Source organism: Curtobacterium sp. NPDC086286 (assembly GCF_044746255.1).
GTDB lineage: Bacteria > Actinomycetota > Actinomycetes > Actinomycetales > Microbacteriaceae > Curtobacterium.
Genome location: NZ_JBIVBW010000003.1, coordinates 114202 through 224176, shown reverse-complemented (window position 1 = coordinate 224176; position 109975 = coordinate 114202). Strand labels below are relative to the sequence as shown.

General features: G+C 72.6%; 119 protein-coding genes and 2 pseudogenes (2 of these 121 running past the window's edge). 73 read left to right on the top strand and 48 right to left on the bottom strand.

Going from position 1 to position 109975, the window contains the following annotated elements:
- The 4 genes in view from ACIPKM_RS06910 to ACIPKM_RS06895 are tightly spaced (at most 2 nt apart) and all read right to left on the bottom strand, a layout consistent with a single transcriptional unit that may run on beyond the window.
- On the bottom strand, nt 1–548 hold the 5' portion of the coding sequence (locus tag ACIPKM_RS06910) for an ABC transporter permease (protein WP_402736437.1). It extends 214 nt beyond the left edge of the window; 548 of the gene's 762 nt are visible here — the first part of the coding sequence; the start codon lies at nt 546–548; its stop codon lies off the left edge, out of view.
- Nucleotides 548–1342 carry an ATP-binding cassette domain-containing protein gene (locus ACIPKM_RS06905; protein WP_336696716.1) on the bottom strand — a complete coding sequence of 265 codons (795 nt, stop codon included), beginning with the start codon at nt 1340–1342 and terminating at the stop codon, nt 548–550. The genes ACIPKM_RS06910 and ACIPKM_RS06905 overlap by 1 nt, the downstream gene beginning before the upstream one ends.
- Complete coding sequence (locus tag ACIPKM_RS06900; RefSeq protein WP_071294194.1) at nt 1339–1707, bottom strand: DUF1048 domain-containing protein; 369 nt, start codon at nt 1705–1707, stop codon at nt 1339–1341. The genes ACIPKM_RS06905 and ACIPKM_RS06900 overlap by 4 nt, the downstream gene beginning before the upstream one ends.
- A gap of 2 nt (nt 1708–1709) precedes the next feature.
- Entirely contained in the window at nt 1710–2057 is a 348-nt protein-coding gene (locus ACIPKM_RS06895; protein ID WP_070417530.1) for a PadR family transcriptional regulator, read from the bottom strand.
- A 128-nt stretch (nt 2058–2185) separates the two neighbouring features.
- Here ACIPKM_RS06895 and ACIPKM_RS06890 point away from each other — a divergent pair, with 128 nt between their 5' ends.
- The 3 genes from ACIPKM_RS06890 to ACIPKM_RS06880 all read left to right on the top strand — a co-directional run bounded on the left by ACIPKM_RS06890 (nt 2186) and on the right by ACIPKM_RS06880 (nt 4917).
- Complete coding sequence (locus ACIPKM_RS06890; RefSeq protein WP_402736436.1) at nt 2186–2674, top strand: DUF4126 family protein; 489 nt, start codon at nt 2186–2188, stop codon at nt 2672–2674.
- Nucleotides 2671–3843, top strand: a complete 1173-nt coding sequence (locus ACIPKM_RS06885) for an FAD-dependent monooxygenase (protein WP_402736435.1) — start codon at nt 2671–2673, stop codon at nt 3841–3843. Before ACIPKM_RS06890 ends, ACIPKM_RS06885 begins: the two co-directional genes overlap by 4 nt.
- Before the next feature lie 102 nt (nt 3844–3945).
- The gene (locus ACIPKM_RS06880) at nt 3946–4917 is read left to right on the top strand and encodes an NAD-dependent epimerase/dehydratase family protein (protein WP_402736434.1); all 972 of its coding nucleotides are present in this window, start codon (nt 3946–3948) and stop codon (nt 4915–4917) included.
- 2 nt (nt 4918–4919) lie between these two features.
- On the opposite strand, the gene ACIPKM_RS06875 is transcribed toward ACIPKM_RS06880, so the two are convergent.
- Genes ACIPKM_RS06875 through ACIPKM_RS06865 form a run of 3 tightly spaced genes read right to left on the bottom strand, consistent with a single transcriptional unit; the run spans nt 4920 to nt 7182 of the window.
- Nucleotides 4920–6092 carry an MFS transporter gene (locus ACIPKM_RS06875; RefSeq protein ID WP_402736433.1) on the bottom strand — a complete coding sequence of 391 codons (1173 nt, stop codon included), beginning with the start codon at nt 6090–6092 and terminating at the stop codon, nt 4920–4922.
- A 14-nt stretch (nt 6093–6106) separates the two neighbouring features.
- The gene (locus ACIPKM_RS06870; protein ID WP_071294192.1) at nt 6107–6313 is read right to left on the bottom strand and encodes a hypothetical protein; all 207 of its coding nucleotides are present in this window, start codon (nt 6311–6313) and stop codon (nt 6107–6109) included.
- A complete protein-coding gene (locus ACIPKM_RS06865) occupies nt 6310–7182 on the bottom strand; it encodes a helix-turn-helix domain-containing protein (protein ID WP_070417536.1) in 873 nt (290 codons plus the stop codon). The genes ACIPKM_RS06870 and ACIPKM_RS06865 overlap by 4 nt, the downstream gene beginning before the upstream one ends.
- An 87-nt stretch (nt 7183–7269) precedes the next feature.
- On the opposite strand from ACIPKM_RS06865, the gene ACIPKM_RS06860 reads away from it, so the two are divergent.
- Entirely contained in the window at nt 7270–8154 is an 885-nt protein-coding gene (locus ACIPKM_RS06860; protein WP_402736432.1) for an aldo/keto reductase, read from the top strand.
- A 78-nt stretch (nt 8155–8232) separates the two neighbouring features.
- Here ACIPKM_RS06860 and ACIPKM_RS06855 read toward each other — a convergent pair whose 3' ends face one another.
- Together ACIPKM_RS06855 and ACIPKM_RS06850 are read right to left on the bottom strand one after the other, a co-directional pair.
- Nucleotides 8233–9111, bottom strand: a complete 879-nt coding sequence (locus ACIPKM_RS06855; protein ID WP_070417537.1) for a helix-turn-helix transcriptional regulator — start codon at nt 9109–9111, stop codon at nt 8233–8235.
- 95 nt (nt 9112–9206) lie between these two features.
- Nucleotides 9207–10358: a PQQ-dependent sugar dehydrogenase gene (locus ACIPKM_RS06850; RefSeq protein ID WP_402736431.1), complete on the bottom strand. Its 1152-nt coding sequence runs from the start codon at nt 10356–10358 to the stop codon at nt 9207–9209.
- Nucleotides 10359–10488: 130 nt separating this feature from the next.
- Between ACIPKM_RS06850 and ACIPKM_RS06845 the strand changes: the two genes are divergently transcribed.
- Entirely contained in the window at nt 10489–11724 is a 1236-nt protein-coding gene (locus ACIPKM_RS06845) for a multidrug effflux MFS transporter (RefSeq protein WP_402736430.1), read from the top strand.
- Nucleotides 11721–12386: an SDR family oxidoreductase gene (locus tag ACIPKM_RS06840; RefSeq protein WP_070417539.1), complete on the top strand. Its 666-nt coding sequence runs from the start codon at nt 11721–11723 to the stop codon at nt 12384–12386. Before ACIPKM_RS06845 ends, ACIPKM_RS06840 begins: the two co-directional genes overlap by 4 nt.
- 126 nt (nt 12387–12512) lie before the next feature.
- On the opposite strand, the gene ACIPKM_RS06835 is transcribed toward ACIPKM_RS06840, so the two are convergent.
- The 5 genes from ACIPKM_RS06835 to ACIPKM_RS06815 all read right to left on the bottom strand — a co-directional run bounded on the left by ACIPKM_RS06835 (nt 12513) and on the right by ACIPKM_RS06815 (nt 18646).
- Entirely contained in the window at nt 12513–13310 is a 798-nt protein-coding gene (locus tag ACIPKM_RS06835; protein WP_402736429.1) for an SGNH/GDSL hydrolase family protein, read from the bottom strand.
- A 131-nt stretch (nt 13311–13441) separates the two neighbouring features.
- Nucleotides 13442–16279, bottom strand: a complete 2838-nt coding sequence (locus ACIPKM_RS06830) for a hypothetical protein (protein WP_402736428.1) — start codon at nt 16277–16279, stop codon at nt 13442–13444.
- Entirely contained in the window at nt 16276–17007 is a 732-nt protein-coding gene (locus ACIPKM_RS06825) for an ABC transporter ATP-binding protein (RefSeq protein WP_071294186.1), read from the bottom strand. The genes ACIPKM_RS06830 and ACIPKM_RS06825 overlap by 4 nt, the downstream gene beginning before the upstream one ends.
- The gene (locus ACIPKM_RS06820) at nt 17004–17582 is read right to left on the bottom strand and encodes a PadR family transcriptional regulator (RefSeq protein WP_070417543.1); all 579 of its coding nucleotides are present in this window, start codon (nt 17580–17582) and stop codon (nt 17004–17006) included. The genes ACIPKM_RS06825 and ACIPKM_RS06820 overlap by 4 nt, the downstream gene beginning before the upstream one ends.
- 182 nt (nt 17583–17764) lie before the next feature.
- Nucleotides 17765–18646 carry an aldo/keto reductase gene (locus ACIPKM_RS06815; protein WP_070417544.1) on the bottom strand — a complete coding sequence of 294 codons (882 nt, stop codon included), beginning with the start codon at nt 18644–18646 and terminating at the stop codon, nt 17765–17767.
- Between the two features lie 86 nt (nt 18647–18732).
- On the opposite strand from ACIPKM_RS06815, the gene ACIPKM_RS06810 reads away from it, so the two are divergent.
- Nucleotides 18733–19653, top strand: coding sequence for an endonuclease/exonuclease/phosphatase family protein (locus ACIPKM_RS06810; RefSeq protein ID WP_402736427.1), 921 nt, complete (start codon nt 18733–18735; stop codon nt 19651–19653).
- Nucleotides 19654–19761: 108 nt separating this feature from the next.
- Here ACIPKM_RS06810 and ACIPKM_RS06805 read toward each other — a convergent pair whose 3' ends face one another.
- From ACIPKM_RS06805 to ACIPKM_RS06790, 4 genes are read right to left on the bottom strand one after another with little or no spacing between them, the layout of a single operon-like run.
- Nucleotides 19762–20343, bottom strand: a complete 582-nt coding sequence (locus tag ACIPKM_RS06805) for a YdeI family protein (protein ID WP_402736426.1) — start codon at nt 20341–20343, stop codon at nt 19762–19764.
- Nucleotides 20344–20387: 44 nt separating this feature from the next.
- Entirely contained in the window at nt 20388–21926 is a 1539-nt protein-coding gene (locus ACIPKM_RS06800) for an FAD-binding oxidoreductase (RefSeq protein WP_402736425.1), read from the bottom strand.
- Nucleotides 21923–22159: a hypothetical protein gene (locus tag ACIPKM_RS06795; protein WP_071302341.1), complete on the bottom strand. Its 237-nt coding sequence runs from the start codon at nt 22157–22159 to the stop codon at nt 21923–21925. The genes ACIPKM_RS06800 and ACIPKM_RS06795 overlap by 4 nt, the downstream gene beginning before the upstream one ends.
- Before the next feature lie 14 nt (nt 22160–22173).
- On the bottom strand, nt 22174–22743 hold the full coding sequence (locus ACIPKM_RS06790; RefSeq protein WP_402736424.1) for an acyl-CoA thioesterase: 570 nt from the start codon (nt 22741–22743) through the stop codon (nt 22174–22176).
- Between the two features lie 130 nt (nt 22744–22873).
- Here ACIPKM_RS06790 and ACIPKM_RS06785 point away from each other — a divergent pair, with 130 nt between their 5' ends.
- Nucleotides 22874–23860 carry an aldo/keto reductase gene (locus ACIPKM_RS06785; RefSeq protein WP_402736423.1) on the top strand — a complete coding sequence of 329 codons (987 nt, stop codon included), beginning with the start codon at nt 22874–22876 and terminating at the stop codon, nt 23858–23860.
- Nucleotides 23861–24081: 221 nt separating this feature from the next.
- Here ACIPKM_RS06785 and uraH read toward each other — a convergent pair whose 3' ends face one another.
- From uraH to ACIPKM_RS06765, 4 genes and pseudogenes are all read right to left on the bottom strand, one after another.
- Entirely contained in the window at nt 24082–24420 is a 339-nt protein-coding gene (gene uraH / locus ACIPKM_RS06780; protein ID WP_402736533.1) for a hydroxyisourate hydrolase, read from the bottom strand.
- A pseudogene (uraD, locus tag ACIPKM_RS06775) lies at nt 24421–24879 on the bottom strand (2-oxo-4-hydroxy-4-carboxy-5-ureidoimidazoline decarboxylase); the annotation flags it as partial.
- 206 nt (nt 24880–25085) lie between these two features.
- Entirely contained in the window at nt 25086–25568 is a 483-nt protein-coding gene (locus tag ACIPKM_RS06770; RefSeq protein ID WP_071294179.1) for an FBP domain-containing protein, read from the bottom strand.
- A gap of 180 nt (nt 25569–25748) precedes the next feature.
- A complete protein-coding gene (locus ACIPKM_RS06765; protein WP_402736422.1) occupies nt 25749–26480 on the bottom strand; it encodes a class I SAM-dependent methyltransferase in 732 nt (243 codons plus the stop codon).
- Between the two features lie 38 nt (nt 26481–26518).
- On the opposite strand from ACIPKM_RS06765, the gene ACIPKM_RS06760 reads away from it, so the two are divergent.
- The gene (locus ACIPKM_RS06760) at nt 26519–26755 is read left to right on the top strand and encodes a hypothetical protein (protein WP_402736421.1); all 237 of its coding nucleotides are present in this window, start codon (nt 26519–26521) and stop codon (nt 26753–26755) included.
- Between the two features lie 18 nt (nt 26756–26773).
- On the opposite strand, the gene ACIPKM_RS06755 is transcribed toward ACIPKM_RS06760, so the two are convergent.
- From ACIPKM_RS06755 to ACIPKM_RS06745, 3 genes are all read right to left on the bottom strand, one after another.
- On the bottom strand, nt 26774–27679 hold the full coding sequence (locus tag ACIPKM_RS06755; RefSeq protein WP_402736420.1) for a helix-turn-helix transcriptional regulator: 906 nt from the start codon (nt 27677–27679) through the stop codon (nt 26774–26776).
- A 164-nt stretch (nt 27680–27843) separates the two neighbouring features.
- Nucleotides 27844–29103, bottom strand: coding sequence for a hemolysin family protein (locus ACIPKM_RS06750; protein ID WP_261645911.1), 1260 nt, complete (start codon nt 29101–29103; stop codon nt 27844–27846).
- A gap of 83 nt (nt 29104–29186) precedes the next feature.
- Nucleotides 29187–30176: a M23 family metallopeptidase gene (locus tag ACIPKM_RS06745; RefSeq protein WP_402736419.1), complete on the bottom strand. Its 990-nt coding sequence runs from the start codon at nt 30174–30176 to the stop codon at nt 29187–29189.
- Between the two features lie 162 nt (nt 30177–30338).
- Here ACIPKM_RS06745 and ACIPKM_RS06740 point away from each other — a divergent pair, with 162 nt between their 5' ends.
- Entirely contained in the window at nt 30339–30833 is a 495-nt protein-coding gene (locus ACIPKM_RS06740; RefSeq protein WP_071302400.1) for a hypothetical protein, read from the top strand.
- A 3-nt stretch (nt 30834–30836) separates the two neighbouring features.
- Here the strand turns inward: ACIPKM_RS06740 and ACIPKM_RS06735 are convergent, their stop codons facing one another.
- Nucleotides 30837–32528 carry a sodium:proton antiporter gene (locus tag ACIPKM_RS06735; RefSeq protein WP_071302401.1) on the bottom strand — a complete coding sequence of 564 codons (1692 nt, stop codon included), beginning with the start codon at nt 32526–32528 and terminating at the stop codon, nt 30837–30839.
- A 28-nt stretch (nt 32529–32556) separates the two neighbouring features.
- Entirely contained in the window at nt 32557–32922 is a 366-nt protein-coding gene (locus ACIPKM_RS06730; RefSeq protein ID WP_402736418.1) for a hypothetical protein, read from the bottom strand.
- A 191-nt stretch (nt 32923–33113) separates the two neighbouring features.
- On the opposite strand from ACIPKM_RS06730, the gene ACIPKM_RS06725 reads away from it, so the two are divergent.
- The gene (locus ACIPKM_RS06725; RefSeq protein ID WP_402736417.1) at nt 33114–35324 is read left to right on the top strand and encodes an NADP-dependent isocitrate dehydrogenase; all 2211 of its coding nucleotides are present in this window, start codon (nt 33114–33116) and stop codon (nt 35322–35324) included.
- A gap of 148 nt (nt 35325–35472) precedes the next feature.
- On the opposite strand, the gene ACIPKM_RS06720 is transcribed toward ACIPKM_RS06725, so the two are convergent.
- Complete coding sequence (locus ACIPKM_RS06720) at nt 35473–35928, bottom strand: DUF3817 domain-containing protein (protein ID WP_402736416.1); 456 nt, start codon at nt 35926–35928, stop codon at nt 35473–35475.
- 89 nt (nt 35929–36017) lie between these two features.
- Between ACIPKM_RS06720 and ACIPKM_RS06715 the strand changes: the two genes are divergently transcribed.
- Complete coding sequence (locus ACIPKM_RS06715) at nt 36018–36794, top strand: ThuA domain-containing protein (protein WP_254791796.1); 777 nt, start codon at nt 36018–36020, stop codon at nt 36792–36794.
- On the top strand, nt 36791–37921 hold the full coding sequence (locus tag ACIPKM_RS06710; protein ID WP_402736415.1) for a GAF domain-containing protein: 1131 nt from the start codon (nt 36791–36793) through the stop codon (nt 37919–37921). Before ACIPKM_RS06715 ends, ACIPKM_RS06710 begins: the two co-directional genes overlap by 4 nt.
- A gap of 49 nt (nt 37922–37970) precedes the next feature.
- Here the strand turns inward: ACIPKM_RS06710 and ACIPKM_RS06705 are convergent, their stop codons facing one another.
- Nucleotides 37971–38396: a hypothetical protein gene (locus ACIPKM_RS06705; protein ID WP_071302406.1), complete on the bottom strand. Its 426-nt coding sequence runs from the start codon at nt 38394–38396 to the stop codon at nt 37971–37973.
- Nucleotides 38397–38486: 90 nt separating this feature from the next.
- Between ACIPKM_RS06705 and ACIPKM_RS06700 the strand changes: the two genes are divergently transcribed.
- The 9 genes from ACIPKM_RS06700 (at nt 38487) to ACIPKM_RS06660 (ending at nt 45463) form a co-directional block, all read left to right on the top strand.
- Nucleotides 38487–39149 (top strand): ScbR family autoregulator-binding transcription factor, encoded by a 663-nt coding sequence (locus ACIPKM_RS06700; RefSeq protein ID WP_261646854.1) that lies wholly within the window; start codon nt 38487–38489, stop codon nt 39147–39149.
- Nucleotides 39150–39278: 129 nt separating this feature from the next.
- Nucleotides 39279–40157, top strand: coding sequence for an aminoglycoside phosphotransferase family protein (locus ACIPKM_RS06695; RefSeq protein ID WP_402736414.1), 879 nt, complete (start codon nt 39279–39281; stop codon nt 40155–40157).
- Nucleotides 40158–40217: 60 nt separating this feature from the next.
- The gene (locus ACIPKM_RS06690) at nt 40218–40829 is read left to right on the top strand and encodes a hypothetical protein (protein WP_402736413.1); all 612 of its coding nucleotides are present in this window, start codon (nt 40218–40220) and stop codon (nt 40827–40829) included.
- Nucleotides 40826–41350: a DinB family protein gene (locus tag ACIPKM_RS06685; RefSeq protein WP_402736412.1), complete on the top strand. Its 525-nt coding sequence runs from the start codon at nt 40826–40828 to the stop codon at nt 41348–41350. The genes ACIPKM_RS06690 and ACIPKM_RS06685 overlap by 4 nt, the downstream gene beginning before the upstream one ends.
- A 33-nt stretch (nt 41351–41383) precedes the next feature.
- Nucleotides 41384–41521, top strand: a complete 138-nt coding sequence (locus tag ACIPKM_RS06680; RefSeq protein WP_402736411.1) for a hypothetical protein — start codon at nt 41384–41386, stop codon at nt 41519–41521.
- A gap of 208 nt (nt 41522–41729) precedes the next feature.
- Nucleotides 41730–42377 carry an ABC transporter permease gene (locus ACIPKM_RS06675; RefSeq protein WP_070417568.1) on the top strand — a complete coding sequence of 216 codons (648 nt, stop codon included), beginning with the start codon at nt 41730–41732 and terminating at the stop codon, nt 42375–42377.
- Nucleotides 42364–43632: an ABC transporter ATP-binding protein gene (locus ACIPKM_RS06670; RefSeq protein ID WP_070417569.1), complete on the top strand. Its 1269-nt coding sequence runs from the start codon at nt 42364–42366 to the stop codon at nt 43630–43632. Before ACIPKM_RS06675 ends, ACIPKM_RS06670 begins: the two co-directional genes overlap by 14 nt.
- Nucleotides 43629–44390, top strand: a complete 762-nt coding sequence (locus tag ACIPKM_RS06665) for an ABC transporter permease (protein ID WP_092385450.1) — start codon at nt 43629–43631, stop codon at nt 44388–44390. The genes ACIPKM_RS06670 and ACIPKM_RS06665 overlap by 4 nt, the downstream gene beginning before the upstream one ends.
- Nucleotides 44387–45463, top strand: coding sequence for a glycine betaine ABC transporter substrate-binding protein (locus ACIPKM_RS06660; RefSeq protein WP_402736410.1), 1077 nt, complete (start codon nt 44387–44389; stop codon nt 45461–45463). The genes ACIPKM_RS06665 and ACIPKM_RS06660 overlap by 4 nt, the downstream gene beginning before the upstream one ends.
- A gap of 153 nt (nt 45464–45616) precedes the next feature.
- Here ACIPKM_RS06660 and ACIPKM_RS06655 read toward each other — a convergent pair whose 3' ends face one another.
- Complete coding sequence (locus ACIPKM_RS06655; protein ID WP_071294165.1) at nt 45617–46246, bottom strand: TetR/AcrR family transcriptional regulator; 630 nt, start codon at nt 46244–46246, stop codon at nt 45617–45619.
- Between the two features lie 80 nt (nt 46247–46326).
- Between ACIPKM_RS06655 and ACIPKM_RS06650 the strand changes: the two genes are divergently transcribed.
- From ACIPKM_RS06650 to ACIPKM_RS06640, 3 genes are read left to right on the top strand one after another with little or no spacing between them, the layout of a single operon-like run.
- Nucleotides 46327–47055 (top strand): ABC transporter ATP-binding protein, encoded by a 729-nt coding sequence (locus tag ACIPKM_RS06650; RefSeq protein WP_070417572.1) that lies wholly within the window; start codon nt 46327–46329, stop codon nt 47053–47055.
- Nucleotides 47052–48329 (top strand): ABC transporter permease, encoded by a 1278-nt coding sequence (locus ACIPKM_RS06645; protein WP_261646861.1) that lies wholly within the window; start codon nt 47052–47054, stop codon nt 48327–48329. The genes ACIPKM_RS06650 and ACIPKM_RS06645 overlap by 4 nt, the downstream gene beginning before the upstream one ends.
- A gap of 26 nt (nt 48330–48355) precedes the next feature.
- Complete coding sequence (locus ACIPKM_RS06640) at nt 48356–48883, top strand: GNAT family N-acetyltransferase (RefSeq protein ID WP_261646862.1); 528 nt, start codon at nt 48356–48358, stop codon at nt 48881–48883.
- 32 nt (nt 48884–48915) lie between these two features.
- On the opposite strand, the gene ACIPKM_RS06635 is transcribed toward ACIPKM_RS06640, so the two are convergent.
- Nucleotides 48916–49191: a hypothetical protein gene (locus ACIPKM_RS06635; protein ID WP_261646863.1), complete on the bottom strand. Its 276-nt coding sequence runs from the start codon at nt 49189–49191 to the stop codon at nt 48916–48918.
- A 103-nt stretch (nt 49192–49294) separates the two neighbouring features.
- On the opposite strand from ACIPKM_RS06635, the gene ACIPKM_RS06630 reads away from it, so the two are divergent.
- From ACIPKM_RS06630 to ACIPKM_RS06585, 10 genes are all read left to right on the top strand, one after another.
- Complete coding sequence (locus ACIPKM_RS06630) at nt 49295–49966, top strand: hypothetical protein (RefSeq protein ID WP_071294162.1); 672 nt, start codon at nt 49295–49297, stop codon at nt 49964–49966.
- A gap of 365 nt (nt 49967–50331) precedes the next feature.
- Nucleotides 50332–51777 (top strand): NAD(P)/FAD-dependent oxidoreductase, encoded by a 1446-nt coding sequence (locus ACIPKM_RS06625; protein WP_261646864.1) that lies wholly within the window; start codon nt 50332–50334, stop codon nt 51775–51777.
- 2 nt (nt 51778–51779) lie between these two features.
- Nucleotides 51780–52223 carry an SRPBCC family protein gene (locus tag ACIPKM_RS06620; RefSeq protein WP_071294160.1) on the top strand — a complete coding sequence of 148 codons (444 nt, stop codon included), beginning with the start codon at nt 51780–51782 and terminating at the stop codon, nt 52221–52223.
- A 122-nt stretch (nt 52224–52345) separates the two neighbouring features.
- Entirely contained in the window at nt 52346–52855 is a 510-nt protein-coding gene (locus ACIPKM_RS06615) for a hypothetical protein (RefSeq protein ID WP_156794814.1), read from the top strand.
- Between the two features lie 248 nt (nt 52856–53103).
- Nucleotides 53104–53835, top strand: a complete 732-nt coding sequence (locus ACIPKM_RS06610; protein WP_261646865.1) for a class I SAM-dependent methyltransferase — start codon at nt 53104–53106, stop codon at nt 53833–53835.
- Nucleotides 53832–55640 carry an alpha/beta fold hydrolase gene (locus ACIPKM_RS06605; protein ID WP_261646866.1) on the top strand — a complete coding sequence of 603 codons (1809 nt, stop codon included), beginning with the start codon at nt 53832–53834 and terminating at the stop codon, nt 55638–55640. Before ACIPKM_RS06610 ends, ACIPKM_RS06605 begins: the two co-directional genes overlap by 4 nt.
- Nucleotides 55637–56239, top strand: a complete 603-nt coding sequence (locus ACIPKM_RS06600; RefSeq protein ID WP_071302419.1) for a hypothetical protein — start codon at nt 55637–55639, stop codon at nt 56237–56239. Before ACIPKM_RS06605 ends, ACIPKM_RS06600 begins: the two co-directional genes overlap by 4 nt.
- Nucleotides 56236–56403 (top strand): hypothetical protein, encoded by a 168-nt coding sequence (locus tag ACIPKM_RS06595; RefSeq protein WP_022905510.1) that lies wholly within the window; start codon nt 56236–56238, stop codon nt 56401–56403. The genes ACIPKM_RS06600 and ACIPKM_RS06595 overlap by 4 nt, the downstream gene beginning before the upstream one ends.
- 71 nt (nt 56404–56474) lie before the next feature.
- Complete coding sequence (locus tag ACIPKM_RS06590; RefSeq protein WP_156794815.1) at nt 56475–56633, top strand: hypothetical protein; 159 nt, start codon at nt 56475–56477, stop codon at nt 56631–56633.
- A 30-nt stretch (nt 56634–56663) separates the two neighbouring features.
- Nucleotides 56664–56828 (top strand): hypothetical protein, encoded by a 165-nt coding sequence (locus ACIPKM_RS06585; RefSeq protein ID WP_156794816.1) that lies wholly within the window; start codon nt 56664–56666, stop codon nt 56826–56828.
- 178 nt (nt 56829–57006) lie between these two features.
- Here the strand turns inward: ACIPKM_RS06585 and ACIPKM_RS06580 are convergent, their stop codons facing one another.
- Entirely contained in the window at nt 57007–57369 is a 363-nt protein-coding gene (locus ACIPKM_RS06580) for a hypothetical protein (RefSeq protein ID WP_261646868.1), read from the bottom strand.
- Between the two features lie 231 nt (nt 57370–57600).
- Between ACIPKM_RS06580 and trpS the strand changes: the two genes are divergently transcribed.
- The gene (trpS, locus tag ACIPKM_RS06575) at nt 57601–58641 is read left to right on the top strand and encodes a tryptophan--tRNA ligase (protein ID WP_261646869.1); all 1041 of its coding nucleotides are present in this window, start codon (nt 57601–57603) and stop codon (nt 58639–58641) included.
- Here trpS and ACIPKM_RS06570 read toward each other — a convergent pair.
- Nucleotides 58622–59443: a shikimate 5-dehydrogenase gene (locus ACIPKM_RS06570; RefSeq protein ID WP_402736409.1), complete on the bottom strand. Its 822-nt coding sequence runs from the start codon at nt 59441–59443 to the stop codon at nt 58622–58624. The genes trpS and ACIPKM_RS06570 overlap by 20 nt on opposite strands.
- A 135-nt stretch (nt 59444–59578) precedes the next feature.
- On the opposite strand from ACIPKM_RS06570, the gene ACIPKM_RS06565 reads away from it, so the two are divergent.
- Nucleotides 59579–59770: a PspC domain-containing protein gene (locus ACIPKM_RS06565; protein ID WP_261646871.1), complete on the top strand. Its 192-nt coding sequence runs from the start codon at nt 59579–59581 to the stop codon at nt 59768–59770.
- 34 nt (nt 59771–59804) lie between these two features.
- Nucleotides 59805–61178 (top strand): L-serine ammonia-lyase, encoded by a 1374-nt coding sequence (locus tag ACIPKM_RS06560; protein ID WP_402736408.1) that lies wholly within the window; start codon nt 59805–59807, stop codon nt 61176–61178.
- Between the two features lie 18 nt (nt 61179–61196).
- Here ACIPKM_RS06560 and ACIPKM_RS06555 read toward each other — a convergent pair whose 3' ends face one another.
- From ACIPKM_RS06555 to ACIPKM_RS06535, 5 genes are read right to left on the bottom strand one after another with little or no spacing between them, the layout of a single operon-like run.
- Nucleotides 61197–62033, bottom strand: a complete 837-nt coding sequence (locus tag ACIPKM_RS06555; protein ID WP_070417587.1) for a class II fructose-bisphosphate aldolase — start codon at nt 62031–62033, stop codon at nt 61197–61199.
- Entirely contained in the window at nt 62030–63034 is a 1005-nt protein-coding gene (locus tag ACIPKM_RS06550) for a 1-phosphofructokinase family hexose kinase (protein ID WP_402736407.1), read from the bottom strand. Before ACIPKM_RS06550 ends, ACIPKM_RS06555 begins: the two co-directional genes overlap by 4 nt.
- Nucleotides 63031–64179, bottom strand: a complete 1149-nt coding sequence (gene nagA, locus ACIPKM_RS06545; RefSeq protein WP_402736406.1) for an N-acetylglucosamine-6-phosphate deacetylase — start codon at nt 64177–64179, stop codon at nt 63031–63033. Before nagA ends, ACIPKM_RS06550 begins: the two co-directional genes overlap by 4 nt.
- Entirely contained in the window at nt 64176–65081 is a 906-nt protein-coding gene (locus ACIPKM_RS06540; RefSeq protein ID WP_402736405.1) for an ROK family protein, read from the bottom strand. The genes nagA and ACIPKM_RS06540 overlap by 4 nt, the downstream gene beginning before the upstream one ends.
- Nucleotides 65081–65959, bottom strand: coding sequence for an SIS domain-containing protein (locus ACIPKM_RS06535; RefSeq protein WP_070417591.1), 879 nt, complete (start codon nt 65957–65959; stop codon nt 65081–65083). Before ACIPKM_RS06535 ends, ACIPKM_RS06540 begins: the two co-directional genes overlap by 1 nt.
- Before the next feature lie 132 nt (nt 65960–66091).
- On the opposite strand from ACIPKM_RS06535, the gene ACIPKM_RS06530 reads away from it, so the two are divergent.
- The 14 genes and pseudogenes from ACIPKM_RS06530 (at nt 66092) to ACIPKM_RS06465 (ending at nt 80854) form a co-directional block, all read left to right on the top strand.
- On the top strand, nt 66092–66880 hold the full coding sequence (locus ACIPKM_RS06530) for a DeoR/GlpR family DNA-binding transcription regulator (RefSeq protein WP_070419335.1): 789 nt from the start codon (nt 66092–66094) through the stop codon (nt 66878–66880).
- A 160-nt stretch (nt 66881–67040) separates the two neighbouring features.
- Complete coding sequence (locus ACIPKM_RS06525) at nt 67041–68255, top strand: Gfo/Idh/MocA family protein (protein WP_402736404.1); 1215 nt, start codon at nt 67041–67043, stop codon at nt 68253–68255.
- Between the two features lie 22 nt (nt 68256–68277).
- Nucleotides 68278–69603: a sugar ABC transporter substrate-binding protein gene (locus tag ACIPKM_RS06520; RefSeq protein ID WP_092385414.1), complete on the top strand. Its 1326-nt coding sequence runs from the start codon at nt 68278–68280 to the stop codon at nt 69601–69603.
- A gap of 10 nt (nt 69604–69613) precedes the next feature.
- Nucleotides 69614–70603 (top strand): carbohydrate ABC transporter permease, encoded by a 990-nt coding sequence (locus tag ACIPKM_RS06515; RefSeq protein ID WP_261646880.1) that lies wholly within the window; start codon nt 69614–69616, stop codon nt 70601–70603.
- Nucleotides 70600–71460, top strand: coding sequence for a carbohydrate ABC transporter permease (locus ACIPKM_RS06510; protein WP_402736403.1), 861 nt, complete (start codon nt 70600–70602; stop codon nt 71458–71460). The genes ACIPKM_RS06515 and ACIPKM_RS06510 overlap by 4 nt, the downstream gene beginning before the upstream one ends.
- Entirely contained in the window at nt 71457–72368 is a 912-nt protein-coding gene (locus ACIPKM_RS06505) for a hypothetical protein (RefSeq protein ID WP_402736402.1), read from the top strand. Before ACIPKM_RS06510 ends, ACIPKM_RS06505 begins: the two co-directional genes overlap by 4 nt.
- On the top strand, nt 72365–72607 hold the full coding sequence (locus ACIPKM_RS06500) for a hypothetical protein (RefSeq protein ID WP_070417597.1): 243 nt from the start codon (nt 72365–72367) through the stop codon (nt 72605–72607). The genes ACIPKM_RS06505 and ACIPKM_RS06500 overlap by 4 nt, the downstream gene beginning before the upstream one ends.
- 91 nt (nt 72608–72698) lie before the next feature.
- Nucleotides 72699–72848: pseudogene (locus ACIPKM_RS06495) on the top strand (YegP family protein); the annotation flags it as partial.
- A 55-nt stretch (nt 72849–72903) separates the two neighbouring features.
- Complete coding sequence (locus ACIPKM_RS06490) at nt 72904–74589, top strand: bifunctional 3'-5' exonuclease/DNA polymerase (protein ID WP_402736401.1); 1686 nt, start codon at nt 72904–72906, stop codon at nt 74587–74589.
- Nucleotides 74590–74678: 89 nt separating this feature from the next.
- A complete protein-coding gene (locus tag ACIPKM_RS06485; protein ID WP_402736400.1) occupies nt 74679–75485 on the top strand; it encodes a phosphatase PAP2 family protein in 807 nt (268 codons plus the stop codon).
- 10 nt (nt 75486–75495) lie between these two features.
- Nucleotides 75496–77127, top strand: coding sequence for a protein kinase (locus tag ACIPKM_RS06480; protein ID WP_402736399.1), 1632 nt, complete (start codon nt 75496–75498; stop codon nt 77125–77127).
- Nucleotides 77128–77174: 47 nt separating this feature from the next.
- Entirely contained in the window at nt 77175–80339 is a 3165-nt protein-coding gene (locus tag ACIPKM_RS06475) for a GH92 family glycosyl hydrolase (protein ID WP_402736398.1), read from the top strand.
- 34 nt (nt 80340–80373) lie between these two features.
- Nucleotides 80374–80604, top strand: coding sequence for a hypothetical protein (locus ACIPKM_RS06470; RefSeq protein WP_402736397.1), 231 nt, complete (start codon nt 80374–80376; stop codon nt 80602–80604).
- Nucleotides 80605–80650: 46 nt separating this feature from the next.
- Nucleotides 80651–80854, top strand: a complete 204-nt coding sequence (locus ACIPKM_RS06465) for a hypothetical protein (RefSeq protein ID WP_139201893.1) — start codon at nt 80651–80653, stop codon at nt 80852–80854.
- A 163-nt stretch (nt 80855–81017) separates the two neighbouring features.
- On the opposite strand, the gene ACIPKM_RS06460 is transcribed toward ACIPKM_RS06465, so the two are convergent.
- The 4 genes from ACIPKM_RS06460 to ACIPKM_RS06445 all read right to left on the bottom strand — a co-directional run bounded on the left by ACIPKM_RS06460 (nt 81018) and on the right by ACIPKM_RS06445 (nt 84022).
- On the bottom strand, nt 81018–81548 hold the full coding sequence (locus ACIPKM_RS06460; protein WP_402736396.1) for a GNAT family N-acetyltransferase: 531 nt from the start codon (nt 81546–81548) through the stop codon (nt 81018–81020).
- A 23-nt stretch (nt 81549–81571) separates the two neighbouring features.
- Complete coding sequence (locus tag ACIPKM_RS06455) at nt 81572–82510, bottom strand: aldo/keto reductase family oxidoreductase (protein WP_402736395.1); 939 nt, start codon at nt 82508–82510, stop codon at nt 81572–81574.
- Nucleotides 82511–82636: 126 nt separating this feature from the next.
- Nucleotides 82637–83248, bottom strand: coding sequence for a hypothetical protein (locus tag ACIPKM_RS06450; protein ID WP_402736394.1), 612 nt, complete (start codon nt 83246–83248; stop codon nt 82637–82639).
- Nucleotides 83249–83266: 18 nt separating this feature from the next.
- The gene (locus ACIPKM_RS06445) at nt 83267–84022 is read right to left on the bottom strand and encodes an SDR family NAD(P)-dependent oxidoreductase (protein ID WP_092385396.1); all 756 of its coding nucleotides are present in this window, start codon (nt 84020–84022) and stop codon (nt 83267–83269) included.
- 35 nt (nt 84023–84057) lie between these two features.
- Here ACIPKM_RS06445 and ACIPKM_RS06440 point away from each other — a divergent pair, with 35 nt between their 5' ends.
- Nucleotides 84058–84867 carry a putative RNA methyltransferase gene (locus ACIPKM_RS06440; protein WP_402736393.1) on the top strand — a complete coding sequence of 270 codons (810 nt, stop codon included), beginning with the start codon at nt 84058–84060 and terminating at the stop codon, nt 84865–84867.
- Between the two features lie 7 nt (nt 84868–84874).
- On the opposite strand, the gene ACIPKM_RS06435 is transcribed toward ACIPKM_RS06440, so the two are convergent.
- Both ACIPKM_RS06435 and ACIPKM_RS06430 read right to left on the bottom strand, forming a co-directional pair.
- Complete coding sequence (locus ACIPKM_RS06435; RefSeq protein ID WP_402736392.1) at nt 84875–85378, bottom strand: hypothetical protein; 504 nt, start codon at nt 85376–85378, stop codon at nt 84875–84877.
- A 121-nt stretch (nt 85379–85499) separates the two neighbouring features.
- Nucleotides 85500–85919, bottom strand: a complete 420-nt coding sequence (locus tag ACIPKM_RS06430) for a VOC family protein (RefSeq protein ID WP_071302439.1) — start codon at nt 85917–85919, stop codon at nt 85500–85502.
- Nucleotides 85920–85980: 61 nt separating this feature from the next.
- Here ACIPKM_RS06430 and ACIPKM_RS06425 point away from each other — a divergent pair, with 61 nt between their 5' ends.
- The 7 genes from ACIPKM_RS06425 (at nt 85981) to ACIPKM_RS06395 (ending at nt 94999) form a co-directional block, all read left to right on the top strand.
- Entirely contained in the window at nt 85981–86925 is a 945-nt protein-coding gene (locus ACIPKM_RS06425) for a helix-turn-helix transcriptional regulator (protein ID WP_402736391.1), read from the top strand.
- Between the two features lie 227 nt (nt 86926–87152).
- A complete protein-coding gene (locus tag ACIPKM_RS06420; RefSeq protein ID WP_402736390.1) occupies nt 87153–87248 on the top strand; it encodes a potassium-transporting ATPase subunit F in 96 nt (31 codons plus the stop codon).
- Nucleotides 87248–88933, top strand: coding sequence for a potassium-transporting ATPase subunit KdpA (gene kdpA / locus ACIPKM_RS06415; protein WP_402736389.1), 1686 nt, complete (start codon nt 87248–87250; stop codon nt 88931–88933). The genes ACIPKM_RS06420 and kdpA overlap by 1 nt, the downstream gene beginning before the upstream one ends.
- 11 nt (nt 88934–88944) lie before the next feature.
- The gene (kdpB, locus tag ACIPKM_RS06410) at nt 88945–91059 is read left to right on the top strand and encodes a potassium-transporting ATPase subunit KdpB (protein WP_139201897.1); all 2115 of its coding nucleotides are present in this window, start codon (nt 88945–88947) and stop codon (nt 91057–91059) included.
- Nucleotides 91056–91664 (top strand): potassium-transporting ATPase subunit KdpC, encoded by a 609-nt coding sequence (gene kdpC / locus ACIPKM_RS06405; protein ID WP_402736388.1) that lies wholly within the window; start codon nt 91056–91058, stop codon nt 91662–91664. Before kdpB ends, kdpC begins: the two co-directional genes overlap by 4 nt.
- A gap of 121 nt (nt 91665–91785) precedes the next feature.
- The gene (locus ACIPKM_RS06400) at nt 91786–94278 is read left to right on the top strand and encodes an ATP-binding protein (protein ID WP_071295171.1); all 2493 of its coding nucleotides are present in this window, start codon (nt 91786–91788) and stop codon (nt 94276–94278) included.
- Nucleotides 94279–94291: 13 nt separating this feature from the next.
- On the top strand, nt 94292–94999 hold the full coding sequence (locus tag ACIPKM_RS06395) for a response regulator (protein WP_071295172.1): 708 nt from the start codon (nt 94292–94294) through the stop codon (nt 94997–94999).
- On the opposite strand, the gene ACIPKM_RS06390 is transcribed toward ACIPKM_RS06395, so the two are convergent.
- Entirely contained in the window at nt 94983–95855 is an 873-nt protein-coding gene (locus ACIPKM_RS06390) for a LuxR C-terminal-related transcriptional regulator (protein ID WP_402736387.1), read from the bottom strand. The two genes, ACIPKM_RS06395 and ACIPKM_RS06390, sit on opposite strands and share 17 nt — an antisense overlap.
- Before the next feature lie 110 nt (nt 95856–95965).
- Between ACIPKM_RS06390 and hxlB the strand changes: the two genes are divergently transcribed.
- From hxlB to ACIPKM_RS06355, 7 genes are all read left to right on the top strand, one after another.
- Complete coding sequence (hxlB, locus tag ACIPKM_RS06385) at nt 95966–96526, top strand: 6-phospho-3-hexuloisomerase (protein WP_070417616.1); 561 nt, start codon at nt 95966–95968, stop codon at nt 96524–96526.
- Between the two features lie 11 nt (nt 96527–96537).
- Complete coding sequence (gene hxlA, locus ACIPKM_RS06380; protein WP_402736386.1) at nt 96538–97176, top strand: 3-hexulose-6-phosphate synthase; 639 nt, start codon at nt 96538–96540, stop codon at nt 97174–97176.
- 67 nt (nt 97177–97243) lie between these two features.
- Nucleotides 97244–98332 (top strand): GNAT family N-acetyltransferase, encoded by a 1089-nt coding sequence (locus ACIPKM_RS06375; RefSeq protein WP_402736385.1) that lies wholly within the window; start codon nt 97244–97246, stop codon nt 98330–98332.
- A complete protein-coding gene (locus tag ACIPKM_RS06370; protein WP_402736384.1) occupies nt 98329–99069 on the top strand; it encodes an alpha/beta hydrolase in 741 nt (246 codons plus the stop codon). Before ACIPKM_RS06375 ends, ACIPKM_RS06370 begins: the two co-directional genes overlap by 4 nt.
- Before the next feature lie 130 nt (nt 99070–99199).
- Complete coding sequence (locus tag ACIPKM_RS06365; RefSeq protein WP_402736383.1) at nt 99200–99967, top strand: HAD family hydrolase; 768 nt, start codon at nt 99200–99202, stop codon at nt 99965–99967.
- A gap of 79 nt (nt 99968–100046) precedes the next feature.
- Nucleotides 100047–102557, top strand: a complete 2511-nt coding sequence (locus ACIPKM_RS06360; protein ID WP_402736382.1) for a glycoside hydrolase family 65 protein — start codon at nt 100047–100049, stop codon at nt 102555–102557.
- Between the two features lie 105 nt (nt 102558–102662).
- Nucleotides 102663–103430, top strand: coding sequence for an SDR family NAD(P)-dependent oxidoreductase (locus ACIPKM_RS06355; protein WP_402736381.1), 768 nt, complete (start codon nt 102663–102665; stop codon nt 103428–103430).
- 30 nt (nt 103431–103460) lie between these two features.
- Here ACIPKM_RS06355 and ACIPKM_RS06350 read toward each other — a convergent pair whose 3' ends face one another.
- Both ACIPKM_RS06350 and ACIPKM_RS06345 read right to left on the bottom strand, forming a co-directional pair.
- A complete protein-coding gene (locus ACIPKM_RS06350; RefSeq protein ID WP_071295177.1) occupies nt 103461–103847 on the bottom strand; it encodes a VOC family protein in 387 nt (128 codons plus the stop codon).
- Nucleotides 103844–104359, bottom strand: a complete 516-nt coding sequence (locus ACIPKM_RS06345) for a DUF1697 domain-containing protein (protein WP_402736380.1) — start codon at nt 104357–104359, stop codon at nt 103844–103846. The genes ACIPKM_RS06350 and ACIPKM_RS06345 overlap by 4 nt, the downstream gene beginning before the upstream one ends.
- 75 nt (nt 104360–104434) lie before the next feature.
- Between ACIPKM_RS06345 and ACIPKM_RS06340 the strand changes: the two genes are divergently transcribed.
- On the top strand, nt 104435–104902 hold the full coding sequence (locus ACIPKM_RS06340; protein ID WP_070417626.1) for a hypothetical protein: 468 nt from the start codon (nt 104435–104437) through the stop codon (nt 104900–104902).
- A gap of 162 nt (nt 104903–105064) precedes the next feature.
- Here the strand turns inward: ACIPKM_RS06340 and ACIPKM_RS06335 are convergent, their stop codons facing one another.
- Nucleotides 105065–106537 carry an NCS2 family permease gene (locus tag ACIPKM_RS06335; protein WP_071295179.1) on the bottom strand — a complete coding sequence of 491 codons (1473 nt, stop codon included), beginning with the start codon at nt 106535–106537 and terminating at the stop codon, nt 105065–105067.
- A gap of 145 nt (nt 106538–106682) precedes the next feature.
- Between ACIPKM_RS06335 and folE the strand changes: the two genes are divergently transcribed.
- The 5 genes from folE to ACIPKM_RS06310 all read left to right on the top strand — a co-directional run.
- Nucleotides 106683–107294 carry a GTP cyclohydrolase I gene (folE, locus tag ACIPKM_RS06330; protein WP_402736379.1) on the top strand — a complete coding sequence of 204 codons (612 nt, stop codon included), beginning with the start codon at nt 106683–106685 and terminating at the stop codon, nt 107292–107294.
- Nucleotides 107295–107434: 140 nt separating this feature from the next.
- On the top strand, nt 107435–108292 hold the full coding sequence (gene folP / locus ACIPKM_RS06325; protein ID WP_254790789.1) for a dihydropteroate synthase: 858 nt from the start codon (nt 107435–107437) through the stop codon (nt 108290–108292).
- The gene (locus ACIPKM_RS06320) at nt 108289–109056 is read left to right on the top strand and encodes a pyrimidine reductase family protein (RefSeq protein WP_402736378.1); all 768 of its coding nucleotides are present in this window, start codon (nt 108289–108291) and stop codon (nt 109054–109056) included. Before folP ends, ACIPKM_RS06320 begins: the two co-directional genes overlap by 4 nt.
- Before the next feature lie 89 nt (nt 109057–109145).
- Nucleotides 109146–109799, top strand: a complete 654-nt coding sequence (locus ACIPKM_RS06315; RefSeq protein ID WP_071295181.1) for an HAD-IA family hydrolase — start codon at nt 109146–109148, stop codon at nt 109797–109799.
- A 100-nt stretch (nt 109800–109899) separates the two neighbouring features.
- On the top strand, nt 109900–109975 hold the beginning of the coding sequence (locus tag ACIPKM_RS06310) for a type 1 glutamine amidotransferase domain-containing protein (RefSeq protein WP_070417631.1). The gene runs 467 nt beyond the window's last position; only the first 76 of its 543 coding nucleotides appear in the window; the start codon lies at nt 109900–109902; the stop codon falls past the right edge of the window.

Below are 109975 nucleotides of genomic sequence, written 5' to 3'. Positions count from 1 at the left end.
ATGAAGGGCAGGAAGATCAGCGGGTAGGAGAACGCACTCGCGCCGTCCACCGACTTCGCCGAGAGCCCGGCGACGACCGCGATCCAGGTGAGCGCCAGCGTGAAGAGCACCAGGAACCCGAGCACCGCGAGCCACGCTCCGATGCCCGCGCTGCTGCGGAACCCCATGAGCAGGGCGACCCCGACGACCACGGTCACCGACACGGTGTTGGCGACGAGGGACGTGAGCACGTGCGCCCACAGCGACGCCGCGCGCACGATCGGCATCGACCGGAAGCGCTCGTCGATCCCCGCCTGCAGGTCGAGGAACAGCCGGTACGAGGTGTACGCCACCCCGGACGCCACCGTGATGAGGAGGATCCCCGGCAGCAGGTAGTCGATGTACGGCGTGCTCCCGGTGTCGATCGCGCCGCCGAAGACGTACACGAACAGCAGCAGGAAGGCGATGGGCATCACGGCGGTGGTGATGATCGTGTCCGGGCTGCGGAGCACGTGTCGCAGCGAGCGCCCGGTCAGGACGGCGGTGTCGTGGATCGGGTGGGCGGACATCAGGCCACCTCCTTCGTGGTGTCGGCCTTCGTGGTGTCGGCGTCGGGACGGTGTCCGATGACGGCGAGGAAGACGTCCTCGAGCGTGGGGCGCTTCTCGACGTACTCGACCGTCGCGGGCGGGAGCAGTCGCTGGAGTTCGGCGAGGGTGCCGTCGGCGATGATGCGGCCCTCGTGCAGGATGGCGATCCGGTCGGCGAGCTGCTCGGCCTCGTCCAGGTACTGCGTCGTGAGCAGGACCGTGGTGCCGCTCGCGGCGAGGGCGCGGACGGCGTCCCAGACCTCGATGCGGGCCTCGGGGTCGAGGCCGGTCGTCGGCTCGTCGAGGAAGACCACCGACGGGTCGCCGATCAGGCTCATCGCGATGTCGAGCCGTCGGCGCATCCCGCCCGAGTACGTCCCCGCGCGGCGGGACCCGGCATCCGTGAGCGAGAACCGGTCGAGCAGCTCGTCGGCGATGCGCCCGGCGTGCCGGAGGTGCCGGAGCCGTGCGACGAGGACGAGGTTCTCGCGGCCGGTCAGCACCTCGTCCACGGCGGCGAACTGCCCGGTGAGGCTGATCGCCTCGCGGACCGCGCCCGGATCGGCGGCCACGTCGTGCCCCGCGACCGACGCGGTGCCGGCGGTGGCCGTCGTCAGGGTCGCGAGGATGCGGATCGCGGTCGTCTTGCCCGCGCCGTTCGACCCGAGCAGGGCGACCACGGAGCCGGCCTCGACGTCGAGGTCGACCCCACGGAGGACGCGCAGGTCGCCGAAGGACTTCTCGAGCCCCCGGACCCGGATCGCCGCGGTCACGACGGCTCCCCGTCCGCATCGGCCGCCGCGATCGCGTCGACGAGGCGCTGCTGCTCCTTGCTGAGCCACGACCCGAGGCCGTAGTTCGCCTTGAAGTCCTCGGCGAAGGCGATCGGGTCGTCGCCGACCACCGCGCGGACGCTCGTTCCGTCGGCGGCGCTCTGCTCGAACAGGTCCGCGAGGTCGTCGAGCATGCGCATGAGCTGCTCGCCGTCGCTCGGGCCGGTGTACATGAGGTACCGCTCGATGCCGTCGACGGCGGTGCGGTGGCTCGTCGGCAGCGCTGCCGTGCGGGCCTTGTACTGCTTCCAGCGCTTCTTGTCGCCGATGAGCTTGGTCGTGATGTCCGAGATCGAGATCCCCATGATCAGTCCTGTCCGTTCGTGCTGCTGGTGGTGTGCCGGAGGTGGTCGAGCCGCTCGGCGAGGAAGGTCCACGCCCGCCAGAAGTCGTCGAGCTGCTCCTGCCCGCGGGCGTTCAGCGTGAACACCTTGCGGGGCGGCCCCTTCTCCGACGGGACCTTCTCGACGTCGACGAGGCCGCGCTGCTCGATGCGGACGAGCAGGGCGTAGACGGTGCCCTCGGCGATGTCGGTGAACCCCTGCTCCCGGAGCGAGGCGGTGATGTCGTACCCGTGGGCCGGGCGGCCGGCGAGCACGGCGAGGACGATCCCCTCGAGGATGCCCTTGAGCATCTCGGTCTCCTGCTTGGGCATGCGTGCCTCCTGCGGTCGGTGCGTGTGTCGTGGTGCGCTGTACTCAGTGACGCTGACTACTGGTACATAGTAACGCTGAGTACCAGGAGCGCAAGAGTAGTTTCCGAACCGACACGACAGGAGCACCGATGAGCACGAAGAACGAGCAGCACACCCTGGTCCGCACCCTGGTCCTGGGCATCCTCAGCGGCGGACGGAGCGCCACCCCGCTCGCCGTCATGGCACTGAACCACGACCGCTCCTCGCTGAAGGGCTCGTGGCAAGACTGGAAGGTCTTCAGCACGCCCCTCGGCCGTGGCGTCCTCGTCGCATCGGCCGTCGGCGAGCTCATCGGCGACAAGCTGCCGGGGACGCCGAACCGGATCTCCCCGGCCGGGCTCGCCGGGCGCGTGGCGTCCGGAGCGCTCGTCGGGGCCGCGCTCGGCACGACGGGCAGGCGCGACCTGCGCATCGAGGGCGCGATCCTCGGCGGCGTCGGCGCGATCGTCGGCAGCTTCGTCGGCTGGGGTGCGCGCAAGCTCGTCGGCGCCACGACGCGCCTGCCCGACCCGGTCGTCGCGCTCGCCGAGGACGCCGCGACCGTCGCCGGCTCCGTCAAGGTGATCACCACCTCGTGACGGCACCGCGTCGGGCCCTCGTCACCGGCGGCAGCATCGCCGGGCTCTCCGCCGCCTACTGGTTGGACCGGACGGGCTGGGACGTCACCGTCCTCGAGCGCTCGGCGGGCTTCCGCACCGGCGGCCAGAACGTCGACGTCCGGGGCGTCGCCCGCGAGGTCCTCGACCGCATGGGGCTGACCGAGGCGATCCGCTCGGCCAACACGGGCGAGACCGGCACGGTGATCGTCGACGAGCAGGGGGACACCATCGTCCGGCTGCCCGACGACGACTCCGGTGAGGGGGCGACGGCGGAGCTCGAGGTCCTGCGCGGCGACTTCGCGGACGCGATCCGGCAGGCGCTGCCGGACCGCGTGCGCCTGGTCTTCGACGACGCCGTGGTCGCGGTGGACGAGGACGGCTCGGACGGACGACCCGTCACGGTCCGTATCCGGAGTGGCGCGACGCTCCAGGCCGAGCTCCTCGTCGTCGCCGAGGGTGTCCGCTCGAGCACACGCGACCTGCTCTTCACCGTCGAGCCCCGGCGGCTCGGCATCACGATGGAGTTCGGGACGATCCCACGGATCCCGTCCGACGACGACACCTGGCGCTGGTACAACGCCGTCGAGGGTCGACAGGTGCACCTGCGGCCCGACAACCACGGCACGACGAGGGCGATGCTCGCGTACACCAACGACGACGGCGAGGTCCCCGACCGGCGCGACCGCTACGCCGGCGCCGGATGGCAGACCGACCGGGTGCTCGACGGGTTCGAGCAGTCGGACGACGTCTACGTCGACGACCTCACGCAGATCCACGCCCCGAGCTGGCACCGGGGTTCCGTCGTGCTGCTCGGCGACGCGGCCTGGTGCGTGACACCGATGGGCGGCGGCGGGAGTTCGCTGGCGCTCACCGGCGGGTACGTCCTCGCCGCGTCCCTCGCCGACGAGTCCGACACCACCGCGGCACTCGGGGCGTTCGAGGCCTGGATGCGGCCGCTCGTCGACCGGATCCAGACCATGCCGTCCGGGATCAAGCACTTCGCGTACCCGCAGACGAAGCTCGGACTCGCGGCGCAGCGCGCCGCGCACCACGTCCTGACCTCGCGCCCGGTGGCGCCCCTGATGGCGCGACTGACGCACACGGCGGACTCGGACCAGCCGCTCCCGGCCCTGGAGCCGACCCGCTGACGGACGGGAGGCGCGGTGCCAGCCCGCACCGTCCCTCCCGTCCGTCACAGGGGTTCCGTCCGGGCCTGCCACGCCCAGTCGCGTGCGCCTAGCGTGACCGGCATGCGCATCGTCGTCATCGGAGCCACCGGCCACATCGGCACGTTCCTCGTCCCCCGTCTCGTCCGCGCCGGTCACGACGTCGTGACCGTCACCCGCGGCAGCAGCACCCCGTACGCCGACTCCCCCGAGTGGCAGCAGGTCGAACGGATCACCGCCGACCGCGAGCAGGAGGACCGCGACGGCACGTTCGGCGACCGGATCGCCGCACTCCGCGCCGACACCGTCGTCGACCTCGTCTGCTTCACGACGTCGTCGGCCGAGGCCCTCGTCACGGCTCTCCGCGGGAGCGGTACGCACCTCGTGCACTGCGGGTCGATCTGGCGTGCCGGGGTCTCGCACGTGCTGCCCGTCACCGAGGAGAACGCGACCGAGCCGTTCGGCGACTACGGCGTGCAGAAGGACGCGATCGCCCGGAAGCTCAAGCGTGAAACTGCCGAAAGGGGTTTGGTGACGACCTCGTTGCACCCCGGTCACATCAGCGGCCCGGGGTGGATGCCCATCGGTCCGCTCGGCAACCTCGACCCGACGGTGTGGACGAAGCTGTCCGCCGGCGAGCCCGTCGAGGTCCCCGGCCTCGGTGCCGAGACGATGGCGCACGTGCACGCCGACGACGTCGCGCAGGCCTTCCAGCTCGCGGTCGAGCACCGGGACGCCGCGGCCGGCGAGGACTTCTTCGTCACGGCTCCGACGGCGCTCACGGCACGCGGGTACGCGCACCTGGTCGCGTCGTGGTTCGGCCAGGAGGCGCGGCTCGAGCCCGTCTCGTGGGACCGGTTCCGCGAGACCACGGCTCCGGAGCACGCCGGTGCGAGCTGGGAGCACCTGTCGCGCAGCCAGGTGTTCAGCACCGAGAAGCCTCGGCGGCTGCTCGGCTACGAGCCCGCCTGGACGGCCGAGGCGACGGTCCTCGACGCGTTCCGCTGGCTCGTGGAGCACGGTGAGGTGGACGTCGCGCGCCCCCTCGTCGTCTGAGGTCAGGCGCGGGCGGTGACCACCAGCCCGCGGCGGCGGTGGACCGCCCAGACCGTCAGGGCGAACCCGACCAGGACCGCTCCGCCCACGGTGACCGCGGTCCACCCGCCGGCGTTCCAGAGCACCGAGGCGAGTGCCGAGCCGATCGCCCCGCCGATGAAGTTCGCGGTGACGAACGCGGTGTTGAGTCGGCTGCGCGCCGCCGGGTCGATCGCGAAGAGCCGGGTCTGGTTGAGGACGTTCGTCGCCTGCACACCGACGTCCAGCAGGACGACCGCGACGAGGACGACCACGATCGACCGCGCTCCGAGGCCCGCGACCACGAGTGAGACGAGCACGACGGCGATCGCCGCACCGGTCACCGGCACGGAAACCCCGCGGTCGTGCAGCCGACCGACCCGCTGCGCGGCGACCGCCCCGGCGAGCCCGGCCAGACCGACGAGCCCGATCGCGCTCGTGGAGTACCCGAACGGCTCGGCGCTGAGCAGGAACGTCAGCGCGGTCCAGAACATCGTGAAGACGGCGAACATCGCGGAGCTGATGACGAGGGTCACCCGCACGGCCCGGTGCGCGGCGACGGCACGGAACACCGAGGCGATGAGCGTCGGGTACCGCACCCGGTCGCGCCGGTCGAGCTCGGGGATCGCCCGCCGGAGCAGCACGGCGAACAGCAGGGCCGCGACGGCGGCGACCACGTAGATCGCGCGCCAGCCGAACGCGTCCGCGACGACCCCGCTGACCGTCCGAGACACGAGGATGCCGGTGAGGACCCCGGAGGCGATCGTGCCCACGACCCGCCCGCGGGACGAGGGATCGGCGAGGTCCCCGGCCAGCGGGATGAGCAGCTGCCCGGCGACGGTGGTGAGGCCGACGAGCGCGAGCGCCACCAGCAGCACGGCGAACGACGGGGCCACGGCGGCGAACAGCAGCGCGACCGCGGACGCGACGAGCACCCCGGGGATCAGGCGTCGTCGGTCGAGCACGTCGCCGAGCGGCACCACGAGCAGGATGCCCAGCGCGTACCCGACCTGGGTGAGCGTGACGAGCAGCCCGGCGACCGCGGCGGACGTCCCGAGCGAGGACGCGATGTCGTCGAGGAGCGGCTGCGCCCAGTAGAGGTTGCCGACGGCCGCGCCCCCGGCCACCGCGAACAGCAGCGTGCGCGCGGGCGTCATCCCCGCACCGGCGGTCACGGACGCCGCCGGAAGAGCTCCGCGAGGTGCCACGGCCCCGGTGCGAGTCGGACGGCCGCTTCGGCGCGGATGCGGTCCTCGCGCGCGCGGTCGCGCGTGAGTTCCTCGATCTCGCGTTCGGCACGCAGGCGGAACCGGACCCGCTCGAGGAACGTCAGCGGCTCCGCGGGCCGGGTGGTCCGGATCGAGTCGGTCTCGCTCATGCGTCCTCCGTCTCCGGGACGGCGGCGACGGTGGTCGCCGCGAGGTTGGCGAGGAGCTGCAGGCGCTCCTCGGACGGCGAGCCGGGCTCCGCGCCGTAGACGATGAGCGTCAGCCCGGTGTCCGTGACGAGCTCCATCGTCTCGTACGTCAGGTCGAGGTCGCCGACCTCGGGGTGGTGCACGTGCTTGATGCCGGACCGGTGCCGCATCACGTCGTGCGCGGCCCAGCGCTGACGGAACTCCTCGCTGCGGGTGGACAGTTCCCCGATGAGGTCCGTCAGCCCGCGGTCGTACGGGGACCGGGCCGCTTCGGCACGGAGCACGGCGACCATGTCCCCGGTCACGCTGTCCCAGTCGCGCCAGAACTCGCGTCCACGGGGGTCGAGGAAGGCGAAGCGCGCGGTGTTCGGGGTACCGGACGGGTCGAGGAAGAGCGGTGCGTAGACCGCACGGGCGAGGGCGTTGCCGGCCAGGAAGTCCGACCGGCCGTTCCGCACCCATGCGGGAGCGGTCATCGAGTCGAGTACTCGCTGCACGTTCGGCCGGACCTTCGACGTCGGGGTCTTCCGACGCGTCGTCGCCGAGGCGTTCTGCGCACGGGCGAGGTCGAACAGGTGCGCGTGCTCGGCGTCGTCGAGCCGGAGCGCCCGGGACAACGATCCGAGGACGCTCTCGGACACCCCGGTGAGGTTCCCCCGCTCGAGGCGGATGTAGTAGTCGACGCTCATGCCCGCGATGAGGGCGAGTTCCTCGCGGCGAAGGCCCTTCACCCGTCGCGCGCCGCCGAAGTCGGGCAGCCCGACCTGCTGCGGCGTGACGCGCTCGCGGCGGGTGCGGAGGAAGTCGCGGACTTCGTCTCTCGTGTCCATGTCCTCCACGGTAGGTCCGATCGACGGGTCGGAGCAGGGGCTGCTGGTACCCGTCAGGCCGGTCCGGGCGGTCGTAGCGTCGTGGACATGGACACACTCACCCTCAACAACGGACTCGTGATCCCCGCGATCGGGTTCGGCGTCTTCCAGAGCGCGCCGGCCGAGACGGTCGACGCCGTGCGCACCGCGCTCGAGACCGGGTACCGCCACATCGACACCGCCGCCGCGTACGGCAACGAGCGCGAGGTCGGCGAGGGCATCCGCGCCTCGGGTGTCGACCGCGACGAGATCGTCGTCGAGACGAAGATCTGGGTCTCCGACTACGGCCTCGACGAGACCCTGCACGCGTTCGACAAGGCGACCGGCAAGCTCGGCTTCGACCACGTCGACGTCCTGATCCTGCACCAGCCCGCACCCGACCGCTTCGAGCGGACCATCGCGGCGTACCGAGCGCTCGAGCGGCTGTACGCCGAGGGCCGTGTCGGCGCGATCGGCGTGAGCAACTTCATGCCGCACCACCTCCGGTCGCTGCTGGACGCCACGGACGTGATCCCGGCGCTCAACCAGGTCGAGCTGCACCCGTACTTCACGCAGCCGGACGTGCAGCGCGCCGACGCCGAGCACGGCATCCTCGACCAGGCGTGGTCGCCGATCGGCGGCATCACCTTCTACCCGGGCTGGGGCGACGAGCGGGTCAGCGTGCTCGACGACCCGACGATCCGGGCCATCGGCGAGGCGCACGGCAAGACCCCGGCGCAGGTGATGCTCCGGTGGCACGTGCAGCAGGGCCGGAACGCGATCCCGAAGTCGACGAACCCCGGGCGCATCGCCGAGAACTTCGACGTGTTCGACTTCGTGCTCTCCGACGACGAGCTCGCAGCGCTCGACGCCCTCGACACCGGTCGTCGCGGCGGGCCGGACCCGGACGGGACCGACACGAGCCGCTTCGAACGGGTGATCCCGGAGGCCTGACGCGACCCGGTGGGGCCTGGAGGCGCGGTGCGGGCCGGCACCGTGCCTCCAGTCCCGCAGGCGGTCGCGACCACCGCGTCAGACGCGCTCGCGCGCACGCTCCACGATGCGCTCCGTCGCCGCCCATGAGGCGAGCAGCCGCAGCGCGTCCGCCGTCGGGCTCCCGGGCGTCGCCGGGTAGATCGTCAGCGCGAGCCCCGGGTCCTCGGTGAGCTCGAGCGTCTGGAAGTGCAGCTCGAGCGGACCGACCACCGCGTGCCGGAACGACTTCACCCCCGCGTAGTGCCGCCGGACGTCGTGCGCCGCCCAGAGCGCGCGGAAGTCGTCGCTCCGCATCGAGAGCTCGCCGATCAGCGCCGCGAGCCCGGGGTCGTTCGGCGTCCGCCCGGCCTCGCGCCGGAGGATCGCGACGTTCGTGTGCGCCGCGCGCTGCCAGTCGAGGTAGAAGTTCCGTGCCTGCGGGTCGAGGAAGATGAACCGCGAGAAGTTGCAGGGCCGTGCGCTCGCCGCGACGAGGTCCGAGTGCATCGCCCAGCCGAGCGTGTTCGCGGCGACGATGTCCTGTCGGTTGTTGACGATCATCGCGGGGGCGTCGGCGATGGCGTCGAGCAGGTACTGCAGCTCCGGGCGCACCGCCGCCACCGGTGTGACCGCGGCGGCACGGCGGGGCGTGGCGTTCTGGTGGCGGGCGAGGTCGCGCAGGTGCTCGTGCTCGGCCGGGTCGAGGTGGAGCGCGCCCGCGATGGCGTCGAGCACGCTGTCCGAGACGCCCTGCAGGTTCCCGCGCTCGAGCCGGGTGTAGTAGTCGATGCTCACGCCGGCCAGCCGGGCGACCTCCTCGCGGCGCAGCCCGGTGACGCGGCGGCGGGTGCCGAACGTCTCGACGCCGGCCTGCTCCGGTGTGATGCGGGCGCGGCGACCGGAGAGGAAGTCGCGGGCTTCGTCGCGGTGGTCCATGCCGGTCACGGTACTTCGGCTGGGCGGGGGCGAGCGAGGTGCTGCCGGAACCCCCGTGCTGGGTCCTCGTGCTGGTCGGGGTCCGTCGGTCGGGCTCAGCTCGTCGCGAGCGGCACCGACACGATCCGGTCGTCGCCGTCCGTCGGGTCGCCACGCCCGTCGGTGTTGTTCGTGACGAACCACAGGGCACCCTCGGGACCCTCGAGCACCGTGCGGATGCGGCCGAAGTCCTCTGCGAAGTACTCGGTCGACGTCGAGGGGGCGTCGGCCGGCACCGCCCTGACGACCTCGCCCTGGAGGTTCGCGATGAACACGGTGTCGTCGATCACCGCCAGGCCGCTCGGTGAGGCGTCGTCGGTGGCCCACTGCTGCACGGGGTCGACGAAGCCCTTGCTCGTGCCGCCGGTGCCCTCGACCTCCGGCCAGCCGTAGTCCCGGCCCTTCTCGATGACGTTGAGCTCGTCCCAGGTGTCCTGCCCGAACTCCGACGCGAACATCGTGCCGTCGGCCGTCCACCCCATGCCCTGCACGTTCCGGTGGCCGAGGCTCCACACCGGGGACCCGGGGAACGGGTTGCCGCCGGGGACCTGGCCGTCCGGGGTCAGCCGCAGGATCTTCCCCGCGAGCGAGTCCCGGTCCTGCGCGTCCGAACCGGTACCGGCGTCGCCGACGCTCGCGTAGAGCATGCCGTCCGGGCCGAACGCGATCCGCCCGCCGTTGTGGAAGCTGTTCGACGGCAGCCCGTCGATCACGGTCGTGGCGTCCCCGAGCGCGTAGGACCCGGCGCTCCCGGACAGCTCGTAGCGCTGGATGCGGTTGCCGTCGTCGCCCGTCGAGTACACGAACAGGTCGCCCTCGTGCAGCGCGAGTCCGAGCAGACCGCCCTCACCGCCGTGCCGGACGCCCGCGATCGTGCCGACCTCGCGTGTCTTCCCGGCGCCGGTCAGTTCGAGCACCGTCGCCGAGTCCCGCTCGCTGATCAGGGCGTCGCCGTCGTCACCGGTGCGGACCACCGACCACGGGGCGTCCAGTCCGGTGGCGATGTCGGTCGTCTCGCCCCCGGGCTCGAGCTGTCCGGCGGCGCTCGCCGCGGGGGTGGTGGCGCTCGACGAGGGGCTGCTCGTGGCGGTCGCCCGACCCTCGAGCGTGCGGGCGTCGTCGTCGGTGCAGGCCGCGAGGACGAGGGCCGCGGCGGCGAACGCGCCGAGGGCGGACAGGGTGCGGCGGGTGCGAGCGGTGGTGTGCACGGTGGTCCTCCCGGGTCGTGGGTCGATTGCACACGCGGCGGTCGGGAATCCCCTGGGTGACGGGGGTTGCGGTGGAACCCCTGTCGGCAGGGACTCCCACCAGCGCACCGACCAGCCGTTCGATGGGTCCGTGCCCGCCACCGTGACCCCGCCCGCTCCCCCGACCGCCCGCGCCGTGCCCACGGCCCTCGTCGCCGCCGTCGTGTTCCTCACCGCGGTCGCGCCGCTCGCGACCGACATGTACGTCACCGCGTTCCCGACCGTCGAGGCCGAGTTCCGCACGAGCGCCTCCGCCGTGCAGCTGACCCTCACGACGTTCTTCGCGGGCATGGGCCTCGGGCAGCTCGTCGGCGGACCGTTCTCCGACCAGCGCGGGCGCCGCCTGCCGCTGCTCGCCGGCACGCTGCTCGTCGTCGCGGCGTCGGTCGTGTGCGCGCTCGCCCCGTCGATCGGCGTGCTCACGGCGGCGCGCCTCGTGCAGGGGTTCGCGGGCGGTTGGGTGATGGTGATCGCCCGGTCGGTGGTCGTCGACCTCGCCCACGGCGCCCAGCTCGTCCGGGTCCTCAACGTCGTGATGGGCATCGGCGGGATCGCACCCGTGCTCGGGCCGCTGTTCGGCGCCGCGATCCTGGGGTTCGGTGACTGGCGGACCACGTTCTGGGTCCTCGCCGGCCTCGGGATGCTCATGTGCGTGACCGCGGCCGTCGTCGTCCCCGAGTCCCTCCCACGGGACCGACGGCACGCCGGTGGCCTGCGCACGTTCCGGCTCGCGGCGCGGCAGGTCCTCGGTGATCGACGGTTCGTCGGCTACGTCGTCACCGCGTGCGCTGCGTTCGTCGGGGTGTTCGCGTACGTCGCGACCTCGCCGTTCGTGCTGCAGACCATGAACGGACTGTCGCCGACGGCGTACGCGATCGACTTCGCGGCGAACGCGGGCGCGATGACGGTCGCGTCCCTCGTGGCCGCCCGACTCGCCGGCCGGGTGTCCACGAGACGCATCATCCTCGTCGGGCAGGCCTGCATGGGCGTCGCCGGTGCGGGCATGCTCATCGGCGCGATCTGGTTCGGGATGCCGCTGATCGTGGCCCTGATCGGCTTCTTCGTGCTCATGATCGGCAACGGGCTGGTCGTCACGAACGGTGGGGCCCTCGCATCGTCCGCCGTCCCCGCACACCCCGGGACGAGCTCAGCCGTGCTCGGTCTGGTTCAGTGGACGACGGCCGGCGTGACCGCTCCGATCGCGGGACTCGGCGGCTCGGACACCGCCGTCCCGATGGCCGTCCTCGTCCTCGGTGGCGCGCTCGTGTCGCTCTGGGGACTGCTCGTCCTCGCACGACCCCACACCACCGGAAGGACCACCTCATGACCACCATCGCCATCGTCGGAGCCGGCAAGGGCCTCGGCCTCGCCGTCGCCGAGCGCTTCGCCCGCGAGGGCTTCTCGATCGCCCTGCTCTCCCGCAACCAGGACCGCCTGGACTCCCTCGCCGCCGGCCTCCGGGAGCACGGGTACACCGCCGCCGGCTTCGCCGCGAACGTCCGCGACGGGGACTCCCTCCGCGGCGCCCTCGAGCGTGCGACCGAGCAGCTCGGGCCGATCGAGGTGCTGCAGTACAGCCCGCTGCCCGCCAAGGAGTACATGCGCCCGGTGCTCGAGACCACGGCGGAGGACCTGGTCGGCCCGATCGAGTTCTCGGTCTACGGCTCGGTCAACGCCGTCCGCCAGGTGCTGCCCGGCATGCGCGCGATCGGGCACGGCACGATCCTGTTCGTGAACGGAGGCAGCGCGGTGCGCCCGGGTGCTCGGGTCACCGGCACGTCCGTGGCGTTCGCGGGCGAGAGCGCCTACGCGCAGCTGCTGCACGACGCGGTCCGTGACGAGGACGTCCACGTCGGCCAGCTCATCATCCCGTTCGGCATCGACGACGGGCAGCCCGAGCACTCCGGTGCGTCGATCGCGGACCGCCTCTGGGCGATCCACACCGAGCGCGGTGCGTTCCGGACGTACGCCGAGCCGCTGCCCGAGTGACCGACTGACGGACGGGAGCGCGCCCCGCTCAGCGGCAACGCGAAGCGTTGCGCGGGGCGCGCCGACCGAGCCTGCGAGGGAGGAGTGCCGCCCCGCCCCTCCCGCCCGCCCCTGGTCGCGTCTCGATCAGCGCGCGGCTCGCGTGATCGCCGTCGCCATCACGCGCGCGACGACGACGTTCGTCGCCGCGTCGCCGTGGATGCCGTCCGCCGACGCGCCCCGGACCCACGCGCCGTCCGCCTGCCGGAACCCGGCGAACGGGTCGACGTACGACCAGCCGTGCTCCGCCGCGTCGCGCTCCAGCGCCCGGCTCAGGACGAGCTGTCCCGCGCGGCGGTCGGCGCCCCACTGGCTCCAGGTCCAGTTCGACGGCGGGCCGGAGACGACGAGGACGTGCCGCGCACCGACCTTCCGGACGACGGCGTCCACGTTCGCGATCGTCGTCGCGGTCGGGATCGCCTGGTTCACGTCGTTCGTGCCGAGCTCGACGACGAGGACGTCCGCGTCCGGCACGGGGCCGATCTCGTGGAGGACCTCGTCGGACCGGTACCCGCTGTGCGCGTAGCCGCCGACGGCGTGGAACCGGGTGTCCGGCACGAGGTCGTGAAGCCAGGAGTCCGGCCGTGCCGTGATGGAGTCGCCCGCGTACGCGAAGGTGACCGCGCCGGACCGGTCGCTGGAGCCGAGCGCCCCGGTCACGGCGTCGTCCGGTGTGGCGGCACGGACAGCTGTTCCGCCGGCCGCGGCTCGGGTGTCCGCACGTTCGACCGGCGCGGCGGAGGCGCGACCGACGGACGGGGCGCGCTCGGCTGCGGCGGTGCTCGCCGACACGACGGCCGTGCCGACGACGAGGGATCCGCCGGCGACGAGGCAGACGGCGGTGACGATGCTCGCGACGAGGGCGAGACGACGGGTGCGGGACACGACATCAGGTATCCCCCGGATCGGCCTGCCGTACCAGTCCCCAGACCTGGGGAACCGCGCCGCTGGCTGTGGGTCTTCGCGGCCGTTCCCAGCCGGCCGCCCCGGTCGGGTCCGGGACCCGCCACGTCCGGTCACGGTGTGCGCCGCAGTGCCACGCGGTGGCGGCGGCCCGCGAAGACCCACGTCCCCGCGGTGACGAGCAGCGGCAGCCCGAGCCCGAGGAGGGCGAGCACGGGCCAGTCCGCCACGAACGGCAGGTGCGTGGTGCCGGCTGGTCCCGCCGAGAAGCGGAGGGTGAGTGCCCGGATGGGCAGCAGCCCGAGCAGCGTGCCGATCACCGCACCGACGGTCGTCAGGATCGCGGCCTGCCACGCGGACACCCGGCGACGGAGCACGGGTGCCGCACCGACCGCGTCGAGGACCTCGTCGTCGCGTCGGCCGTCCGAGCGGGCCAGCCCGATGGCGACGGCGGTCGCGCCGATCGTCACCGCCGCGGCGAGGGCGAGGACGATCGCCTTGACGATGCCCTGCGCGTCGACCGGACCGGCCTCGTACTGGAAGTACGGGCCGCCCCACCGTTCGCGGTCCGCGCCGCCGAGGCTCTGCCACGCCGAGGTCAGCTCGTCGGACTGTGCCGGGGTCAGGTCCGCGGACTGCTCCGTGACGAGCATGCCGTCCACCGCCGGGACCCGGTACCGCTCGGCGGTCTCGCGGGTCATGAAGACGCCGACCTGGATGCGGGGGGTCTGCACGTCGAGCACCGCGGGGATCGACGTCGTGGCGTCCGGCCGCGTCCGGTCCGTGATCCCTGGCCCGTCCGTGGTCTGGTCGCGGAACTGGTCGAGCCGGACCTGGCCGTCGTGCGCGTACTCCGGCCACAGGGCGACGGCGCGGCCCGAGGTGAGGGCGTCGCGCACGGTGGCGGACGGACGGTGTCCGGTGAGGACCGCGTAGTCGTCCACCGTGCCGGTCCAGATCTTCGGCGCGGAGCTGTCCTGCGACTCCAGGTAGCGCGAGCACGACGTGGTGTCGTTCGCGCGGCAGTCCGTGCGTCCCCAGTCGTGCAGGAGCGAGACCGTCGACGGCTCGTCGGTCGGCACGCCGTCCACGACGCCGAGGACGCGCACCCGGTCGTGGTCGAGGACACCGGAGACGATCTTCGCCGCCTTCGCCGTGACGGAGGCGTCGTAGCCGCCGTCGCTGCCGTCCTCGTTCGAGAGCCAGACGTCGGCCGTCGCGACGCCCACGGCGGTGCGGTACTCGTAGTCGCGGACGAACTGCGCGTGCTCGGACGCACTCCACGTGATCGCCACCGAGGCCACGAACACGACGCTCATCACGCTCGCGAGCACCGGCACGGTCCGCACCGGGTTGCGCCGGGCGTCGCGGGCGGCGATGCGGGCGGAGAGCCCGAGCCGCGTCGCGGTCCGGGAGACGAGGGCGAGCAGCCACGGCGACGACATCGCGACCCCGAGCTGCATGAGGCACGGGCCGATCGCGACGCCGGCGCCGACGATCCAGGCGAGGTGGTCCTGCTGCACCGGACGGTCGTTGAGGAGCAGCACGCCCGCACCGCACGCCAGCGTCATCACGGTGCCCGCGACGACGAGCACCGGTGCCCAGATCCGGCGGCGGCGCTCGGCGCGCGGGTTCACCGCCGCGGGCCGGAGCGAGCCGCGCAGCGCGGCGAGGACGTTCACCCGCGTGGCCGCACGGGCCGCGACGAGCGCCGACACGAGCCCCGCGAGGACGGCGGCGGCACCGATCGACAGGACCAGGCCGACCGGGACGTGCAGCCCGGGCCACGAGCCCACGTTGCCGTCGTCGGCCAGGTGGAACGCGAGCACGCCGACCCCGGTGCCGAGCGCGACCCCGAGGACGGCGCCGGTGAGCCCGAGCACCAGCCCGGAGCCGGCGACGATCGACCGGACGAAGCGTCGGTCCCCGCCGACGCTCGTGACGATCGCGTACGAGCGGATGTCCGCCCGGGTCCCGACGAGGAACGCGGCACCGGCGAGCAGGGCGACCTCGAACATCGCGAAGACGCCGAGCAGCGCCATCGCCCCGAGGAACCAGCCGATCGGGCTGCTGAGCCCGGCGCCGTGCAACCGCTCGTCGGGCGGGTCGAGCACGACGGGACGCGACTGCACCGTGATCCCGTGGGCGTTGAGCGCGCGGATCTCCGACCACGTCGGGGCGTCCGAGGCCAGGTACACGGTCACGTCGAACGGCGCCGCGGCCGTGCCGGTCGTCGGCTGCGTGGTGCCCCACGGCACGAAGACGCCCTGCGCACCCGGGTCGGACGCGGCGTCGCGCATGGTGCCCGTGATCGTGAAGCGCTTCGTCACCGGGTCGGTCAGGTCGACCGTGTCGCCGATCGACGCGCCGAGTCGCTCGAGCGTCGCCGGGGTGACCATGAGCTCGTCACGGCTGGTCGGTGCGGCGCCGTCGAGCACGTGCCAGTGCCCGTCGAGGACCCGCGACCAGACCGCTCCCTCGACCGCCTGGATCCCGATCGGCCCCTTCGGCCCGGTCAGCACGATCTGCGCCGAGGTGACCGGGATCGACACGGCACCGGCGGGCACGTGGTCGAGGACGTCGGCGAACCGGGCCTCGCCGTCGGACTCCGCGACCGGGCTGTCCTTCGCGGACTCGGTGTACTGCCACTGCACGGGGTCCTGCCGCATGCCCGGGAGGTCCGGGCCGACGACCTGCATCTGCGCTGCCGCGTGCCCGAGGTCGTACCGCAGGCTCTCCGCCTGGGTCGGCTGCGTCGACTGCACGACGACCGACACCGCGGCGAACCCGGCGGTCGGGATGCCGATGAGGGCGACGATCAGCGCCGCCCGGCCGGCCTTCGCGAACGCCAGCCGGCGGCCCAGCCGGAGCGCCGGTCGCAGCGCGAAGGGCGTGCGGCGGTCACGCCCCGAGCGGGCTCCGGCGTCGGCGCGTCGCCGACGCCCGTTCACGAGGCGGTCCGGTCCGTGAGCGCCATCTCGACGCCCGAGTACACGGTCTCGTCCACGACGCGGCCGTCGCGGAGGAACACGATCCGGTCCGCCCACGCCGCGTGCCGGGCGTCGTGGGTCACGAGCAGCGCGCCCGCCCCGGAGTCGACGTGCCGGCGCAGCATGCGGAGCACGACCTCGCCGGTCTGCGAGTCGAGGGCACCGGTCGGCTCGTCGGCGAGGACCAGCCGGCGCTCGCCGACGACCCCGCGCGCGATCGCGACCCGCTGCTGCTGGCCACCGGACAGGTCGTCCGGGAAGGCGTCGGCGCGGTGCCCCAGCTCGACGTTCTCGAGCGCGAGTTCGGCTGCGCGGCGGGCACGGCTCGCCTTCCAGCCGTCGAGCTCGAGCGGCAGCGCCACGTTCTCGACCGCGGTCAGCGAGGGGATGAGGTTGAAGTCCTGGAACACGAACCCGACGAGACGCCGACGCAGGGCGGCGAGGTCCTTTGCCGGCCGGTCGGACACGAAGTCGCCGTCGATGACGACCTCGCCGCTGGTCGGCGGCAGGAGCGTGCCCGCGCAGGCGAGCAGCGTCGACTTGCCCGAGCCCGAGGTGCCCATCACGGCGACCATCTCGCCGCGGGCGATGCGCAGGTCGATGCCGGCGAGGGCGGTGACGGCCTTCGCGCCGGAGCCGTACTGCACGCTCACGGCGTCGAGCTCGAGGAGCGGGGCGACGGCGTTCACCGGGCGCTCCGCACGGTGGCGTCGGACGACTCGGCAGCGGCCGTCGAGTCGGGAGTCGGGGACGGCCGGTAGCGCGCGACGCTCGACTCCACGTGGTCGAGCCAGCGGACGTCGGCCTCGGCCTGGAAGAGCATCGACTCGAGCACGAGCGACCAGGCGAGGTCGTCCGCCGGGTCCGAGGAGCGCTTCAGCCGGGTCAGGTCCTGCAGGTTCCGCACGGCGGCGGCGCGCTGGACCTGCACGAGGCGCGGCACGTCGACGCCGGGCACCGTCACCGCGAGGGCGAACTTGATCGCGAGCTCGTCACGGCCGCGCTTCGGCGGGACCGGCTCGCTGAACCAGCGTGCGACCTCCTCGTGACCCGCGTCGGTCGCCGTGTAGACGACGTGTCCGTCGTCGTCGGCGTCACCGCGGGCCACGAGGCCGTCGCGTTCCAGGCGGTCGAGCGTCGTGTAGACCTGGCCGATGTTCAGCGGCCAGCTGCCCCCGGTCCGGTGCTCGAACTCCCCCCGGAGCTGGTACCCGTAGCCGGGCCCGGCCACCAGCAGCGCGAGTACGCCCATCCGTACGCTCATGACGTCTTCCCCCTCGTTCCGTCCGCCTTGGACATACCGAGTATGCACATACCGCGTATGTGAACGCAACCCCGTGACGGACTGGAGGCGGGGGGGCCCCGGGGCCCCCCCCCCCCCCCCCCCCCGGCCGGGGGGGGGGGGCCCCCGCCCCCCCCCCGCCTCCAGTCCGTCACCGTGTCGCGTCAGTGACCCAGCTTCGACAGCTCCTCGAACTCGTCGTCGGTCAGCTCGACCGTCGCGCCCGCGAGGTTGTCCTCGAGGTGGGCGACGCTCGACGTGCCGGGGATCGGCAGCACCACGGGCGAGCGCTTGAGCAGCCAGGCCAGGGCGAGCTGGGCCGGGGTGGCGCCCTTGCGCTCGGCGATCTCGGTCAGCGGGGAGTCGCTGCCGGTGAGACCGCCGGTCGCGAGCGGGAACCACGGGATGAAGCCGATGCCCTGCTCGGTCGACCAGTCGAGGAGTTCCTCGGCGTCGCGCTTCTGCAGGTTGTACAGGTTCTGGACGGAGACGATCGTGGCGATCTCCTGCGCGGCCTTCACCTCGTCGACCGACACCTCGGACAGGCCGATGTGGCGGATCTTGCCCTCGTCCTGCAGCTTCTTCAGCTCGCCCACCTGGTCCTCGAGCGGGACCTTCGGGTCGATGCGGTGGAGCTGGAACAGGTCGATGCGCTCGAGGCCGAGGCGGCGGAGGCTCATCTCGGCCTCCTGGCGCAGGTACTCCGGGCGGCCGACCGGCGGCCACTCGTTCGGCCCGGTGCGGGTGAGACCGGCCTTCGTCGCGATGACGATGTCGTCGCCGTAGGGGTGCAGCGCCTCGCGGAGCAGGTCCTCGGCGACGTAGGGGCCGTAGGAGTCGGCGGTGTCGAAGAAGTCCACGCCGAGCTCGACGGCGCGCTTGAGGACGCGGATCGCCTCGTCGTGGTCCTTCGGGGGTCCCCAGACGCCGGGGCCGGTGAGCTGCATGGTGCCGTAGCCGAGGCGGTGGACCTCGAGGTCACCACCGATGCGGAAGGTGCCGGAGGCGGCGGCCGGACGGTTCGTGGTGTCGGTGCCAGTGGTCATGTCCCCGGTCTACGCCTGCGTCGTTGCAGGTCTGGTGAACCGGTGTCCCCCGGGATCTGTCAGAAGCGGTTCCTATCCTCCTCGGCGTGCCCCTCCGCTCCCGCAGACGGAGTCCCGGCCGCTCGTTCGTCATCGGTGTCGTCGGGATCGCGTTGCTCGCCGGGATCGTCGTCCTCCTCGTCCCCGCCGTCCTGGGCGTCCTCGGGAGCTCGGGGTCCGTGATCGGCTCGCTGCTGCCGTGGCTCGCGCTCCTGCTCGTCCCCGTCGCCGGTGCGGCACTCGGCACCCGGTCGAAGCGGCTCGCCGTGCTGTCCCTCGCCTTCGCCGCCGCGTGGGCCGTCGCGGTCCTGCCCGGCGTGCTCGCTCCCGGCACGTCGGGGTCGCCGCAGTTGACGGTCGTCACCGAGAACATCGAGGCCGCCAACCCCGACCCGGCCGCCACCGCGAGGTCGATCGCGGCGCGTGACCCGGACGTCATCGCGCTCGAGGAGCTCACCCAGACCTCGGGCACGGCGGTCGCGGGCGTCCTCGACGAGCGGTACCCGCACCACTACCGCGTCGGGTCGATCGGGGTGTGGAGCCGGACGACCCTGCGCGACGGCGAACCCCTCACGCTCGGTCTGGGCTGGGCCCGGGCGCTCCGTGTGACGGTGGACACCGGGGTCGGCGACGTCCGGTTGTACGTCGTGCACATGGACTCACTGCGACCTGGCGGCGAGGACGGTCGGCCGCGGATGCTGGCGTCGCTCACCGAGGCGGTCCGCGACGACGAGTCGGAGCGGCTCGTCGTCGCGGGGGACTTCAACGGCGGTGCGGCCGACCCGGAGATGCTCCCGCTGACCCGGATGCTCGACGAGGGCGGCGGGTTCGGGGCGACCTGGCCGGCGCAGTTGCCCGTCGTGCGGATCGACCACGTGTTCACCCGGGGGCTCGGGGCGACGTCGACCGAGGTCCTGCCCGCGAACGGCAGCGACCACCGGGGCGTGCTCGTCGGCCTGCGGCGCTGACGGCGGGCGTCGGTGCGTTCGCGGTCGCCGGTGCGTCGAACCACGTTTCCGACGTCGAACCAGCCCGCGCGCCTGGTTCGACGTCGTCTTCGTGGTTCGACCCGGCCGTCAGGCCTTCCGCGGGTACGGGGTCTCGCCCCGCTCGAGCCCGCCGACGAGCTTCGCGAGCCTGTTCGCCCGCGCCGTCGCACTCGGCGCGGTCGTGATCCGGTGGAGCACGGCGTACCGGTTCGTGGCGTCGAGTTCGGCGAACAGCGCTGCGGCCGCGGGAGCGGCGTCGAGCGCTGCCCGCAGGTCGTCGGGCACGGTGGCCGTCGCGGCACCGGCGTAGGCGCGATCCCACCGGCCGTCGCCCTTGGCGCGCTCGACCTCGGCCCGGCCCCGGTCGCGCATGCGCCCCGCGGACTCGAGGGTGCCGACGAGTCCGATGTTCCGCTGCGACCAGATCGACGCCTTGCGCCGCGGGGTGAACCGCTGGCGGAAGGTCGCGGTGTCCCGCCCGCGCTTCTGCCCGTCGATCCAGCCGGAGCAGAGCGCTTCGTCGAGCGCCTGGTCGTAGGTCAGCGTCGTCGGCTCCGTGGTGCCCTTCTTCGCGAGGACGAGCCACACGCCGTCGGGGTCGTCCTCGTGCGCGTCGAGCCAGGCGCGCCAGGCAGCGGCGTCGGGGAGTACCAGGTCGTCCGCGTCCATGCGGTCATCGTAGGGCGGCCCACCGGCGTCCGGAGGGCCACCGCTCACACCCAGTTCGGCTGCGCCAGCACCCCGTCCGGGTCCACCTGCTCGGCGATCCGGTGCAGCCGCGAGGTGTTCACGTCGAAGTAGTCCGCCGGGTCCGTGATCGCCGCGTCGCAGTAGTTCGCGTACGCCGCGTCACCCCACGCCGGCCGCATCGCCTTCCGGAACCCCCGGACGTAGGCGTCGAAGGGTGCCGGGTCCGATCCGTCCGCGAACACGGCGGTGTACTGCACGGTCATGAGCGCCGACCGCCACGGGAACGCGGTGTCGGTCCGTCCGACGTCGGAGACGACACCGCCGAGGGCGTCGAGCGCGACCCCGCCCTCGAGGTTCCCCGCCACGTCACCGGCGGCCTCGGCGTGGGCGACGAGCACGTCGATCTGTTCGTCGGACAGTTTCACCGATCCGATCGAGGACGTCGCCGCCTCGGACACCCGCTGTGGCTTCCCCGCCAGCGCGGACATCGCGGCACCGTAGGTGAGCTGTCGCGCGGTGTGGGCGAGCGGCTTCGCTCCGGTGGCGGCGATGAAACCGTCGACGGTGGTGTCAGCGCCGGTCTTCGAACCCGTCCACACACCCGTCACGGTGACCGTCGGGGCGGTGTGCCGGCTCCCGTTCAGCAGCTTGAGCGTCGACCACAGCTCCGGGTCGGCGGTGGGCGCCCAGTCCTGCCAGGCGCGCACGACCGCCGCGGCGGCCGACCACGCGAAGGTGATCGAGAAGAGCAGGACGCCGGGCGCGGCCTGCGTCCGGTACGTCAGTGCGGTGACGACGCCGACGGTTCCACCGCCCCCGCCGCGGCAGGCCCAGAACAGGTCGGGCTCGGCGGTCGCGGAGACCTCGTGCACGCTGCCGTCCGGCGTGACGACGGTCGCACCGGTGAGCTGGTCGCACGTCAGCCCGAAGGAGCGGACGAGCACACCGACCCCGCCGCCGAGCGTCAGGCCGCCGATCCCGACCGTGGGGCAGGACCCGGCGCCGATCGCCCGTCCGGCGGCGGCGAGCGTGGCGTAGACGTCGCCGAGCTGCGCACCGGGACCGATCGTCACGGTGCCGTCGTCGTGCAGGTCGATGCCGTCGAGGTCCTGCGTGCTGATCACCAGCGACCGCGGGACGTCGGTGCCGCTCGCGCCGCCCGCCGACCAGCCCGTGTAGGAGTGCCCGCCGGACCGGAGCGCCACCGGCGTGTTCGTGTTCCGGGCGAAGGCCAGCCCGGCCTGGACGTCCGCGGTGCCGGCCGCGCGCAGGATGCCCTGCGGGTCGGCGTCGTCGTACCGGGGGTTCTCGACGAGCCGGGCGCTGTTCCACCCGTTCGACCCCGAGCGCAGCAGCCGTCCGGAGACCGCGGCGGCGAGGGCGTCCCACGAGTCGGGGCCGCCCGGTGTCGGTGACGCGGTCGGGGTCCCCGTGGGCTCGGGCGTCCTCGTGGCCGACGGGGACGGGGACGGCGCCGGTCGACTGCACGCGGCGAGCACCCCGGCGATCCCGAGTCCGACTCCCCCGGCGAGCACCGCACGCCTGGTGGCGGGACGGGTCACGGTCCGGAGACCCCGCCGCCGGCGCCGGTGATGCCCGGGTGCGCGGCCTTCGACAGCCCCTCGGTCACCGAGTGCGCGGCCTCGGCGTCCGCTCGCGCCTGTGCCCCGAGCCGCGGGTCGGCCGGTCCGAGGTGCGCGAGGCGCTTCGCTCGTCGGTGGTTCTGCACCTCGAGCACGGTGATGACGGCGGCGATCAGCACCGCGACGCCGATCACGATCCACACGATGGTCATGACGTCCCCTCTCGTCACGGGGTCTCGGACCCCGTGCCCGCGAGCGTACCCGAGCTGCTGATCCGGGTGGCCCCGGCCCACTCGTGCACCCACTCCGGCACCGACAGGTCCCGGTCGGTCGCGCCCGCGGCCTCGAGCAGTTCCGACGGGGACACCGTCCCGCCGGTGCGCAGCAGGAACCGTGCCTGCACCACGGCCCGTGCCACCACTGCCCCGCGGCGGACGAACGTCTGCTCCAGGTAGGCCGCGCGGTCGTCCATCCCGAGCACCCGGGTCACGAGCTCGAACCGCTGGCCGAGCGTCAACGACCGCTTGTAGGTGATCGTCTGTGCCGACACGACCGGGTACCAGCCGCGCTCGGCGATCGCACCCCAGAACCCCGAGCGCAGCATGAGGTCGAGCCGCCCGAGGTCGAGCATCGACAGGTACTTCCCGTTGTTCACGTGCCGCAGCGGGTCGAGGTCGGTCAGGGTCACCCGGAACGGCGTGCGGACCTCGTCCCAGAGCGTCGGTCGCCGTCCGCCGATCGCGGGGCGGAGCCGGACGCGCAACTGGAGCAGGAACAGCCGGAAGTACAGGTTCACGCCCCGATCACACCAGGGTCGGGCCACGAACGCGCGGAACCTTGGAGGAACCGCACGAACCGGCATTCCCGGCTGACGGGTCCGGTCAGTGCCTCCCTCCAACCGAGGGACCCGGAGTAGACCTGCACCCATGCAGACACGCAAGCTCGCAGACCTCGAGGTCGGCCCCGTCGGCCTCGGCACCATGGGCATGAGCGCCTTCTACACGGGCGCCGGCACCGACGACGACGAGTCGATCCGCACCATCCACCGCGCGATCGACCTCGGCGTCACCCTGTTCGACACCGCCGAGGCGTACGGCCCCTACACGAACGAGGACCTGCTCCGCCGGGCCCTCGGAGACCGCCGCGACGACGTCGTCATCGCGACGAAGTTCGGCCTCATCACGCACACCGCCGGCGAGGAGACGCCCGCCACGGGCCGCGGCATCAGCTCCGCACCGGAGTCCGTGCGCGAGGCGCTCGAGGGCTCGCTCCGCCGCCTCGGCACCGACCACATCGACCTGTACTACCAGCACCGCGTCGACCCGGCCGTCCCGATCGAGGACGTCATCGGGCAGCTCGCCGGCTTCGTGCAGGAGGGCAAGATCCGTCACATCGGGCTCTCCGAGGCGAGCGCCGCGACGATCCGGAAGGCCCACGCGGTCCACCCGATCACGGCGCTCCAGAGCGAGTACTCGCTCTGGACCCGGGATCCCGAGGGCGACGTGCTCGACACCCTCCGCGAGCTCGGCATCGGCCTCGTGCCGTACTCGCCGCTCGGCCGCGGGTTCCTGACGGGAGCGATCACGAAGCCGTCCGACCTGGACGCCGACGACTTCCGCCTGGCGAACCCGCGCTTCCAGGAGGAGGCCTTCGCCGAGAACATGCGCATCGTCGACGCCGTCAAGGAGATCGCGACCGAGGTCGGCGGGACCCCGGCCCAGGTGGCGCTGGCGTGGCTGCTCGCGCAGGGCGACGACGTCGTGCCGATCCCCGGCACGAAGCGGGTCGCGCGACTCGAGGAGAACGTCGGCGCAGCCGACCTCACCCTGACCGCGGACCAGATCGCGCGCCTGTCGGCGCTGCCGGTGCCGACGGGTGACCGCTACCCCGACATGTCGACCATCGGTCGGTAGACGCGACCGGATGACGGCCTGGAGGCGCGGTGCCGGCTGGCACCGCGCCTCCAGGCCGTCTCGGCGTGCGTTCCGGGCCTCGGTCCGGTGACGGACGCGACCCACGCCCGACAGCCCGGCTCCGCGAGCGGGCGGAACATGCGCGGTTCGCCATGGGAGCCGCGCACATTTCGACCGCTCGCGCGCTGCGGGGCGGGACACATGCCCCGCGCGGCATGGGATCAGCTTCCGCGGTAGGTGCTGTAGGCGAACGGGCTGAGCAGGAGTGGCACGTGGAGGTGCTCCGTCCCGCCCACGGTGAAGGCCACGACGACGAACGGGTGGAACGTCGCTACGCCGGCGGCGCGGTGGTACGCGCCGGTGTCGAAGCGGAGCTGCAGGTCGCCTCGTGGCAGGACGTCCGGCCCGAGGGCAGCGCGTCCGTCGGTGTCGGTCGTGCCGGTCGCGAGGACGTCGCCGTCGACGGTGCTCAGCACGAGGCCCACCCCCGCGGCGGGTGTGCCCCGGGTCGCGTCGAGGACGTGCGTGGTCAGCTGGGCGACGGCGAAGGTCGCGCGGATGCGGTGCAGTGCGATGTCCGCGAGGGCGCCGGCGGCCTCGGCGACCTCGACGTCGGGATCGTTGCCGAGCCGCCGTCGGAGTTCGGCGAGGAGGTCCTCGGGCGTCCGGCCGGCCGCGCGCACGAGGAACACCCGGCCGAACCGCCGCTCGTAGTCGGCGTTCCCCGCGGCGATCGCCCGGGCGACGTCGTCGTCCGCGGTGCGCATGGCCGACTGCTCCCGGGCTGACGAGGCATCACTGCCCCGCTCACCGATCCGCGGGTGCTGCGCGAGGGCGGCGTCGAGCTCGGCGGCGCCCCACCCCCGGGCCTCGGCGGCGGCACGCGCCAGGAGCGCGGCGACGGAGCCGTACGGTCGTCCGGCGGCGAGTGCGTCGGCCCACGCCGGGACGGCCGCCCACCCGGTGGCCGTGGCGACCGCGTCGGAGACGGTCGCGTCGTCGAGATCGCCGATGTCCATGCCGCCACGCTACGGAACGCCCGTTTCACGGGGGTTACGCCGTGGTTACCCGCGCGAGGTGGCCGACGGTCCCGGAACGGTCGCCGCTGTGGGACGGGAGGCGCGGGTCGGGCCCGCACCGCGCCTCCCGAACCGCAGGTGCGCACCTCGACGACGTCTGCGCGCGCTGCACGCTGCGCACTCGTCGTCCGCGTGCGCAGTCGCGACTAGACCTCCGCGGCGAAGGACGCCGCGCGGAGCTGCAGGTCCTCGATCCGCTGCAGCCGTGCGGCCTCGACGTCGTAGCCCTCGTACGCGAGCGGCGGCGTCCGCCGGACGTTGCGCGAGCACTGGAAGTCCTGGCAGACGAGCGTGCCGACGGTGTTGCCGTTGCGACCCGCCTTGCCGGAGCGTTTCGCGCTGTAGAACACGACGTCGTTCGGGAGCTTCACGTCCTGGCACCACGAGCACTGCGCCCGGGCACGGGGTGAGGCCTCGGCCTGCCGGAAGAGGATGCCGACGAGGTCGCCCTCGAGGGTCGGCACGACGGCGTACGCGCGCCGGGCGAGCTTCGGGTCGCGCCAGCCGAGGTAGTCGAGTGCGTCCCAGTCGACGGTCTCGAAGTCGGCGGGCAGCGTGAGGTCGCCGGTCTCCTTGCGGGAGGCGTTGACGAAGGACGTGCGGATGGTCTTCTCGCTGATGGGCAGCATGGTGGTTCGCTCTCGGACGGGCCCGGGGCACGCGGACGCATGCCGCACCGGGCGGAGGGTTCAGGGTTCGATGACGGCGGCCGCACCGAACGGTGCGACCCGGGGCATCACGCCCTGATGTCGGCGAAACGGGCGCCGACCACCTCCTGGAAGCTCACCAGACCAGCCTACGTCGACGTGTCAAGCCGGGCGCGGCTGCGCGGTGAGGAGGACGAGCGAGCCCTCGAACGTCGGCTGCGTGCGGAGGGCGCCGTGGGCTCGGTCCCACTCGCCGGACTCGAGGGCCGTGCGGAGCGCGGCGACGGATCGCCGTGCGGTCATCTCGTCGACGGAGCTCCACGCCGAGTCCGCCCGTCGTGCGCCCGGGTCGAGGAGGCGTTCCGGCCGCGCGTAGTACGCCTCGGAGAACCCGTCGACGCACGTGAACGGGATCGGCAGGCGCCTGGTCGTGACCGCGTCGTCGGCGAGGGCCGCCGCGATCCGGGCGAGCGCGGGGTACCGCCGGGCCTCGGTCGCCATGACCTCGGGGGCGTACTCGGCGAGCCAGAAGTCCTCGACACGGTCGGGGTCGCACGTCAGGATCACGATCGGGCCCCGCGTCACCCGGCGCAGCTCGGCCAGCCCACGCTCGAGGTCGCCCCACTCGTGCACGGAGAAGGTCGTCATCGCGGCGTCGAACGTGTCGTCGGCGAACGGCAGGTCCTCGGCGGTGGCGTCGATCGAGGTCACCTCGCGGTCGGTGGGCTCGTAGGACCCGGCGCCGGCGCCCACGTCGAGGACCGTCCGGGCGTCACCGAGGGCCTTCGCGATCGCCCGGGCGAAGGACGGCTCCGGCCGACGGTACTTCCGGTGGTCCTGACCGATGCGGGCGGAGTCGGCGTCCCCCGCTGAACCGTCCGTCGTCCTCGTCACGGCCCCAGCCTACGGACCGGGCCTGTTACGGTCGGGCCATGGTCTCCGGGGGATTCGCCGTCGTCAGTGTCCTGTACATCGCGTTCGTCGTGGCGCTCGCTGTACTGACGGTCGCGCTCATCGTGCTCGTGTTCGCCGCGATCCGCGTGCTGCGGCTGTCCGCGACGGAGCGGCAGCTGCGCATCGAGCGGCTGCGGTACGACGCCGTCGTCGACGGCATCGACGACCACGGTGCCGGCCCGGACGAGACCGGTTCCACGACCCCCACCGTCTGACGCCCGTCGGGCGGGGGGTCAGTCGACCGACTCGGTCTCCGACTCCCGCAGCGCCGCGTAGTGCTCGGCACGCTCGGTCGCAGCCCACGACCCGAGGAGCGCCAGGGACCGCTCGGACTCGCTGCCGGGTTCGGCCGAGTACGAGAACATCACCAGGCCCGGGTCCGCGACGAGTTCCAGCGCCTCGTAGTCGAGCCGGAGCTCACCGACGATCGGGTGCACGAGCCGCTTCTTGCCGGTGCGGTGCATCCGGACGTCGTGGACGGCCCACCACGTGCGGAACTCCTCGCTCCGGGTCGACAGCTCGCCGACGAGGGTCACGAGTCCGGGCTCGCACGGGTTCGAGACCGCGGCCGCACGGAGGATCGCCACCGCGTCCCGAGCGGTCTGCGCCCAGTCCGCGAAGAACTCCTTCGCCGCGGGGTCGAGGAACGTGAAGCGCGCGGTGTTCACCGGACGACCGGGGCCCGCGAACATCGGCGCGTACAGCGCGCGACCGAGCTCGTTCGTCGCGACCACGTCACCGCGCTCGTTCCGCACCCAGGCGGGCGCTCCCGTGATCGAGTCGAGCAGCCGCTGCACACCGGGTCGCACGCGGGTCGGGACGTTGCGGTGCATGACCTTCACGCCGGCGTTCGCCAGGCGGGCGAGGTCCCACAGGTGCACGCGCTCGTCCTCATCGAGCTGCAGCGCACCGGCGAGCCCCTCGAGCACGCTGTCCGAGACGCCCTTGAGCGAACCCCGCTCGAGCCGCGTGTAGTAGTCCACGCTGACGCCGGCGAGCATGGCGACCTCGTGCCGACGCAGTCCCGGTACCCGTCGGACACCGCCGCCGAACGACGGCATGCCGACCTGCTCGGGAGTGAGCCGCGCCCGCCTCGAGGACAGGAAGTCGCGGATCTCGTTGCGCACGTCGATACCCATGCGACGAGCGTACGTCCCGTGGCTGGTACCGCGGCAGGCCCTGCCCGTACCCGGGACGGGACGGACGGGAGGCGCGGGGCGGGTCCGCACCGTCCTCCCTCGCAGGCTCGGTCGGCGCGCCCCGCGCAACGCTCCGCGTTGCCGCCGAGCGGGGCGCGCCCGCGTCAGGCGGTGACGTCGGCCGTGATGCGCACGCGCGCCACGCGGTGACCGTCCATGGCGGTCACCTCGAGCCGGTGGCCGCCGACCTCGACGACGTCCCCGACCTCGGGCACGCGGTCCAGCGCCACCTGCACCAGGCCGCCCACCGTCTCGTAGTCGCCGTCGGGGAGGGCCGGGCCGCCGTCGGCCACGAGGTCCTCGAGCACGGTCGCCCCGTCGACGCCGTCGTGCTCGGCCGCGGGCTCGTCGTACTCGTCGCGGATGCGTCCGACGAGGTCCTCGAGCAGCGCCTCGAGCGTCACCATGCCCGCGCTGCCGCCGTACTCGTCGACGACCAGGGCGATCTGGTGTCCCTCGGTGCGCATGTCCGCGATCGCACTCGACAGCGACTTCGTCTCGGGCAGCGCGAGCACCGGACGCACGAGGGTCGACACCGGTGCGGTGGGGTCCTCCGGGCGCAGCAGGTCCCGCAGGTGGACGAACCCGTCGACGTGGTCCCGCGTGCCGTCGGTGACGAGGTACCGGGTGTGCCCGAGGTCGATGGCGTGGTCGGTGGCCGCGGCGATCGAGGTGCCCGCGTCGATCGTCGACACGTCGTACCAGGGCCGCATCGACTCGCGGAGGATCCGGTCGCCCGCGTCGAGGGCGCTCCGGGCGATCCGGCGTCCCTGGGCGTCGATGGCGTCGTGGTCCTCGACGAGACCGCGGAGTTCCTCGGTGCTCATCGACTCGCTCCGGGCGTTCGGGTCCCCGCCGAGCAGCCGCACGACGGTGTCGGTCGACTTCGAGAGCAGCCAGATCACCGGGCGCATGAGCGTGGCGAACCGGTCGAGCGTCGGGGCCACGGCCATCGAGAAGCCCTCGGCGCGCTGCAGGGCGAGCCGCTTCGGCACGAGCTCGCCGAAGACCAGCGACAGGTAGGCGATCACGAGGGTCATCAGCACCAGTGCCACCGTCTCGGCAGCACCCTGCTCGAGCCCGAGGCCCGTGAACAGCGGGGCGACGTCCGGAGCGATCGACGATGCGCCGTACGCGGCCGAGAAGAACCCGGCGACGGTCACGCCGATCTGCACGGCGGAGAGGAAGCGGTTCGGGTCGCGGCCGAGCTCGGCGACCCGCATCCCCCGGGACCCGCGGCGCTCGAGCTGCTGCAGCTGCGACTCACGGAGGGAGACGAGGGCGATCTCGGCTGCGGCGAACACGCCACCGACGAGCACGAAGAGGACCACGAGCCCGAAGGCGATCCAGGTGTCGGGTCCCATCAGCGGGCTGCCGGCTCAGATCGGCGACGGGCGGGCGGTCTGTGACAGTCGTCCATGCCTGTGAGCATGCACAGGGAACCTGATCAGGCGGTGAGGGAACGCCCGATGCGCGCTTCGAGCCAGGCTTCCGGGTCGATCGGGGTCTCGCCGTCCATCAGGACCTCGAGGTGGAGGTGCGCCCCGGTCGAGACCCCGGAGGAGCCGACCTTGCCGATGAACTGTCCGGCCTCGACGGTGTCGCCGACCTTCAGTGGCGAGGAGCCGGGGATCATGTGGCCGTAGAGCGTCGAGACCTCGCGCCCGTCGATCACGTGGTCGATGATCACCGCGGTGCCGTACGAGAAGTACGTGCCGGAGACCCGGACGGTCCCCGCGGCCACGGCACCGATCGGCGCGCCCATGCCCGGGTTGAAGTCGAGGCCCTGGTGGAGCGACGAGCAGGCGCCGCACGGAGCCGAGCGGTAGCCGAAGCCCGAGCTCATCCGTACCGGCCCGGGGAACGGCGACCGGACCTCGCCGCCGTAGGACACCGACGTGCCCGGGGCCCCGGCCGAACCGCCGCCGACCGTGAAGCCGTCGCGGTCGAGGGCGGAGGCGGAGATCGCCTGCGTCACGGCGTAGTCCTGCGTGCGGACAGAGGGTGCGAGGGTCGCGGTCGCCATCGAGGTGCCGGCACTGGCGTGCGCGGGCATCGCGGACGCGGCGAACATCGCGAGGGCGGCGAGGGCGCTCGTGAGCGTCACGCGGCTGGCGCGGCGGGACCTGGAGGCGCGGGTCGCCCGGGCGACGGCGGGCACGCTGGGTGCGGGGCGACGGACGACGCGCTGGATGCGGGCGTCGACGTGCTCGGTCGTCGCAAGCGCGGCGGCCGCTCGGCGACCGGTGCGCTCGGGCTTCGGCGCGCGAGGCGGCGCGGGCGTGCGCTCGGCCTTCGGTGCGCGCTCGGGCTTCGGCGTCCGCTCACGGCGGGCCGGCTTGCGGGCTGCGGCGCGCTCGGCCTCGAGGGCGGCGCGACGGGACAGGTGCACCACCGGGGTGTCCGGGTGCTGGTCGAGTTCGCGTGCAGTCGTCATGGCCGCCCACCATTCTGCACGACTCTGTCGCTTTGTACAGGTCCTTTCGTGATGTCATCGTTACCGAAGTGCTGGGAGGCTGCTGATCCCACAGCCCGCCCCGGCCCCGGATGCCGCCCGATCAGTAGTGTCCGCAGTGAGCGAGCGGAAAGGACCCTCCACATGGCCCGAACACCGCGCGAGCGGCACGAACCGGTCGACCTGGCGTCGGCGCACGTCGTGCTCGCCGGGACGCAGGAGCTCCTGCCGGTGCTCCGGACCGCTGCCGTCCGGGCCGGGGTCGACGCTGCCCGGATGCGCGTGGTCGGGGTGGACGACCTGCCCGATCCCGAGGAGACCTGGGACGCCGAACTCGCGGTCATCGCGATCCGTCGGCCCGGTGACGACCCGGCGTTCCACCGTGCGCACGAGGCCGCGGAGCTGATCGACCCGCTGCTCGCGCCGCACGCGGTCCGGATCGTCGTGACGGTCTCGGGGCTGACCCGGCTCGCGCCGAAGGTCGAGCGGACGCTGACGTCCGAGGTGCTCCACCAGATCGGCGCGGCGTCGGCACCGTCCGGGTTCGAGCGGCCGTTCCGGAACTTCCGGATGCGCGTGGGGCTCGCGGCCCTAAAGACCGCCGGCGTCCGGGTCTTCCGGGTGCGCATCGGCGAGTGACCGTCACCGTGCGGGAGCGCCCCTGAGCTCGAGGGCGATCTGCTCGGCGTCGAGGTTCTGCAGCATCGACTCGAGCACCTCGGCGTCGAAACTGCCGTCGTCGCGGGCGTCGAGGATCGCGGCGCGCTGCGCTTCGAGCACCGCCAGGCGCCGGGCCTTCTCGCGCCCCATCCACGCCCGGAGTTCGGCGGGGTCGGCGGCCTCGAGCTCTTCCCGCGCGCGGGGTCCGGCCTCGCTCGTCCCGGGGACCTGCTCCGCCGCTGCCCGCATGAGCTCGAGGAGCCGCTTGCGTTCCTCGGTGTCCTGCGCGGCGGTGTCCGTCGTCGGTGCGGCGATGCGACGCAGGAGCGGCCCGATCGTCCCGCCCTGGACCACGAGCGACAGCAGGGCCACGGCGAACGCGACGAAGACGAGCAGCGACCGCTGGGGCGTGCCGTCGGGGAGCGTCTGGGCCGCCGCGACGGTCACCGCGCCGCGCATCCCCGCCCAGACCACCGCGGTGCCCTCCCGCCAGCCGAGCGGCGCCTTCGTGTAGTACGCGATGTCCGCCAGGGTGCGACGGACCCGCACCGCGAACCGGTCGAGTTCCCGTTCGGACGGCGCCCGGTTGCCCGGTCGGTGTTCGCGGATCACCTCGCTCATGGCGTCGCGGTCCTGCGCGTGCATCTCCGCGAAGCGCGTCTGCATCCGTTCGCCCCGCTTGGCGCTGGCGGACAGGGCGAGCAGCAGCGGCACGACGTAGGCGGCCCGGACGAGGACGGTGAGCACGAGGGCGCCGACGGCGATGAGGAGCGCCGGCCCGATCCCGGCGTGCTGGTCCTGCACGTCGCCGAGGATCGACGCGAGCTGCAGCCCCATCGTCAGGAACACGGCACCCTCGAGCACGAGCTCGATCGTCTGCCAGTTCTGGGCGTCCGACAGCCGGTGCCCCGGGGGGAGCCTGCGCGGGCCGACGATGCCCGTGAACAGCCCCGCGACGACGGCCGCGACCAGGCCGGACCCCTCGAAGTGCTCGGTCGGGATCGCGGCGACGAACGGCACCGCGAAGGACAGTGCCGTGTTCACCGCGGCGTTCGGCACCCGGGACCGCACCCAGACGTTGAGCCAGCCGACGAACCAGCCGATGACGACGGCGATCGCGACCGCCCGGGCGAAGTCGCCGAGCGCGCCCCAGAACGAGAACGACGCGCCCGCGGCGAAGATCGCAGTGCGGAGCAGCACGAGCGCGGTCGCGTCGTTGAGCAGCGACTCGCCGTCGAGGATCGAGATCGCCCGCCGTGACACCGAGGTCTGCTTGACGATCGAGGTCGCGACGGCGTCGGTGGGGCTGACGATCGCTCCGAGCGCGATGCCCCACCAGAAGCCCAGCCCCGGGACGACCCACGCGAAGAAGAGCCCGAGCACCAGGCTCGACGCGACGACGAGCAGGACCGACAGGCCGCTGATCGCGCCGAACTCCCGCCGGAAGTTCATCGACGGCATCGACACCGCCGCCGAGTACAGCAACGGCGGCAGCACCCCCGCGAGGATCCACTCCGGTTCGACCCGGGCGTGCGGGATCCACGGCACGAGGCTCGCGGCGACCCCCACCGCGACGAGGACGAGCGGCGCGGCGACCCCGATGCGCGGGCCGAGCACGGCAGCACCCGCGATGGCGACCAGGGCGACCACACCGATGACGAGGAGTTCGTTCACTCCCCCAGCGTGGCACCGTTCCGGGCGATCAGTCCCGGTCCGGCTCCGCGCTGTGGACAGCCGAGGCGTTGACGACGTGGTGTGGAGGAACGACGTGGGCGACGACCGCGACACTGCCGGCGGCCAGGACGAGCGCGAGCGTGCCCGCGGTCACGGCGGTCCCGATCCGCCGCAGCCGCGAGCCCGACCCACAGTCCCGCGGCGCGAAGCGGGCGAGCCCACGACGCGGCGTCGGACCGACCAGCCACGGCCCGGAGCCGTCCTCGTCGTACGAGAACGGCCCGGACCCGTCCGGCGCGTACCGGTACGGCCCGCTGCCGTCCACGGCGTACGCCGAACGGAGGTCCTCCGCGGACCACCCGAAGTCCTCCGGTGTCTGCCGTGTCGTCGACATGCGCGCCTCCTGCGGTCGTGTGGTGCGGAAGGCCACTCCACTCGACGTTCCTATGAGTCGACAGTGCGCCTCCAGGAAGCCATCCGAGCATCTGCTCCACGCAGGCGGCACCATGTATCTTGATGTCGAGACATCCCGTTGCGCGAGTAGCGTGGACGTACCGACGGTCGAACAAGGGAGTACCCGCCAGCATGGCCAAGATCATCTACACCCTCACGGACGAGGCGCCGTTCCTCGCCACCCACTCCTTCCTCCCGGTCATCCAGGCCTTCGCCGGCACCGCAGGTGTCGACGTCGAGACCCGCGACATCTCGCTCTCGGGCCGGATCATCGCCCAGTTCCCGGAGCGGCTCACCGCCGAGCAGCGCCTGGACGACGCCCTCGCCGAGCTCGGGGACCTCGCGAAGACCCCCGAGGCGAACATCATCAAGCTGCCGAACATCTCGGCGTCGATCCCGCAGCTCAAGGCCGCGATCAAGGAGCTCCAGGCGCAGGGCTACGACCTGCCGGACTACCCCGACGAGCCGACGACCGACGACGAGCGCGACGCCCGCGCCCGCTACGACCGCACCAAGGGCAGCGCTGTGAACCCGGTCCTGCGCGAGGGCAACTCCGACCGCCGCGCACCGCTCTCCGTCAAGAACTACGCCCGCAAGCACCCGCACCGCATGGGCGCCTGGAGCCACGACTCGAAGACGAACGTCGTGACGATGGGCACGGACGACTTCCGCTCGAACGAGCAGTCCTGGATCGCCCCCGCCGACGACGTCCTGACGATCGAGTTCGTCGGTGCCGACGGTGCGACCACGGTCCTCAAGCAGTCGATCCCCGTCCTCGCGGGCGAGGTCGTCGACGGCACCGTGCTGCACGTCCGCGCGCTCGAGGCCTTCCTGCAGGACCAGATCCGCGCGGCGCACGAGCAGGGCGTCCTGTTCTCGGTGCACCTCAAGGCCACGATGATGAAGGTCTCCGACCCGATCATCTTCGGCCACGTCATCCGGGCGTTCTTCCCGAGCGTCTTCGAGCGCTTCGGTGCCGACCTCGCCGCCGCCGGGCTCAACCCGAACGACGGCCTCGGCTCGATCCTCGCCGGGCTCGACGCCGTGCCGAACGGTGCGGAGATCAAGCAGGCGTTCGCGGACGGCATCGACACGGGCCCCGAGCTCGCGATGGTCGACTCCGACAAGGGCATCACGAACCTGCACGTCCCGAGCGACGTCATCGTGGACGCCTCGATGCCCGCGATGATCCGCACCTCCGGCCACATGTGGGGTCCGGACGGCGAGGAGCACGACACCCTCGCGGTCATCCCGGACTCGAGCTACGCCGGCATCTACCAGGCCACGATCGAGGACTGCCGCGCCAACGGTGCGTTCGACCCGGCCACCATGGGCTCGGTGCCGAACGTCGGCCTGATGGCGCAGAAGGCCGAGGAGTACGGCTCGCACGACAAGACGTTCGAGGTCCCGGCAGCCGGCCGCGTCCGCGTGGTCACGAGCGGCGGCGAGACGGTCATCGAGCACGAGGTCGAGGCCGGTGACATCTGGCGCGCCTGCCAGACCAAGGACGTCGCGATCCGCGACTGGGTGAAGCTCGCCGTGACGCGTGCCCGTGCGACCGGCTCCCCCGCGGTGTTCTGGCTCGACGAGACCCGTGCGCACGACGCGAACCTCATCGGCCTGGTGCGGACCTACCTCGCCGAGCAGGACACCGACGGGCTGCAGATCGAGATCCTCTCCCCCGAGGACGCGATGCGCTTCTCGCTCGAGCGCATCCGCCGCGGCGAGGACACCATCTCCGTCACGGGCAACGTCCTCCGCGACTACCTCACCGACCTGTTCCCGATCATGGAGCTCGGCACCTCGGCGAAGATGCTCTCCGTCGTCCCGCTCCTCGGCGGCGGCGGCCTGTTCGAGACCGGTGCCGGTGGTTCGGCGCCGAAGCACGTGCAGCAGCTCGTCGAGCAGAACTACCTGCGCTGGGACAGCCTCGGCGAGTTCCTCGCCCTCGCGGTCAGCCTCGAGCACCTCGCCGGTGTGACGGGCAACGAGCGGGCGAAGATCCTCGGCGAGACGCTCGACCGTGCGACCGGCACGTTCCTCGACGAGGACAAGTCGCCTGGGCGCAAGCTCGGGTCGATCGACAACCGCGGCAGCCACTTCTACCTGGCGAAGTACTGGGCCCAGGAGCTCGCGGCGCAGACGACCGACGCCCAGCTCGCCTCGGCGTTCGCCGAGATCGCGGCGACGCTCGACGAGCAGGAGTCGACGATCGTCGAGGAGCTGAACAGCGTGCAGGGGCACCCGGCGGACATCGGCGGGTACTACCGTCCGGACGACGCCAAGACGAGCGCCGTGATGCGCCCGTCCGCCACGTTGAACGGGATCCTCGCCGCGCTGTAGACGCGGGACGCACGAACAGGAGGCGCGGTGCCGGCTGGCACCGCGCCTCCCGTCCGTCGTGTGGTCGCGACCCGGGCCGCGCTTCGTGAGCAGGAACGGTCGGGTCCGCATCACGAACCCGACCGTTCCTGCTCACGAAGGCAGCGCGTCAGCTCCGGGACGGGACGGGCGGGCCGGCGGCCAGCAGCGCCACGAACACCAGGGCGACGGCCACGACGCCGATGAGGATCGACACCGCGGGGTGCCGCACCACGAAGAACAGCAGGCGGTCCCAGAAGCCGACGCGCCCCTCGGCACCGCGGCGCCACGGGCCCTCGAGCATCCCGCGCCGGGCCACGGCGACCTCGAACGGCACCGTCGCGTACGGCACGACGGCACTCGCCCACCCGAGCACGAGCGCTCCGGCAGACCACCGCTGGTTCACCGCGACGACGGTCGTCACGACGAGGTACGCCAGGAACACGAACCCGTGCACCCCGCCCCCGATCCGGACGCCCCAGTCGCCGGCACCGAGGCCGTACTTGAGCACCATCCCGGCGATGAGCATGGTCCAGGTCACGAGTTCGGCGACCGCGGCGGCGCGGAACAGGGAGCGGGGAGTCATGCGGACATCGTCGCGGACGCCTCCCGGGAAAGCCCCGACACTCCGGTGGTCGTATCGATTCGACGACCAGGCGGACTAGCGTGGGAGCCATGTCGACGCCGACCGAATCCCGTCCCCTGAACATCGTCGTCTGGAACGAGAACGTGCACGAGAGCCGGGGTGACGAGACCGTCGTCGGGCACTACCCCGACGGCATGCACACCGTGATCGCCGCCGCGCTCCGCGAGCACCACCCCGACGCGACCGTGAGCACGGCCACCCTGCAGGAGCCCGACCACGGCATCACCGCCGAGCGCCTGGCCACCACCGACGTCCTGTTCTGGTGGGGCCACGCCGCCCACGACGAGGTCAGCGACGCCGTCGTCGACCTCGTGGTCGATGCCGTGCACGCGGGCATGGGCCTCGTGGTGCTGCACTCCGGGCACTACTCGAAGCCGTTCAAGCGCCTGATGGGCACGACCTGCTCCCTGAAGTGGCGCAACGACGGGGAGCGCGAGCTCGTCTGGACCGTGGCGCCCGAGCACCCGATCGCCGCGGGCGTCCCGCACCCGATCGTCATCGACCGCCAGGAGATGTACGGCGAGTACTTCGACATCCCGCGCCCCGACGAGGAGGTCTTCCTGTCGACGTTCGCCGGCGGCGAGGTCTTCCGCTCGGGCGTCGCGTACCGCCGGGGCCTCGGGAGGGTCTTCTACTTCTCCCCCGGTGACCAGGAGTACCCGGTGTACCACCACCCGGACATCCAGCGGGTGCTGTCGAACGCGGCCGCGTGGGCGGCGCCGGTGTCCGAGCGACGCGAACTGACCGCCGACCCCCACCCGCGGGACTGGTTCCTGGGCGAGGGTGCGGGTAGACAGGACGGGTGACCCACCTCGACGCCGCAGCGCACCGGTCGGCCGTGGTCGAGGCGCTCGGCGTCCTCGGCAGCGGCCCCGAGGAGCGCTTCGACCGCATCACCCGCATGACGCAGGAGGCCTTCGGGGTCCCGCTGTCCTTCCTCAACCTCGTGCACGACGGGCTCGTCACGGCGCAGTCCACGCAGGGCTGGCGTCAGGGCGGCAGCGCTCCGGCGGAGCAGGTGTTCTGCTCGACGACGGTCCTGACCGACGAGCCGATGGTGGTGCCCGACGCGACGCTCGACCCGCGGTTCGCCCACCTCGCCGCGGTCACCGAGCAGGGCATCCGGTTCTACGCGGGCGCGCCGCTGTCGATGCTCGACGGCACGCGCGTCGGCACGCTCTGCATCATGGACGCGACGCCGCGCACGCTGACGGCCGAGGACATCGACCTGCTCCGCGACCTCGCGCGCTGGGCGGAGCGGGAGCTCGGGCACACGATCGAGCGCGACCGGGTCCGGCGGGTCGTGGAGGGCCTGGTCCCCGGACCCGTCGAGGTCCCGGGGTACTCGCTGGAGGTGCTGACGCTCCCCCGCGAGGACTCCGGTGACGTCGCGGACTGGCGGGTCGCCGCCGACGGCCGTCTGCACTGCACCGTCGGAGCCGTCCCGGCGGCCGGTCGCGCCTCGGCACTGCTGGCAGCAGCGGTCCGGGCAGCCGTGATCGCGCGGACCGACGTCGACATGGAGACCGCGATCGTCGGCCTGGAGGCGCAGGTCGCCGCCGACCTGTCGGCTGCGGACACCGTCGGGTCGCTCTTCCACCTGCGGCTCGACCCCGCGTCGGGTCACGTCGTGTACGGGGACGCCGGGCACGGCCTCGCGGCCGTGGTGCGCGCGGACGGCGGTGCCGCGGTGCTCCGGTCGCACGACCTGCCGATCGGCCTGCAACCGGACGGGACGCCGCGGACCCCCGGTGCGCTCGACCTCGTGTCGGGAGACCGTGTCGTGCTGTGCACCGACGGACTGCTGGCCGCGGTCGGGGACCTCGACACGCTGATCGGATGGGTGCGAGGCGCCGACGACACCGCGAGCCTGGTCGACCGGGTCCGGGGTGTCGCCACGGCCGGCACGCTCCTCGTCCTCAGGCGCGACTGAGCGCGACCGACCGCCCGCGCCCGCGACGGACCGACAGCGCCCGCGGTCGTCAGCGCTGCGCGGGCTTCGCGGTCAGGGACACGACCAGCAGCGTCGCGAGCATGCCGAACCCGGCGAGCTCGATCCCGAGGCCGGCGAGCTGCCAGTAGGCGCTCCCCACGACCTGCGGCTGCGTGATCGACTCCGGCCACCACCCGTCGATGAGCGGGAACGACCCCGGGAACGGATCGAGGCCGAACACGACGAGCCCGCCGAGCAGGAGCACCACCCCGAGCGCCGCCATCGCGCCCCGCGACCCTCGGAGCATCCGGGCGACGAGCGCCGCGGCGATGCCGGCCAGCCCGACCACGGCGATCGCGAACGCCAGCACGACGACGGTCTGCGGCGCCAGCGCGACCCAGTCGAGCACGGCGATCGGCAGCAGCAGCCACCGACCCGTCCGTGCCCAGCGCACCGGGTTCCGCCATCCGTCCATGCCGGGAACCGTACGACAGCCGACCGGGGAGGTTCCCGGACATCACCCGGACACCGCCTGGGACGGCCGCATCGGTACGCTTGCAGGATCATGGCGCAGGACGGTGGCACGCGGCAGCAGCGGGCGGTCGCCACCCGTGCCGCGATCCTCGACGCGGCGGCGGGCGAGTTCGACGAGCGCGGGTACCTCGGCACCTCGATGGACGCCGTCGCCGAGCGGGCCGGCCTCACCAAGGGTGCGCTGTACTTCCACTTCACGTCGAAGGCCGACCTCGCCGGCGCGGTGATCGCCCGGCAGCACGAGGTCTCCCGGCGGTACGGCGAGGCGGCGGCCGCCCGCGGGACGACCCCGCTCGAGGTGCTCATGTGGATGTCCCAGGGCCTCGCGTCGCAGATGATCCACGAGACCGTCGTGAGCGCCGGCATCCGTCTGTCCACCGAGGCCGCGACGGCGGACGTGGCCCGGCAGGACCCGTACGCCGACTGGATCGCCGTGGTGACCGACCTCGTCCGACAGGGCATCGACGCCGGCGAGGTCGACCCCGCGTGGGACCCGGAACTCGTCGGCCGCGTCGTCATCCCCGCGTACACGGGGGTGCAGACCGTCTCGGACGTCCTCGCCGACCGTGCGGACCTGTACGTCCGGCTCCGTGAGCTCTGGACGGTCCTGCTCGCGGCGATCGTCTCCGACCGGGTGCGCCCCGAGATCCCCCGGCTCGTCGCGCTCATCGCCCCGCTGCCCGACGACGCCTGACCCGACCGCCACGCGACGCGGGTCCCCCCATGGACACCCACGTCGCTGGTCCCTCGAGGCTACCGAGCGCCCATCCCGCCCGGCTCTCCCCAGTTCACGGGTGTGCGCGCCCCCGGCTACCCTGACCCGATGGCCACCCCCGCCGCCGAGGTCGACGTCGACGTCCCGCTCGTCGCCGCCCTGCTCCGCGACCAGCACCCGGACCTCGCGGACCTCCCGCTCGCGATCGTGGCGAGCGGCTGGGACAACGTCGTGGTCCGGCTCGGCGAGCTGCTCGCCGTACGGCTCCCCCGCCGGGCGGCCGCCGCGGCGCTCATCGAGCACGAGCAGCGGTGGTTGCCGGAGATCGCGCACCGGGTGGCGGCGATCGTGCCCGTCCCCGATCCGGTCCGCACCGGACGCCCGGCCCTCGGGTACCCGTGGTCGTGGAGCGTCGTCCGCTGGCTGCCCGGTACCCCGGCGGGCGAACGCGCCGGCGGCGTGCAGGTGGCCGAGGCGCTCGCCGCGTTCGTCGAGCTGCTGCACGTCCCCGCGCCGCCGGACGCTCCCGTGAACCCCGTCCGCGCGGTGCCGCTCGCCACGCGCAGCGACAGCGTCCTGACGCGACTCGCGACGGCGGACGTGCCCCGGGCCCGTGAACTCGCGGCAGTCTGGCGGACCGCGGCGGCGCTGCCCGCGTACGCCGGGCCTCCCGTCTGGGTGCACGGCGACCTGCACCCCTTCAACGTGCTCGTCGACACCGCGCCGGACGGCGGGACCCGCCTGTCGGCGGTCGTCGACTTCGGCGACGTGACGGCGGGCGACCCGGCCGTCGACCTCGCCACCGCGTGGCTCACGCTCGACCGGGAGGCGCGGCGCACCTTCCGCGCGCGCGTCGCGGCCGACGACGACACCTGGGAACGGGCGCGTGCCTGGGCCGTCTCGATCGGTTCGGCACTCCACCTGTCCGACGACCGCGCGTTCCGCGCCGTCGCACGCCGGGTGATCGGAGAAGTGCTGGACGACTGAGTCCGCGCGGGGCTATCGTGACCGCACCAATCCGTGCACGTGAAGATCGGAGGGGCCGTCATGACCCTCGAGTTCCGCGTCCAGCACGACGTCGCCACCGACGCCTCTCCCGTCCCGTCCACCCCGACCCGCACCGGCTTCCGCGGGCTCCTCGACCGGTTCTCCGCACGCCGTTCCGCTGCGCGCGACCGTCGCGTCGAGGCCCGGTTGCACGAGCTGGACGACCTCGCCCGGCTGCTCTCCGGGGCGCGCGGCGTCATCGAACGGGGGTGGATCCAGCACGCGTGGTTCGCGTACGTCGACGAACACGGTCGGATGCGGAAGGCCTCCAGCGCCGCGGCGATGGACGTGCAGGGTCGCCCCCTCGTCGCCGCGTGCCTGGTCGGCTCCGTGGTCTCCGCTGCCGGTGGCCCGCACGCCGTGCACTCGCAGCAGGTCCAGCGCGCCCTCGACCTGGTGTGGCACGCCCTCGCCGTCGACGAGGGACAGCCGGTCCTCTGGTGCCCGGCGCCGGACGTCCGGATGGGACGGGTCCGCGACCTGACCAGCTGGAACGACGCCCCGGCGCGGAACTCCGGCGAGGTCGCCGGGCTCCTGCTCACCGCCGAACGGGTCGCCGTGCAGGAGTCGGAGCGCGTGCGCGAGCGTTCGGTGGCACGATCGAGGGCATGACGAGCGCCGACCCGGTCCCCGAGGTCCACCCCGCACCGGCAGCACCGACCATCGCCTCGAGCGGCGGCTCGATGCTGTCGGACGAGGGGTCGACGACCGGCATCGACGCCGAGGTCCTCAAGCGGACGCTGCACCGGTACCTGCAGAAGCACCGCGCGGCACTGGTCGCCAAGCTCGACGGGCTCGCCGAACGGCAGGCGCGGTGGCCGGTCACGCCGACCGGGACGAACGTGCTCGGTCTCGTGAAGCACGTCGCGGGCGTGCAGGCCATGTACTTCGGCGAGGTCTTCGGGCGCCCGCTGCCGGACCCGCCCGCCTGGCTCGAGTCCGAGGACGGCGACGACATGTACGCGACGCTCGACGAGACCCTGGACGACGTCGTCGCGTTCCACCACCGCAGTGCCGCGCACGCGGACGCCACGATCGAGGCGCTCGACCTCGACGCCCGCGGGGTCGTTCCCTGGTGGCCGGAGGACCGCCGGCGGGTGACCCTGCACCGGATCCTCGTGCACATGGGGTAGGAGACGGCCCGGCACGCGGGGCACGCCGACATCGTGCGCGAGATGCTCGACGGGCTCGCGGGTGACGGGGACGGCAACCTCGCCGAGAAGACCCCGGACGAGTGGGTCCTCTGGCGCGAGCACCTCGTCGACGTCGCCGAGCGGTCGGGACTCCGCGACCTCGGCGCATAGCCGACGAGTGCTCGGGATCGTTACCGTTCTCCCAGGGTCAGGGCGCTGCACCGGTCCTGACCGGGTGTTTCCGGCTTCGCGGATCCGCAGGGAGTCGCTCCGGCGCCCGTCCCCGGTTGTGCGGTGACCCTGCCCCCTGCGTAGGTTCGAACCCACTTGTGCCCCGACCCGTGGGCAGTTCGGCCGACCGGAGGGGAGCGTTCTGCGCGTGTTCCAGTACATCGGGGAGCGGTGGGACCAGATCTGGTTCGCGTCGTGGCAGCACTTCTCACTGGTCGTCCAGTGCACGGTGCTCGCGACGCTCATCGCCGTGGTCCTCGCCACACTCGTCTACCGCAGCGAACGGCTCACCTCCGTCGCGAACGGGGTCTCGGCGATCGGGCTGACGCTCCCGTCCTTCGCGGTCATCGGCCTGCTCATCGTGCCGCTCGGCTTCGGCGTCGTACCGTCCGTGGTGACGGTCGTCTTCTTCGCGACGCTGCCGATCCTGCGCAACGCCGTCGTCGGCCTCGCCGAGATCCCGCCGACGGTCGTCGAGTCGGCGCGGGGCATCGGCATGAGCCGGTTCCGGACCCTGCTCCAGGTCGAGCTGCCGATGGCGTGGCCGATCATCCTCAGCGGTGTGCGGGTGTCCGCGCAGATGGTGATGGGCATCGCCGCGATCGCCGCCTACGCGCTCGGCCCCGGGCTCGGCGGCTTCATCTTCTCCGGGTTGTCCCGCCTCGGCGGTGCGAACGCCCTCTTCTCCGTGACGGTCGGGGTGGTGGGGGTCGTCCTGCTCGCCCTCGTCCTCGACCTGCTCCTCCTCGGCCTCGGCCGTCTGACCATCTCGAGAGGTATCCGTGTCCAGCACTGACTCCGCCACCACCACCGCTCCCGCCGGCGACGTCACCGGCCGCCGCATCCTGCTCGACGAGGTCACGAAGCGGTACCCCGGTCAGACGAAGCCCGCGGTCGACGGCATCACGCTCGAGATCCCGGCCGGCAAGATCGTCATGCTCGTCGGCCCGTCCGGCTGCGGCAAGACGACCACGCTCAAGATGATCAACCGCCTGATCGAACCGACCGAGGGACGCATCGTCGTCGGTGAGGACGACGTCACGGGGATCGACGCGGACGAGCTCCGTCGCCGCATGGGCTACGTGATCCAGGCCGGCGGGCTCTTCCCGCACATGACCGTGGCGGCGAACATCGCGATCGTCCCGAAGATGCTCGGGTGGTCGAAGGAGAAGATCGCCGCCCGCGTCGACGAGCTCCTCGACCTCGTCTCGCTCGACCCCGACACCTACCGCGACCGGTTCCCCCGCGAGCTCTCCGGCGGCCAGCAGCAGCGCGTCGGCGTCGCCCGGGCGCTCGCCGCGGACCCGCCCGTCCTGCTCATGGACGAGCCGTTCGGCGCGGTCGACCCGATCACCCGCCAGCGCCTGCAGGACGAGCTCCTCCGCATCCAGGAGGAGCTGCACAAGACGATCGTCATCGTGAGCCACGACTTCGACGAGGCCGTGAAGCTCGGCGACTGGATCGTGATCTTCACCGAGGGCGCCCACATCGTGCAGTACGACACCCCGGAGCGGATCCTCGCGGAGCCAGCGAACGAGTTCGTCGAGAACTTCATCGGGTCCGGCGCCGGGCTCAAGCAGCTCACGCTGAACCGGGTCCGCGACGTCGAGCTCGCCCCCGCGGTGACCTGCTCGCCGGGCGAGGAGGCGAAGGCCGTGCTGCAGCGCATGCAGGAGGCCGGTGGCCACGGGCACGCCGTCGTCGTCGACCGCCGACAGCGTCCGATCGGGTGGCCGACGCGTCGTCAGCTCGAGCGGCTCGACCGGATCCCGGAGGGCATCGAGCCCGACCTGCCCGTCGTGGGCGGGGCCGCCACCCTGAACGACGCGCTCGACACCATGCTCGTGTCGAGCGCCGGCGCCGCACTCGTGACCGGCCGCGGCGAGGCGTTCCAGGGCGTCATCACCGTCGAGACGGTCATGGACGCGATCACCCGGTCGCGCGCCGCCGCCGCCCAGGAGCAGGCCTACACGCCGGTCGGGACGAACACGAACCCGATCGAGACCATGCCGTCGTCGCCCGTGGTGGCGACCAGCGGGGAGGACCTGTGAGCGCGGTCGCCGCCGGGGCGGGGACGGGCAGCCGCACCGGGTGGAAGGGGCTGCTCGTGCAGCCGATCGCCATCCTCGTGGTGCTCGCCGGGTTCGCGGTCTGGCTCGCGACGGCGGACCTCACGCCGACCGAGCGCACCACGCTCAACCCGGCGGACATCCTCGCGCTCACCGGGCAGCACCTCGTGCTGACCCTCGAGTCGACCGTGCTCGTGCTCGTGATCGGCATCCCGCTCGGCGTCCTGCTCACCCGCGGGCCGCTCCGCCGGGCGAGCGTGTACGTGCTCGCCGTCGCCAACTTCGGGCAGGCGGCACCGGCCGTCGGGCTCATCGTGCTGCTCGCCGCGTGGCTCGGCCTGAACTCGTGGTCGGCCGTCGTCGCTCTCGTGCTCTACGCGATCCTGCCGGTGCTCCGGAACACCATGATCGGCATCCAGAGCGTCGACTCGCGGTTGGTCGAGGCCGGGCGGGGCATGGGCATGAGCGCGTTCAGCGTGCTCGTGAAGGTCGAGCTGCCGCTGGCCGTGCCGGTCATGCTCTCCGGCATCCGCACCGCGCTGGTGCTGCTCGTCGGCACCGCGAGCCTGGCGACGTTCGTCGGCGCCGGTGGCCTCGGGCTGCTCATCACCACGGGCGTGAACCTGTTCCTGCCGAAGGTCCTCGTCTCCGGGGCGCTCCTGGTGGCGCTCCTCGCCCTGTCCATCGACTGGATCGGCCGCGTGGTCGAGACGGTCGCACGACCGAAGGGACTCCGATGACCCACGACGCCCCGAACGCGACCCACGACGTGCCGCGCGCCGATCTGCGGGGCGCACGCCGCGCCTCCCGTCCGACCGTCCGTCGCCGGGTCGCGACCGCCACCGCCGTGGCGGGCGCGGCCGCCCTCGTGCTGACCGGCTGCGGCCTGCAGCCGGCGACGTCCTTCGTCCCCGCCGCGGACCCCGGTTCGATCCAGCGCATCGACGACCTGCCGGACGGCGCGCACATCACCGTGACCTCGAAGAACTTCACCGAGCAGCTGGTGCTCGGCAAGATCGCCGTGCTCGCCGCGAAGGCCGCCGGGTTCGACGTCACCGACGAGACGAACGTGCCGGGCAGCGTCGCCGTCCGCGAGCTGATGACCTCGCACGGCGCCGACTTCACCTACGAGTACACGGGCACGGCCTGGCTGACCTTCATGGGCCACAGCGAGGGCATCCCGGACAAGACCGAGCAGTGGGAAGCGGTCAAGAAGGAGGACGCCGGCAACGGCCTCACCTGGCTCGAGCCGGCGCCGATGAACAACACGTACGCCTTCGCCGTCCGCGACGAGGCCGTGTCGGAGCTCGGCGACATCAAGACGCTCTCCGACATCACGAAGCTCCCCGTCAGCGATCGCACGTTCTGCGTCGAGTCCGAGTTCAACTCCCGTGCCGACGGCTTCAAGCCGATGCTGAAGAAGTACGGGCTCGAGCTCGGCGGCTCGGGCGACAACGGCATCCCGACGAAGAACGTCAGCATCCTCGACACCGGCACGGTCTACACCGCGACCGATCGTGGCAAGTGCAACTTCGGCGAGGTCTTCACCACCGACGGCCGCATCAAGTCGCTCGGGCTCACCGTGCTCGAGGACGACAAGGGCTTCTTCCCGGCGTACAACGTCGCGCCCGTGCTCGACTCGGCGACGCTGAAGGAGTACCCGCAGCTCGAGGACGTCTACGACCAGATCTCGCCGAAGCTCACGGACGCCGTGCTGCAGGAGCTGAACCGGCAGGTCGACGTCGAGGGTCGGGAGCCCGCCGACGTCGCCTTCGACTGGATGGTCAAGGAGGGCTTCATCACGAAGCCGTGATGCGGGCGAGGCGCGCCGCGCTCGCATCGTGAGCAGAAATGGTCGGGTCCCCGAGCGGCACCCGACCATTTCTGCTCACCATGCGACGGACGGGAGGCGCGTGATGCGACGGACGGGAGGCGCGTGGCGGCCCCGCCCCGCGCCTCCCGTCCGCTACTGGCCCGTGATGCGGGCCGCGGTGTCGCGGATCGTGGCGACCACCCGCGCGCGGACCTCCTCCGGGTCCGACCCCTCGTGGCGCGCCGAACTCCGCAGCCCGGTCATGCACATGCCGAGCAGCATCTCGGCCGCCTGGGGCGTGGCCGCGTCCGGACCCCAGGCCGGGTCCCGCTCGAGGATCGTCCGGACCGCGCCCGTCATCGCCTCGGCGACCGTGGTCATCCGGGAGACCTGGCGGCGCATGAGCTGCGGGAAGCGCACGATCACCTCCTTCCGGGCGAGCCGCTCGTGCTCGTCACCGAAGGACTCCCCGAACACCAGGAACGCCAGGTCCACCACGGCCTGCGCCGCGGGCTCCCCCGCGACGGCGGCCAGGTGGGCGTCGAGCGTCTCGGGCGCGAGGTCGAGCTCGGTGTGCCCGAGGACCGCGTCCTCCTTGCTCTCGAAGTAGTTGAAGAACGTGCGCGGGGAGACCTCGGCGCGCGCGGCGATCTGCTCGATCGTGGTGCGGTCGATGTCCTGTTCGAGTGCGAGGGAGCGTGCCGCCTCGGCGATCCGGTGCCGGGTCTCGAGGCGTTTGCGGTCGCGGAGGCCCATCTCGGAGGCGGGCGCGGTGTCGGGCATGGCCCGACTGTAACCGGAACGTCACATCGTTTACAGCAAACGCAAACTTGCAGTCGTGCAGCGGACAGTACGGTGGGCGCATGACCACTCCCGTGCTCGAGGCCCGTGGCCTCGCCAGGACCTACGGCCGCGGCGCGACGCGGTTCGACGCGCTCAAGGGGGTGTCGCTGCAGGTGAACCAGGGCGAGAGCCTCGCGATCGTCGGCAAGTCCGGCTCCGGGAAGTCCACGCTCATGCACCTCCTCGCGCTGCTCGACAAGCCGTCGGCGGGTCAGGTGCTCCTCGACGGCACCGACGCCGCGACGCTCAGCGCCCGGCAGGTGAACCGCACGCGGAACAGCACCTTCGGGTTCGTCTTCCAGCAGTTCTTCCTCACGCCGAAGACCTCGGTGCTCGAGAACGTCGTGCTCCCGTTGAAGATCGCCGGCGTCTCCGGTGCCGAGCGGAAGCGCCGGGGCATGGCCGCACTCGACGCCCTCGGCCTGGCCGACAAGGCGAAGAACGACGCCAACGACCTGTCCGGCGGGCAGAAGCAGCGCGTGGTCATCGCGCGTGCACTGGTCGGGGAGCCGAGCGTCATCTTCGCGGACGAGCCGACCGGCAACCTCGACACGAACACCGGGCAGGTGGTCGAGGACATGCTCTTCGGGCTGCAGCGCGACCGGGGCATCACCCTCGTGGTCGTCACCCACGACGAGGAACTCGCCGAACGCTGCGACCGGCGCGTCAACGTGCGCGACGGACTCATCGTGGGCGGGAGCGACGACGCCGTCGACGCGCCGGCCACCCACGGAAGGCACTCCGCATGAACGTCCTCGACCTCTTCCGCACCGCGGTCGCGAACACCTTCCGGTCGAAGCTGCGCACGACGCTGACGGTCATCGCGATCTTCATCGGCGCGTTCACGATCACCCTGACCTCGGCCATCGGCACGGGCGTCAGCAACTACATCGACACCCAGGTGGCCTCCATCGGCGACACCGGGTCGCTGACGATCACCAAGGCCGTCGAGTCGTCGACCGACTCCGGGCCGGCGAAGTACGACCCCGACGAGTCGAGCCAGAGCGTGGACCGCGGGCCGGCCTCGTTCGCGTACCTGTCCCAGTCGGACGTCGCGAAGATCACGGACGTCTCGGGGGTGAAGAGCGTCCGCCCCGCCGTCGCCCTGAGCACGAAGTGGGTCGAGTACGACGGGAAGGGCAAGTACGTCGTCGACATCGCCGCCAACGCCGGGGAGCTCGACGCCGACCTCGCCGCCGGGAAGCAGCTCGACGACGCGTCCTCCGCCGGCAACCAGGTGCTCCTGCCCACGAACTACCTGGAGAACCTCGGGCTCGGCAGCGCGAAGGCCGCCGTGGGCAAGGAGCTGACCGTCGCGGTCGACGACTACCAGGGCAAGGAGCACACCCTGACCGCCACGATCGCGGGGGTGCAGAACGAGTCGCTGTTCGGCGGCGGCGCCGGTGCGAACGCCGCGCTCACCGACGCGATGCAGGCCGCGCAGGAGACCGGCAAGCCCTCGTCGATCGCCACCTCGTACGCCAGCGCCACCGCCACGCTCGACAGCGGTGCGTCGGCCAGCAGCGTGAAGAGCGCCCTGTCGAAGGACGGCTACACCGGGCAGACCATCCAGGACCAGCTCGGCCAGTTCCAGACGGTCATCAACGGCATCGTCGGCGTGCTCAACGCCTTCGCCGTGATCGCGCTCGTCGCGGCCGGGTTCGGCATCATCAACACGCTGCTCATGAGCGTGCAGGAGCGCACGCGTGAGATCGGCCTGATGAAGGCGATGGGCATGGGCGGCGGGAAGGTCTACACGCTGTTCTCGCTCGAGGCCGTGTTCATCGGGTTCCTCGGCAGTGCGATCGGTGCGGGCGTGGCGATCCTGCTCGGGACGGGGATCTCGAACGTCCTCGCCGGGACCGTCCTCAAGGACCTGCCCGGGCTGCAGATCATGCAGTTCGCGCCGTCCTCGGTGATCACGATCATCCTCGTGGTGATGTTCATCGCCTTCCTCGCGGGCACGCTGCCGGCGCGTCGGGCGGCCCGGCAGAACCCGATCGAGGCGCTCCGGTACGAGTAGGCGCACGCGTGCCTAGTCTCTGAGGGGTGGCGGCGTTCGGACGGGACCTCGGGGACGGGTACACGCTGACGCTGCGCGACCTCACCACCGTCCGGCCGCTGCACGAGCTCGTCGTCGCGAACGCCGACCGGCTCCGTGCCGCGGAGCCGTGGGCGTGGCAGGAGCAGACCGTCGAGACGATCGGCCTGCACACTGAACACCTGCTCGGCCAGTACGCGATGGACCGCGCGCTGCCCTGCGTCATCCGGCAGGACGACCGGGTCGTGGGTGCCGCCTCGCTCGCCTTCGACCCGTACCTGGGGCAGGCATCGCTCGGCTACTGGGTGGACGCGGGCCAGGAGGGACGGGGTGTCGCCCGGCGTGCCGCCACCGTCCTCGTCGGGGTGGCCCGGGCGCGGGGCGCCGCGCGTGCCGAGATCCGGACGGCGGTCGACAACGTGCGCAGCCGGGGCCTCGCCGAGCGGCTCGGCTTCACGCACGAGGGCACCCTACGGAGCGCGATGCCGCTGGGGTCGGTGCGGGTGGACGTCGCCGTGTACGGCCTCGTGTTCTGAGCGGGCAGCCCCGGGGCCCAGGGCCGACCGGGTCAGCGGCCCTGCGTCGCGCCCGACCACACGGCGAACGCGCCGCCCACCACGAGCAGCACGAGCAGCAGGATCCACACCGCCAGTGCGACGAGGTTCAGGAAGATCCCCCACCCGGCACGCCCGCGGGCGAACGGTTCGCGGCTCCGCGAGGCGATGCCGAGGCACAGCCCGACGATCGGCGCGACGAACGTCCAGCCGGCGAGCAACGAGCAGACGCCGAGGACGAGACTCGCCGTGCCGAGCCCGGTGCGGGGGGATTCCGAGTACGTGACCATGCACCCGACGCTACGGGTCCGTGGGAGGCGGGTCGTCCCTCCAGGGCCTGATCCGGGTCCACCTGCGGACGGATGGTCACCGGACGCCGGTATCGTCGACTGCATGGCCTTGTTCGGACGACGCAGCAAGCACGACGTGCGCGACCGACCCGTCAGTCAGGTCGAACTGAAGCGCGCCGTCGACGAGGGCTTCCTCATCGCGAAGGCCGCGGTCACCATCGCCGTGGGCAACCGGATCATCACGAACGCCCTCCGCGACGAGGGGTACTTCGACCACGCCGTCATCGCCGACGCCGCGCGCGAGGAACTCCACCGCATGGCCGAGGAACAGCGCGGTGACGCTGCCCGGATGCGCGAGATCCGCTCGAGGTCGAGCAAGCAGAAGGGCCGTTCGCGGCACCAGCACGACTACCGCCGCGGTGACGACCTCAAGCTCCGCACGCGTGAGGCGACGTACGAGCAGCTCGCGACGATGCTCGACAAGCGCCGGGACGACCAGGGCTTCGTCGACGGCATCGTCCTCGCCGCCCGTGCCCGCGCCTGGGACGACATCGGCACGACCGTCGTCGGGCGGCTCGGGTGGGCGCAGCGTCCGGCGGACGACTACGAGGTCGGGCGGGACGACCGGCTGCAGCAGATGCTCGACGAGGACTTCGCGGCGCTGCTGGCGGAGCACCCGGTGGGATCGACCCCGGTGGACGCCGACGAGCCCGACGCAGCGGACGCGGGCGACGACGGGTCGGACCCGGCGGACCCGGACGCGGCGCGCGTCTGACCGGACCGGCCGTCGGAGCGCAGCGATCTCGACGGCGTTGCGGCCCGTCGCCGGCAACCGGCTTGCGCCTGATGCCCGGCACCTCGGTCCACGCGCTGCGGCTCGGAGCGGATCTGCTGAAGTCGTCCGCGCCGTGACCGTTCCGGTTCGCGGATCACGGGGTTCGCGAACCGGAACGGTCATCTGCAGAACCGGGAACGGCCCTGGAACGGACGCGATGACGGGCTGCACGCGGGGGGCGTCGCAGACCCGCGCCTCCGGGGCACCGAACGGTGCGGAGCGCGCCTCGATCACCGCTCGCCGTGAGGGGGAAGCGGGCGCGCTGCCCGAGACGGCGCGCAGCAGCGGTCCCTAGGCTCGGGGGCATGGTGGATGCGGTGGTCGTCGGAGCCGGACCGAACGGACTCGCGGCGGCGGTGACGCTCGCGCGTGCCGGGCTGTCGGTCGAGGTCGTCGAACGCGCCGACACGATCGGCGGTGGTGCGCGGACCGCCGAACTCACGCTGCCCGGGTTCCTGCACGACGTGTGCTCCGCCGTGCACCCGATGGCGCTGCAGTCCGAGTTCTTCCGGCGCTTCCGCCTCGAGGACCGCATCGAACTCCGCCTGCCCGAGGTCCAGTACGGGCACCCGCTCGACGGCGGCCGTGCCGGGATCGCGTACCAGGACCTCGCGCGCACCGCGGAGTCGCTCGGCATCGACGGCCCGGCGTTCCGGCAGCTCATGGCCCCCCTGTCCGACAACGCCGACCAGGTCGCCGACTTCGCCACCGGCGCCCTGCTGCACGTCCCGGGGCACCCGCTGAGCGTCCTCCGGTTCGGGTTGCGGGCGCTGGAGCAGGGCACGAGTGCGTGGAACCTCCGTTTCCGCGACGAGGTCGCCCCCGCCATGGTCTCCGGCGTCGCGGCCCACTCGATCCAGCACATGCCGTCCCTCGCCACGGCCGCCGCCGCGCTGTCCCTCGGCGCCTACGCGCACGCGCGGGGCTGGCCCGTCCCGATCGGCGGCAGCCAGGCGATCGTCGACGCGCTCGCCGCCGACCTCGTCGCGCACGGCGGCCGGATCGAGACCGGGCGCGAGGTCCGCTCGCTCGCCGACCTCACCCCGGCCAAGGCGGTGCTGTTCGACACGAGCGTCCCCGGGATGCTGCGGATCGCCGGGAAGCAGATCCCGACGCCGCGACGGGGCGCCCTCCGGCGCTTCCGGTTCGGCAACGCCGCCGCGAAGGTCGACTTCGCGCTCTCCGACCCGGTCCCGTGGACGAACGAGGCGCTCCGCCGTGCCGGCACGGTGCACATCGGCGGGACCCGCGCCGAGATCGCGGCCGCCGAGGGCGCGGTCGCACGCGGCCAGCACGCCGAGCGTCCGTACGTGCTCGGCTCGGAGCCCACCGTGGTCGACCCGAGCCGCGCGCCCGCGGGCAAGCACGTCTTCTGGGCGTACGCGCACGTCCCCGCCGGGTCGGACGTCGACCAGACCGAGGCGATCACGCGGCAGATCGAGCGGTTCGCGCCCGGCTTCCGAGACACCGTCCTGCAGTCGAGCAGCCGCACCGCGGTCGAGATGGGCGCGTACAACCCGAACTACGTCGGCGGTGACATCGCCGCGGGTGCCGCGAGCTTCTGGCAGCTGGTCAAGCGCCCGGTGCTGTCGTCCGACCCGTGGCGCATGGGCGGCGGCATGTACCTCTGCTCCGAGGCGTCCGCCCCCGGCCCCGGTGTGCACGGCATGGCCGGCTGGCACGCGGCCCGGAGCGCCCTGCGACACACGTTCGGGCTGCCCGAGCACGTCGATCTCACACCGGAGGACTGACCATGGCGAAGAACGTCCGCATCCTGCACTGCCGCCCGGAGGACGTCTTCGACGTGCTCGCGGACGGCTGGCTCTTCACGACGTGGGTCGTCGGCGCCTCGCGGATGCGCGGGCAGGACCCGGGCTGGCCAGCGGTCGGCACCCGCCTGCACCACTCGTTCGGCGTCTGGCCGCTCGTGATCGACGACGTGACGACGGTCCTCGAGTGGGACGCCCCGCACCGCATGGTCATCCAGCCGAAGGGGTGGCCCCTCGGCGAGGCCCGGGTCGAGCTCGTCGTCGAGGAGCACCGCCGCGGCTGCAAGGTCACCATCGTGGAGAACGCCGTGGCGGGGCCGGGCGCCTGGGTGCCGGACCTCCTGATGCAGCCGATGATCTGGATCCGCAACCGCGAGACGCTGCGGCGGCTCGGCTGGGTGGCCGCGGGTCGCATCGCGACGTCCTGAGGGCCGGGAGGCGCGGTGCGGGCCCGCACCGCGCCTCCCGTCCGTCCTGTGGTCGCCTCGGCACCGGCCCCGCGAACGGGGACGCTGTGGCGGGGTCCTGGGTCCGCCAGACTGACCGGGACATGCCCGCTGCACCCGACCACCGCCCCCTCCGGCCCCGACGCGCGACCCTCGTGGTCGGCCTGGCGCTGATCACCGCGACCGCCGTCTCCGGGTGCTCGCACCGAGCCGAGCCCGTGGGCCTCGACGATGCGTTCCCGGACTGGGCGAAGGGCGTGCAGGACCGCTGGGCGGGACAGCCGGGCGAACTCGGCAGCGGCACCGGCTCGAACGACTCGTCGAGCCGACTGTCCCTCGGCACCGGCGAGGACGGGGCACCTGCCCGGGTGAGGGTGTCGATCACGTGCCAGGGCGACGGCACCGTCCACATGGCGGTGTGGGCCGGCCGGATCGTGGACGGGGCCGAGAGCGGCAAGCGGCTCGCCTCGGGCGAGATCCGGTGCGGACACGACGAGGACCTGTACCTGCGCACCCGGAGCGAGTACGTCACCATCGGTCCGACGTCCGGGGACTCGACCGTCGGCTGGTACGCGGCCACCTACAGCGACCTCGCGGCGACCGCCGCCGACTGACCGCGGGGCCGGGGTACACACCGGTCCACCGCGTGCCCGACCGACCCGATCCGGTGCACATCCGGCTGCTTCCCCGAGCTGGTGCGGTTCGACGCGGCGCACGCGCCGGGGTGGGGTGCCGACCGGACCTGGCGAACGCCTCCGAGCAGCCTGAGCGATCGTCGGGACTCGTGGGACTGAGCGGACGTACAGGCCTACCGTCCCTCGGTGTCGGGCCGAGGGAGCCCGGCGCCGAGGGGGGTCGGGTCGTGCAGCACACGTACGGGCAGCAGTTCGCGGAGATCTACGACGACGTCTTCCCGCCGGACCCGGGCCTCGTCGAGGTGCTCGCTTCCAGCGCACCGGCGACGGCGCTCGAGCTCGGCGTGGGGACCGGTCGCGTGGCGATCCCGCTCGCGCAGCGGGGCATCACCGTCACCGGCGTCGACCTGTCCGCCGAGATGCTCGACCGGTGCCGCGACGGCGCCGACGACGCCGGCGTCGACCTCGACCTGGTGCAGGGCTCGATGACGGACCTCCGCCTCGGACGGCGGTTCGACCTGGTCTTCTGCGTCTGCGCGTCCATCTCGATGCTGCTGACCCGCGAGCACCAGCGCGAGACGCTCGCCACGGCGCGGGACCACCTCGCCGACGGCGGCCGGTTGGTCGTCGAGACGCACAACCCGGACGCGGTGCTCGGCCTGCACGGCGGACGTCGTCGTGAGACCTGGTTCGTCCCGTACCCGGGCGCCGGCCGTGGTCTGCAGACCTACGCGACCCTGGACGAGCCGACCGGCCTCTGGCAGGTCAGTCACCTGTGGCACGACGGCGGACGGACGACCATCGGGAACGAGGTGAGCCTCCTCACACCGGTCGAGGTCCTGACGGGCCTCGGTGCGGAGCTCGGGCTCGCCGTTCGGTCCGTGACGGGCGACCGGGACGGCGGTCCGGTGACGACGGAGTCCCCCACGTACACGGTCGAGTTCGAGGTGGCGTCGTGATCGGGTTCGTGGACCGCGTCGTCCGCAGTGTCGTCGACCGGTCGGCCGACCGCGGGAACGTGCTCGCCGCGACCGAGCGGGCCTCCGCGCTCGTGGTGCTGATGGGGAGTCTCGAGCACCTCGCGAACGCGGACAACCGCCGGACGGGCGGCCTGAACGACTGGACCCTGCTGCGGGGCTCCGCGCTCGTCCGCAACGAGCGACTGCGCCGCGTGCTCGACCGCGTCTACCGGCCCCGGGTAGTGACCGCGATGCACGGGCTCCGGGTGGCCGCCGCCCTCGTCCACCTGTCCCCGGTCCGCGACCGACACGTCCGCGCCGCGGCGTCCGCCGTCACGGTGCTCACCGGCTACGCACTCGGGCCGCTGCACCACAACGGCGGCGACGGCAGCGACCAGGCGGCGTTCTTCACGCAGGCGCTGTCGGGTGTGGCCCGGGCCTCCGGACGACCCGCGACGGTGGACACCGCGCTGTGGGCGGTCGCGAGCCAGGCGACGCTGTCGTACCTCGTCTCGGGGTGGGTGAAGCTGATGGGTGAGCCCTGGCGGAACGGCTCGGCGCTGCTCGGGGTGATGCGCACGCGGACCTACGGTTCGGAGTGGGTGTGGCGGGTCCTGCGCGACCGGCCGGCACTGGCGCGGGTGGGCGAGGTCGCCACGCTCGTCCTCGAGTGCGCGTTCCCGATCGTGTTCGTGCTCGGCCCGAGGATGCGCGTGGCGTACCTCGGCGCGATCGCCGGGATGCACCTCACCATCGCCGCGACCATGGGGCTCGGTCGGTTCCTCCCTGCGTTCCTCGCACTGCAGCCCGCGGTGCTCTACGTCACCGCGGACCGTCGATCGGTCGTGCCGCGTCGTCACGACGGGTTCCCGTGGGTCCTCGGCGTGATCGGGGCCGCGGTCGGGACGCAGGCCGTGGTCCGGCAGGTCGTGGACGCCCGGCGCAGTCGACGTCCCCGTGCCGGGCAGACCGTGGTCGAGACGCCCGCCGGATCGCGTCTGGCCGTGCGGTACCGGCCGGCGACCTCGGGCCCGGGTGCACCCCTGGTGGTGTTCGAGAACTCGCTCGTCGCGGTCCAGGAGTACTGGGACCCGATCATCGCGGAGCTCGGCGGCGACGTCGCCACGCTGACGTACGACCGTCCCGGAACCGGGGCGAGCACGGCTCCCGGTGCGACGCTCGCCACCTACGCTGAGGACCTCCGCTTCCTCGTCGGCCGCCACGCCGACGACGGACCCATCTGGCTCGTCGGGCACTCGTTCGGCGGGCACCTGCTCCGACGCCACGCGGCCGAGCTCGGGCGCGACGTCGCCGGGGTGGTCCTCCTCGACCCGACCACCGGTTTCGTGGACCGACCCGACGAGGACGTCCTGACCGCCGTCCGGTCGCTCACCGACGGCTTCCCGCTGATGGAGTGGTCCCTGCGGACCGGCTGGGGATGGCTGCTCGACGCCACGACCTGGGCGATCCCCGCACGCCAGGAACGGACCGACGACCTGAGCCCCGTGTACCGGAACGCCCGACTGTGGCGCACCGGCCGTGCGGAGTGGCAGGCGGCGGAGCCGGACCTCGTCGCCGACCGACCCGGACGCCGCATCCCCGAGGGTGCCGACGTGCTCGTCGTCACGGCGAGCACGAGCGACGAACTCCAACCGGCCGTGAGCGCCGCGCACGAACGCGTCGCGCACGAGCACGACGGTCGCCGCGAGGTCGTCCGGTCCACCCACGACGGCCTGCTCGTCCACCCCGGACCGGTCCGACGGGTCGGTGCACTCGTCCGCGAGGCGATCGGGGTGGACCGATGAGCCGCCGCAGTGACGGTCGGGCCCTGCCCCTCGCGATCGGCCTCGCGCTCTGGATCATCGCGACGGTCATCGGCCAGCACCCGAACCGTCGGTTCGACCGGGTCCGGCAGGTCGACACCGCCGCGCTGCTGATCCCGAACTGGCGCTTCTTCGCACCGATCCCCGCCTCGATGGACTTCGAGCTGCTGCACCGGTACCGGCAGGACGACGTGGTCAGCGAGTGGACGCGCACCAAGGACGTCGCAGCACGCCGGCTCCGGCACATGCTGTGGTTCCCGGACCGGCGGGTCGACAAGGGCCTGTTCGACGTGGTCGGACGGTTCCTGGTGGCAGCGGAACAGCTGCCGGACGGGTACGAGACGGGTGCCGACTACCGCGCGCTGCTCGCCTTCGTCCGCCGCGTCGTCGCCGCGCAGACCGGTGGTCGCGCCGATGCCGTCCAGTTCGCGATCGTCCGCACGGGCGGTCACGACGACACCGTGCCCGTCGAGGAGCTCTTCGCATCCCGACGGGAACCCATGCACGACGGGGACGGCCCCCGTCGGCAGCCGGACGCCGCCTCCGCAGCGTCCGCACGACCGAAGGAGGAGACCAGATGAACGCCAACACACGGACCGCGCTGTGGTTCGCAGCACCCGTCGTGCTCATCGCCATCGCGGTGGCGATACTCCTGTTCGACCTGCCCGGCTTCGCGTGGCTGTCGGTCCTGGTCGTGCTCGGCATCGCAGCCGCAGTCTTCGTCGTCTCGGCACGACGAGAGTGACCTCGGCCCACCGGGCCGGGAACCGGGCCCAGCGCCCGATCATCACCATCGCAGAACGGAAGGAATCCAGCATGACCACCATCGCCGACATCGCGTTCGACAGCGACCGCGGGCAGCGGTTCGCACCGGAGCAGCCCCTCGCCGCGACCCCGCTCGCAGCGCTCGCCGCCACCTCGGTCTTCACGGGTGCGGTCGCCGCGTACGCGGTCGAAGAGGCCGTCGGGAACTGATCACCAGGACATCGAGGAAGGAAGCAGCGCATGCAGCAGACACGACAGCTCGACGCCGTCCCGTTCGACAGCGACGAGGCGACCACGTTCCGTGGTCTCCGTCCCGTCGCGGCCACCCCGGCAGCGGTGGCCTGGGCCGGCGCCGTCGTGGCGGCGGCCGGGGTCGGTGCCGCCATCGGGGACGCCGTCGACTGACGGAGCCGCGTGACGGCGCCGGTGGGCGCCGTGTGCGGGCAGGACGGGAGGCGCGGTGCCGGTCGGTACCGTGCCTTCCGTCGTGGACGGTGCGCGATCAGGGCGCGGCGCGGGTGCGTCTTGGTGCGGGTGCGGGTGCGGGTGCGGCCGCGGGTGCGGGGTGCGGGTGTGCTCCGCGCTACGGCCGGGTGTCGACGAGCGCGACGAAGCGGCTGCCGATGCCCTCGACCTCGTGCCGGGTGAAGCCCGCGACGGGGTCCGGCGCCTGGTAGGGCTCGTGGTAGTCGCACATCAGGTGGTCCCAATCGGGCCACCACTTCTTCGGACGTGCCTCTTCCGCGAAGCCGCAGACCACGCACTCGAGGCGGACCCAGACCTTCTTGGTGCCCGTGCGGTTGACTCGGGACTGCACGAGCCAGGCGGGCGGGTCCTGCTCGATCGCCGTGAGTTCGGCCTCGCTGAGGTGCGAGGGGATCCCGTGCCGGGTCGCCATCTCGAGGGAGATGTCGAGCCGGACGGCGGCGTCACGTCGGGAGAGCATCCGACCAGCGTAGAGCGCCGACATCGAGCGGTGGGGACGGGTGTCGCTGCGCCGACGCTCACGCTACGATCCCGACATGCGTTCTCCTCGTTCTTCGTGGTGGCTGCGGTAGCAGCCTCCTGACGCATGGTCGCGGGCTGCACGGCAGCTCGCAGATCGCAGGACCGTCGTGCAGCCCTTTCTCTCGAGAGGGCAACTCCAGTGGACACGTTCACCGCCACACAACACCGCATGCACGACCTCGACGCCCGCATCCGGGCGCGACCGGACCGGTTCCGCGTCCTGACCGGCGAACGGCCGACCGGTCGGCTGCACCTCGGGCACTTCTTCGGCACGATCGCCGAGCGCGTCGCGCTGCAGCGGCGCGGCGTCGAGACCTTCCTGGTGCTCGCCGACTACCAGGTCATCACCGATCGCGACACCGCTGACCACGTCGCCTCGAACGTCCGCGAGGCGGTGCTCGACTACCTCGCGGCCGGACTCGACCCGGCCGCGACGACGGTCTTCACGCACTCGTCGGTGCCGGCGCTGAACCAGCTGCTGCTGCCGTTCCTCAGCCTCGTCACCGAAGCGGAGCTGCACCGCAACCCGACGGTGAAGGCCGAGGTCGCGGCATCCGGTCGCGCGCTCAGCGGCCTGATGCTCACCTACCCCGTCCACCAGGCCGCGGACATCCTGTTCTGCAAGGGCAACCTCGTCCCGGTCGGGAAGGACAACCTGCCGCACGTCGAGATGACACGGACGATCGCTCGGCGGTTCAACGACCGGTTCGGCGCGCTGTTCCCCGAGCCGGAACCGCTCGTCACGACGTCCCCCGAGGTCCCCGGTGTCGACGGCCGGAAGATGAGCAAGAGCTACGGCAACGCGATCGCGCTCGGCATGACCGCCGACGAGACCGCGGACGTCATCCGACGGGCACGCACGGACGGTGATCGGCACATCACCTTCGACCCCGAGCGCCGGCCGGGGGTCGCAGCGCTCCTCACGACCGCGGCGCTGTGCACGGGCTCGACCCCGGAGGCGATCGCCGACGAGATCGGCTCAGCGGGCGCGGCAGCGGTGAAGCGTGTCGCGGTCGAGGCGGTCAACGAGCGCTTCGCCGCGCACCGACGCCGTCGTGCCGAACTCGCTCGCGACCCGTCGATCGTCACAGCGGTGCTGGCGGCCGGGAACCGTCGGGCGAACGAGATCGCCGAGGCGACCCTCGACGAGGTCCGCACCCGGATGGGCATGCGGTACACCGACGAGCCGATCAGGCCTCGCTGCGACTGAACTCGCTCGCCCGGCGGACCTGGTCGTCCGTCAGCGCGACGCCCGTGTACCGCTCGAACTGCCGCGCCGCCTGCAGCGCGATCACCTCGGCACCGGTGATGACCTGCTTGTCCGCAGCGCGACCGGCGCGGATCAGCGGGGTCTCGGACGGGAACGCGACCACGTCGAACACGGTCGTCGCCGCCCCGACGCGATACTGGTCGAAGGCGAGCGTGTCCTGCTGGTCGCCGCGCATGCCGAGGGGCGTGACGTTCACCAGGACGTCGGTGACCGGCGCGTCCCGCTCGTCGGCGACCCACTCGTACCCGTACTGCGCCGCGAGGGCCGGCCCCGCCTGCTCGTTGCGTGCGACCACGGTGAGGTCGTCGAACCCGGCACCCCGGAACGCCGCCGTGACCGCCTTGGCCATGCCGCCGGAGCCGCGGAGCAGCACGCTCGCGGACGGATCGACGGCGTGCGAGGCGAGCAGCGACGCGACTGCCTCGTAGTCGGTGTTCGACGCCGTGAGGACGCCGTCGTCGTTCACCACGGTGTTGATCGACTCGATCGCCGCCGCGGACTCCTCGACGACGTCGACGAGCGGGATGATCGCTTCCTTGAAGGGCATCGAGACCGAGCAGCCGCGGATGCCGAGTGCCCGGATGCCGGTCACGGCGCCGGGGAGGTCGGTCGTGGTGAACGCCTTGTAGACGAACTCCAGCCCGAGCTCGTCGTAGAGGAAGTTGTGGAAGCGGGTGCCGATGTTGCTCGGTCGAGCGGCGAGTGAGATGCAGACCTGCATGTCCTTGTTGAGGATGGGCATGGCGTCAGTCTCCCATGACAGCAGGGATGGAGCGGTCCACAGGAGTCAGATGTGGAGGGGGTGGGGTTGTCCCCACCACGGATGCGGGTGTCCCCCGGATTCGATGTCGGATCGATCCTCCGTACCGTCGACGACATGAACACACTCCTCCGCCCCCGCACCGGCCGCCTCCTCGCCGGGGTCTGTGCCGGCATCGCCGACCGGTTCGGCTGGTCCCGCACCCTCGTCCGTATCGCCTGGGTCATCCTGAGCCTCTTCCCGGGGCCGCTCTGGATCGCCTACGTCGTCCTCTGGATCCTCATGCCGAACCAGGGCTCCCGGCGCTGATCCCCCACCCGTCCGGACGGGTTAGTGTGGCGGGGTGCCGGTCTCCGTCTTCGATCTGTTCAGCATCGGGATCGGTCCGTCGAGTTCCCACACCGTCGGACCGATGCGGGCCGGACGCGCCTTCGCCGCCCGCGTGGCCGAGGCTCCCGTCGCGACGATCGCCGTCGACCTCTACGGCTCCCTGGCCTCGACCGGCCAGGGCCACGGGACGCTCGGCGCGGTCGTCACCGGCCTGATGGGGTCGGACCCCGAGACCGTGGACCCCGACGCGATGACCCGCTCGCTCGCCGAGCTCGAGGAGACCGGCGTGCTCCTGCTCCAGGGCGGGTCGAGCGTCCCGTTCCGGCTCGCCGACATCGTGCTCCACCCGCTGACGATGCTCCCCCGCCACCCGAACGCCATGCGCCTCCGTGCCGCCGACACGTCCGGGGCGACCATCGCCGAGGAGACGTACTACTCGATCGGCGGCGGCTTCGTCACGAACGACTCCGAGGGGGACGTCGCCGAGACCGCGATCCCCGTCGACGACGCCGTGCCGTACCCGTTCTCGAGCGGCGCCGAGCTGCTCGCGGCCTGCGCGGCGAGCGGTCTGCCGGTCAGCGGGGTCGCGCTCGCCAACGAGACCGCCACGCGCAGCGCCGACGACGTCCGGGCCGGCCTCCTCCGCATCCACGGCGTCATGGAGTCCTGCGTCGAACGGTCCGTCGAACGCTCCGGCACGCTCCCGGGCGGGCTCACCGTGCGACGCCGCGCCGCGAACTGGTTCGAGCAGCTCACCGCCGACGACCCCGGGCACGACCCGCTCTTCGCGATGGAGTGGATGAACCTCATGGCGATGGCCGTCAACGAGGAGAACGCCACCGGTGGGCGGGTGGTCACCGCTCCGACGAACGGTGCCGCCGGCATCATCCCCGCCGTCCTGTACTACGCGCTCACCTACGTGCCGACGGTCACGACGGCGAACCGCGACGACACCGTGGTGCGCTTCCTGCTGACCGCGGGCGCCGTCGGTTCGATCTACAAGGAGCGCGCGTCGATCTCCGGCGCCGAGGTCGGCTGCCAGGGCGAGGTCGGATCGGCGGCGTCGATGGCCGCCGCAGGGCTCGCCGAAGTGCTCGGAGGAACGCCCGAGCAGGTCGAGAACGCCGCCGAGATCGCCATGGAGCACAACCTCGGGCTCACCTGCGACCCGATCGGCGGGCTCGTCCAGATCCCGTGCATCGAGCGGAACGCCATCGCCGCGAACAAGGCGATCAACGCGGCGCGGATGGCGCTGCGGGGTGACGGCGTGCACCACGTGTCGCTCGACCAGGTCGTCGAGACGATGCGGCAGACCGGCGCCGACATGTCCACGAAGTACAAGGAGACCGCGATGGGCGGGCTCGCGGTGAACGTCCCGCTCTGCTGAGCTCCGCCCTCGGGCGGGTCAGCCGTGCAGCAGCGTCAGTAGCCGGGCGGTCTCGGTAGCGATGGCGTCGCGCCCCGCGGAGACGTACTTGCGGGGATCGACCACGTCCGGACCTTCGTCGAGCACCGCTCGCAGGGCCCGGGTGAAGAGGCCGTTCAGGTGCGTGGAGATGTTGATCTTCGTCATGCCCGCCCGGACGGCTGCCCGCAGCTCGTCGTCCGACAGCCCCGAGGAGCCGTGCAGGACGAGCGGGACCGGCACCGTGGCGCGGAGCTGCTCGACGAGCGTCCGGTCCACCGATGCCTCGCGCGTCTGCATCGCGTGGGACGTCCCGACGGCGACCGCCAGTGCGTCCACACCGGTGTCGGCGACGAAGGCAGCGGCGTCGTGCGGATCCGTGCGCACACCGGGAGCGTGCACGCCGTCCTTGCCGCCCACCTCACCGAGCTCGGCCTCGATCGCGACCCCGGCGTCGTGGCACCGGACCGCGAGTCGGCGGGTGGCCTCCACGTTCGCGGCGAAGTCGAGGTGCGATCCGTCGTACATGATCGAGTCCACCCCGAGGTCGATGCCGGCGAGCACGAGCTCGGGGTCCTCGATGTGGTCGAGGTGCACGAGGACCTCGACGTCCGCGGACCGCGCGATCGCCGCGGTCGCCGTCGTGATCGGGGCGAGGCCGCCGTGGTAGCGGACGCAGTTCTCGCTGATCTGCAGGACCACGGGGAGCCCCGCTCGCTCGGCGCCGGCGACGATCGCCTCGGCGTGTTCCAGCAGCACCACGTTGAACGCCCCGACGCCACGGTGTGCGGTCCGTGCAGCGTCGAGCAGTCCGGTGAGGGCGAGGTCGGTGATCATGCGTGGCTCCAGCTCGGGTCGGAGGGTCGTGCGCCGGACCGGGCACCGTCGTCGTCCGCGAGGAACCGGCGGACGGCGTCGACGTCGACCTCGCCGGCGACGGGCCGGAGGACGGCGGCGGCGCCGAACGCGGCAGCGGATCGGAGCGCGGCGTGGTCGACGCGGGGCGTGGACGGCGCGGTCGTGGTCGCGGTGGGGGTCGTCGGGCCGTCGGACGACCCGCGCAGCAGCGCAGCGAGGAGCCCGGCGGTGGCCGCGTCACCGGCACCCGTGGGGTTCCCGGAGACTCCCGGGACGGCGCGCATCTCGGTGACCCCGGTGCGCGTGTGTGCCGCCAGACCGTCCGCACCACGGGACACCACGACGGCGCCCGCGCCACGGTCGAGCAGCTGCAGGGCACCGCTCCGCTCGTCGTCGGCGCCGGTCGCCTCGAGGAGTTCGTCGCGGTTGGGCTTGCAGATCGTCGCCCCGGCGTCGGCGGCCGCGAGGAGCGCACCACCCGGACAGTCGACGAGGCTCGGCACCCCGCGCATCCGAGCGGCGGCCACCCAGTCCGCGACGACGCCCGGATCGGCGCGGTGCGGCAGGGACCCCGAGACGACGAGGAACTCGACGTCGCCGTCGAGCTGCTGACCGATCACGTCCCTGACGGCGACCCACTCGTCGGTGGTCACCTCGGGTCCGGGCTCGCCGAACATCGTCGGGTGCGCGACGTCGTCGACGACGGTGACCGTGGTGCGGGTCTCCCCCGTCACCGCGATGTCGACGTGCGCGAGACCGAGGGCGTCGAGGCCGTCGGCGATCCACCGACCGGGAGCCGCACCGAGCGGCAGGACGGCGCGGGACGGGATCCCGACCGCGTCGAGCACCCGCCCGACGTTGAGGCCCTTGCCACCCGGACGACGGGCGACGTCCAGGACGCGCTGCGTCGTCCCGACGAGCTGACGGGCGACACGGTAGGTCACGTCCACCGCCGGGTTGGGCGTCACGATGAGGATCACCGGTGCACCGCCGCGGTCGTCTGCAGGTCGAGGACGCGCCAGGGCTCCGACCGCGCGGCACTGCTGGGGCCCTCGTCGATCACGAGCAGGTCGGCGGGAGCGCCGACCGAGAGCGGCGCCGGGAGGCCGAGCATGCGTGCCGGTCGCGCCGACGTCGCCGCGACGACCTCGGGCAGCGGGGTGCCACCGTCGAGGAGGCGTCGGGCGGCGTCCTGCACGGTGATGGTGCTGCCGGCGAGGGACGATCCGTCGGCGAGCAGCGCGACGCCGTCACGGACCGAGACCGCCGAACCCGCGATCGCGTGCTCGCCGTCGCCGCAGCCGGTGGCGGCCATCGCGTCCGAGACGAGCACGAGGCGGTCCGGCGCGGCTCGCCGCACGAGTTCGACCGCCGCGGGATCGAGGTGGTGCCCGTCGACGATGCACTCGACCAGGACGCGGTCGTCGGTCAGGGCGACGCCGACCGGGCCCGGCCGGCGGTGGTGCAGTGGGGGCATGCCGTTGAAGAGGTGCGTGACGAGGGTGGCACCGGCGTCGATCGCGGCGCGCGTCTCGTCGGCGGAGGCATCGGTGTGACCGATCGCGACGACGACACCGGCGTCGACGAGGCGGCCCACGGCGTCGATCGCTCCGGGGAGTTCCGGTGCGAGCGTGACGATCCGGAGCGTGCCGTCCGCCGCTGTGAGGAAGTCGTCGAGCTCCGCCGGGTCCGGTGCGTGCAGGAGGTCCGACCGGTGGGCACCGCGGCGCGCCGGTGACAGCCAAGGCCCCTCGAGGTGGAGCCCGGCGAGCGTGCCCTCGGCGACGAGGACGCGGAGGCGTCCGAGTGCTGCGATCGTCTCGGCGACCGGGCCCGTCGCGACGGATGCGATGAGCGACGTCGTCCCGCGTGCGCGGTGGTGGCCCGCAGCGAGTGCGGCACCGTCCGTCGTGGCCGTGGCGAAGTCGTGCCCGAGCGCCCCGTGGGCGTGCAGGTCGACCGCCCCCGGCAGCAGCGTTCCCTCGATCGTCACCGCGGTTTCGGTCCGCGGGGGCGTCCCGGATCCGCTCTCGAGGACCGTGCCGGCGTCGTCGACCGCCAGCCACCCGTCGTGGAGGTCGTGCGTCGCGGTGAGGATCCGCCGCGCACGCACCAGGGTGCTCATGCGTGCACCTCGGCGTCGAGCGCCGTGCGCGCCAACAGCCCGGCACCGATGGCACCGGCGGCATCGCCGTGCCGTGCCGGGGCGAGGACCGGGACGCGCAACCCCGGGAGCCGCTCGACGAGGGCCGTCCGGAGCGGATCGAACAGCAGCGGGCCGGACTCGGCCAGTCCCCCGCCCACGATGATCGTGTGGCAGCCGGCGACCGTCGTGGTCCACGCCAGGGCGTCCGCGAGCACGTCGATGCACTCGTGCCAGACCGTGGCGGCCACCGGGTCCCCGGAGCGGACGCGGAGCATCGCCTCGTGTGCCGAGGTGGAGCCCGATCGACGGGCGACTCCCCCTGCGGACGCGATCTCCTCGACGCGGCGCCCCGCGTGCGGACCGGTGGGGATCCGCACCTGTCCGATCTCCCCCGCCCAACCGCCGCCCGCGACGACCACGCCGTCGACGACGAGGGCACTCGCGAGTCCGGTGCCGACCGGGACGAAGGCGACGGAACCACGGGTGAGCGCCGGTGCCGCGCCGGAGGTCTCCGCCAGGGCGCCGGCACGCACGTCGTGTCCGAAGGCCAGCGGGACGTCGATCCCCCGTGCGGCGAACTCGGCCCGGACCCGGTCCCGCACCGGGACGTCCCGCCACCCGAGGTTCACCGCGAGGACGACGGTGCCGGCCCCGTCGTCCACGACACCCGGCGTCACGAGGCCCACCGCATCGAGGTCGCCACGGCGCAGCGCCCGTTCGGCGAGCTCCGCCACGACGGTGGCGAGCATCGTCGCGTCGGTGTCGCCGCGCGGCGTCGGGACGCGGGTCTCGTCGAGGACGAGTCCGTCGGCGCCGGTCAGTCGGGCCTTGATGCCCGTGCCGCCGACGTCGACCCCGAGCACCGCGCCTGCACCGCGCATCAGGTGAGGATGACCGAACGGGTGAGCGAGCGGGGGTTGTCCGGGTCGAGGCCGCGTCCCTCGGCGAGGGCGACCGCGAACCGGTGCACCACGACGAGCCCGGCGATCGGGTCGAGGTCGTGCTGGACGAAGCGCGCACCGGTCGCAGCGACCTCGTCCGCGAGCCCCTCCGGCGCGGTTCCGAGCGACCAGACGAGTCGGCCGGGCTGGGCGATCGCGATCGGACCGTGCCGGTAGTCCATGGCGGGGTAGGACTCCGCCCAGAACTGCGCTGCCTCGCGCGTCTTGAGGGCGGCCTCGAACGTGAGGCCGACCGCCGGACCGCGGCCCACGAAGGTGACCTGCTCAGCATCGAGGAGGTCGTCGATCGGGAGGCCGAGGGCGGTCTCGGCCTGTGCTGCGAGGGCGTCCACGTCGTCACCGATCGACGCACGGAGGAGCGCGAGCGTGGTCGTCGCGAAGCGCGTCTGCACGACCGAGCGCTCGTCGGCGAAGGGCAGTGCCACGACGACGTCGGCGACGGCGGCGGCCGGGCTGTCCGGGACCGCGGTGACGAGCACGGTGCGTCGGCCGCGCAGGGCCTGCAACAGGTCCACGATCTCGGTCGTGGTGCCGGACCGGCTGATCGTCACGACCCGGTCGTAGTCGCGGCCGATCGGGTACTCCGAGCCGGCGAAGGCGTCCGTCACGCCCAGGCCCGCCTGCTCACGGGCGACGGCGTAGCTCATCGCGATGAACCAGCTCGTCCCGCAGCCGACCACGGCCACGCGTTCTCCGGGCTGGGGGAGCGACGCCTCGAACGACGAGAGGAGCGCGGCGGCAGCGCGCCACGTCTCCGGCTGCGACGTCAGTTCTGCGCTCACGAAGGTGTCGGTCATGGGTGCCTTCCGGTCCGGTTCGATCCGGGTGATCGATGATGAGGAAGCGTAGCGAGCGATCATGCGCGATGGAAGAGCAAAACGTCATTCCCGATCATCAGGGGTGCGCGGTGACGCCATAAGATGGCCGACATGACCCCTCAACAGCGGCTCAACGCCCTGCTCGAACTGGTGAGCGAACGCGGCAACGTGTCGATCGCCGAGATCGGGGAGCTGCTCGGGATCTCGCCCGCGACCGCCCGACGCGACCTCGCGACGCTGGCGGACCAGCGCCTGGTCACCCGCACCCACGGCGGCGCCGCGGCGCTCGGGGCCGGCTACGAACTGCCACTGCAGTACAAGATCGCCCGTCAGGCCGAGGCGAAGACCGCGATCGCCCGCGCCGCCTCGCGGCTGGTGCAGCCCGGCGACACCGTCGGGTTGAACGGGGGGACCACGACGACCGAGGTCGCCCGTGAGCTCGGCAAGAGCGAGCGCTTCACCCGGGCGGACGGCGAGTACGGGGTGACGATCGTCACCAACGCGTTGAACATCGGGTACGAGCTGTCGGTCCGCGCCAACGTCAAGATCGTCGTCACGGGCGGCGTCGCGCGGCGGCAGTCCTACGAGCTCGTGGGCCCGCTCGTCCGGGACACCCTGGACGAGTTCGCGCTCGACGTCGTCGTGCTCGGTGTCGACGGGCTGAGCGGCCAGTACGGCGCCACGACGATGCACGAGGGCGAGGCGGAGGTCAGCCGGCACTTCGCGTCCGTCGGGCGCCGGGTGATCGTGGTCGCCGACTCGACCAAGATCGAACGGGCGACCTTCGCGCGGATCTGTCCGCTCGACCGGATCGACGCACTCGTCACCGACCAGCCCGTCCCGTCGGCGTTCGCCGCGGAGCTCGCCAGTGCCGGTGTGGAGCTCGTCGTCGCCGACTGAGCGGACGAGTCCTCCGGGGGACTCCCCGGCGCAGGTCTGTGCACGACGTTTCGATCGTGTAAAACCATCCATACCCTCCCCATGAGCGTTCGTTGAGCGCCTATTGTGCATTCATGATCGATTCGGCATCATTGGCGTCACAATCACGCAAGGGAGCGAGATGAGCATGGGTGACGCGTTCACAGGACGACCAATACGGGTCGGCATCGTCGGCATGGGGCAGCGTGCGGCGATCGCCCGCCACGTGGCCGAGGCGGCTGCCGCCGCTCCCGACCTGGAGGCGCGGGTCGTCGCCGTCGCCGAGGTCACCGAGCAGGGGCGCGAGCGGGCCCGGGCCGAGTACCCGGACGCCCTCGTCGTCGAGCACCACGGGGGACTCGTCGGGGTCGTCGACGCGGCGATCGTCACGACCCCCGACTGGACGCACGCCGCGATCGCGATCGACCTGCTCCGCGCCGGCATCGCGGTCTACCTCGAGAAGCCCATGGCCATCACGGTCGAGGACGCCGACGCCGTCCTCGACACCGCTGCGGAGACGGGCACGCCGCTGTACGTCGGGCACAACTTCCGTCACGCCGCGGTCGTGCGGCTGATGCGCGAGATCGTCGACCGCGGGGAGATCGGCCAGGTCAAGGCGGTCTGGTGCCGGCACTTCGTCGGCAACGGCGGCGATTACTACTTCAAGGACTGGCACGCCGACCGCACCAAGGTGAACTCCCTGCTCCTGCAGAAGGCCAGCCACGACCTCGACGTCATCCACGCGCTCGGCGGTGGGGACACCGCGCGGGTCGTCGGTATGGGGTCGCTGTCGGTCTACGGCGACGTCACCGACCGTCGCGACCGCAGCGGCGAGCTCATGGGGGACTGGTTCTCCCTCGACAACTGGCCGCCCCTCGAGCAGACCGGGCTGAACCCCGTCGTCGACGTCGAGGACGTGTCGATGGTGATGATGACCCTCGACAACGGTGTGCAGGCGAGTTACGAGCAGTGCCACTTCACGCCGGACTACTGGCGCAACTACACGGTCATCGGGACCGAGGGACGGCTCGAGAACATCGGCGACACCGGCGGTGGCGTCGTGAAGGTCTGGAGCCGTCGTCGCGGCTGGGACGTCGCGGGGGACCGCGAGTACCCGATCGACGGGGTCGCCGCCGGCCACGCCGATGCCGACCTCCTCACGATGACCGAGTTCCTCCGGCACGTCGCGCTGGGGGAGCCGACGACGCTCTCGCCGATCGCGGCCCGTGCCGCCGTCGCCGCAGGAGCGCTCGCGACCCGGTCGCTCCGGAACGGTTCCGTCCCCATCGACGTCCCGCCGCTCGCGGCCGCGACGATCGCCCACTTCACCGACCCCACCCCGGCCGTCACCCGCTGACGGACTCGCGAAAGGACACCCGATGCACGCACCCACTTCTGCCAAGGGCCGCGGCCGTCGCCGTGCGCTCCTCGGCGCCGTCGCCGCGATCGGCGCAGCCGTGCTCCTCGCCGGCTGCAGCACGTCCTCCGGCGCCTCCAGCGCCGGCGGCGACTACGAGAAGGCCGCCAAGGACACCAAGGCGACCCTGACGTACGCCGTCTGGGACGAGAACCAGGTCAAGGCGATCAAGGCGAACCTCGAAGGCTTCAACGAGGAGTACCCGGACATCAAGGTCAACGTGGACGTGACCCCGTTCGCCAGCTACTGGACGAAGCTGCAGACCCAGGGCTCGAGCAACACCCTGCCCGACGTGTTCTGGATGAACGGCCCGAACTTCCAGCTCTACGCGGCGAACGGCAAGCTCGCGCCGATCACCGGCGAGGTCGAGGCCGGCGCGATCGACCCCGCGAAGTACTCGTCCGCCCTCAACGACCTGTACACGTACGACAAGACCCAGTACGGCGTCCCCAAGGACTTCGACACCATCGGCGTCTGGATGAACAAGGCGCTCTTCGAGAAGGCCGGAGTCGCCATGCCCTCGAAGGACTGGACCTGGGACGACTTCCAGAAGACCGGAGCCGAGCTCTCCGAGAAGCTCACGGCCGACGGCGCGTACGGCGCGGCCGGCGGCATGGACGGGCAGACCACCTACTACGACACGATCTTCCAGGCCGGTGGGAACGTGATCGACGCGGACGGCACGAAGTCCGAGTACGACACCGCCGCCGCCGAGGCCGGGCTGCAGTTCTGGACCGACCTCATCGCGTCCGGGGCGTCGCCCTCGATCAAGCAGCTGACCGACACCACCGCCGACCAGTGGTTCACGTCGGGCAAGCTCGCCATGTACCAGGGCGGCAGCTGGTTCCGCTCCGCGTTGACCGGCACCGACCTCGAGAAGGACGTCGTCGTGTACCCGCTCCCCAAGGGCAAGGAGCAGGCGACGGTCATCCACGGTGTCTCCAACGTCGTGTCCGCGAACACGAAGAACAAGGCCGCCGCACAGGCGCTCCAGGTCTACCTCGCGAGCAAGCAGGCCCAGCAGCAACAGGGCGACATGGGTGCGGTGATCCCGGCGTACGAGGGCACGCAGAGCGCCTTCACGAAGACGATGCCGGACGCCGACCTGCAGGTCTTCCTCGACGCGGTGGACTACGCCAAGCCGCTCCCGGTCTCGAAGAACACGGCGGCGTGGAACACCCTCGAAACGAACCTGCTGCCGAGTGCCTTCGACGGATCGACCCCGGTCGACGACGTGGCGAAGCAGCTCGCGCAGAAGATGGACGCCGCCCTCACCAAGGAACAGTGAGCCCCACACCGTGACGATCCACACCGAGCGACACCCGACCTCGGACGCCCCGGCCCGGACGCAGCGCGCGTCCGGGCCCGGGGCCCCGGGCTCCCGGCGTCCGACCGCCGGCACGACCAGACTTCCGGCGCACCGGACCGACGGGTTCTGGCCGTGGCTGTTCGTCCTCCCGTTGCTCGTCGGCGTCGGGACGTTCTACATCTGGCCGATCATCCAGACGTTCTGGTACTCCTTCACCACCTGGGGTGTGTTCGGCGGCGCCACCTTCTCCGGCATCGCGAACTACGTCCGGCTGGTCTCCGATCCGCAGCTCTACCAGTCGCTGCTCAACACGGTGATCTACACCGTGATCGTCCTGCTCGGCATCCCCGTGGCGGTCTGGCTCGCCAGTCTGCTCAACACCCCGGGCCTGCGGTTCGCGCAGTTCTACCGTGTGCTCTTCTTCCTGCCCTACGTCGCCATGCCCGCCGCGATCGCACTCGTCTGGCGGATCATGTTCAACGGCGACTACGGCATCGTGAACTGGTTCATCGGGCTGTTCGGGATCGACGGGCCGTACTGGATCTCGACGCCCGGCTTCGCACTCGTCGCGGTGAGCCTCGTCGGGCTGTGGTCCTCGCTCGGGTTCTCGATGATCATCCTCGGTGCCGGCCTCAAGGACATCCCGCCCGAGCTGTACGAGGCAGCCGAGCTCGACGGCGCCTCTCGCTGGCGGCAGTTCCGGTCGGTGACGGTGCCGCTCCTCAGCCCGAGCATCTTCTTCGTGGTGATCGTCACGACCATCTCGAGCTTCCAGCTGTTCGACCTGCTCTACGCGATCCTCGGCAGCACCAACCCGGTGATCCCGAAGACGATGTCCCTCGTCTTCTACTTCTACAGCGCCGGCTTCATCGACAACGACAAGGGCTTCGCGGCTGCGATCGCGATGGTGATCTTCGTCCTCATCGGCATCGTCACGCTCGTGCAGTTCCGGTTCCAACGGAAGTGGGTCCAGGCATGACCGCCACCGTCACACCGACCAGGACCGGCCGTCGGCCGGGCCGCCGCGGCGGCAACCACTGGTGGATCCACGTCGTCCTCGGCGTCGGCGGGTTCGTCATGGCGTTCCCGTTCCTCTGGCAGATCATCATGTCCCTGTCGACGAACGCGCAGGTGCAGTCCGTCACACCGACCTTCTGGCCGGGGGAGCTGCAGTGGCAGAACTACGCACAGGTGTTCGAACGCCTGCCGTTCCTGAGCCAGCTCGGGACGTCGGTGATGGTCACGATCATCCGGACGCTCGCGCAGATCGTGCTCTGCACCCTCGCCGGCTACGCGTTCGCTCGCATGCGGTTCCGCGGCCGGGCGATCCTGCTCGCGATCGTCCTGTCGATCCTGCTCGTCCCGTCGCAGGTGTACCTGATCTCCCAGTACCAGATCGTGCAGGGGCTCGGATGGTTGGACACCCTGATGGGCATCGTCGCACCGGGGCTGTTCAGTGCGTTCGGGACGTTCCTGATGCGGACCGCGTTCCTCAACCTCCCCCCGGAGCTCGAGGAAGCCGCTCGGATGGACGGCGCGAACCCGTTCCAGACCTTCTGGCGCATCATGCTGCCGTTGGCCCGACCGTCCATCAGCGTGCTGGCGATCACCACGGTCCTCTGGTCGTGGAACGAGCTGCTCTGGCCGCTCGTCGTGTCGACCCGTGCCGAGGACATGCCGCTCGCCGCAGGCCTCGCGACCCTCTCCAGCGACCGCACGATCGACTACCCCGTGCTCATGGCCGCGAGCCTCATGGCCATGGCGCCGGTGCTGATCATGTTCGTCGTGCTGCAACGCCGCGTGATCGACGGCCTGGCCGCGTCCGGACTGAAGTGACGCCCGACCACGACCCGGCCGACCACGACCGGCTCGACCACGACCGGCCCGACCACGACCGGCCCGACCACGACCTGATCGTGCACGACGGGACCGAGCTCCTCGCCGCGGCGATCGGGACCGTCCCCGACCCAGGAGAGCTGGCCGCCGCACTCGAGTCGACCGTCCGCGGCCTTCCCGACAGCGCGATCGTCGACGTCCTCCGCGCCGTCCGACCCCGGACGGCGGCCTGGCTCCGTGCCCACGGCGCCTCGGCCGACCAGGCGGCCGACAGCATCGCGGACGTCGACCGCAAGCTCGCGCGGTACGGCCTCCGGGGAACCGGTCTGGACTGGTTCTGCGCGGTCCTCACCGCCCGCGTGGTGACGGTGGGGCGCCTCCAGTTCGAGATCGGCGACACGACGGCCGACGGCTCCGCGGCCTGGGGCGTCCACGTCCCCGAGACGGGTCCGCTCGACGCCCCCGCGTGCGACCGATCGTTCGACGAAGCGCCCGCGATCCTCCGTGCCGTGGCACCTTCGCACGTGGCCGGCTGGTGGCAGTGCCGCTCGTGGATCCTCGACCCCGGGCTCCCCGACGTGCTCGGCCCGGACGCGAACCTCGTACGGTTCGCCCGCCGCTTCGAACTGGGACCGCCCTCGTCCGGTGACGCCGCCGAAGGGGACGGCGGTGTCGCGAAGTTCGTCCTCGGCACGACGCTGCCCGACGCCCGCGCTGCGGTGTCACGCGGGTCGATCCCCTCCGGCCGCCTCGCCGCCTGGGTCGCAGCCCGGTGGCGGTCGGGCGAGCACTGGACGGCCCGCACCGGGACGATCCGGGTCGCCGACCCGGGGCGACCGCCCGGAGCGCGATCGTCCGGAGCGGCCCGACCCGGTGCCAGCACCCCGGGCGTACCGTCCCACCCATGACGAAGCCCGACCGCGACCACCTCGACGACGGTGTCGACATGTCCTTCGAAGAACGCCGCCAGGACACCTTCCGACGCATGTCCGGCTCCGACGAGCACGACGCCGACCCACGGGTCGAGGTGTCCCGCGCCGAGGACGGCGACGTCCGCATCGACGTCTCCGACAGTGCCGCGGTCCGCCCGGGCGGCGGGACCTCGCAGCGACCCCGCGGTGACGGGGACGCGAACACCGCGGATTGAGGCTTCCGCGATCCGGTCCCGGCCAGTAGCGTGCGGAGCAGACCGCGCTCCGCGGACAACGGGCACCATCGGATCGACGCGAGGAGTCGACATGGCCGGCAAGTTCGAGATCTGGACCGACGCCAAGGGGGAGTACCGCTTCCACCTCAAGGCGGGCAACGGCGAGGTCATCGCCACGTCCGAGGGGTACGCCTCGAAGGCGGGTGCGAAGAACGGCATCGCCTCCGTGCAGCAGAACGCGCCCGGCGCGGAGGTCGTCGAGCTCGACTGACGGTGGCGCACGGCATGATCGTTCCGTGCACCTCGTCCTCCGCCGCGTCGACGGCGGCGTCCTCGCGACGCCCCTGACCGACGCGGGGACCGCAGACGGCGAGCCGATCCGGGTGGACGAGCCGCGCCTCCCGGCGTTCGTCGCGTCCCGGGACGCGCCCGACGTGCGCTGGGTGTGGGACGACACCGCGCGCTGGTACCCGGCCGTGCTCGCGGCCGGCGGCCGGGTCGGGCGCTGCATCGACCTGCGCCTGTGCCGCCGCATCCTGCGATCGGCCCTCGCGGCACGGGACACCGCGCTCGCCGCGGCGCCCGTCGACGCGTGGGACGCCGCCGTCCAGGAGGCGCGGGTCACCCGCCCGACGCACGCCCGCCTCTTCGACGACGCGCTCTTCGACGTGTCGCCTCCCGACGACGAGCTGGACCCGGTGGCAGAGCTGCGCGCGCAGCTCGACGCGGTCGCCTCGTCGACCGCGCCGGGTGCGCTGCGGCTCCTGGTGACGGCGGAGTCCGCCGGCGCGCTCGTGGCGGCGGAGATGCTCCACGCCGGGCTGCCCTGGCGCGCCGACGTGCACGAACGACTGCTCGAGGACGCGCTCGGACCGCGGGTACCGTACGGCGTGCGACCTCGGCGGCTCGAGGAGATCGCTGCCGTCGTGCGCGAGCGGCTCGGTGACCCGTCGCTCAACCCGGACTCGCCCGCCGACGTCCTGAAGTCCCTGCGCCGGGCCGGCCTGATGGTCTCGAGCACGCGGAAGTGGGAGCTGCAGGAGATCGAGCACCCGGTCATCGAACCGCTGCTCGAGTACAAGCGGCTCGCGCGGTTGCTGACCGCGAACGGCTGGACCTGGCTCGACGAGTGGGTGCACGAAGGTCGGTTCCACCCGAAGTACCTGGTCGGCGGGGTCGTCACCGGGCGATGGGCGGCCGACGGCGGGGGAGCGATGCAGCTGCCGAAGGGCATCCGCGCCGCCGTGGTCGCGGACGACGGGTGGAAGCTCGTGGTGGCCGACGCGGCGCAGCTGGAGCCCCGGGTGCTCGCGGCGATGGCCGGCGACCGGGCGATGGCGGCGGCCGGGGACGGGCGCGACCTGTACGACGGCGTCGTGGCCTCCGGGGCGGTCGAGACCCGGCAGCAGGCCAAGGGCGCGATGCTCGGCGCGATGTACGGGGCGACCCAGGGCGAGGGCGGGCGGCTCGTCCCGCGGCTCGAGCGGGCGTTCCCGGCTGCCCTCGGCCTCGTCAGCCGGGCAGCCAGGGCGGGGGAGCGGGGCGAACCCGTGACGACGTTGCTCGGCCGGACGTCACCGGTGCCGGACGCCTCGTGGTTCGCGGCGCGGAACCAGGCCTACACGGTCGAGGGGACGCCGGCGATGCAGCGGGCGGTGGAGTCGCGGGCACGGAGCTGGGGGCGGTTCACCCGGAACTTCATCGTGCAGGGCACCGCTGCCGAGTGGGCGCTCGCGTGGATGGGGTCGTTGCGCTCGCGGCTCGCCGAGCGCTTCCCGGGGCCGGTGACGGACGGCCCGCACCTGGTGTTCTTCGTGCACGACGAGATCGTGGTGCACACCCCGGCCGAGCACGCCGAGTGGGTGGCCGAGCAGATCCGGGCCGCCGCTGCCGATGCCGGGCGACTGCTGTTCCGCGACTTCCCGGTGGTGTTCCCGCTCTCGGTGGCGGTCGTCGACGACTACGGCGCCGCGAAGGACTGACGCCGCGCACCTGCGTGCCCGGTGCCCGGCGCACCGGCGGCGCCCGGGCGCACCGCACCCGCACACCGGGACTCGGGCAGGGTGGGTCGATGCAGACCGATCACCCCGAGGCCCCCGACCAACGCGTCGGCGACGTCGACCTCACGACGTGGCGCACCCGCGCTGGCCGGGCGTCCGCGGACGGCTGGGCAGCGCTCGGCCACCGCTGGGGCGCGCTCCCGCTGCTCGTGGTCACCCTCGCGATCGGCATCGGGGTCGCCGTCACCGCGACCTGGGCGGCCTCCGAGGTCTACGACGCCGTGCGCGAGGCCGACGACGTCGCCGTGCTCGACCGCCCCGTGCTCGACTGGATGCTCACGCTCCGGTCGCCGACGGCCGACACCCTCGTGACCTGGTGGACGGACGTCGCCGGCACCATCGGGATGCCGATCGTCGCCCTGGGGTTCCTCGTCGGGTTCACGATCCAGCGTCGTGCCTGGACGCCCCTCGTGCTGCTCGTCGCGGCCGCGGGCGGGTCCCTGCTCATGACGGTCGCGGGCAAGGACCTCATCGGCCGTGCCCGCCCGCCGCTGCGCGATGCCGTCCCGCCGTACGAGCACTCGCCGTCGTTCCCGTCCGGGCACACGCTCAACGCGACCGTCATCGTCGGGACGATCGTGTACCTGCTGCTCCTCCGGCAGTCGAAGCTCGTGACCCGGGTGCTGACGATCGTCGCCGGCACCGTCTTCGTCGTCTCGGTCGGCATCTCGCGGGTGTTCCTCGGCCACCACTGGCTGACCGACGTCCTGGCGGCGTGGGCGCTCGGGCTCGCCTGGCTGGCGCTGGTGATCACGGCGCACCGCCTCTACCTCACGGCGCTCCGCCGCGGTGCGCGACCCGTCAGGTCGTCCCGGTAGGTTGCCCCGCATGGAAGAACGGGTCTTCGGCGGTCGGTACCGCGTCACGGGAACGCTCGGGCACGGCGGCATGGCCTCCGTCTACCGGGCGGTCGACGAGCAGCTCGGGCGTGAGGTGGCGGTCAAGGTCTTCCGCATCGGAGCGGTCGACCACGGCGAACGCGCCCGTGCCGAGGCGGAGATCCAGACCCTCGCGGCGCTCCGCAGCCCGGCACTCGTGACCCTGTACGACGCCGCGCTCGACGACGTCGACGGCGACTCGTACCTCGTGATGGAACTCGTCCCGGGCAGCGACCTCGCGACGCGACTGCGCGAGGGGCCGCTCGACCGTGCCACCGCCGCCGGTGTCGGGGCGCAGGTCGCGGACGGCCTCGCGGCGGCGCACGCGCAGGGCATCGTCCACCGCGACGTGAAGCCGGCGAACGTGCTGCTCGAGAGCGACGGCGTCCACGTCAAGCTCGCCGACTTCGGCATCGCCCTGCTGCGGGACGGCGCCCGGGCCACCCAGACCGGCACGGTGATGGGCACGGCGGCGTACATCGCACCGGAGCAGGTCCTGGCGCAGCCGATCACCGGCAAGGCCGACGTGTACGCGCTCGGGCTCATGCTCCTCGAGGCGCTCACCGGCAAGCAGCCGTTCCCGGGCAGCGCGGTCGAGTCCGCGACCGCTCGCCTCACCCGCGGTCCGGAGATCGACCCGCACCTGCCCACCGCCTGGCGCACGCTCCTGCACGTCATGACCGCGCAGGACCCGGCGGACCGGCCCTCGGCGGCCGAGGCCGCACAGCGACTCCGTGCGCTCGGCCACGACGACGCCGCTCCGGCCACGCAGCTCCTCCCCGGCGGTCCCGGCACGGTCACGCCGGCCGTGGCGGGTGCGGCGGCCGGTGCCGCGGCGGCGGGCGCTGCGGGTGCCGCCCGTGCGGACGAGGCGACGCAGGCGATGCCGGCGAGTCGCGCCTCCGGGGCCGACGACGCCACGCGAGCCATGCCGACCGCGCAGCCCGGCGGCGCCGACGACGCGACGCGCGTCCTGGACGCGCAGCGGCCGAACGCCTCCGACGACGTCGCGACCACGGTGCTCGGCGCGCAGGGGGGCCGCAGTGCGGACGGCGCGACCGGAGCGGTCGGCCGTGCCGGAGGCCCGCGTGGCCCAGTCGCGGCACCCCCGGCCCCGGCGCCGGACGACCGGCCCCGGCGCCGACGCGGGCCGATCATCGCCGCCGTGGTGATCGGTGTGCTCGTGCTCGCCGGCATCGTCGTCGCCGTGTTCGCCCTGAACGGGGACGACGCCTCGACGCCGGCACCGACCGAGTCGAGCTCGCCCTCGACCGACGACCAGCAGCCGAGTGAGCCGGCGGAGCAGCCGTCCGAGCCGGCGGAGCAGCCCTCCGAACCGGCCGAGCAGCCGTCCGAGCCCGCACAGCAGCCGTCCGAACCGGCCGAGCAGCCGTCCGAGCCGGCACAGCCGAGCGACCCGGCGGACGACCCCTCGGTGGGGCCGCAGCCGTCGAGCCCGGCGTCCAACCCCGTGCAGGCCCCGCAGGACGGCGCCGACCCGGCCGTCGACACGAGCGGTCCGGGCGGCTCCGACTCCGGTCCCGGGAACTCGGCGAACGCACCGGGGCACAACGGGGGCTGACACGCCGGGGGTTTTCCTCCAGACGGTGGACCAAATACGCTGGGCCGGTGCGAGAACTGCAACGGAGCGGTGGCCCGACGACGGCCGTCGCCGCGCGGAACGGTGTCGGCTTCGGTTCGGCGGAGGGCTGGCTGGTCGAACGACCCGCGGGTGAGCACGTCGCCGCCGCGGTCGTCCCCGGGTTCGCCGGTCGGCCGATCGAGTCGGGTGACGAACTCTCGTGGGTGTGGTTCCCGGAGCGCGTGCTGCCGGACGGTGCGACGGAACCCACCGAGGACGACCTGCCGCACTTCTGGGACGCGACGGCGTTCGCGCTCGACCTGGTCTGTACCGACGGCACGCGGCTGAGCGACGCGGCGCGCGACCAGTACGGCGACGCGCTCACGCCCGAGGCGCAGGACGCCGCGCGCAAGCAGTGGGTCGACCAGTGGAACCGTCGGGCGGTGGACCTCACCCCGCTCGCGGGCCGGGTCGTCGACCGCCTGGAGGCGCGGCTCGGCTCCGCCCCGCACCCCACGACCGCAGACGGGTCGCGCCCGCACCTCCGCGGCTGGCTCGACGCCGTCCGCATCGGTCCCGCGCGCCCCACCCCGCGCACCCCGCTCGACCACGTCCGCACGACCCGCGGCACGCAGGCGTCCTCGCGGTTCTCCCGCGGCAACAACGCCCCGCTGGTCGGCATCCCGCACGGCGGGGTCTTCGGCCTGCCCATGACGGACGCCTCGAGCAACCGCTGGCCGTACGCCTACCAGGAGCACGACCGCACCGACGCGACCGGCCGGGTCCGCCCGGCGATCCAGGCCTTCGCGACGAGCCACATCCCGTCCCCGTGGATGGGGGACCGGGGCGTCTTCCAGGTCATGCCCTCCCCGCTCGACACCCCCGATCCCGACCGGGACGCCCGCGCCCTCGGGTTCGACCACGACGACGAGCAGGACGGCCCGCACCGCTACCGGGTCGACCTCGACGAGGGCGTCACGGCCGAGATGACCGCGGGGGAGTTCGCCCTCGGCTTCCGGTTCACCGGCACCCGGAGCATCGTGCTCGACCACCACGGCCGGGTCTCGGACGTCTCGGTGACGGTCACGGACGGCGCCGCCGTGGTCGAGGCCCTGCTCGACGACCGTCCGGGCACCCCGCCCCACTTCGTGCACGTCCGGGTCCCCGGGGTGACCGCCGACCACACCACCGTCGGCGAGCAGCAGCTCCGCGGCTGGTTGTCGCTGTCCGACGAGGCCGAGGGCACCGACGTGCTGCTCGGGATCTCCACGGTCTCGTTCGAGGACGCCCGCGCGAACCTCGACGCCGCCGGCCCGTTCGACACCATGCGCGCCCGTGCCGAGCAGCTCTGGACGGACGAGCTCGCCACGCTCTCCGTCGAGGGTGCGACCCCCGACCAGCTGACGAGCCTGTACTCGGGGCTCTACCGCCTGTTCCTCTACCCGAACCGTGCCGGCGAGACCGCGCGCGACGGGGTCCCCCGGCACCGCTCCCCGTACGGCTCCGTGCAGGCCGAGCCGATCCGCGACGAGCCCGGACCCGAGGTCGTCGACGGGCCGTTCACCACCACGAACGGCTTCTGGGACACCTACCGGACCGCCTGGCCGCTGCTCGCCCTGCTCACCCCGGACACGGCGGGCGACCTCGCGCAGGGCTTCGTCGAGCACCACCACGACGGCGGGTGGACGCCCCGGTGGAGTGCCCCCGGCGCCGAGGACTGCATGACCGGCACCACGAGCGACACCGTCTTCGCGGACCTCGCGGTGAAGGGCGTCACCGGGTTCGACCTCGCGCAGGCGTACCGCAGCGCACTGCGGAACGCGACCGTCCCGCCGCGCGACGAGCGTGTCGGACGCAAGGGGAGCCTCCCGGGTGCCTTCCGCGGCCACGTCGACACCGCGACCCACGAGGGGATGAGCTGGACCCTCGACGCAGCCATCAACGACTGGGGCCTCGCCGTCATGGCGGGCCTGCTCGCCTCGCGCGCCCGGACACCCGCCGACCTCGCCCGCTACGAGGCCGAGTCGGAGTGGTTCGCCCGTCGGTCCCTGCAGTACCGGAACGTGTTCGACTCCGAGCGCGGCTTCTTCATCGGGCGCGACCCCGACGGGTCGTGGCGGGTCGGCACCGAGTTCGACCCGCGGGACTGGGGCGACGACTACACCGAGACGAACGCGTGGGGGACCGCCTTCACCGCTCCGCACGACGGGTCCGGCGTCGTCGACCTGCACGGCGGCCCGTCCCGCTTCGACGCCGCGCTCGACGCGTTCTTCGCCACCCCGGAGACCGGCGCGACCGTCCGCTCCGGCTCGTACGGCTTCCCGATCCACGAGATGACCGAGGCCCGCGACGTGCGGATGGGGATGCTCGGGCTCTCCAACCAGCCCGCGCACCACATCCCGTTCTTCCCGATGTTCACCGGGCGGCACGACGAGGCGCACCGCATCGTCCGCGAGGCGCTGCAACGGCTCTTCGTCGGGTCCGACCTCGGGCAGGGCTACCCCGGCGACGAGGACAACGGCGAGATGAGCGCCTGGTACGTCTTCGCGACGATCGGCCTCTACCCGCTGGCGCCGTCCACGGGCACCTACGTCCTCGTGCCGCCGTCGGTCCGCAGGACGGTGCTGCAGCAGCCGGGAGGCGCGCCCACCGTCATCGAGGTCGCCGACGGCTCCGAGGGCGCGTACGTCGCGTCGGTGACGGTCGACGGCTCACCCTGGACGTCGGTGAGCATCCCCCACTCGGTGGTGGTGTCGGCGTCGCGGATCGTGTTCACGCTGTCGCCCGAGCCGCAGGGCTGGGCATCGGACACGCGCCCGGTGTCCGCGTCCGACGTGCACGGGTACCGGGACACCCCCGTCGACCTGCTGCCGGTCGGCCTGTCGTCCGCCGACCTCCCGTCGCCCGCCTCCTCGCTCGTCGACGACACCGGACGGACGGTCACGGCGCTCGCCGCGGGGACCTCGGTGTCGTTCGACGTCCCCGACGTCCCGACCTCGCTCTACACGGTCACCGCGGCGGAACCCGGTGTCCACTCGTGGGAGGCCGCGCTCGGGGACACCCGCGTCGCCGTGCAGGACGCGGTGTTCGACTGGGCCGGGCAGACCCGGGTGTTCCGGTTGCAGGGCTCCGGGACGGCCTTCACGTTCACGGCCGTCTCCGACCTGCCGCTCACCCAGCTCGAGCTGATCGCGGCGGACGGACAGCGTTGACCCGCCGTTCACCGGGCGGGGGCATGCTCGGCCCATGTCGATGAGCACACCCTTCGATCCCGAACAGGACGGCCGCTCGATCCCCGTGGACGGCGCCGACGAGGACGAGCTGCAGATCGAGGAGGACCGCGGCGCCGACGTCGGCGAGGACTCCGCCGACCCGAGCGTCTCGCCGGTCCGTCACGACGACGAGGACGAGGCCGGCGGCGGCCCGGTGTTCTGGCGACCGCAGGCCGGCGACCGCCTGCACCCGGACGATCTCTGACGGACTTCCAGGGCGATTGCCAAGCGGACCGGGCATGCTCGGGCGCATGTCGATCGCGAACTCGTGGGACCCGTCCGGTGGCCGTGCCATCCCCGAGGACCAGGTGAAGGAAGACGGCCTCGAGCTCGACGAGGAGTCGGCCGCCGAGCTCGGCATCACGTTCGACGTCGTCGGCGGGGCGTCGGCCGACCCCGCGGGGGTGTCGCCGGTGGACGTGGCGGTCCCGAGCGCCCCCACCCGCGCCGACTGACCCGCGCGCCGCGCCGCGCGCTGCTGCCCGCGCCCCGCGCGGCAGCGCTCGTGCTGCGCACAACCAAACGCACCACGAACCGCGCGGAACCGCGGTTCGACGCGCGTTCGGTTGTGCGACGGCAAGCGACGCCGCGGGCCGCGACCGCGGGCCCCGCGCCGCGTCAGCGCCCGGCGGGCCCGCCGGGCACGCGGTACTTGAACCCGACGTGCGAGCCCGTGAACCCCAGCCGCTCGTAGAACCGGTGCGCGTCCGTCCGGTCCGCGTCCGAGGTCAACTGCACGAGCGGCGTCCCGAGTTCCCGGGCGGCGACGTCGACCACCCACCGCATCACCGCGCTGCCGATCCCGCCCGAGCGCACGGCACTGCTCACCCGGACGGCCTCGACGAGCAGCCGGGCGGACCCACGCCGGGCCATCCCGGGGATCCGCGTGAGCTGCAGCGTGCCGACGACGACGTCCCGCTCGTCCGTCACGACGAGGAGCGCGTTCGCCGAGTCCTCGACGATCGCCCGGAGCGCGGCGGCGTACAGCGGCTCGTCCTCCGGCGCGGCGACGTCCCCGCGTGCGGCACTGATCGGGTCGTCCGACAGCAGCGCCATCAGGGCGTCGAGGTCGTCGGGCGAGGCGTCCCGGACGGTGACCGGGCCGGAGCGGGCGACGAGGCGGACGGGCAGGGTGAGGTCGTGGAGCACGGGTCCCACCCTGCCCGATCCGCTCAGGGGACGGTGTGCCCCGCGGCGGTGAACACGCGGTACCACTCCTCGCGCGAGAGCACGACGTCCGACCCGGCGGCAGAGTCTCGGACGCGCTGCGGGTTCGTCGTGCCGAGGACGACCTGGAAGTGCGCCGGGTGGCGGGTGATCCACGCCACGGCGATGCCCGTCGGGGTGACCCCGTGCGCGGCCGCGAGCTCCTCGAGCACGTCGTTCAGCTCGGCGTAGTGCTCGCGATCGCCGAGGAAGACGCCGTCGAAGAAGCCCTTCTGGAACGGCGACCAGGCCTGCAGCGTGATGTCGTTGCTGCGCGAGTGGTTGAGGATGTCGTTGTCGCGGTCGATCGACTGGTCGAGGCCGCCCATGTTCGCCGTGACGCCCTGCGCGATGACGTTCGCGTGCGTGATGCTCAGCTGCACCTGGTTGAACGCGAGCGGCTGCCGCACATAGCGGCGCAGCAGGTCGACCTGCCCCGGCGTGTGGTTCGAGACGCCGAAGTGGTGGACCTTGCCGGCGGCGTGCAGCTCGTCGAAGGCCTTCGCGACCTCTTCCGGCTCGACGAGGGCGTCGGGACGGTGCAGCAGGAGGACGTCGATGTGGTCGGTCTGCAGTGCCGTGAGGGACTCGTGCACGGACTCGATGACGTGCTCGTACGAGAAGTCGAAGTACGCGCCGTTCGGGGTCGGGCGGATGCCGACCTTGGTCTGCAGCACGATCTCGGCGCGCTCGGCGGGGGAGAGGGTGACGGCCGAGCCGAACCGCTCCTCGCAGCCGTGCCACCCGCCGTACACCGCGGCGTGGTCGAACATGGTCACGCCCGCGTCGCGCGAGGCGCGGTAGAGCGCGCGGATGTCCTCGTCGCTCATGTCGTTGATCCGCATCAGGCCGACGACGACGTCGGAGGCGGTGAGGTCCGTCTGTGGCAACTCCAGTGTCTTCACGCCCTCGATCCTGCCATCGGCGTGCCCGGGCAGGCAGGCCCTGTCCGTACCGGCATCGGTGCGAGCGACGGACGGGAGGCGCGGCTCGGCCCCGCCACGGGCGTCGCGTCCGTCAGGCGGTCCGGTTCAGGGCACCAGGACCGTGAGCACGCCGGTCCCGTCGGCCCAGCTGCCGGTGAGCGTGCGGCCTGCGGGCAGCTCCGCCCCGACGGCACGGGCGACGACGAGCGTCCCGTGGTCGGTCGCGACGGAGGTCAGGGCGCCGGAGGTCTGCGCGTCCACGGCCGTCACGGTGGGGGAGTCGGCGTCGGACCCGCTGCCCGATGCCGTCCCCTCGGCGTCCCACGCCCCGGATCCGTCGGCGCGCTCGAGGGTGGCCTCGTGCCCGCCCGTGGCGATTGCCCGGCGCAGGACGTCGGCGTACACCGGGTCGCCCACGGCGTCGTAGACCCAGCGTCGTCCGAGCACGGAGTGGTCCATCTCGGTCACGAGGAAGGCCTCGGCGCCGTCGAGCGGTGCCCCGCGGTAGGTCAGCGGTGCCTGGAGCACCCGGCCGTCCGTGGTGCGCACGAGCACCGTCTCGACGCCGACCTCGCCCGCGGGGTCGTCGAACCGGAACTTCCCGGCGATCGCGAGGTCGTCGCCGGCGGAGACCCCGCTCCAGGGCTGGTCCGGCAGCCAGGCGGCGAGCGCCTCGAGCTTCGACGGGCGGAGTTCTGCGCGGTGGATGACGGCCATGCCCCGACCGTACCGGGGTCAGTGCACGGAGAACCCGCCGTCGACCGCGATCGACTGCCCCGTGACGTACGCCGAACCGGGGCCGGCGAGGAACACCGCGGCGGCAGCGAAGTCCGAGGCGAGCCCGTTCCGCCCGACCAGGGTCCGTGCCGCGAGGGCGGCGACGGTCGCGGGGTCGGCACTGAGCCGTTCGTTGAGCGGGGTCCGGACGAAACCGGGGACGAGGACGTTGGAGGTGACCCCGTGCCCGGACCAGGCCTCTGCTTGGGACCGGGCCAGCGCCTCCAGGCCCGCCTTCGAGACCCCGTACGCGCCGCTGGCGGCGAAGGGTCGGTGCGCTTGCTGGGAGCTGATGCCGATGATCCGGCCGTACCCGCGGGCCGCCATGCCGGGCGCGAGCCGCTGCCCGAGCACGAACGGCGCGTCGAGGTTCACGGCCATCGTGGCGTCCCAGGTGTCCTCGTCGAGGTCGGCCATGGGCGGCCGCAGGTTGATCCCCGCGGAGTTGACGAGCACGTCGACATCGCCTGCAGTGTCGGCGAGGGCGTGGGCTCCGGCGCGCGTGGACAGGTCTGCGACGATGCCGTCGGCCGAGCCACCCGCCTGCCGGATCGCAGCGACGGTGGCGTCGATGGTCGCCGCTGTCCGGGCCGCGACGAGCACGTGTGCGCCGGCGTCCGCGAGGGCGGTGGCGATCGCTCGCCCGATGCCGGAACTGCCTCCCGTCACCAGGGCGGTGCGTCCGTCGAGGCCGAAGAGCTGCTGCAGCGACATCCGGCCAGGCTAGCGAGGCCCCGTACGCTGGGCCGGTGCGTGACGACCTGCTGCCGATGCTCGCCTGCCCCGCCTGCGCCGAGCCCCTCGGCCGTGTCGACGGCGGCCAGGTCGGCTGCGCCACGGGCCACCGGTTCGACGAGGCCAAGCAGGGGCACCTCACGCTGCTGCCCGCGAAGCGTCGTGCGCTGACGGCGGACACCCCGGAGATGGTCGACGCCCGACTCCGATTCCTGGGGCGGGGGCACTACGCACCGGTCGAACGGGCCGTGGCCCGGGCGGTCGCGTCGGTGGACGTGCCCGGTGTCGTCGTCGACGTCGGGTCCGGGCCGGGCACGTACCTCGCGTACGCGCTCGAGGCCGTCTCGCGGCTCGGGGTCGCACTCGACCTGTCCGCGGTCGCGATCCGACGGGCCGCTCGCATCCACGAGCGTGCGGGGGCCGTCGTCGGGGACGTGACCGAGCGCCTCCCGGTCGTCGACGGCGCAGCCGCGGTCGTGCTGGACGTCTTCGCGCCACGCAACCAGACGGAGTACGCCCGGGTGCTGCACCCCGAGGGCCTCCTCGTGGTGGTGACCCCGCGCACCGGACACCTGGTGGAGCTGGCCGACGCGACGATCACGGTGGACCCCGAGAAGGAACGGCGGCTGCACGACTCCCTCACGCCCGCGTTCGCGCAGCGGTCGGCCGAGGACCTCACGTGGACGATGGAGCTGTCCGCCGATGACGTCCACGACGTGGTGCACATGGGGCCGAGCCACCACCACGTCGACCCGGGGCAGGTGTTCGCGCCGACGAGCGTCACCGCTGCCGTGACGGTCAGCACGTGGAGTCCCGCGCGCTGACCGCCCGTCACCGCGCCCGTCGCCGGGCGGTGTGGGCTCGACCACGTGCACGGTCGATCGCGATCCCGATCCGGGCGAGCAGGAGCACGGCGCCGACACCACCCGCGCCGATCGGGGTCACGAACAGGCCGAGGTCCGTTCCCGGCAGCCGCCACCAGTCGATCGACCACGCGGCGACGACCGCGAACGCCAGCAGGAGTCCGGCTCGCCACCACCAGCGCCCCGGCAGCCGTCCGACGCCGAGCGTGGACAGCACCAGGAGCGCCCAGCACCCCTCCGGCGCGAAGGACCGCGGGTCGTTCGTCCCGCAGGTGGACACGGCGCACTCCCACCGGACCTGGTCGGCCACGCCCGCGTACCAGCGGAACAGCAGCACGGCCGCGACGAGGGCGAGGAGCGCCACCGGCGGGCCCACCCAGCGCCACACCCGGCCGAACCGGGAGCGGCGTCGACGCGCGGCCACCCACCCGTCGCCGAGCTCGTAGCCGGGCATCGGACGGAACTCGGGCATGCCGGCACGCTACCGGCGGTCGGATTTCGTGGGGAAGTGGCTCGGAAACGTCACGGCGTGCGGCCCGGGGGTCGCCCGGGCCGCACAGCGGCGCTGATCGGTCGGCGCTACTCGGTCGGCGCTACTCGGTCGGCGCCGCGACGTCGAGCGCCCAGATGACGCCGAAGCGGTCGCGGAGCTGCCCGGCCAGCGGTGCCCAGGCCGACGGACCGAGCGGCTGCCGGATCTCGGCGCCCTCGGACAGCGCTGCCCAGTACCGCTCGAGCTCGGCCGCGTCGTCGCCGTGCACGTACACGTAGAAGGCGTTCGTGCCCTGGTCGTACGGCTGCCCCGGCCAGACGTCGAAGGCCATCACGCGCAGCCCGGCGTCGGTGGCGACCTGACCCCAGACGATGCGGTCGGCCCAGTCCGGCTCGTCCGAGGCGCCCATCGCGCCGTAGGTCATGGACGCGACCTCGCCGCCGAAGACCGAGGCGTAGAAGTCGAGGGCCGCGCGGGCCTGTCCGTCGAAGTTGAGGTGGGTTGTCGTTTCGATACTCATGGGACCAGCATCCCGGGCATTGCGGTCAGATCCTGTCCGCTTCTCCACCGATACTGGAGGCATGTCCGGACCGTCCTCGCGCATGCTCGCGCTGCTCTCGCTGCTGCAGGTGCACCGGGACTGGCCCGGCGACGAGCTCGCCGGACGGCTCGAGGTCAGCCCGCGCACGCTCCGCCGCGACGTCGACCGGCTCCGCGGCCTCGGCTACCGCGTGGAGGCACTGCGCGGCCCGGCCGGCGGGTACCGGCTGGCAGCGGGTGCGGACCTGCCCCCGCTGCTGTTCGACGACGACCAGGCGGTCGCGATCGCCATCGCGCTCGCCGTGGCGCCCGCGTCCGGCGCGGACATCGCCGAATCGGCCGCCCGGGCGCTCGCGACGGTGCGGCAGGTGATGCCCGCGCGTCTGCGCACACGGGTGGACGCGATCGACGCGGTCGCGTCGGCCGGTCGCACCCCCGTCGACCCGGAGGTCCTCGTCGCGGTGAGCGAGGCGGTCCACCTCGGCGAGGTCCTCCGCTTCGGGTACGGCCCCGACGAGACGCCCCACCGGGTCGAGCCGCACGCGGTGGTCGCCCGGAACGGCCGCTGGTACCTGCTCGACTGGGACCTCGACCGCGACGACTGGCGTACCCACCGCGTCGACCGCATCACCCCGCGGATGCGGACGCGCGTGCCGTTCACGCCGCGTCCCGTGCCCGGTGGCGATCCGGCAGCGTTCGTGGCCGCGCGGTTCAAGGGGTCCGACCGCGAGGACGTCTGGCCGTGTACCGGCACCGCCGTCCTCGAGGTGCCGGCCGAGACCGTCGCGCCGTACCTCCCCGACGACGCCGTGCTCGAGCCGCTCGGCCCGGACCGGTGCCGTCTCACGCGCGGCTCCTGGTCGTGGGAAGGCCTCGCGGCGGCGTTCGCCGGTGCCACCGCGGACTTCACCGTCGAGGGGCCCGACGAACTCCGGGCGGCGACGGCCGTGCTCGCCGAGCGGCTGGGGCGAGCGAGCGGGCGTTAGTGACGCGCATGCGTGTGTCAGGAGCGCGTCAGGAAACCGTTAGGGACGGGTCCGGAGGGGCGGTGCCGGATCCAGCATCGGTTCGGCACCACACGTGGTGCCGTCCGCGTCGCCCGGCGCGGACCCCGTGAACCTCTGGAGTCCCTCGTGTTCGACGTCTTCGTCGTCGCCGGTGTCCTCGCCGTGTTCGGCGTGGTGGCACTCATCGCCAAGGCGGTGGAACGGCTGTGATCGTCATCACCATCACCATCGCCGCCGCCGTCCTCGGCGTCGCCTCGCTCGTGTACCTCGTCTGGGCCCTCGTGCGCCCGGAGAAGTTCTGATGAGCACCGCGGACACGTGGGCCGGGATCGTCCAGGTCGCCACCCTCGTGCTGCTGCTCGTCGTCGCCTACCGGCCGCTCGGCGACTGGATGGCGCGGGTGTTCACGCCGACGCGGCACAGCCGGATCGAGCGCGCGGTCTACCGGGTGATCGGCGTCGACCCCGACGCCGAGCAGTCGTGGCCCGCGTACCTGCGCGGCGTGCTGCTCTTCAGCGCCGTGGGGCTGCTGCTCGTGTACCTCCTGCAGCGCATCCAGGTCGTGCTGCCCGGCGACCTCGGGCTGCCGAACGTCGGTCCGTCGCTCGCGTTCAACACGGCGGCGTCGTTCGTCGCGAACACGAACTGGCAGTCGTACTCGCCCGAGGTCACCGTCGGGTACACGGTGCAGATGGCCGGCCTCGCGGTGCAGAACTTCCTCTCCGCGGCGGTCGGGCTCGCCGTCGCCGTGGCGCTCGTCCGCGGCTTCGCCCGTCGACGCTCCGGCACGCTCGGCAACGTCTGGGTGGACGTCGTCCGCGGGACCGGCCGGCTCCTGCTGCCGGGTGCGTTCGTGTTCGCGATCGTGCTCGTCGCCGGTGGTGTCATCCAGTCGTGGGGGAGCGGCACCGACGTCACGACCCTGATCGGCGGGACGCAGCACATCCCGGACGGGTTCGTCGCCTCGCAGGAGGCCATCAAGGAACTCGGCACGAACGGTGGCGGCTACTTCAACGCGAACTCGGCGCACCCGTTCGAGAACCCCCAGGCGTGGACGAACCTCGTCGAGGTCTTCCTCATGCTCGTCATCCCGTTCTCGCTGCCGCGCACGTTCGGCCGCATGGTGGACGACGACCGTCAGGGCTACGCGATCCTCGCCGTGATGGGCGCGATCTTCCTCGTCTCGCTCTCGGTGATGTCGATCGCCGAGCTCGGTGGCGGCGGCAGCGCGACCCACGCCGCCGGGGCCGCCATGGAGGGCAAGGAGGTGCGGTTCGGCATCCTCGGCACGACGCTCTTCGGGACGACGTCGACCGCGACGTCGACCGGCGCCGTGAACGGCATGTTCGACAGCTTCACGCCGATCGGCGGGATGATGGCGCTCGTCAACATGATGCTCGGCGAGGTCACCCCCGGCGGCGTCGGCTCCGGGCTGTACGGGATGCTCGTGCTCGCGGTCATCACGGTGTTCATCGGCGGGCTGCTCGTCGGTCGGACCCCCGAGTACCTCGGCAAGAAGATCCGGGCCCGCGAGATGACCTTCGCGTCGCTCTACATCCTCGTCACCCCGACCCTGGTGCTCCTCGGCACCGGCCTGTCCCTGGTGCTCCCGGGCGTCCGTGAGCAGGTCGTCGGCACGTCGATCTTCAACCCGGGCAACCACGGCCTGTCCGAGCTCCTCTACGCCTTCACCTCGGGCGCGAACAACAACGGCTCGGCGTTCGGCGGCCTGACGGCGAACACGACGTGGATGAACTCCGCGCTCGGCGTCGTGATGCTGCTCGGCCGGTTCGTCCCGATGGTGTTCGTGCTGGCGCTCGCCGGGTCCCTCGCGACCCAGGACCGGGTGCCGGAGACCGTCGGCACGCTGCCCACGCACCGGCCGCTGTTCATCGTCCTGCTCGGCGGCGTCGCCGTCGTCGTGACCGCACTCACCTACTTCCCGGTGCTCGCACTGGGACCGCTCGCAGAAGCCCTCGCCCGATGAAAGCCGAGACCATGACCACCGCGACCTCCGAGCACGAGGCGACCAGCGCCTCCAGGCCGGCCACCCGCTCGTCCGCCTTCGGACCCCGTCAACTCGTGGCGGGCCTCCCGGGTGCCCTGCGCAAACTCGACCCGCGACTGATGTGGCGGAACCCCGTCATGTTCATCGTCGAGGTCGGCGCCGCGCTGACGACGGCAGCAGCCGTCGTCGAGCCGTCCGCGTTCACCATCGCCATCGCCGTGTGGCTCTGGCTCACCGTCGTCTTCGCGAACCTCGCGGAGTCGGTGGCCGAGGGCCGGGGCAAGGCGCAGGCCGACACGCTGCGGAAGACCCGCTCGACCACGAGTGCCCGTCGGGTGCTCCGGTACGACCGGTCCGACGCGGCGGCGACCGGCAACGAGACCGAGGAGGTCGCGTCCGTCGACCTCGCCAAGGGCGACGTCGTGGTCGTCGTCGCGGGCGAGGTGATCCCGGGCGACGGCGACGTCGTGGACGGCATCGCGTCCGTCGACGAGTCGGCCGTGACCGGTGAGTCCGCCCCGGTCATCCGCGAGTCCGGAGGCGACCGGAGTGCCGTCACCGGCGGCACCCGGGTGCTCTCGGACCGCATCGTCGTGCGCATCACGTCGACCCCCGGTGAGACCTTCATCGACCGGATGATCCGGCTCGTCGAGGGTGCCGCCCGGCAGAAGACGCCGAACGAGATCGCGCTGAACATCCTGCTCGCCTCGCTGTCGATCGTGTTCGTGATCGTCTGCCTGACGATGCAGCCGATCGCCGGGCTCGTCGGGGCGACCGTGAGCGTTCCGGTGCTCATCGCCCTGCTCGTCTGCCTCATCCCGACGACGATCGGTGCCCTGCTCTCCGCGATCGGCATCGCGGGCATGGACCGACTCGTGCAGCACAACGTCCTGGCGATGTCCGGCCGTGCGGTCGAGGCCGCCGGGGACATCACGACCCTGCTGCTCGACAAGACCGGGACGATCACGTACGGCAACCGTCGGGCGTCGCGCGTGGTGCCGGTCCCCGGTGTCACGGAGCCGGCCCTGATGGAGGCGGCCGCCCTGTCGTCCGCTGCGGACGGGACCCCCGAGGGGCGGTCCATCGTCGACCTCGCCGCGGGAGCGGGCGTCGCCCCGGACCTCCCCGCCGGTGCCGTCGAGGTGCCCTTCACCGCACAGACGCGCATGTCCGGCGTCGACCTGCCCGATGGCAGCTCCGTGCGCAAGGGTGCCGCGTCGGCAGTGCTCGCCTGGGCTGCAACCGGCTCAGCCGGTGTTCCCGAAGCGGTCGCGCAGGCCATCGACGCCACGGTCGTCGAGGTCTCCGACCAGGGCGGTACCCCGCTCGTCGTCGGACGCCGCGCACCATCCGGTGCGGTCACGCTGCTCGGGGTCGTCCACCTCAAGGACGTCGTCAAGGACGGCATGGCGGCACGGTTCGCCGAGCTGCGCGAGATGGGGATCCGCACGGTGATGATCACCGGCGACAACCCGCGCACCGCGAAGGCGATCGCCGCCGAGGCCGGTGTGGACGACTTCCTCGCCGAGGCCACGCCGGAGGACAAGCTCGCCCTGATCCGCAAGGAACAGGAGGGCGGCAACCTCGTCGCGATGACCGGTGACGGCACGAACGACGCCCCGGCCCTGGCGCAGGCGGACGTCGGCGTGGCGATGAACACCGGGACGACCGCGGCGAAGGAGGCCGGCAACATGGTCGACCTCGACTCGGACCCGACGAAGCTCATCGACGTCGTCCGGATCGGCAAGCAGCTGCTCATCACCCGCGGGGCGCTCACGACGTTCTCGATCGCGAACGACATCGCCAAGTACTTCGCGATCATCCCCGCGATGTTCCAGATGGCGTTCCCCGGGCTCGCCGCGCTCAACGTCATGGGGCTGCACAGTCCCGCGTCCGCGATCCTCAGCGCCGTCATCTTCAACGCGCTCGTGATCGTGGCGCTCATCCCGCTGTCCCTCCGCGGCGTCGCCTACCGCGCCGCCTCGGCATCGTCGATCCTCGGCCGGAACCTGCTCCTCTACGGGCTCGGCGGCGTGGTCGTCCCCTTCATCGGCATCAAGCTCATCGACCTCGTGGTCGGTCTCATCCCGGGGTTCTCCTCATGACGTCTGCATCTCGTTCCTCGTTCCGCTCACTCGGGGTGGCCGTCCGGCTCACCCTCCTCAGCACCGTGGTGCTCGGCATCGCCTACCCGCTCGCGGTGTGGGGCGTCGGCCAGGCCGCGTTCCACGACCAGGCGAACGGCTCGATGGTGACGTCGTCGGACGGCACCGTCGTCGGGTCGTCGCTCATCGGGCAGTCGTTCGACGGCCGCGGAGCCGACCGGTGGTTCCAGTCGCGGCCGAGCGCCGCGGGGGAGAAGGGCTACGACGCCGGGGCGTCGAGCGGGTCGAACCTCGGGCCGTCGAACCCCGACCTGCTCCGCAGCGTGCAGGAGCGGCGTGCGGCGGTCGCGAAGGCCGACGGGGTGCCCGCCTCCGAGGTGCCGGCGGACGCGGTGACGGCGTCGGGCTCCGGCCTCGACCCGGACATCAGCCCGGAGTACGCGCTGCAGCAGGTGTCCCGCGTGGCCGCTGCGCGGGGGATGTCGGAGTCGGCGGTGCGCACGCTCGTGGAGCAGCACACCGAGGCGCGGCAGCTCGGGTTCCTCGGCGAGCCCGTGGTGAACGTGCTCGAGCTGAACCTGGCGCTCGCGAAGGCGTCGGCGTGACCCGTGGCGCGGATCGCTCCCGCACAACCGAAGTCACACCGAACCGCGCGGAACCGCGGTTCGCACGGACTTTGGTTGTGCGGGCGCTCCCCGCACCCCTCGGACGCGAGAGGATGAGCACGTGAAGCGCGGGAAGCTGCGGGTCCTGCTCGGTGCGGCGCCCGGTGTCGGCAAGACGTTCACGATGCTCGAAGAGGGGCACCGACTGCGCGCCGAGGGCCGCGACGTGGTCGTGGCCGTCGTCGAGACCCACGGCCGCGCCGCCACGGCCACACTGGTCGACGGGCTCGAGGTCGTCCCCCGTCGCATCGTGGAGCACCGCGGCGTCCAGCTCGACGACCTCGACCTCGAGGCCGTGCTGGCCCGCCGGCCCGACATCGCGCTCGTCGACGAGCTCGCCCACACCAACGCGCCCGGCAGCACGAACGAGAAGCGCTGGCAGGACGTCGAGGCGATGCGGGACGCCGGGATCGACGTCATCTCCACCGTGAACGTGCAGCACATGCAGTCCCTCGGCGACGTCGTCCGCGAGATCACCGGCACCGTCCAGCGCGAGACCGTCCCGGACGCCGTGGTGCGCGCGGCGGACCAGATCGAGGTGGTCGACCTCGCCCCGGCGGCGCTGCGCGAGCGGCTGTCCGACGGGCTCGTCTACCCGGCGACCCGGATCGACGCGGCGCTGTCGAACTACTTCCGGCTCGGCAACCTCACCGCCCTGCGCGAGATCGCCCTGCTCTGGCTCGCCGACGAGGTCGACGACGCGCTCAAGGCCTACCGCGCCGAGCACGGCATCGACCACCGGTGGGAGACCCGGGAACGCGTCCTCGTCGCCCTGACCGGCGGTCCCGAGGGCGAGACCCTGCTGCGCCGGGGCGCCCGGATCGCAGCCCGCAGCGCCGGCGGCGAGCTCGCCGCCGTGCACGTCACGACGAACGACGGCCTCCGCGAGCGCCACCCGGGGGCGCTCGGGAAGCAGCGCACCCTGCTCGAACAGCTCGGCGGGACGTACCACCAGGTGGTCGGCGACGACGTGCCGACGACCCTGGTGCGGTTCGCGAAGTCGATCGACGCGACGCAGATCGTCATCGGGGTGAGCCGCCGCAGTCGGCTCGCCGCGGCGATCACGGGCCCGGGCATCGGCAACACCGTCATCCGCGAGTCCGGCGACATCGACGTCCACGTCGTCACCCACGAGCGGGCGGGCGGTGGCTTCGCCCTGCCGAGGCTCGGCGGCAGCCTGTCCCGCGGCCGGATCGTCGCCGCGTTCGTGCTCTCCCTCGTCGCCGGTCCACTGCTCACCTGGCTGCTGTCGTTCAGCACCGACCCCGACTCGATCACCGTGGACGTGCTCGCCTACCAGCTGCTCGTGCTCGTGGTGGCGCTCGTCGGCGGGATGTGGCCGGCCGTCTTCGCCGCCGTGCTGTCCGGGCTGAGCCTCGACTTCTTCTTCGTGCAACCCCTGCACCGGGTCACCGTGCAGCAGCCGTGGCACCTGGTCGCCCTCGTCATGTACGTCATCAGTGCCGTGCTCGTGAGCTTCGTCGTGGACCGCTCTGCCCGTCGCTCGCGAGCCGCCCGCCGCGCCGCCGCCGAGTCGGGCCTCCTCATGGGGATCGCCGGCAGCGTGCTCCGCGGCGACGACGCCCTGCAGGCGCTGCTCGACCGGACGCGCGAGGCCTTCGGCTTCGCCGGCGTCCGGATCCGGCAGGGCGACGAGGTGCCGGCCACGTCCGGGACGTTCGGCGAGACGCCGGACGCCGCCACGTCCCTCCCGTCCGGCGCCGTCCTGGAGTTCGCGGGCGCCCCCGACGACCCGACCCAACGACGACTGCTGCGCGTCGTCGAGCAGCAGCTCGACGCCGCCGTCGAGCACCGCGACCTCACCCGCGCGGCCGTCGACGCCGAGCGCATCGCGGCGGTGGACCGGGTGCGGAGCGCGATCCTCGCGGCCGTCGGCCACGACGTGAGGCGGCCGATCGCGGCCGCCTCGGCGGCCGTGCAGACGCTGCGGGCGCCGGACATCGAGTTGTCGGCGGACGACCAGGAGGCGCTGCTCGCCACCGCCGACGAGAGCCTGCGTCAGCTCGCGGTGCTGTTGGCAGACCTACTGGACGTCAGTCGCGTGCAGGCCGGGGTGCTCGCCGTGACGCCGGTGCCGCTCGCCCTCGAGACGGTGGTCGCCCCCGCGCTCGACGAGCTCGAGCTCGGTCCGGACGACGTCGACCTCGACCTGCCCGCCGACCTCCCGCCGGTCCTCGCCGACGCCGTGCTGCTCCAGCGCGTCGTCGTGAACCTCCTCGCCAACGCCGTGCGGTACGCCCCGGAGGACACCCGGGTCCGCATCGCCGCGAGCGCGTTCGGCGGCGGCGTCGAGCTCCGGGTGGCCGACCACGGCCCCGGCATCCCGTCGGACCGCGTCGACGAGGTGTTCCAGCCGTTCCAGCGCCTCGGCGACACCGACAACGACACCGGACTCGGACTCGGACTGGCCCTCGCCCGCGGGTTCACCGAGGGCATGGGCGGCACGATCGAGGTCGACGACACCCCCGGCGGCGGACTCACCGTCGTGGTGCGGCTGCCGATCGCCGGACACCTGGGAGTGGAGATCCGATGAAGGGCCGTGCGCGATGAAGGTCTTGATCGCCGACGACGACGTGCAGCTCGTCCGGGCGCTCGCCGTGACGCTGGCCGCCCGCGGGTACGACGTCGTCACCGCCCGGGACGGCCGGGCCGCGATCGACGCGGTCATCACCGAGCGGCCCGACCTCGTGCTGCTCGACCTCGGGATGCCCCGGCTCGACGGCATCGGGGTGCTCGAGGGCATCCGGGCCTGGTCGCAGGTCCCGGTGCTCGTGCTCTCCGGTCGGACCGACTCGTCGGACAAGGTCGACGCGCTCGACGCCGGCGCGGACGACTACGTCACGAAGCCCTTCCAGATGGACGAGCTGCTCGCCCGACTCCGGGCGCTCGGCCGGCGGCAGGTCGCGGCAGCGTCGGCCGCGGGTGCGACGCCCTCGGTGTCGATCGGGGACCTCGTCGTCGACCTCGTCGCGAAGCAGGTCACGCCGCCGTCCGGTCCGGCAATCCGACTGACCCCGACCGAGTGGCGGTTGCTCGAGGTCCTCGTGACGAACCCCGACCGGCTCATGACGCGCGAGATGCTCCTCACCGACGTGTGGGGACCGTCGCACGGCAACGACTCCGGGTACCTTCGGCTGTACATGGCGCAGCTGCGGCGGAAGCTCGAGCCGGACCCGGGACACCCGCGCTACCTGGTCACCGAGTCGGGCATGGGCTACCGCTTCAGCCCCGCCGGGATCACGTCCGGGAACTGACCGCGGCGAGCTCCGCCCGGGTCCGCGCGCCGAGCTTCCGGAGCAGGTTCGCCACGTGGTACTTCACCGTGTTCGGGCTGATCCCGAGCCCGTCGGCGATCTCCCGGTTGCCGATCCCGGTGGCGACGAGCCGCAGCACGTCCTGCTCCCGCGGCGTGAGGTCGGACGCCTCCGACGACACCGGCGTCCCCGCCGGCGGGTCGAGCGGGATCGCGATGTCGAGCACGGACCCCCAGCCCGCCGTGGACGCCACGTGCAGTTCGCCGTCGAGGGTCGCGACCCGCTCGGCGATCGGCCGGACGGTGTCGTCGTGCACGTCGAGCGTGCCGGCTCCGTCGTCGCGGAGCTGCATGAGCAGGTTCCGGCCGTCGCAGTCCCACTGGATCCGGACGCGCCGCGCAGCTCCCTCGTCGACGAGGGCGAGCACCGCCGTCCGCACGATCGCCCGGGCGCTGTGGGCGACGTCGCCGGGGAGTGCTCGACCGGTCGCCGGCGGTTCCACGAACTGCACGTCGAGGTCCCCGAACCGGACGAGCGGACGGAGGTCGGCCCGGAGCCGCGAGAACGCCCCCGTGACCGGTTCGAGCAGGGCGCCGCGCTGCCGGTCCGTCACGGTCCGGAGGTCGACGAGCGCTGCCGACGCGATCTCGACGGCCTCGGCACGGGCGGCGGCGTCGCCCACGCGCGGCGACCGGAGCACGGCGAGCACCGACTCCAGGGTGAGTGCGTGCCGGTCCGCCTGCTCCGCGACGGTGCGCGCGTGGTCGGCGGCGGCGAGGCGTCCTGCGGGGTCGCGCCGCGCCTCCTGGACGGCCGACGGAGCCGCCGTCCCGTCGTCGCGCGCGTTGTCGGTCACGTGACCAACCGTACGACTCCCACCCGAGCGGGTGGGGCCACCCGATCGGACGGGGACCCCGCCGTGTCGGGTAGCGGCGGCGGACCCGCGTCCCGACAACGATCGATGGCATGCCCGCTGACACCGTGACCGACGCCCTCGCCCTGATCGTCCGCGAGTCCGCCGACCTCGCCGAGACGGTCCGGGGCGACACGGATGCCGCGCTCGAGCTGCTCAGCGGTGCCGAGCGCGTGTTCGTCCACGGGGCCGGCCGTTCCGGCCTCGCACTGCGGATGACGGCCATGCGGCTCATGCACCTCGGACTCGACGTGCACGTCGTCGGCGAGGTGACGACCCCGGCCATCCGGACGGGGGACGTCCTGCTCGTCGCGAGCGGCTCCGGCACGACCACCGGCATCGTCCAGGCGGCGCGCACCGCGGTCGACGTCGGCGCTGACGTGCTCGCCGTGTCGACGACCGACGACTCGCCGCTCGGCGCGCTCGCCGCCGTCACCCTCGTCGTCCCCGCCGCGACGAAGACGGACCGGTCGGGCAGCGCCTCCGAGCAGTACGCGGGCAGCCGCTTCGAGCAGGCCGTGGTCCTGCTCGGCGACGCACTCTTCCACGCCCTGTGGACCCGGAGCGGACGCTCCGCCGACGACCTGTGGCCCAGCCACGCCAACCTCGAGTGAAAGGCACACCCATGCAGATCCAGTTCGCCATCGACACCCTCACCACCGAGGCCGCGCTCGACCTCGCCGCGAAGGCCGCCCCGAGCGTCGACGTCCTCGAGCTCGGCACGCCGCTCATCAAGAGCGCCGGGCTCTCCGTCATCACCGCGATGAAGGAGGCGCACCCGGACAAGACCGTGTTCGCCGACCTCAAGACCATGGACGCCGGCGAGCTCGAGGCGGACATCGCGTTCGCCGCGGGCGCCGACCTGGTCACCGTGCTCGGCGTCGCCGGGGACTCCACCATCGCGGGCGCGGTCGCCGCTGCCGAGAAGCACGGCAAGGGTGTCGTCGTCGACCTCATCGGCGTCGCGGACAAGCCCGCCCGGGCCCGTGAGGTCGTCGCCCTCGGCGCGCAGTTCGTCGAGGTGCACGCGGGGCTCGACGAGCAGGCCGAGGAGGGCTTCACCTTCGCCACCCTGCTCGAGGCCGGCGAGGCCTCCGGCGTCCCCTTCTCGATCGCGGGCGGCGTGAACGCGTCGTCGATCGCGGCCGTGCAGGCGTCCGGAGCGATCATCGCCGTCGCCGGGAGCGCCATCTACAGCGCGGACGACGTCGCAGCCGCGGCGGCGGAGCTGCGTGCGGCCGTCACGGAGGCTGCGGCGGTCTGATCCGGTCCAGGAGGCGCGGGTCGGCCCGGCAGGGTCGGCTCGCACCCGCGGGCGGTAGCGTCGGGGCGTGACGATCGCGCTGCGCCGGGTGACGGCGGACGACTGGGAGACCTGGCGTCCGGTCCGGCTCGCGGCGCTCGCGGACGCTCCCGAGGCCTTCGGGTCCACGCTCGCCGACTGGGCCGACGCGCCCGAGCACCGGTGGCGGACCCGCCTCTCGATCCCCGGAGCGCTCGACCTGCTCGCCCACGCCGAGGACGACTCCGTCGTCGGCATGGCCAGCGGCGTCCCGGGCGAGGACCCCGGCACCGCCGAACTCATCTCGATGTGGGTCGACCCCGCCGCCCGCGGCCGAGGGGTCGCGGCCGCGCTCATCCGTGCGGTCGCGACCTGGGCCGCGAGCGCCGGGGCCGACACCCTCGAGCTGTCGGTCATGCCGGACAACGCCACGGCCCGTCGCACGTACGAGCGCTGTGGCTTCACCGCGGCCGACGAGCCCGGTGACCCGCTGCCCGACGGTCGGTACGAGGTCGTGATGCGTCGTGACCTCGCCGCCGAGCGCACGCTGGACGCCTACGAGCGTGCTGCCGACCGCTACGCCGAGCGCACCGACGACCACCGTGCCGGGCTCGTCGACGACCTGCTCGCACTCGTCCCGGTCGGGGCGCGGGTGCTCGAGCTCGGGTCGGGCCCGGGGCGTGACGCCCTCGCGCTCGAGGCGGCCGGACTCGTCGTCGACCGGACCGACGGAGCGCGGTCGTTCGTGGACGCGCTGCGGTCCGCGGGGCACGAGGCGCGCCTCGTCGACGTGCGCTCGGACGCGTTCGGCGGCCCGTACGACGCCGTGTTCGCGAACGCCGTGCTGCTGCACGTCGGTCGGACGGAGCTCGAGGGCGTCCTCGTGCGGCTCCGCGACGCCGTGCACCCCGGCGGTGTGCTGGCCGCCACCGTGAAGCTCGGCGACGGCGACGCGTGGAGCACGCGGAAGCTCGACCTCGCGCGACACTTCACCTACTGGACACCAGGACCCCTGGCCGAGGTCGTCACCCGTTCCGGCTGGACCGACGTCGACGTCCGTGAGACCACGCGCCCGGGTGCCGACGAGCGCTGGCTCACCGTCACCGCCCGACGCCCGCAGGAAGCAGGGAGACCATGAACCGAGCACTCCGCTGGACCGCCTGGGTCGTCGCCGTGATCGTGCTGATCGCGGTGGTGTTCCTCGTCTGGGCGAACATCGTCATGCAGGGCACCCGGAGCGCGGCGCTGCAGGTCTGGCGGGACGACCGTGTGGCCGTCCGGGACGCCGGGGACGCCGTGGTGATGACGCCGACCGGCACCGCGAACGGCGCGGGCATCGTGTTCATCCCGGGCGCGAAGGTCGATCCGTACGCGTACATGGCGACGTTCCGGCAGGTGGTCGCCAGCGGGACGACCGTCGTCATCACGAAGCCGACGCTGCACCTCGCCTTCTTCGACACCCGCCCGCTGTCGACGTTCGAGTCCCACGCCCCCGGCGTCCGGTCCTGGGCGGTCGGCGGGCACTCGCTCGGTGGCGTGCGCGCGTGCCAGCTCGCGCCGGACGCCGACGGGCTGCTCCTGCTCGGCAGCTACTGCGCGAACGACATCAGCAAGTCGTACATCAGCGTGCTCAGCGTCTCGGGGTCGCGTGACGGGCTCTCCACCCCCGAGAAGGTCGACGCCGCGCGGCACCTGCTGCCGTCGAACGCGATGACGGTCGAGGTGCAGGGCGCGAACCACGCCGACTTCGGTGCGTACGGTGCGCAGCCCGGGGACGACACCGCGACGATCTCGCGGACCGACGCCCGGCAGCAGATCGGTTCGGCGATCGAGGAGTGGGTGCGGACGCTGCCGTCGGGCGCTGCGCTGCGCTGAACCTCCTGCACAGCGAACGAGTGTGTGAACTCTTCCCACAGGGGCCCGGCGCGCCTGAACGCCGGTCCTGGAGCGGTCCTAGACTCGTCCGGAAGCAACGTCGACGACCCCGTCCCCCGGAGGGCAGCACATGACGACGCCGGACCGGCGCACACCCGCGCGACTCGCTGACCAGCGAGCGCTCCTGTTCGACCTGGACGGTGTCCTCACCCCCACCGCCGACGTCCACATGCGTGCGTGGAGCCGGCTGTTCACGCCCTACCTCGCCCAGCACGGCGTCGCTCCGTACACGGAACAGGACTACTTCGCGTACGTCGACGGCAAGCCCCGGTACGACGGGGTGCGTTCTCTGCTCGAGTCCCGCGGCATCGACCTGCCGCAGGGCACCCCGGACGACCCGCCGGACGCCGACACGGTGTGCGGGCTCGGCAACCGGAAGAACGCCGAGTTCACGGCCGAGCTGACCGAGCACGGGGTGGAGCCCTACCCCGGTTCGCTCCGGTTCCTCGTCGCCGCCATCCACGCCGGGTTGTCCGTCGCCGTCGTGTCGAGCTCCGCGAACGCCGTGCAGGTGCTCCGCACGGCCGGCATCCTCGAGCGCTTCCCCGTGGTGGTCGACGGCCTCGTCGCCCGCGAAGACGGTCTGGCCGGCAAGCCCGCGCCCGACACCTACCTCGACGCCGCGAGCCGGTTCGGCCTGACCGCTGCCGAGTGCGTCGTGGTCGAGGACGCCACGAGCGGGGTCGAGGCGGGACGGAACGGTGCCTTCGGGCTCGTCATCGGCGTCGATCGCGGAGCCGGGGCCGACGCGCTCCGGGCGCACGGTGCCGACGTCGTGGTCGGCGACCTCGACGAACTCGTCGACGAGCTGCCGGAACCGGCCACGAGCACGACGTAGGCGCCAGCGGCCGGGGCGATCCGCGCCTCCAGGCCCTCCCGACCCTCCCCACGAACACCCTCCTCCCCCACGGAGCACCATGAACCCCATCACCTCCGACCCGCTGGACCGCGTCCGCTACCCGATCGACGAGTGGGCCCTCGTCGAGACCGAGTACGCGCCCGACGAGCAGGGCGTCGCCGAGACGAACTTCGCCGTCGGCAACGGGTACCTGGGCCTGCGCGGCAACCTCGACGAGGGTCGTGGCGGCGTGCAGTACGGCACGTACATCAACGGTTTCCACGAGACCTGGCCGATCCGCCACGCCGAGGACGCCTTCGGCTTCGCGAAGACCGGGCAGACGATCATCAACGCGCCCGACGCCAAGGTGATCCGCCTGTACGTCGACGACGAACCGCTCGTCCTGGCCGAGGCGGACATCCTCCGGCACACCCGGCGGCTCGACTTCCGGGGCGGGTACCTGTTCCGCGAGACCGAGTGGTCGACGCCCTCGGGCAAGCGCGTCCTCATCCGGTCGCGACGGCTGGTGTCGTTCACGGACCGGCACCTGGCGGTCATCGACTACGAGGTGACCGTGCTCGATGCGGACGCCTCGATCCTGCTGTCGAGCCAGATCCTCAACCGGCAGGACGTGCAGGACGAGTACCACGCGGGGATGCGTGCGGCGGCGAACGCGTTCGACCCGCGCAAGGCCGAGGCGTTCACCGAGCGGGTGCTCGAGCCGAAGCTCAAGCGCAGCACCGGCGGCCGTTCGCTGCTCGGGTACCAGGCGGCGAGCTCGGGCATGACGATCTGCGTCGGCGTCGAGCACCACCTCGAGACCGAGAACAGCTGGGACGAGTCCTCGTCGATCGAGGACGACCTGGCGAAGCACGTCTACCGCGTGCAGGCGCGCGCCGGGCAGCCGATCCGCCTGACGAAGCACGTGGTCTACCACACGTCCCGCGGGGTCCCGGCGCGCGAACTCGCCGACCGCTGCGAGCGGACCCTCGATCGCTCGCGTGCCGAGTCCGTCGACGCCGCGTTCGCGCGGCAGGCCGAGTGGATGGACGACTTCTGGGCGCGGAGCGACGTCGAGATCGTCGGGCAGCCCGCGCTCCAGCAGGCCGTCCGGTGGAACCTGTTCATGCTCGCGCAGGCCACGGCCCGGACCGACGGGCACGGCATCGCGGCGAAGGGCGTCACGGGCTCCGGGTACGGTGGCCACTACTTCTGGGACATGGAGATCTACGTCCTGCCGTTCCTGTCGTACACGGCGCCGATCGTCGCCCGGAACGCCCTGCGGTTCCGCTACAACATGCTCGACGCGGCTCGGTCCCGCGCCCGCGAGCTGAACCAGCACGGCGCGCTGTTCCCCTGGCGGACGATCAACGGCGAGGAGTCCAGCGCCTACTACGCCGCCGGCACCGCGCAGTACCACATCGATGCGGACATCGCGCATGCGCTCATGCAGTACGTCCGCGCCTCGGACGACCGCGAGTTCCTCAAGCGCGGTGCGATCGACATCCTCGTCGAGACCGCCCGCCTGTGGGAGGACCTCGGGTTCTGGCGGTCGAACGGCGACAAGAAGTTCCACATCGACGGCGTCACCGGTCCCGACGAGTACACGACGGTCGTCGACGACAACCTCTACACGAACGTGATGGCCCGGGCGAACCTGTGGTTCGCCGTGAACGCCTGCCGCGAGCTCGCAGCCGACGACCCGGAAGAGTACGAGCGCATGGTGCGGCGGACCGGACTGCAGGCGCAGGAGGTCACCGACTGGGAGCACGCGGCCGAGTCGATGGAGATCCCGTTCGACCCGCACCGTGGCATCCACCCGCAGGACGCCCAGTTCCTCGACAAGGAACTCTGGGACCTCGACAACACCCCCGAGAGCAAGCGCCCGCTGCTGCTCCACTACCACCCGCTGGTGATCTACCGGTTCCAGGTCCTCAAGCAGGCCGACGTCGTGCTCGCGCTGTTCCTGCAGGGGCACGAGTTCACCGCTGCCGAGAAGCGTCGCGACTTCGACTACTACGACGCCCTCACGACGGGCGACTCCACGCTGTCGGCGGTCGTGCAGTCGATCATGGCGGCCGAGGTCGGGTACCACGACCTCGCGCTGCAGTACTTCCAGACGGCGCTGTACGTCGACCTCGCCGACCTGCACGGCAACACGACCGACGGGGTGCACATCGCCTCGACGGGCGGCATCTGGGGTGCGGTCGTGAACGGGTTCGGCGGCATGCGGGACCACGGCGGCCGGATGACCTTCAACCCGCGGCTGCCGAAGGACTGGTCGCGGATCACCTACCGCCTGACGGTGCGCGGATCGCGCGTGCGCGTCGACCTCGAGCAGGACGCCATGACCTTCACGGTCGAGACGGGCTCCGGGTTCACCGCGTGGGTGCACAACCAGCAGTGGGACGTCACCGCCGGCGAGCCGACCGTCGTGCCGCTGCCGCACCAGGGCCCACGGATGTCCGGGCGCGCGCCGACGACGGCCGACATCCAGGGCACCCTGCGTGCCGACGGATCGGTCGTCACGGCGTCGATCCCGACGATCTCGCTCGACCGCGACCTGGAGCCGGACGACACGACCGCCTGACACCCTCCGAACGCGCCCAGGCGGGTGCGGGCACCATGGCTCGCCGTGCCCCGCTGGGCCGATGGCGTCTCCCCGGGCACGGATCGTGCAACGAGAGGAGACACCATGGGCAACCGGTTCGAGGGCAGGGTGGCGCTCGTCACGGGTGCCGGGTCCGGCATCGGCGAGGCGACGGCGCGGGCGTTCGTCGACGAGGGCGCGTCCGTCGTCCTGACCGACAGCGTCGACGAGAAGGTGCGATCGGTCGGCGACAGCCTGCCGAGCGACCGGGTCGTGGCGCTCCACGCGGACGTCGCGAGCCCGGCCGATTGGCAGCGGGTCGTCGACACGGCCATCGAGCGGTTCGACCGCATCGACGTGCTCGTGAACAACGCCGGCACCTTCAGCTCCGGCGACATCACGGACATCACGCCGGACGAGTGGCACCGCGTGATCGAGACCGACCTCTCCAGCGTGTTCTACGGCACCCGGGCGGCGCTGCCGTTCCTCCGTGCCACGAAGGGGTCGATCGTGAACACCTCGTCGGTGTCCGGCGAGGACGCGGACTGGCGGATGAGCCCCTACAACGCGGCGAAGGGCGGTGTCTCGAACTTCACCAAGGCCGCCGCACTCGACAACGGGCAGTTCGGCGTCCGCGTGAACGCCGTGGCGCCGGGGCTCGTGTGGACGGACCTCACGCAGGACCAGGCGGAGGACGAGGAGCTGCAGGAGAAGTTCGAGGAGCGGATCGCCCTCGGCCGCGCGGGTCGTGCGCACGAGGTCGCGGCGGCCGTGCTGTTCCTGGCGAGTGACGCGGCGTCGTTCATCACCGGGGCGATCCTGCCGGTCGACGGTGGCACCACCGCGAGCAACGGGCAGCCGCCGCAGTCCTGAGCGTGGTTGCCCGCGTCCGGTCGTCGCCGCTCAGTCGGCGACGAGTTCGACCTTGAACCGTTCGGCGTCCTCGAGGAACGCCGCCTGGTGGTCCGGCCCGCCGGCGTGCGGATGGCGGTCCTCGTAGAGGCGTCGCCATCCGTGCGCGGGCGCGGCCGCCCAGATCCGGGCCACGTCGTCGGTGCCACCGGCGTGGAACGCGAGGTGGCTCAGGCCCGGGCGTCGTCGATCGTGCTCGCCCGGCAACGGGGCGGTCTCGAGCACGACGTACAGGTCGCCGAGCCGCCAGCTCCGCCCGTCGGGCCACCGCTGGAAGGGCTCGTGGCCGAGCTCGGTCAGGAGCCAGTCCCACGCGGGACCGGACGCGTCGAGGTCGGCGGTGCGCAGTTCGACGTGGTGCAGACCACCCCGGCTCACAGGAGCTTCCGGAGGGTGTTCGCGTTGCGGGTCGTCGTCGTCCGCTTGAAGCGTGCGGCACCGGCCCGCTTGGCGAACACCGTGTCCGTGCTCGACCCCTTCGGGCACGACCAGTAGACGACCCCCTCGCCGCGTGCGACGCGCTCGACGGACTCATCGACCTCGAGGTCGGCCAGCAGGTCGTCGAGGGCGTCCTCGTCGGAGCCGAACACGACGTAGTCGTGGCGGTCCTCGGCGGTGGGGAACGGGAAGCCGTCCACGACGGCAGCGAGCTCGTCGTGGGGGACGAGCACGATCCAGGCGTCGTAGCCGAAGCGGTCCCGGAGCGACTGCTCGATGTCGGTCTTCAGGGCGGCGGCCGTGCCGTCCGAGCCGAACACCACGTTCCCCGAGGCGAGGACGGTCCGGACGTCCTGGTAGCCGCGTTCCCGGAACAGCGCCGCGAGTTCGGCGCTCCTGATCGTGATCCCGTTGACGTTCACCCCGCGCAGCAGCGCGACCCACCTGGTCATGCCCGAACCGTACCGCCCCCGGCCGACCCCCGGCACCTCGGAGCGGTGGGAGCAGCGGTCCGGTAGACGGGACCCATGACGAACGACGCACCGCACGACGACGCACAGGGCCCCGACGAGCAGCACCGCGTGCCTGAGGGGGTCTCGGACGCCACGGTCGAGGCGCTCGGCACCCTGTCGGCAGCGGTCGAGGTGATCGAGCACGCCCGCGGACTGCTCTACGGGTTCCACCGGCTGACCGGGATGGCGGACCTGAACCTCGGCGAGGCCGTCGAGCAGCTCCGGGACGCGGGCCACACCGAGCTGGCGGACCGCATCGACTCGGAGCTCGTCGGACGCAACGTCATCGCCGGCCGGTGGACGTTCCAGGTCGTCGAGGACTACGACGACGGGTACTACGCCCTCGCGAAGGAGCTCGAACGGACCGCGCGGGACGAGCTCGTGCAGGGACGGAAGCACCTGTTCGAGGCGGGCATGAAGGAGGACCGGCGCTCCCGGGGCCGACGCCACCACGAGGCGACGCCGGCCGACCTGGCGGACTGAGGCCGCGCCTCCCGGGCCCGGTGCCCGCGCACAACGTAAGTCGCCCCGAACCACGACTGTCCGTGGTTCGGGGCGACTTTCGTTGTGCAAAACGCGAACGCAGCGGGCGGACGCAAGCGCGAACGCAGCGCCGCGCCGCGCCGCGCCGCGCCGCGCCGCGCCTCAGCCGACGCCGAGCAGCACCTCGAGCGGCCCCCGCGCGAAGTACAGCAGGAAGCCCGCCGCCACGACGTACAGCAGCCACGACACCTGACGGCCGCGACCGGACAGCAGCTTGATGAGCACCCAGCTGATGAAGCCCGCACCGATGCCGTTCGCGATCGAGTAGGTCAGCGGCATGATCACGATCGTCAGGAACGCCGGCAGCGCCGCCCCGAAGTCGGTCCAGTCGATGTCCTTCACCTGCGCCACCATGAGCGCACCGACGACCACGAGCCCGGCGGCTGCGACCTCGAGCGGCACGACCTGCGTGAGCGGCGTGAGGAACATCGACGCCAGGAACAGCAGACCGGTGACGACGGAGGCCATGCCGGTCCGGGCGCCCTCGCCGATGCCGGCGGCGGAGTCGATGAACACGGTGTTCGACGACACCGAGGCGCCACCACCCGCGATCGCGCCGGCACCCTCGACGACGAGCGCCGACTTCAGGCGCGGGAAGGTGCCGTCGGGGTTCGCGACACCGGCGGCCTTCGCGAGGCCGGTCATCGTGCCCATGGCGTCGAAGAAGTTCGTGAAGACGAGGGTGAAGACGAGCATCGACGCGGCGATGGGGCCGATGCGGGTGAAGGCGCCGAAGACGTCCGCGTGACCGACGAGCGACAGGTCGGGCACCGCGAACAGCGCGGAGGGCAGCCCCGGCGCGTTGAGGTTCCAGCCGGTGGGCGAGTCGACCGAGGTCGGTACCTTGAAGATCGCCTGCAGGATGATCGCGATGACCGTGGTCGCCACGATGCCGATGAGCAGGGCGCCCCGGACCTTGCGGGCCATCAGCGTGCCGATGATGACGAGGCCGATCAGGAAGACGATGGTCGGCAGTGCTGCGATGGAGCCGTCCTCGCCGAGCTGCAGCGGCGGGGAGGCGTTCTTCGTGGTGCGGACGAACCCGGAGTCGACCAGGCCGATGAACGCGATGAACAGGCCGATGCCGACGGTGATGGCCGCCTTGAGCTGCGCCGGCACGGCCGTGAAGATCATCGTCCGGATGCCGGTCAACGCCAGGATCACGATCACGACGCCGTTGATGACGACGAGGCCCATCGCCTCGGCCCAGGTGACCTGGTGCACGACGCTGACGGCGAGGAACGAGTTGATCCCGAGCCCCGCGGCGATGCCGAACGGCAGGTTCGCGATGAGGCCCATCGCGATCGTCATGAGCCCGGCGACGAGTCCGGTGGCCGCGGCGACCTGGGCGTTCTGCAGCCAGCCGCCGAGGACGTCCTGCGGCGCCTGGTCCTGGCTGAACCCGCCGAGGATGAGCGGGTTGAGGATGACGATGTAGGCCATCGTCACGAAGGAGACGAGGCCGCCCCGGATCTCGCGGGGGATCGTCGATCCGCGGTGCGTGATGGAGAAGAAGCGGTCGAGGCCGGTCGCGAAGCGGTTCCGGGGCGTGGTGTCGGTCTGCGGGGCGCTCACTGAACAAGCTTAAAGGGCGCTGGGTTTCCGGCACGTCACAGCTTCCTTCCAGGGGATTTCCTGGAGGCGCGGCTCGCCTCGACGGGGTACGTCACCCCCGGTGGCCGGTCGCGTTCTGCGGCCAGGGCTGGTGTTGGATGGACGGGTGAACCAACGTCTGGACCGTGCGCGCATCGAGTCCGCCGTGCGGGAGCTCCTGCTCGCGATCGGCGAGGATCCCGACCGCGCGGAACTCGCCCGCACGCCCGCTCGTGTGGCCGAGTCGTACGCCGAGTTCTTCTCCGGCATCGGGACGGACGCGGTGGCGATCGCCCGCGACGGCACGGTCCACGCCGAACCGGGCGACCGCGGGCAGCTCGTCATCGTGCGCGACGTGAAGTTCCGGTCCGTGTGCGAGCACCACCTGCTCCCGTTCCTCGGTGTGGCGCACCTCACGTACGCGCCGGGGGACCGGCTCATCGGCCTCGGCACGCTGTCGCGCGTGCTCGACGCGGTGGCCTCCCGTCCGCAGCTGCAGGAGCGGCTCGGCGAGCAGGTCGCGGCGACCATCGCCGAGGGGCTCGGGGCCGCCGGCGTCCTCGTGGTCCTCGACGCGCAGCACCAGTGCGTGACGACCCGTGGGGAGCGGCAGACCGGGTCGACGACCGTGACCGTGGCGGCGACCGGCACCCTGGCCGAGGCCGCCGGACGGGCCGAGGCGATCGCCCTGATCGGTGCAGGCGCGGACGTCGGAGCCGGCCGCGGGGCGGACGCGTGACGACCGAGCGAGGCGGGTCGCCTCCCTCGCAGGCTCGGTCGGCGCGCCCCGCGCAACGCTTCGCGTCGCCGCTGAGCGGGGCGCGCCAGGGCCCTGCTGCCACCGCACCCGGGTGGGTCGTCCCCGACTTGCGCGAGCCCGTGCGCACCATCGGCCGCCGGACCGTCGACTTCGACCACCGCATCGCCGTCATGGCGATCGTGAACCGCACGCCCGACTCGTTCCACGACCGCGGCGCGACCTTCGCACTCGACCGTGCCGTCGAGGCCGCCGTGCACGCGGCCGAGCAGGGCGCGGACTGGGTCGACATCGGCGGCGTGAAGTTCGCGCCGGGGCCGGAGCTGCCCGCCGCCGACGAGATCGACCGCGTCGTGCCCGTCGTCCGGCAGCTCGCGCAGGAGTCCGACGTGACGATCAGCGTCGACACCTTCCGGCCCGAGGTCGCCGCAGCGGCGATCGAGGCCGGTGCGAGCGTCGTCAACGACACGACCGGGCTGTCCGACCCCCGGATGGCGGCCGTCGTGGCGGACTCCGACGCGACGATCGTGATCACGCACTCGCTGGCGGAGCCCCGTCGTCCGCTGCCGGCCCCGCCGCAGTACGGCGACGTGACGACCGAGGTCGTCGGGTTCCTGCGCGAGCGGGTCGACCGGGCCCTCGCGGCCGGCATCCCGGAGTCGCGGATCATCGTCGACCCGGGGCACGACCTCAACAAGAACACGGTGCACACGCTCGAGCTCACCCGACGCCTGCCCGAGGTGGTCGCGCTCGGCTACCCGGTGCTCGCGGCGGTCTCGAACAAGGACTTCGTGGGGGAGTCCCTCGGGCGTCCCCGCGGTGAGCGACTGGCCGGGTCGTTGGCGGTCGCGACCGTGAGCGCGATGCTCGGCGCGCGGATCGTCCGGATGCACGACGTCGCCGAGAGCGTGGACGCGATGCGCATGGTCGAGGCGACGCTCGGCTGGCGGGCACCGGTGGAAGCGCGGCACAACACGTGAGCGTCCTCCCGCCGTCGATCGCCGACCTGTCCGACGACGAGCTGCTCGCGCTGTACACGGCGGGGGCGGTCGCACCCTGGTTGCGGGTGAACTTCGTGACGACGCTCGACGGCTCGGCGACGGGCGCGGGCGACGGGGTCTCGGGTTCGCTCGGCGGGCCGGACGACCTGCGCGTGTTCGACCTGCTGCGCCGGGTGGCCGACGCGGTGCTGGTCGCCGCCGGGACCGTCCGTGACGAGGGCTACGGGCCGATGGTGCTGCACGACGCCGACGTGGCCTGGCGGCGGGCACACGGGCTGCCCGACCACCCGGTGTTCGCGATCGTCTCGGGCTCGCTGTCCCTCGACCCGGCGTCCCGGGTGTTCACCGAGGCGCCGGTGCGTCCGATCGTCCTCACCTCGACGACCGCAGCGTCGTCGCCCCGGGCCGCGGCGCTCGCGGCGGTCGCGGACGTCGTGCCGTGCAGCTCCGACGACGACCCGGACACGGTCGACCCCGTCGCCCTGCGGGACGCCCCGGTGTCGCGCGGCCTCGGCACGGTGCACTGCGAGGGCGGACCGACGTTCTTCGGGGCGCTCGTGGCGGCGGACCTCGTGGACGAACTCACGCTGACGGTCGACCCGTCGCTCGAGGGTGGCGCCGGCCCGCGCATCACCCGCGGCGGTTCGCCCGACCTCCGGCGCTTCCGGCCGGCCCACGTGCTCCTCGGGCGTGACGGTGTGCTGCTCACCCGGTACGTGCGGGCGCTCGACCCCGGCGAGTGACCGGCACCACGCGCCGGACCCCGGCGAGTGACCGGCACCGCGCGCCGGACCCCGGCGAGTGACCGGGGCGGCACGCTAGGGTCGGGCGCGTGATCGACATCGTGGCGTCCGGGGTCCTCTTCGACATGGACGGGACGCTCGTCGACTCGACCGCGGTGGTCGAGGCGACCTGGACCCGGTTCGGCGTCGAGCACGGCATCGACCCCGCGGAGATCCTCGCCTTCTCGCACGGCCGCCAGGCGATCAGCACGATCCAGCGCTTCCTGCCCGACCTCGACCACGACGAGCAGCTGCGGATCGCTGCCGGGCTCGTCGCCGAGGAGCGCGAGAGCACCGAGGGCATCTCGGAGGTCCCGGGCGCCGGGGCGTTCGTGTCCCGCCTGGTCGACGCCGGGGTGCCGGTCGCGATCGTCACGAGTGCGCCCCGCGACCTCGCGGTGGAGCGGATGCAGGCCGCCGGGGTGCACGTGCCCGAGGCGCTCGTCGCCTCCGAGGACGTCGAGCACGGCAAGCCGCACCCGGACGGGTACCTGCGCGGTGCGGCGCTGCTCGGTGTCGACGCCGCCGACTGTGTCGCGTTCGAGGACGCACCCGCCGGGCTCGAGGCCGCGATCGGCTCCGGGGCGACCACGGTCGTCGTGGGGACGCTCGAGGCCGACGTCACCGCGGGGCTGTACCGGGTGGGCGGCTACGACGGCATCTCCGTGGAGCGCGAGGGAACGGCCTTCCGCATCCGCGGCTGACCCGACCGCGGCCCACGGCTGTCCACCTGCGGACGCTTCCAGCGCTCCCCGACGACGCTGATCGTGCGGCCGGAACGACCGGGCCGCGGAAGGAACGACCATGGCAGCACTCGACGGCAAGAAGATCCTCGTCATCGCGACGAACTACGGCGTGGAGCAGGACGAGATCGTCGTCC

Bases quoted from the DNA above. Each gene is read 5' to 3' on its own strand.
- ACIPKM_RS06900 (WP_071294194.1), bottom strand. From the start codon at position 1,707: ATGGGGATCTCGATCTCGGACATCACGACCAAGCTCATCGGCGACAAG.
- ACIPKM_RS06895 (WP_070417530.1), bottom strand. From the start codon at position 2,057: ATGCCCAAGCAGGAGACCGAGATGCTCAAGGGCATCCTCGAGGGGATC.
- ACIPKM_RS06890 (WP_402736436.1), top strand. From the start codon at position 2,186: ATGAGCACGAAGAACGAGCAGCACACCCTGGTCCGCACCCTGGTCCTG.
- ACIPKM_RS06880 (WP_402736434.1), top strand. From the start codon at position 3,946: ATGCGCATCGTCGTCATCGGAGCCACCGGCCACATCGGCACGTTCCTC.
- ACIPKM_RS06875 (WP_402736433.1), bottom strand. From the start codon at position 6,092: ATGACGCCCGCGCGCACGCTGCTGTTCGCGGTGGCCGGGGGCGCGGCC.
- ACIPKM_RS06870 (WP_071294192.1), bottom strand. From the start codon at position 6,313: ATGAGCGAGACCGACTCGATCCGGACCACCCGGCCCGCGGAGCCGCTG.
- ACIPKM_RS06865 (WP_070417536.1), bottom strand. From the start codon at position 7,182: ATGGACACGAGAGACGAAGTCCGCGACTTCCTCCGCACCCGCCGCGAG.
- ACIPKM_RS06860 (WP_402736432.1), top strand. From the start codon at position 7,270: ATGGACACACTCACCCTCAACAACGGACTCGTGATCCCCGCGATCGGG.
- ACIPKM_RS06855 (WP_070417537.1), bottom strand. From the start codon at position 9,111: ATGGACCACCGCGACGAAGCCCGCGACTTCCTCTCCGGTCGCCGCGCC.
- ACIPKM_RS06840 (WP_070417539.1), top strand. From the start codon at position 11,721: ATGACCACCATCGCCATCGTCGGAGCCGGCAAGGGCCTCGGCCTCGCC.
- ACIPKM_RS06820 (WP_070417543.1), bottom strand. From the start codon at position 17,582: ATGAGCGTACGGATGGGCGTACTCGCGCTGCTGGTGGCCGGGCCCGGC.
- ACIPKM_RS06815 (WP_070417544.1), bottom strand. From the start codon at position 18,646: ATGACCACTGGCACCGACACCACGAACCGTCCGGCCGCCGCCTCCGGC.
- ACIPKM_RS06805 (WP_402736426.1), bottom strand. From the start codon at position 20,343: ATGGACGCGGACGACCTGGTACTCCCCGACGCCGCTGCCTGGCGCGCC.
- ACIPKM_RS06795 (WP_071302341.1), bottom strand. From the start codon at position 22,159: ATGACCATCGTGTGGATCGTGATCGGCGTCGCGGTGCTGATCGCCGCC.
- ACIPKM_RS06785 (WP_402736423.1), top strand. From the start codon at position 22,874: ATGCAGACACGCAAGCTCGCAGACCTCGAGGTCGGCCCCGTCGGCCTC.
- ACIPKM_RS06770 (WP_071294179.1), bottom strand. From the start codon at position 25,568: ATGCTGCCCATCAGCGAGAAGACCATCCGCACGTCCTTCGTCAACGCC.
- ACIPKM_RS06760 (WP_402736421.1), top strand. From the start codon at position 26,519: ATGGTCTCCGGGGGATTCGCCGTCGTCAGTGTCCTGTACATCGCGTTC.
- ACIPKM_RS06755 (WP_402736420.1), bottom strand. From the start codon at position 27,679: ATGGGTATCGACGTGCGCAACGAGATCCGCGACTTCCTGTCCTCGAGG.
- ACIPKM_RS06750 (WP_261645911.1), bottom strand. From the start codon at position 29,103: ATGGGACCCGACACCTGGATCGCCTTCGGGCTCGTGGTCCTCTTCGTG.
- ACIPKM_RS06745 (WP_402736419.1), bottom strand. From the start codon at position 30,176: ATGACGACTGCACGCGAACTCGACCAGCACCCGGACACCCCGGTGGTG.
- ACIPKM_RS06740 (WP_071302400.1), top strand. From the start codon at position 30,339: ATGGCCCGAACACCGCGCGAGCGGCACGAACCGGTCGACCTGGCGTCG.
- ACIPKM_RS06730 (WP_402736418.1), bottom strand. From the start codon at position 32,922: ATGTCGACGACACGGCAGACACCGGAGGACTTCGGGTGGTCCGCGGAG.
- ACIPKM_RS06725 (WP_402736417.1), top strand. From the start codon at position 33,114: ATGGCCAAGATCATCTACACCCTCACGGACGAGGCGCCGTTCCTCGCC.
- ACIPKM_RS06720 (WP_402736416.1), bottom strand. From the start codon at position 35,928: ATGACTCCCCGCTCCCTGTTCCGCGCCGCCGCGGTCGCCGAACTCGTG.
- ACIPKM_RS06715 (WP_254791796.1), top strand. From the start codon at position 36,018: ATGTCGACGCCGACCGAATCCCGTCCCCTGAACATCGTCGTCTGGAAC.
- ACIPKM_RS06705 (WP_071302406.1), bottom strand. From the start codon at position 38,396: ATGGACGGATGGCGGAACCCGGTGCGCTGGGCACGGACGGGTCGGTGG.
- ACIPKM_RS06700 (WP_261646854.1), top strand. From the start codon at position 38,487: ATGGCGCAGGACGGTGGCACGCGGCAGCAGCGGGCGGTCGCCACCCGT.
- ACIPKM_RS06695 (WP_402736414.1), top strand. From the start codon at position 39,279: ATGGCCACCCCCGCCGCCGAGGTCGACGTCGACGTCCCGCTCGTCGCC.
- ACIPKM_RS06690 (WP_402736413.1), top strand. From the start codon at position 40,218: ATGACCCTCGAGTTCCGCGTCCAGCACGACGTCGCCACCGACGCCTCT.
- ACIPKM_RS06685 (WP_402736412.1), top strand. From the start codon at position 40,826: ATGACGAGCGCCGACCCGGTCCCCGAGGTCCACCCCGCACCGGCAGCA.
- ACIPKM_RS06660 (WP_402736410.1), top strand. From the start codon at position 44,387: ATGACCCACGACGCCCCGAACGCGACCCACGACGTGCCGCGCGCCGAT.
- ACIPKM_RS06655 (WP_071294165.1), bottom strand. From the start codon at position 46,246: ATGCCCGACACCGCGCCCGCCTCCGAGATGGGCCTCCGCGACCGCAAA.
- ACIPKM_RS06650 (WP_070417572.1), top strand. From the start codon at position 46,327: ATGACCACTCCCGTGCTCGAGGCCCGTGGCCTCGCCAGGACCTACGGC.
- ACIPKM_RS06645 (WP_261646861.1), top strand. From the start codon at position 47,052: ATGAACGTCCTCGACCTCTTCCGCACCGCGGTCGCGAACACCTTCCGG.
- ACIPKM_RS06635 (WP_261646863.1), bottom strand. From the start codon at position 49,191: ATGGTCACGTACTCGGAATCCCCCCGCACCGGGCTCGGCACGGCGAGT.
- ACIPKM_RS06630 (WP_071294162.1), top strand. From the start codon at position 49,295: ATGGCCTTGTTCGGACGACGCAGCAAGCACGACGTGCGCGACCGACCC.
- ACIPKM_RS06625 (WP_261646864.1), top strand. From the start codon at position 50,332: ATGGTGGATGCGGTGGTCGTCGGAGCCGGACCGAACGGACTCGCGGCG.
- ACIPKM_RS06620 (WP_071294160.1), top strand. From the start codon at position 51,780: ATGGCGAAGAACGTCCGCATCCTGCACTGCCGCCCGGAGGACGTCTTC.
- ACIPKM_RS06615 (WP_156794814.1), top strand. From the start codon at position 52,346: ATGCCCGCTGCACCCGACCACCGCCCCCTCCGGCCCCGACGCGCGACC.
- ACIPKM_RS06600 (WP_071302419.1), top strand. From the start codon at position 55,637: ATGAGCCGCCGCAGTGACGGTCGGGCCCTGCCCCTCGCGATCGGCCTC.
- ACIPKM_RS06595 (WP_022905510.1), top strand. From the start codon at position 56,236: ATGAACGCCAACACACGGACCGCGCTGTGGTTCGCAGCACCCGTCGTG.
- ACIPKM_RS06590 (WP_156794815.1), top strand. From the start codon at position 56,475: ATGACCACCATCGCCGACATCGCGTTCGACAGCGACCGCGGGCAGCGG.
- ACIPKM_RS06585 (WP_156794816.1), top strand. From the start codon at position 56,664: ATGCAGCAGACACGACAGCTCGACGCCGTCCCGTTCGACAGCGACGAG.
- ACIPKM_RS06580 (WP_261646868.1), bottom strand. From the start codon at position 57,369: ATGCTCTCCCGACGTGACGCCGCCGTCCGGCTCGACATCTCCCTCGAG.
- trpS (WP_261646869.1), top strand. From the start codon at position 57,601: ATGCACGACCTCGACGCCCGCATCCGGGCGCGACCGGACCGGTTCCGC.
- ACIPKM_RS06570 (WP_402736409.1), bottom strand. From the start codon at position 59,443: ATGCCCATCCTCAACAAGGACATGCAGGTCTGCATCTCACTCGCCGCT.
- ACIPKM_RS06565 (WP_261646871.1), top strand. From the start codon at position 59,579: ATGAACACACTCCTCCGCCCCCGCACCGGCCGCCTCCTCGCCGGGGTC.
- ACIPKM_RS06555 (WP_070417587.1), bottom strand. From the start codon at position 62,033: ATGATCACCGACCTCGCCCTCACCGGACTGCTCGACGCTGCACGGACC.
- nagA (WP_402736406.1), bottom strand. From the start codon at position 64,179: ATGAGCACCCTGGTGCGTGCGCGGCGGATCCTCACCGCGACGCACGAC.
- ACIPKM_RS06540 (WP_402736405.1), bottom strand. From the start codon at position 65,081: ATGCGCGGTGCAGGCGCGGTGCTCGGGGTCGACGTCGGCGGCACGGGC.
- ACIPKM_RS06535 (WP_070417591.1), bottom strand. From the start codon at position 65,959: ATGACCGACACCTTCGTGAGCGCAGAACTGACGTCGCAGCCGGAGACG.
- ACIPKM_RS06530 (WP_070419335.1), top strand. From the start codon at position 66,092: ATGACCCCTCAACAGCGGCTCAACGCCCTGCTCGAACTGGTGAGCGAA.
- ACIPKM_RS06525 (WP_402736404.1), top strand. From the start codon at position 67,041: ATGAGCATGGGTGACGCGTTCACAGGACGACCAATACGGGTCGGCATC.
- ACIPKM_RS06520 (WP_092385414.1), top strand. From the start codon at position 68,278: ATGCACGCACCCACTTCTGCCAAGGGCCGCGGCCGTCGCCGTGCGCTC.
- ACIPKM_RS06510 (WP_402736403.1), top strand. From the start codon at position 70,600: ATGACCGCCACCGTCACACCGACCAGGACCGGCCGTCGGCCGGGCCGC.
- ACIPKM_RS06500 (WP_070417597.1), top strand. From the start codon at position 72,365: ATGACGAAGCCCGACCGCGACCACCTCGACGACGGTGTCGACATGTCC.
- ACIPKM_RS06485 (WP_402736400.1), top strand. From the start codon at position 74,679: ATGCAGACCGATCACCCCGAGGCCCCCGACCAACGCGTCGGCGACGTC.
- ACIPKM_RS06480 (WP_402736399.1), top strand. From the start codon at position 75,496: ATGGAAGAACGGGTCTTCGGCGGTCGGTACCGCGTCACGGGAACGCTC.
- ACIPKM_RS06470 (WP_402736397.1), top strand. From the start codon at position 80,374: ATGTCGATGAGCACACCCTTCGATCCCGAACAGGACGGCCGCTCGATC.
- ACIPKM_RS06465 (WP_139201893.1), top strand. From the start codon at position 80,651: ATGTCGATCGCGAACTCGTGGGACCCGTCCGGTGGCCGTGCCATCCCC.
- ACIPKM_RS06450 (WP_402736394.1), bottom strand. From the start codon at position 83,248: ATGGCCGTCATCCACCGCGCAGAACTCCGCCCGTCGAAGCTCGAGGCG.
- ACIPKM_RS06445 (WP_092385396.1), bottom strand. From the start codon at position 84,022: ATGTCGCTGCAGCAGCTCTTCGGCCTCGACGGACGCACCGCCCTGGTG.
- ACIPKM_RS06435 (WP_402736392.1), bottom strand. From the start codon at position 85,378: ATGCCCGAGTTCCGTCCGATGCCCGGCTACGAGCTCGGCGACGGGTGG.
- ACIPKM_RS06430 (WP_071302439.1), bottom strand. From the start codon at position 85,919: ATGAGTATCGAAACGACAACCCACCTCAACTTCGACGGACAGGCCCGC.
- ACIPKM_RS06425 (WP_402736391.1), top strand. From the start codon at position 85,981: ATGTCCGGACCGTCCTCGCGCATGCTCGCGCTGCTCTCGCTGCTGCAG.
- kdpA (WP_402736389.1), top strand. From the start codon at position 87,248: ATGAGCACCGCGGACACGTGGGCCGGGATCGTCCAGGTCGCCACCCTC.
- kdpB (WP_139201897.1), top strand. From the start codon at position 88,945: ATGACCACCGCGACCTCCGAGCACGAGGCGACCAGCGCCTCCAGGCCG.
- kdpC (WP_402736388.1), top strand. From the start codon at position 91,056: ATGACGTCTGCATCTCGTTCCTCGTTCCGCTCACTCGGGGTGGCCGTC.
- ACIPKM_RS06395 (WP_071295172.1), top strand. From the start codon at position 94,292: ATGAAGGTCTTGATCGCCGACGACGACGTGCAGCTCGTCCGGGCGCTC.
- hxlB (WP_070417616.1), top strand. From the start codon at position 95,966: ATGCCCGCTGACACCGTGACCGACGCCCTCGCCCTGATCGTCCGCGAG.
- hxlA (WP_402736386.1), top strand. From the start codon at position 96,538: ATGCAGATCCAGTTCGCCATCGACACCCTCACCACCGAGGCCGCGCTC.
- ACIPKM_RS06370 (WP_402736384.1), top strand. From the start codon at position 98,329: ATGAACCGAGCACTCCGCTGGACCGCCTGGGTCGTCGCCGTGATCGTG.
- ACIPKM_RS06365 (WP_402736383.1), top strand. From the start codon at position 99,200: ATGACGACGCCGGACCGGCGCACACCCGCGCGACTCGCTGACCAGCGA.
- ACIPKM_RS06360 (WP_402736382.1), top strand. From the start codon at position 100,047: ATGAACCCCATCACCTCCGACCCGCTGGACCGCGTCCGCTACCCGATC.
- ACIPKM_RS06355 (WP_402736381.1), top strand. From the start codon at position 102,663: ATGGGCAACCGGTTCGAGGGCAGGGTGGCGCTCGTCACGGGTGCCGGG.
- ACIPKM_RS06345 (WP_402736380.1), bottom strand. From the start codon at position 104,359: ATGACCAGGTGGGTCGCGCTGCTGCGCGGGGTGAACGTCAACGGGATC.
- ACIPKM_RS06340 (WP_070417626.1), top strand. From the start codon at position 104,435: ATGACGAACGACGCACCGCACGACGACGCACAGGGCCCCGACGAGCAG.